This window comes from Gottfriedia endophytica (assembly GCF_017814275.1).
Lineage (GTDB): Bacteria > Bacillota > Bacilli > Bacillales > Bacillaceae_G > Gottfriedia > Gottfriedia endophytica.
Genome location: NZ_JAGIYQ010000001.1, coordinates 326,200 through 441,542, shown reverse-complemented (window position 1 = coordinate 441,542; position 115,343 = coordinate 326,200). Strand labels below are relative to the sequence as shown.

Annotated in this window: 93 protein-coding genes, 2 tRNA genes, 3 pseudogenes, 1 riboswitch and 2 other annotated features (2 of these 101 only partly in view); of the genes and pseudogenes, 80 read left to right on the top strand and 18 right to left on the bottom strand. The window is 33.7% G+C overall.

Translation table 11 applies throughout. From position 1 onward, the window contains the following. The 3 genes from J5Y03_RS02065 to J5Y03_RS02055 all read left to right on the top strand — a co-directional run. Positions 1–1,217, top strand: partial view of an MDR family MFS transporter gene (locus tag J5Y03_RS02065; protein WP_209401923.1) — the 3' portion only. It extends 412 nt beyond the left edge of the window; the window shows 1,217 of its 1,629 coding nt (coding positions 413–1,629); its start codon lies off the left edge, out of view; its stop codon occupies positions 1,215–1,217. A gap of 319 nt (positions 1,218–1,536) precedes the next feature. Further along, on the top strand, positions 1,537–3,312 hold the full coding sequence (gene uvrC, locus J5Y03_RS02060) for an excinuclease ABC subunit UvrC (RefSeq protein ID WP_209401921.1): 1,776 nt from the start codon (positions 1,537–1,539) through the stop codon (positions 3,310–3,312). A gap of 95 nt (positions 3,313–3,407) precedes the next feature. Further along, a riboswitch (Lysine riboswitch) is annotated at positions 3,408–3,579 on the top strand. A gap of 118 nt (positions 3,580–3,697) precedes the next feature. Then, on the top strand, positions 3,698–4,939 hold the full coding sequence (locus J5Y03_RS02055) for an aspartate kinase (protein WP_209401919.1): 1,242 nt from the start codon (positions 3,698–3,700) through the stop codon (positions 4,937–4,939). A 479-nt stretch (positions 4,940–5,418) separates the two neighbouring features. Here J5Y03_RS02055 and J5Y03_RS02050 read toward each other — a convergent pair whose 3' ends face one another. After that, on the bottom strand, positions 5,419–5,862 hold the full coding sequence (locus J5Y03_RS02050) for a YslB family protein (RefSeq protein WP_209401912.1): 444 nt from the start codon (positions 5,860–5,862) through the stop codon (positions 5,419–5,421). Between the two features lie 309 nt (positions 5,863–6,171). On the opposite strand from J5Y03_RS02050, the gene J5Y03_RS02045 reads away from it, so the two are divergent. The 8 genes from J5Y03_RS02045 to J5Y03_RS02010 all read left to right on the top strand — a co-directional run bounded on the left by J5Y03_RS02045 (position 6,172) and on the right by J5Y03_RS02010 (position 15,489). Continuing rightward, a complete protein-coding gene (locus tag J5Y03_RS02045) occupies positions 6,172–6,807 on the top strand; it encodes a succinate dehydrogenase cytochrome b558 subunit (protein WP_209401910.1) in 636 nt (211 codons plus the stop codon). A gap of 12 nt (positions 6,808–6,819) precedes the next feature. After that, the gene (sdhA, locus tag J5Y03_RS02040) at positions 6,820–8,577 is read left to right on the top strand and encodes a succinate dehydrogenase flavoprotein subunit (RefSeq protein WP_209401908.1); all 1,758 of its coding nucleotides are present in this window, start codon (positions 6,820–6,822) and stop codon (positions 8,575–8,577) included. Between the two features lie 17 nt (positions 8,578–8,594). After that, a complete protein-coding gene (sdhB, locus tag J5Y03_RS02035) occupies positions 8,595–9,356 on the top strand; it encodes a succinate dehydrogenase iron-sulfur subunit (RefSeq protein WP_209402210.1) in 762 nt (253 codons plus the stop codon). 109 nt (positions 9,357–9,465) lie between these two features. Further along, positions 9,466–9,918 (top strand): acyl-CoA thioesterase, encoded by a 453-nt coding sequence (locus J5Y03_RS02030; RefSeq protein ID WP_209401906.1) that lies wholly within the window; start codon positions 9,466–9,468, stop codon positions 9,916–9,918. Between the two features lie 446 nt (positions 9,919–10,364). After that, complete coding sequence (gene thrS, locus J5Y03_RS02025) at positions 10,365–12,281, top strand: threonine--tRNA ligase (RefSeq protein WP_209401905.1); 1,917 nt, start codon at positions 10,365–10,367, stop codon at positions 12,279–12,281. A gap of 549 nt (positions 12,282–12,830) precedes the next feature. Further along, complete coding sequence (locus J5Y03_RS02020; RefSeq protein ID WP_209401903.1) at positions 12,831–14,492, top strand: DUF2339 domain-containing protein; 1,662 nt, start codon at positions 12,831–12,833, stop codon at positions 14,490–14,492. 15 nt (positions 14,493–14,507) lie between these two features. Further along, positions 14,508–14,930: a GNAT family N-acetyltransferase gene (locus tag J5Y03_RS02015; protein WP_209401901.1), complete on the top strand. Its 423-nt coding sequence runs from the start codon at positions 14,508–14,510 to the stop codon at positions 14,928–14,930. A 13-nt stretch (positions 14,931–14,943) separates the two neighbouring features. Beyond that, positions 14,944–15,489: a GNAT family N-acetyltransferase gene (locus J5Y03_RS02010; protein ID WP_209401899.1), complete on the top strand. Its 546-nt coding sequence runs from the start codon at positions 14,944–14,946 to the stop codon at positions 15,487–15,489. 276 nt (positions 15,490–15,765) lie between these two features. On the opposite strand, the gene J5Y03_RS02005 is transcribed toward J5Y03_RS02010, so the two are convergent. From J5Y03_RS02005 to J5Y03_RS01975, 7 genes are all read right to left on the bottom strand, one after another. Beyond that, the gene (locus tag J5Y03_RS02005; protein ID WP_209402208.1) at positions 15,766–16,509 is read right to left on the bottom strand and encodes a class I SAM-dependent methyltransferase; all 744 of its coding nucleotides are present in this window, start codon (positions 16,507–16,509) and stop codon (positions 15,766–15,768) included. Positions 16,510–16,577: 68 nt separating this feature from the next. Further along, positions 16,578–17,930 carry an Nramp family divalent metal transporter gene (locus J5Y03_RS02000; protein WP_209401897.1) on the bottom strand — a complete coding sequence of 451 codons (1,353 nt, stop codon included), beginning with the start codon at positions 17,928–17,930 and terminating at the stop codon, positions 16,578–16,580. A 224-nt stretch (positions 17,931–18,154) separates the two neighbouring features. Continuing rightward, the gene (locus J5Y03_RS01995; protein ID WP_209401895.1) at positions 18,155–19,477 is read right to left on the bottom strand and encodes a sensor histidine kinase; all 1,323 of its coding nucleotides are present in this window, start codon (positions 19,475–19,477) and stop codon (positions 18,155–18,157) included. Continuing rightward, positions 19,467–20,141 carry a response regulator transcription factor gene (locus J5Y03_RS01990; RefSeq protein ID WP_209401893.1) on the bottom strand — a complete coding sequence of 225 codons (675 nt, stop codon included), beginning with the start codon at positions 20,139–20,141 and terminating at the stop codon, positions 19,467–19,469. Before J5Y03_RS01990 ends, J5Y03_RS01995 begins: the two co-directional genes overlap by 11 nt. 254 nt (positions 20,142–20,395) lie before the next feature. After that, complete coding sequence (gene racE, locus J5Y03_RS01985; RefSeq protein WP_209401891.1) at positions 20,396–21,187, bottom strand: glutamate racemase; 792 nt, start codon at positions 21,185–21,187, stop codon at positions 20,396–20,398. A gap of 200 nt (positions 21,188–21,387) precedes the next feature. Then, positions 21,388–21,486: a LuxR C-terminal-related transcriptional regulator gene (locus tag J5Y03_RS20170; RefSeq protein WP_407648391.1), complete on the bottom strand. Its 99-nt coding sequence runs from the start codon at positions 21,484–21,486 to the stop codon at positions 21,388–21,390. Between the two features lie 282 nt (positions 21,487–21,768). Beyond that, entirely contained in the window at positions 21,769–23,529 is a 1,761-nt protein-coding gene (locus J5Y03_RS01975; RefSeq protein WP_209401887.1) for a sigma 54-interacting transcriptional regulator, read from the bottom strand. A gap of 313 nt (positions 23,530–23,842) precedes the next feature. Here J5Y03_RS01975 and J5Y03_RS01970 point away from each other — a divergent pair, with 313 nt between their 5' ends. From J5Y03_RS01970 to J5Y03_RS01955, 4 genes are read left to right on the top strand one after another with little or no spacing between them, the layout of a single operon-like run. After that, complete coding sequence (locus tag J5Y03_RS01970) at positions 23,843–24,997, top strand: amidohydrolase family protein (RefSeq protein ID WP_209401885.1); 1,155 nt, start codon at positions 23,843–23,845, stop codon at positions 24,995–24,997. 34 nt (positions 24,998–25,031) lie between these two features. Next, positions 25,032–26,372: an APC family permease gene (locus J5Y03_RS01965; RefSeq protein ID WP_209401883.1), complete on the top strand. Its 1,341-nt coding sequence runs from the start codon at positions 25,032–25,034 to the stop codon at positions 26,370–26,372. Between the two features lie 17 nt (positions 26,373–26,389). Then, positions 26,390–27,571: a M20 metallopeptidase family protein gene (locus J5Y03_RS01960; protein ID WP_209401881.1), complete on the top strand. Its 1,182-nt coding sequence runs from the start codon at positions 26,390–26,392 to the stop codon at positions 27,569–27,571. Position 27,572: 1 nt separating this feature from the next. Beyond that, complete coding sequence (locus J5Y03_RS01955; RefSeq protein ID WP_209401879.1) at positions 27,573–28,919, top strand: glutamine synthetase family protein; 1,347 nt, start codon at positions 27,573–27,575, stop codon at positions 28,917–28,919. Between the two features lie 197 nt (positions 28,920–29,116). Here the strand turns inward: J5Y03_RS01955 and J5Y03_RS01950 are convergent. Continuing rightward, a pseudogene (locus tag J5Y03_RS01950) lies at positions 29,117–29,203 on the bottom strand (helix-turn-helix transcriptional regulator); the annotation flags it as partial. A 407-nt stretch (positions 29,204–29,610) separates the two neighbouring features. Between J5Y03_RS01950 and J5Y03_RS01945 the strand changes: the two are divergent. The 4 genes from J5Y03_RS01945 (at position 29,611) to J5Y03_RS01930 (ending at position 35,027) form a co-directional block, all read left to right on the top strand. Next, positions 29,611–29,796 carry a hypothetical protein gene (locus tag J5Y03_RS01945; protein WP_209401877.1) on the top strand — a complete coding sequence of 62 codons (186 nt, stop codon included), beginning with the start codon at positions 29,611–29,613 and terminating at the stop codon, positions 29,794–29,796. Continuing rightward, on the top strand, positions 29,756–31,258 hold the full coding sequence (locus J5Y03_RS01940) for a recombinase family protein (protein WP_209401875.1): 1,503 nt from the start codon (positions 29,756–29,758) through the stop codon (positions 31,256–31,258). The genes J5Y03_RS01945 and J5Y03_RS01940 overlap by 41 nt, the downstream gene beginning before the upstream one ends. A 12-nt stretch (positions 31,259–31,270) precedes the next feature. After that, positions 31,271–32,884 carry a recombinase family protein gene (locus J5Y03_RS01935; protein WP_209401873.1) on the top strand — a complete coding sequence of 538 codons (1,614 nt, stop codon included), beginning with the start codon at positions 31,271–31,273 and terminating at the stop codon, positions 32,882–32,884. A gap of 1,072 nt (positions 32,885–33,956) precedes the next feature. Beyond that, positions 33,957–35,027, top strand: coding sequence for a MerR family transcriptional regulator (locus J5Y03_RS01930; protein ID WP_209401871.1), 1,071 nt, complete (start codon positions 33,957–33,959; stop codon positions 35,025–35,027). A 100-nt stretch (positions 35,028–35,127) separates the two neighbouring features. On the opposite strand, the gene J5Y03_RS01925 is transcribed toward J5Y03_RS01930, so the two are convergent. Beyond that, complete coding sequence (locus J5Y03_RS01925) at positions 35,128–35,454, bottom strand: helix-turn-helix domain-containing protein (RefSeq protein ID WP_209401869.1); 327 nt, start codon at positions 35,452–35,454, stop codon at positions 35,128–35,130. Positions 35,455–35,840: 386 nt separating this feature from the next. On the opposite strand from J5Y03_RS01925, the pseudogene J5Y03_RS01920 reads away from it, so the two are divergent. The 5 genes and pseudogenes from J5Y03_RS01920 to J5Y03_RS01900 form a co-directional block, all read left to right on the top strand. Then, positions 35,841–36,005: pseudogene (locus tag J5Y03_RS01920) on the top strand (transposase); the annotation flags it as partial. A gap of 247 nt (positions 36,006–36,252) precedes the next feature. Further along, complete coding sequence (locus J5Y03_RS01915; protein WP_209401867.1) at positions 36,253–37,773, top strand: class I SAM-dependent DNA methyltransferase; 1,521 nt, start codon at positions 36,253–36,255, stop codon at positions 37,771–37,773. Further along, positions 37,763–38,986: a restriction endonuclease subunit S gene (locus J5Y03_RS01910; RefSeq protein WP_209401865.1), complete on the top strand. Its 1,224-nt coding sequence runs from the start codon at positions 37,763–37,765 to the stop codon at positions 38,984–38,986. Before J5Y03_RS01915 ends, J5Y03_RS01910 begins: the two co-directional genes overlap by 11 nt. Before the next feature lie 3 nt (positions 38,987–38,989). Further along, positions 38,990–42,100: a type I restriction endonuclease subunit R gene (locus J5Y03_RS01905; protein WP_209401863.1), complete on the top strand. Its 3,111-nt coding sequence runs from the start codon at positions 38,990–38,992 to the stop codon at positions 42,098–42,100. Positions 42,101–42,239: 139 nt separating this feature from the next. Further along, the gene (locus tag J5Y03_RS01900) at positions 42,240–43,760 is read left to right on the top strand and encodes a PIN domain-containing protein (protein WP_209401861.1); all 1,521 of its coding nucleotides are present in this window, start codon (positions 42,240–42,242) and stop codon (positions 43,758–43,760) included. Positions 43,761–43,989: 229 nt separating this feature from the next. On the opposite strand, the pseudogene J5Y03_RS20225 reads toward J5Y03_RS01900, so the two are convergent. Then, positions 43,990–44,133: pseudogene (locus J5Y03_RS20225) on the bottom strand (IS110 family transposase); the annotation flags it as partial. A 290-nt stretch (positions 44,134–44,423) separates the two neighbouring features. Here J5Y03_RS20225 and J5Y03_RS01895 point away from each other — a divergent pair. The 6 genes from J5Y03_RS01895 to J5Y03_RS01870 all read left to right on the top strand — a co-directional run bounded on the left by J5Y03_RS01895 (position 44,424) and on the right by J5Y03_RS01870 (position 51,074). Next, the gene (locus J5Y03_RS01895) at positions 44,424–45,083 is read left to right on the top strand and encodes a GNAT family N-acetyltransferase (RefSeq protein WP_209401859.1); all 660 of its coding nucleotides are present in this window, start codon (positions 44,424–44,426) and stop codon (positions 45,081–45,083) included. 1,164 nt (positions 45,084–46,247) lie between these two features. Beyond that, a complete protein-coding gene (locus J5Y03_RS01890) occupies positions 46,248–48,317 on the top strand; it encodes a DUF262 domain-containing protein (protein WP_209401857.1) in 2,070 nt (689 codons plus the stop codon). A gap of 282 nt (positions 48,318–48,599) precedes the next feature. Further along, a complete protein-coding gene (locus tag J5Y03_RS01885; RefSeq protein WP_209401854.1) occupies positions 48,600–49,127 on the top strand; it encodes an RES domain-containing protein in 528 nt (175 codons plus the stop codon). A 40-nt stretch (positions 49,128–49,167) separates the two neighbouring features. Then, positions 49,168–49,506: an RES family NAD+ phosphorylase gene (locus J5Y03_RS01880; RefSeq protein WP_209401852.1), complete on the top strand. Its 339-nt coding sequence runs from the start codon at positions 49,168–49,170 to the stop codon at positions 49,504–49,506. Between the two features lie 29 nt (positions 49,507–49,535). Next, positions 49,536–50,024: a hypothetical protein gene (locus J5Y03_RS01875; protein WP_209401849.1), complete on the top strand. Its 489-nt coding sequence runs from the start codon at positions 49,536–49,538 to the stop codon at positions 50,022–50,024. Positions 50,025–50,162: 138 nt separating this feature from the next. Continuing rightward, entirely contained in the window at positions 50,163–51,074 is a 912-nt protein-coding gene (locus J5Y03_RS01870; RefSeq protein ID WP_209401847.1) for a restriction endonuclease, read from the top strand. Between the two features lie 779 nt (positions 51,075–51,853). Here J5Y03_RS01870 and J5Y03_RS01865 read toward each other — a convergent pair. Beyond that, positions 51,854–52,189: a YolD-like family protein gene (locus tag J5Y03_RS01865; RefSeq protein ID WP_209401845.1), complete on the bottom strand. Its 336-nt coding sequence runs from the start codon at positions 52,187–52,189 to the stop codon at positions 51,854–51,856. Then, a complete protein-coding gene (locus tag J5Y03_RS01860; RefSeq protein WP_209401843.1) occupies positions 52,186–53,460 on the bottom strand; it encodes a Y-family DNA polymerase in 1,275 nt (424 codons plus the stop codon). The genes J5Y03_RS01865 and J5Y03_RS01860 overlap by 4 nt, the downstream gene beginning before the upstream one ends. Positions 53,461–54,252: 792 nt before the next feature. On the opposite strand from J5Y03_RS01860, the gene J5Y03_RS01855 reads away from it, so the two are divergent. Beyond that, complete coding sequence (locus J5Y03_RS01855; RefSeq protein WP_209401840.1) at positions 54,253–55,719, top strand: recombinase family protein; 1,467 nt, start codon at positions 54,253–54,255, stop codon at positions 55,717–55,719. On the opposite strand, the gene J5Y03_RS01850 is transcribed toward J5Y03_RS01855, so the two are convergent. Then, positions 55,713–55,907, bottom strand: a complete 195-nt coding sequence (locus J5Y03_RS01850) for a LuxR C-terminal-related transcriptional regulator (RefSeq protein ID WP_209401838.1) — start codon at positions 55,905–55,907, stop codon at positions 55,713–55,715. The genes J5Y03_RS01855 and J5Y03_RS01850 overlap by 7 nt on opposite strands. 210 nt (positions 55,908–56,117) lie before the next feature. Between J5Y03_RS01850 and J5Y03_RS01845 the strand changes: the two genes are divergently transcribed. From J5Y03_RS01845 to yihA, 17 genes are all read left to right on the top strand, one after another. Further along, complete coding sequence (locus J5Y03_RS01845) at positions 56,118–57,155, top strand: GerMN domain-containing protein (protein WP_209401836.1); 1,038 nt, start codon at positions 56,118–56,120, stop codon at positions 57,153–57,155. A gap of 131 nt (positions 57,156–57,286) precedes the next feature. Then, positions 57,287–58,027, top strand: a complete 741-nt coding sequence (rph, locus tag J5Y03_RS01840; protein ID WP_209401834.1) for a ribonuclease PH — start codon at positions 57,287–57,289, stop codon at positions 58,025–58,027. Between the two features lie 23 nt (positions 58,028–58,050). Continuing rightward, positions 58,051–58,665 (top strand): XTP/dITP diphosphatase, encoded by a 615-nt coding sequence (locus J5Y03_RS01835; RefSeq protein WP_209401832.1) that lies wholly within the window; start codon positions 58,051–58,053, stop codon positions 58,663–58,665. 4 nt (positions 58,666–58,669) lie between these two features. Continuing rightward, the gene (locus J5Y03_RS01830; protein WP_209401830.1) at positions 58,670–59,179 is read left to right on the top strand and encodes a metallophosphoesterase family protein; all 510 of its coding nucleotides are present in this window, start codon (positions 58,670–58,672) and stop codon (positions 59,177–59,179) included. A 230-nt stretch (positions 59,180–59,409) separates the two neighbouring features. Then, a tRNA-Gly gene (locus J5Y03_RS01825) sits at positions 59,410–59,483 on the top strand. A gap of 10 nt (positions 59,484–59,493) precedes the next feature. Continuing rightward, a tRNA-Arg gene (locus tag J5Y03_RS01820) sits at positions 59,494–59,567 on the top strand. 199 nt (positions 59,568–59,766) lie between these two features. Next, positions 59,767–60,162 carry a VOC family protein gene (locus J5Y03_RS01815; RefSeq protein WP_209401828.1) on the top strand — a complete coding sequence of 132 codons (396 nt, stop codon included), beginning with the start codon at positions 59,767–59,769 and terminating at the stop codon, positions 60,160–60,162. A gap of 358 nt (positions 60,163–60,520) precedes the next feature. After that, the gene (nrdJ, locus tag J5Y03_RS01810) at positions 60,521–62,854 is read left to right on the top strand and encodes a ribonucleoside-triphosphate reductase, adenosylcobalamin-dependent (protein ID WP_209401826.1); all 2,334 of its coding nucleotides are present in this window, start codon (positions 60,521–60,523) and stop codon (positions 62,852–62,854) included. A gap of 536 nt (positions 62,855–63,390) precedes the next feature. Beyond that, the gene (locus J5Y03_RS01805) at positions 63,391–64,410 is read left to right on the top strand and encodes a S66 family peptidase (RefSeq protein WP_209401824.1); all 1,020 of its coding nucleotides are present in this window, start codon (positions 63,391–63,393) and stop codon (positions 64,408–64,410) included. A gap of 156 nt (positions 64,411–64,566) precedes the next feature. Beyond that, positions 64,567–64,938, top strand: a complete 372-nt coding sequence (locus tag J5Y03_RS01800) for a DUF1801 domain-containing protein (protein WP_209401822.1) — start codon at positions 64,567–64,569, stop codon at positions 64,936–64,938. Between the two features lie 241 nt (positions 64,939–65,179). Beyond that, complete coding sequence (locus J5Y03_RS01795) at positions 65,180–65,734, top strand: DUF4240 domain-containing protein (RefSeq protein WP_209401820.1); 555 nt, start codon at positions 65,180–65,182, stop codon at positions 65,732–65,734. A 239-nt stretch (positions 65,735–65,973) separates the two neighbouring features. Beyond that, complete coding sequence (locus J5Y03_RS01790; protein WP_209401818.1) at positions 65,974–66,963, top strand: hypothetical protein; 990 nt, start codon at positions 65,974–65,976, stop codon at positions 66,961–66,963. A gap of 194 nt (positions 66,964–67,157) precedes the next feature. Beyond that, positions 67,158–68,441: a trigger factor gene (gene tig, locus J5Y03_RS01785; RefSeq protein ID WP_209401816.1), complete on the top strand. Its 1,284-nt coding sequence runs from the start codon at positions 67,158–67,160 to the stop codon at positions 68,439–68,441. A gap of 579 nt (positions 68,442–69,020) precedes the next feature. Then, positions 69,021–70,298, top strand: a complete 1,278-nt coding sequence (clpX, locus tag J5Y03_RS01780) for an ATP-dependent protease ATP-binding subunit ClpX (protein ID WP_209401814.1) — start codon at positions 69,021–69,023, stop codon at positions 70,296–70,298. A gap of 413 nt (positions 70,299–70,711) precedes the next feature. Next, a complete protein-coding gene (gene lonB / locus J5Y03_RS01775; RefSeq protein WP_209401811.1) occupies positions 70,712–72,400 on the top strand; it encodes an ATP-dependent protease LonB in 1,689 nt (562 codons plus the stop codon). Positions 72,401–72,867: 467 nt separating this feature from the next. Then, positions 72,868–75,192 (top strand): endopeptidase La, encoded by a 2,325-nt coding sequence (lon, locus tag J5Y03_RS01770; protein WP_209401809.1) that lies wholly within the window; start codon positions 72,868–72,870, stop codon positions 75,190–75,192. Continuing rightward, the gene (gene yihA / locus J5Y03_RS01765; protein WP_209401807.1) at positions 75,189–75,773 is read left to right on the top strand and encodes a ribosome biogenesis GTP-binding protein YihA/YsxC; all 585 of its coding nucleotides are present in this window, start codon (positions 75,189–75,191) and stop codon (positions 75,771–75,773) included. Before lon ends, yihA begins: the two co-directional genes overlap by 4 nt. 94 nt (positions 75,774–75,867) lie before the next feature. Here the strand turns inward: yihA and J5Y03_RS01760 are convergent, their stop codons facing one another. Continuing rightward, complete coding sequence (locus J5Y03_RS01760) at positions 75,868–76,350, bottom strand: hypothetical protein (RefSeq protein ID WP_209401805.1); 483 nt, start codon at positions 76,348–76,350, stop codon at positions 75,868–75,870. Between the two features lie 207 nt (positions 76,351–76,557). Here J5Y03_RS01760 and hemA point away from each other — a divergent pair, with 207 nt between their 5' ends. The 9 genes from hemA (at position 76,558) to ysxE (ending at position 87,164) form a co-directional block, all read left to right on the top strand. Further along, positions 76,558–77,901: a glutamyl-tRNA reductase gene (gene hemA, locus J5Y03_RS01755; RefSeq protein WP_209401803.1), complete on the top strand. Its 1,344-nt coding sequence runs from the start codon at positions 76,558–76,560 to the stop codon at positions 77,899–77,901. Positions 77,902–77,910: 9 nt separating this feature from the next. Continuing rightward, entirely contained in the window at positions 77,911–78,744 is an 834-nt protein-coding gene (gene ccsA, locus J5Y03_RS01750) for a cytochrome c biogenesis protein CcsA (RefSeq protein WP_209401801.1), read from the top strand. Between the two features lie 12 nt (positions 78,745–78,756). Further along, the gene (hemC, locus tag J5Y03_RS01745; protein ID WP_209401793.1) at positions 78,757–79,686 is read left to right on the top strand and encodes a hydroxymethylbilane synthase; all 930 of its coding nucleotides are present in this window, start codon (positions 78,757–78,759) and stop codon (positions 79,684–79,686) included. Further along, positions 79,686–80,450 carry a uroporphyrinogen-III synthase gene (locus J5Y03_RS01740; RefSeq protein ID WP_209401791.1) on the top strand — a complete coding sequence of 255 codons (765 nt, stop codon included), beginning with the start codon at positions 79,686–79,688 and terminating at the stop codon, positions 80,448–80,450. The genes hemC and J5Y03_RS01740 overlap by 1 nt, the downstream gene beginning before the upstream one ends. A 50-nt stretch (positions 80,451–80,500) precedes the next feature. Beyond that, a complete protein-coding gene (hemB, locus tag J5Y03_RS01735; protein ID WP_209401789.1) occupies positions 80,501–81,490 on the top strand; it encodes a porphobilinogen synthase in 990 nt (329 codons plus the stop codon). Positions 81,491–81,496: 6 nt separating this feature from the next. After that, complete coding sequence (hemL, locus tag J5Y03_RS01730) at positions 81,497–82,786, top strand: glutamate-1-semialdehyde 2,1-aminomutase (protein WP_209401787.1); 1,290 nt, start codon at positions 81,497–81,499, stop codon at positions 82,784–82,786. A 132-nt stretch (positions 82,787–82,918) separates the two neighbouring features. Beyond that, complete coding sequence (locus J5Y03_RS01725; protein ID WP_209401785.1) at positions 82,919–83,458, top strand: YfiT family bacillithiol transferase; 540 nt, start codon at positions 82,919–82,921, stop codon at positions 83,456–83,458. A 270-nt stretch (positions 83,459–83,728) separates the two neighbouring features. Further along, positions 83,729–86,047 carry a LysM peptidoglycan-binding domain-containing protein gene (locus J5Y03_RS20070; RefSeq protein ID WP_209401783.1) on the top strand — a complete coding sequence of 773 codons (2,319 nt, stop codon included), beginning with the start codon at positions 83,729–83,731 and terminating at the stop codon, positions 86,045–86,047. Between the two features lie 88 nt (positions 86,048–86,135). Then, a complete protein-coding gene (gene ysxE / locus J5Y03_RS01715) occupies positions 86,136–87,164 on the top strand; it encodes a spore coat protein YsxE (RefSeq protein WP_209401781.1) in 1,029 nt (342 codons plus the stop codon). A gap of 87 nt (positions 87,165–87,251) precedes the next feature. Here the strand turns inward: ysxE and J5Y03_RS01710 are convergent, their stop codons facing one another. Continuing rightward, positions 87,252–88,013 (bottom strand): sporulation protein, encoded by a 762-nt coding sequence (locus tag J5Y03_RS01710; protein WP_209401773.1) that lies wholly within the window; start codon positions 88,011–88,013, stop codon positions 87,252–87,254. Between the two features lie 362 nt (positions 88,014–88,375). Between J5Y03_RS01710 and J5Y03_RS01705 the strand changes: the two genes are divergently transcribed. From J5Y03_RS01705 to obgE, 20 genes are all read left to right on the top strand, one after another. Continuing rightward, on the top strand, positions 88,376–89,023 hold the full coding sequence (locus J5Y03_RS01705) for a cupin domain-containing protein (protein ID WP_209401770.1): 648 nt from the start codon (positions 88,376–88,378) through the stop codon (positions 89,021–89,023). A gap of 389 nt (positions 89,024–89,412) precedes the next feature. After that, positions 89,413–89,656 (top strand) — a binding site (T-box leader). A 49-nt stretch (positions 89,657–89,705) separates the two neighbouring features. Further along, entirely contained in the window at positions 89,706–92,345 is a 2,640-nt protein-coding gene (locus J5Y03_RS01700) for a valine--tRNA ligase (RefSeq protein WP_209401768.1), read from the top strand. Positions 92,346–92,427: 82 nt separating this feature from the next. Beyond that, on the top strand, positions 92,428–93,735 hold the full coding sequence (locus J5Y03_RS01695; protein WP_245208687.1) for a bifunctional folylpolyglutamate synthase/dihydrofolate synthase: 1,308 nt from the start codon (positions 92,428–92,430) through the stop codon (positions 93,733–93,735). Between the two features lie 36 nt (positions 93,736–93,771). After that, the gene (locus J5Y03_RS01690) at positions 93,772–95,487 is read left to right on the top strand and encodes a sensor domain-containing diguanylate cyclase (RefSeq protein WP_209401764.1); all 1,716 of its coding nucleotides are present in this window, start codon (positions 93,772–93,774) and stop codon (positions 95,485–95,487) included. Positions 95,488–96,458: 971 nt separating this feature from the next. Continuing rightward, on the top strand, positions 96,459–97,403 hold the full coding sequence (locus tag J5Y03_RS01685) for a hypothetical protein (RefSeq protein ID WP_209401762.1): 945 nt from the start codon (positions 96,459–96,461) through the stop codon (positions 97,401–97,403). Positions 97,404–97,902: 499 nt separating this feature from the next. Continuing rightward, positions 97,903–98,466, top strand: a complete 564-nt coding sequence (locus tag J5Y03_RS01680) for a Maf family protein (protein WP_209401759.1) — start codon at positions 97,903–97,905, stop codon at positions 98,464–98,466. 34 nt (positions 98,467–98,500) lie between these two features. Then, positions 98,501–99,175, top strand: coding sequence for a RadC family protein (gene radC / locus J5Y03_RS01675; RefSeq protein ID WP_209402204.1), 675 nt, complete (start codon positions 98,501–98,503; stop codon positions 99,173–99,175). Positions 99,176–99,327: 152 nt separating this feature from the next. After that, positions 99,328–100,365, top strand: coding sequence for a rod shape-determining protein (locus J5Y03_RS01670; protein ID WP_209401757.1), 1,038 nt, complete (start codon positions 99,328–99,330; stop codon positions 100,363–100,365). A 28-nt stretch (positions 100,366–100,393) separates the two neighbouring features. Further along, a complete protein-coding gene (gene mreC / locus J5Y03_RS01665; protein ID WP_209401755.1) occupies positions 100,394–101,254 on the top strand; it encodes a rod shape-determining protein MreC in 861 nt (286 codons plus the stop codon). Position 101,255: 1 nt separating this feature from the next. Continuing rightward, a complete protein-coding gene (mreD, locus tag J5Y03_RS01660; protein WP_209401752.1) occupies positions 101,256–101,774 on the top strand; it encodes a rod shape-determining protein MreD in 519 nt (172 codons plus the stop codon). 50 nt (positions 101,775–101,824) lie between these two features. Continuing rightward, the gene (minC, locus tag J5Y03_RS01655; RefSeq protein ID WP_245208686.1) at positions 101,825–102,520 is read left to right on the top strand and encodes a septum site-determining protein MinC; all 696 of its coding nucleotides are present in this window, start codon (positions 101,825–101,827) and stop codon (positions 102,518–102,520) included. Positions 102,521–102,522: 2 nt separating this feature from the next. After that, the gene (gene minD, locus J5Y03_RS01650) at positions 102,523–103,317 is read left to right on the top strand and encodes a septum site-determining protein MinD (protein ID WP_209401750.1); all 795 of its coding nucleotides are present in this window, start codon (positions 102,523–102,525) and stop codon (positions 103,315–103,317) included. 564 nt (positions 103,318–103,881) lie between these two features. Then, positions 103,882–104,649: a M23 family metallopeptidase gene (locus J5Y03_RS01645; protein ID WP_209401748.1), complete on the top strand. Its 768-nt coding sequence runs from the start codon at positions 103,882–103,884 to the stop codon at positions 104,647–104,649. Continuing rightward, complete coding sequence (locus tag J5Y03_RS01640) at positions 104,642–105,502, top strand: M50 family metallopeptidase (RefSeq protein WP_209401746.1); 861 nt, start codon at positions 104,642–104,644, stop codon at positions 105,500–105,502. The genes J5Y03_RS01645 and J5Y03_RS01640 overlap by 8 nt, the downstream gene beginning before the upstream one ends. Before the next feature lie 70 nt (positions 105,503–105,572). Further along, positions 105,573–107,006 carry an Rne/Rng family ribonuclease gene (locus J5Y03_RS01635; RefSeq protein ID WP_209401744.1) on the top strand — a complete coding sequence of 478 codons (1,434 nt, stop codon included), beginning with the start codon at positions 105,573–105,575 and terminating at the stop codon, positions 107,004–107,006. Between the two features lie 275 nt (positions 107,007–107,281). Further along, positions 107,282–107,354: a sequence feature (ribosomal protein L21 leader region), on the top strand. A gap of 14 nt (positions 107,355–107,368) precedes the next feature. Next, entirely contained in the window at positions 107,369–107,677 is a 309-nt protein-coding gene (rplU, locus tag J5Y03_RS01630; RefSeq protein WP_088004124.1) for a 50S ribosomal protein L21, read from the top strand. 9 nt (positions 107,678–107,686) lie between these two features. Then, on the top strand, positions 107,687–108,022 hold the full coding sequence (locus tag J5Y03_RS01625; protein ID WP_209401742.1) for a ribosomal-processing cysteine protease Prp: 336 nt from the start codon (positions 107,687–107,689) through the stop codon (positions 108,020–108,022). A 16-nt stretch (positions 108,023–108,038) separates the two neighbouring features. Further along, complete coding sequence (gene rpmA / locus J5Y03_RS01620; protein ID WP_209401740.1) at positions 108,039–108,329, top strand: 50S ribosomal protein L27; 291 nt, start codon at positions 108,039–108,041, stop codon at positions 108,327–108,329. A gap of 94 nt (positions 108,330–108,423) precedes the next feature. Continuing rightward, positions 108,424–108,963, top strand: coding sequence for a Spo0B C-terminal domain-containing protein (locus J5Y03_RS01615; protein WP_209401738.1), 540 nt, complete (start codon positions 108,424–108,426; stop codon positions 108,961–108,963). A 91-nt stretch (positions 108,964–109,054) separates the two neighbouring features. Then, positions 109,055–110,341 carry a GTPase ObgE gene (gene obgE / locus J5Y03_RS01610; protein ID WP_209402200.1) on the top strand — a complete coding sequence of 429 codons (1,287 nt, stop codon included), beginning with the start codon at positions 109,055–109,057 and terminating at the stop codon, positions 110,339–110,341. A 225-nt stretch (positions 110,342–110,566) separates the two neighbouring features. Here obgE and J5Y03_RS01605 read toward each other — a convergent pair whose 3' ends face one another. Together J5Y03_RS01605 and J5Y03_RS01600 are read right to left on the bottom strand one after the other, a co-directional pair. Further along, positions 110,567–111,100 (bottom strand): transcription repressor NadR, encoded by a 534-nt coding sequence (locus J5Y03_RS01605; protein WP_209401736.1) that lies wholly within the window; start codon positions 111,098–111,100, stop codon positions 110,567–110,569. 15 nt (positions 111,101–111,115) lie between these two features. Continuing rightward, positions 111,116–112,246: an IscS subfamily cysteine desulfurase gene (locus J5Y03_RS01600; protein ID WP_209401734.1), complete on the bottom strand. Its 1,131-nt coding sequence runs from the start codon at positions 112,244–112,246 to the stop codon at positions 111,116–111,118. Between the two features lie 231 nt (positions 112,247–112,477). Between J5Y03_RS01600 and nadB the strand changes: the two genes are divergently transcribed. The 3 genes in view from nadB to nadA are tightly spaced (at most 22 nt apart) and all read left to right on the top strand, a layout consistent with a single transcriptional unit that may run on beyond the window. Beyond that, complete coding sequence (gene nadB, locus J5Y03_RS01595) at positions 112,478–113,962, top strand: L-aspartate oxidase (RefSeq protein WP_209401732.1); 1,485 nt, start codon at positions 112,478–112,480, stop codon at positions 113,960–113,962. Between the two features lie 12 nt (positions 113,963–113,974). Next, the gene (gene nadC, locus J5Y03_RS01590; protein WP_209401730.1) at positions 113,975–114,802 is read left to right on the top strand and encodes a carboxylating nicotinate-nucleotide diphosphorylase; all 828 of its coding nucleotides are present in this window, start codon (positions 113,975–113,977) and stop codon (positions 114,800–114,802) included. Positions 114,803–114,824: 22 nt separating this feature from the next. Next, positions 114,825–115,343: the 5' portion of a quinolinate synthase NadA gene (gene nadA / locus J5Y03_RS01585; RefSeq protein WP_209401728.1), read on the top strand. 591 nt of this gene lie beyond the right edge of the window; 519 of the gene's 1,110 nt are visible here — the first part of the coding sequence; it begins with the start codon at positions 114,825–114,827; its stop codon lies beyond the right edge, outside the window.

Genomic DNA, 115,343 nt, shown 5'->3' with positions numbered 1-115,343 from the left:
GCGCTAAATTCCAAGGGGTTTTTGGCGGAATATATGGTCTTGCTTCTGTTATTGGTCCACAAGTTGGTGGTTGGATTGTAGATAATTTAAATTGGCATTGGGTATTCTACATTAACTTACCAGTCGGAATTATTGCTACAATCTTTATCGCATTAGGATTAAAAAGTAAAAAGCAAACTGGAGCAATTAATTTTGATATCGCAGGTATGTTTACCATGATTATTGGTGTTGTAAGTTTACTTCTTGCTCTAAGCTTAGGTGGAAAAGATTATGCATGGAACTCATGGCAAATTATTGGTCTATTTGCTTTAGCATTGGTTGGAATAGTTAGCTTCGTTATTGTTGAATCAAAAGCAAAAGAACCAATTCTTCCTATGCATTTATTTAAAAACAGAACGTTTGTAACGCTAAGTTTAGTTGGTTTCTTTATGACGATTGGAATGTTTGGAGCGATTACATTTGTTCCATTCTTTATGCAAGGAATTATCGGAGTAAGTGCGACACAATCAGGAACAATTATGACACCAATGATGGTTACCATGATCATTACAAGTATTATTGGTGGTCGAATCGTATTCAAAATAGGGATTAAACCACAAATTATGACAGGTATGTTTATTATGGCGTGTGGTATCTTCTTATTATCAACGTTAGATTTGCATTCAAGTAAGTTAGTGGCAACTTCTTATATGGCAGTTATTGGTGCTGGGCTAGGATTAGTAATGCCAACCATTACATTAGCCTTACAACAAAGTTTCTCTAAAGAAATGCTTGGTGTAGTTACATCTTCTAGCCAATTCTTCCGTTCAATCGGAGGTACATTTGGAGTAACAGTTTTAGGAGCAGTAATGAATAGCAAGTCAGGAACATTGTTAACAGATAAATTTGTTCCATTTTTAAATCACTTACCAGCACAAGTAGCTCCATTAACTTCTAAATTAAAAGACCTGGTTGATACGAATCCACAAGGCGTGTTTCAAATGTTATTTAATCCTGAATCATTGAAACAAATACCTGCTGCAATAGTGGATAAAATGGTGCCAATTATTAAAACATCGTTAATGGATTCATTACACAGTGTATTCTTTGTAGGATTTAGTTTAATTGTAGTAGGTGCAATTTGTACCCTATTCTTAAAACATGTTGATTTATCAGGTAAAAAAGCTGGGGGTAAAACTGAAGAAAATTCAGAAATGAGCTCAGCAGCTTCTAATTAATTCGTTTAAATTGAGTTATATTCAAACCCTTGATGGATGATTTCATCAAGGGTTTTTTAATGGACGAAAAAGAGTGCTCTTTTAGTTGATAATATGAAATTACTAAGAAATTATAAGTTGATTGGAGCGGAAGGTGCGAGTATCCTGGAGCGGAAATCAACTAAATGTACCAATATTAAGTCGAATATTATATTTGAAAATGGTTTGGAATTTCTCCAAGCTCTTTTCATATCATCACATATTTCCAAAACTAAATCATTTTCAGTTTTCACCTTTGCGTACTATAATAAAGAAAATATCTAAAGAAAGGGGGAGCATTATGCATAATCATCTGAAAGAAAAATTAGCACTATTACCAGATCAACCAGGTTGTTATTTGATGAAGGATTCACATGGGACGGTTATTTACGTAGGGAAAGCAAAAGTATTAAAAAACAGGGTCCGTTCATATTTTACTGGGTCTCATGATGGGAAGACGTATCGACTTGTTCAGGAGATTGTTGATTTTGAATACATTGTAACGTCTTCGAACATGGAAGCATTGATCTTGGAAATGAATTTGATTAAAAAATATGATCCGAAATATAACATCATGTTAAAAGATGATAAAACATACCCCTTTATAAAAATAACTGCTGAAAAACATCCGAGGTTACTAATTACACGTAATGTGAAAAAAGATAAAGGGAAATACTTTGGACCGTTTCCAAATGTAACAGCTGCAAATGAAACAAAGAAATTGCTTGACCGTCTGTATCCTTTACGAAAATGTTCGAAATTACCAGATAAAGTTTGCTTGTACTATCATATTGGTCAGTGTCTGGCTCCTTGTGAAAAAGAAGTAACAGATGAACAAAATCAGCAAATCGTTGATGAAATCGTTCGTTTTTTAAATGGTGGACATGATCAAATAAAAAAAGAATTAGAAGAGAAAATGATGGCGGCTGCAGAAACATTAGATTTTGAACGTGCAAAAGAGTATCGCGATCAAATTTCATCAATTGAAGCAACAATGGAAAAGCAAAAAATGATGAACAGTGATTTGGTTGACCGAGATATATTTGGATTTTCGGTTGATAAAGGGTGGATGTGTGTCCAAGTATTTTTTGTACGCCAAGGGAAATTAATCGAAAGAGATGTTTCCTTCTTCCCAATATATGATGAACCTGAAGAAGCATTTTTATCTTATGTAGGGCAATTTTACGAAAAGACACATCATTTTAAACCGAAAGAAGTTTTTGTACCAAATAAAGTGGATGCGGAATTGTTAAAAGAACTTTTAGTTGTCCCAGTCATTCAACCAAAACGCGGTCCTAAAAAAGAACTGGTTGACTTAGCCAAAAAGAATGCAAAAATCGGACTCCAAGAAAAATTCAAACTGATTGAGAGAGATGAAGAGCGGACAATTGGAGCGGTTGGAAAGCTTGGAGAAGCATTGGGCATTGAAATGCCATATCGCATTGAGGCATTTGATAACTCGAATATTCAGGGAACAAATCCAGTATCTGCAATGGTTGTATTTATTGATGGTAAGCCTTCTAAGAAGGATTATCGAAAATATAAAATAAAAACTGTTGTCGGACCTGATGATTATGATTCAATGAGAGAAGTAGTTAGACGTCGTTATAGCAGAGCACTAAAGGAAAAATTACCTTTACCAGATTTAATTATTGTAGATGGTGGAAAAGGGCATTTAGCAGCCGTTGAGGATGTATTACAAAATGAGTTAGGGTTATTTGTCCCAACAGCTGGACTCGTAAAGGATGAAAAACATAGAACGTCAGATTTGCTAATCGGACAACCACCAGAAGTGATTCCGCTAAATAGGCAAAGCCAAGAATTCTTCCTTTTACAGCGAATACAAGATGAAGTCCATCGTTTTGCAATTGAGTTTTATCGTCAGCTTCATAGTAAATCGATGGTTCAGTCTGCTTTAGATGGTATTCCTGGAGTAGGAGGTACTAGAAAAAAATCATTACTAAAACACTTTGGCTCACTTAAGAAAATAAAAGAAGCATCTGTTGAACAATTGATAGAAGCTAAAATACCAAAGAATGTTGCCGAAGTCATTTATCAACATTTTCGTAGTGAGTAAGAATGCTGGTATGTTTCATTTAAAAAGAATGTCATCTACTATTGACAGACTTTATGATTATAAATATAATTGTATAAAAATTAATAATTTTACTCTCGAAGAATAGAGGTTGCGAATTTAATTAGTATCTTAGTCTAGACGTGTGGCGTTGGAATGACTAAGCGAAAGGGAAATTCGCCGAAATGGAATGGATCCACAATTCATTCTGTTGGGACTACATTTAATAGGTGTAGGACTGTCGCGTAATTGCGGGGAGCTATTGAAGAGATGTTGATGCAAAGTCTATTTATTATTTGTAGATTAAGCGCGTGAACATTGATTCACGCGCTTTTTTGTATTTTTATCGAAAAATTGAGAAGAACTAAGAAAAAAGTGGGGGTTTATAATGAGGACTATTGTACAAAAATTTGGTGGTACTTCAGTTGGATCGATTGAACGGATACAACATGTTGCAAATACAGTTATTCGTGCTTATGAGGAAGGAATGAGTATTGTTACTGTTGTATCTGCAATGGGACATCATACAGATGAGTTGGTTGATTTAGCAAAACAAATTAATCCTGATGCAAACAAGCGTGAAATGGATATGTTACTCTCTACAGGTGAACAAGTTTCAATCTCGTTACTAGCAATGGCTATTCAAGCTAAAGGGTATAAAGCAATCTCTTTAACAGGATGGCAAGCAGGCGTACAGACTGAATCGATTCATAGTAATGCTCGAATTAATCATATTGATACGACAAGAATTCAGCAATTTCTAAATGAAGACTATATTGTCATTGTCGCTGGTTTTCAAGGAATATCGTCAGAGAATGAGATTACAACATTAGGTAGAGGTGGATCAGATACAACAGCGGTCGCACTAGCGGCAGCTCTAAAAGCAGAGCGATGTGACATCTATACAGATGTTACCGGTGTTTATACAACTGATCCTCGTATGGTAAAAGCTGCTTCAAAGTTAAGTTATGTTTCATATGATGAAATGCTTGAATTAGCAGCACTAGGGGCAGGGGTTTTACATCCCCGAGCAGTTGAGTTTGCAAAAAATTATCAAATTAAACTACAAGTTCGTTCAAGTCAAATTGATGAAATAGGTACATTTATTGGGGAGGATATAGAAATGGAACAACAAACAGTCGTAAGAGGGATCGCTTTTGAATCAGACATAACAAGAATGACACTTAATGGATTATTTAATCGTGTTGATCTACTGCCATCTATTTTTACATTACTTGCAAGAGAAGGGATTGATGTCGATATTATTATCCATAGTGTCACATCAGATAATTTAGTGAATTTATCTTTCTCAATTAATTCAGTTAGTATGATTCATGCAATTAAATTATTAGAAGATAATAAAGAACAATTAGGATATGTATCAATTGATGTTGAAGGGGAATTAGCAAAAGTATCAATAGTAGGTAGCGGAATGGTATCGAATCCTGGAGTAGCTGCAAAAATGTTCCAATATTTAGGTGAACAAGGTATTACGATTAAAATGGTTAGTACATCTGAAATTAAAGTTTCAACAGTTATTTCTAAAACAGACTTAGAGAAAGCTGTCCATGCATTACATTCAAGTTTTGAGTTGGATAGTATTTCTAAGTTGCAAGTTGTTGAAAAATAATTGGAAACTTTATGTGGAATTAAAATATATGGGCTCTTTTCAAAAGAACTGTTGTTTTTTAAAGGCTACCATGAAAATAACATTTTAAAAGACAATTATAATAGGATGAATCCCTTATTTTCGATGGCCATGGTGCGAATTTTATTAGCATGTATGTCTTTTTTCTAAAAGATTGTTGCTTTTATGTTTTGTAATTTAAAATACAGAAGTTGATTGGAACGGAAGGGTGCTCGATTCCTGTGGGAGATGCGGGAAGACTGAGACCCCACAGGAGCGGATGCGACGAGGAGGCTCAGCTCACGCCCCTAGGAAAGCGAGCATCCTGGAGTGGAAATCATACACATACTGAAATTGCAACAAAGTTTATCAAAACAGACAAATAAAAAAATGAGGTTGTCAAAGTGTAAGGACAAAAGACTTTCTATAAGGAATCAAACCTTTAGAAAAGCCAATTGTTCATACATTAGACGACCTCTTTTTTAATCACGTATTGGATCTTTTAAATCCCATTTTACAAGAAATTTAATTTTATCGTTACGTTTATTTTTTTCTTCATATGTTTCTGCAACCACATCAATTTGTTGTTGGATCTGCATGGCGATAAAGCCAGCTTCTAGTTGATAAGAAACTTCTTTTTTATGTATATGTCGATAGGATATTAGCTCTGAAGATAATGTTAGATGAAATTCTTGCTTCTTTTCTTCGTTAACTACTAATGTTCCCCATCCTGCATTTTCAAAGAAAGTGATAATTTCTTCAAATGTTGCAAGAGGATATTTTCGGGCTAACATCTTACCTCCCCAATACAAAATGTCTTCTTGTTCTCTTCCAAAAAGATCACCAAGTAAGTCATGTCGTATTAGTTCATAACCAAAGCCACTTACACTACCTGGAATGTTTAAATTTTCTTCGCCGTTCGTCATGTGTGGGTCTAAACTTCCTTTCTTAAAAACCTGTTTATATTATATACAAATCATACTCTGAAAAACAACAAAGAAACGCTTGCTAAAAGATTAGAAATTAAATTGTTTAAAAGTTTTTTCAATAAAGAAAAATGTACGCGTTTTCTTGACGGTGTCTATCTCAGGGAGTAAAATGAGTTTGATGATAGATGTCATAAAAAATTAATTTTTATGCTAATTTTTCTCTTGCTTTCTACAATTTTAATAGATTAATTGAAACGTAAGAGACAACATGGATCATGTTCACAGACTAAAGGGGGCTAAAGTTACATGAGTAACACGAATGGAAAGGAGTTTTTTAGACGAAAACTTCATTCTTTATTAGGCGTAATTCCAATTGGAATCTTTTTAACACAGCACTTAATTGTTAACCATTTTGCAGTAAATGGTGCATCGTCTTTTAACAAAGCTGCTGGTTTTATGGCGGATCTACCTTTTCGCTATGTTTTAGAAATTTTTATTATCTTTTTACCAATCTTGTACCATGCGATTTATGGTCTTTACATAGCTTTCACAGGTACAAGCAATGTGAAGAGATTTGGTTATTTCCGTAACTGGATGTACATTTTACAACGTATTTCAGGGGTTATTACATTAATTTTCATAGTATGGCATCTATGGGAGACACGTATTGCTGCGGCACTTGGAGCAGATGTTAACTATATGATGATGCATGACTTATTCACTTCAAAATTCATCTTAGGTTTTTATATAGTAGGTATTATTTCTACAACTTTCCATTTCGCAAATGGATTATGGTCGTTCTTAGTATCATGGGGAATTACAGTTACACCAAGAGCGCAACGTATTTCAACATATGTTACTTTAGCAATTTTTGTAGCGTTAACTTTCGTAGGATTAACTGCAATATTTGCATTTGTTAATCCACACCTAGCGAACATGTAAGGAGAGATCGTCATGAGTGGTAAATTAATTATAGTCGGCGGTGGTTTAGCTGGTCTTATGGCTACAATCAAAGCTGCAGAGTCTGGAACAAAGGTTGAATTATTTTCATTAGTTCCTGTTAAACGTTCGCACTCAGTATGTGCGCAAGGTGGAATTAATGGAGCGGTAAACACAAAAGGTGAAGGTGACTCTCCTTGGGAGCACTTTGATGATACAATTTATGGTGGAGATTTCTTAGCAAACCAACCACCAGTAAAAGCTATGGCTGAAGCTGCGCCTGGAATTATTCATTTAATGGACCGTATGGGTGTTATGTTTAACCGTACACCAGAAGGTTTATTAGATTTCCGTCGTTTTGGTGGAACGCAATATCACCGTACAGCATTTGCTGGAGCGACAACTGGTCAACAGCTATTATATGCATTAGACGAACAAGTTCGTCGTTACGAAACAGAAGGCCTAGTTCAAAAATATGAAGGCTGGGAGTTCTTAAGAGTAGTAGTAGATGATCAAGGCGTTTGTCGAGGCATTGTTGCACAAAACTTAACATCAATGGAAATCGTAAGTTTCTCTGCAGATGCTGTTATTATGGCAACTGGTGGGCCTGGTATCATCTTTGGTAAATCTACTAACTCAATTATTAATACTGGGTCAGCAGCAGCTGCTGTATACCGTCAAGGTGGAATTTATTCAAATGGTGAGTTTATCCAAATTCATCCAACTGCAATTCCTGGAGATGACAAACTTCGTTTAATGAGTGAAAGTGCTCGTGGTGAAGGTGGTCGTGTTTGGACATATAAAGATGGTAAGCCTTGGTATTTCTTAGAAGAAAAATATCCTGCATACGGAAATCTAGTTCCTAGGGATATTGCTACTCGTGAAATTTTCTCTGTTTGTGTAGACGAAAAACTTGGTATCAACGGAGAAAACATGGTGTATTTAGATCTTTCTCATAAAGATCCGCATGAATTAGATATAAAACTTGGTGGAATCATTGAAATCTATGAAAAATTCATGGGTGAAGATCCGAAAAAAGTTCCAATGAAAATTTTCCCAGCGGTTCATTATTCAATGGGTGGACTGTGGGTAGATTATGACCAAATGACAAATATTCCTGGATTATTTGCAGCTGGTGAATGTGATTATTCAATGCACGGTGGAAATCGCTTAGGAGCAAACTCATTACTGTCAGCAATTTACGGTGGTATGGTTGCAGGTCCTAATGCTGTTAAATACATCAAAGGTTTAGATAAATCAGCAGCAGATGTTTCATCTTCTGTATTTGATCGTCATGTTGGTGAAGAACAAGACAAATTAAACAAGATCCTTGCTATGGATGGAACAGAAAATGCTTATGTTCTTCATAAAGAGCTTGGAGAATGGATGACAGATAACGTAACAGTTGTTCGTTACAATGATAAGCTGTTAAAAACTGATGATAAAATTCAAGAGTTACTTGAACGTTATAAAAATATCAATATCAATGACACTGCTAAATGGAGTAACCAAGGTGCATCATTTACACGTCAATTAGAAAACATGTTGCACTTAGCACGTGTAATTACATTAGGTGCTTATCACAGAAATGAAAGCCGTGGTGCACACTACAAACCAGAATTCCCAGATCGTAATGATGAGGAATTCCTAAAAACAACTATGGCTAAATTTGATGAAGGATTGAAATCACCAGTTTTCCATTACGATGATGTTGACACTTCATTAATTAAACCAAGAAAACGTGATTATTCTAAATCGAAAGGGGATAAATAAGAATGTCTAATACAACAATGACTGCTGACAAGACGGTTACATTTATTGTTAAACGTCAAGATTCACCAACTTCAGCTCCTTATGAAGAAACGTTTAAGATCCCTTATCGCCCGAATATGAACGTAATCTCGGCTTTAATGGAAATCCGAAAAAATCCTGTTAATGCAAATGGTCAAGAAACAACTGCTATTACTTGGGACATGAACTGTCTTGAGGAAGTATGTGGTGCTTGTTCAATGGTCATTAATGGAAAACCACGCCAATCTTGTACTGCACTAATTGATAAATTAGAACAGCCTATTCGTTTAGAGCCAATGAGTACATTCCCTGTCGTTCGTGATTTACAAATCGATCGTAGCAGAATGTTTGATTCTCTAAAGAAAGTTAAAGCATGGATTCCAATTGATGGAACATACGATTTAGGCGCTGGTCCTCGTATGGCAGAGTCAAAACGTCAATGGGCTTATGAATTATCAAAATGTATGACTTGTGGTGTTTGTTTAGAGGCTTGTCCAAATGTTAATAGTAAATCAAACTTTATTGGACCCGCTCCACTTTCACAAGTACGTTTATTCAACTCTCATCCAACTGGTGAGATGAACAAAGCTGAACGTTTACATGCAATCATGGATGAAGGCGGATTAACAAATTGTGGTAACTCACAAAACTGTGTACAATCATGTCCAAAAGGTATTCCATTAACAACATCAATTGCAGCGTTAAACAGAGCAACTACAATTCAATCAATTAAAGACTTTTTCGGAAGCGACGAAGTATAAAAAAGTCAAATTGCCTCCTTGCAAAGGGAGGCAATTTATTTACCTTAAAATGAGTGAATATTCATTCTTTTTTTAGGGGTGTTAAATCGATATTCTAGGAGGGAACAAAATGGCAAGAATGGATTATATAACAACTCCACTTAATGAATGGCAAAAAACTTTTGAATTTTATATAACAATTAAAGTTCGTTTTAGTGAGACGGATATGTTCGGACACATGAACAATACTGTGCCATTTACTTATTTTGAAGAAGCAAGAATCGAATTTTTTAAATCTCTAGGTTTTATGCAAGAATGGACAAATACAGAAAATGAAACAATTCCTGTTGTTGCAGATTTACAATGTGATTACCTGAAACAAGTATACTTCGATGAAACCATTCGAATTTACGTAAGGGCAGCGAGTATCGGACGTTCATCAGTTGACTTGCATTACATGGGAATGAATGCAAACGATGAGATCTGTTTTACGGGACGAAATTCTTTAGTGAATATGTCAAAGAAAACAGGAAAAAGTGTGGAATGGAATACTGAATGGAAAAATAAACTGCAAAACATGTAATAAATACTGAACATGTATAAAAAGGGTAAAAAGTCACATAATAGTAAAATATGCATAACATAAAGTACTAATTTCTTTAAAATTTTTTTGAGGACTTGAACAAGTGTAGTTCATTCTATATAATAAATCTATATTGAATAATGAATAAGCTAAGATCAAGGATATGAGCGTTCAAAACGGTAGTTCAGAGAGAAATTCATTTGGTGCAAGAATTTCCTATACGCTGTTCGACTTACCACCTTGTAGCTATAGCGGGGAACGTCTATTGATTAGTAACCGTTATCGGTATTGACCGTTAAAACGTTGAGTATTACATAGGTTTTTTCTATGTAATGAATTAGGGTGGAACCACGAGCACATTCGTCCCTACGAGTGTGCTCTTTTTTTATTGTCAAAATTTAAATGTCTAGCCAAGCTAGGGATAAAATCAAAAAGGAGTGAACAGAATGATTTCAGTTAAATTACCAGATGGATCAATTCGCGAGGTGGAAATGAACACAACAGTTGAAGATTTCGCTGGTTCAATCTCCATTAGCTTAAAGAAAAAAGCTTTAGGTGGAAAAATTAACGGGAAGCTGGTTGATTTAAACACACCAATTACAGAAGAATGTGAAGTTCAAATCATTACTCAAGATAATCCAGAAGGTTTAGAAATGATGCGTCATAGCTCTGCTCATATTCTTGCACAGGCTGTAAAACGTATTTATAAAGACGAAAAAATATCTTTTGGTGTTGGACCAGTAACAGCTGATGGGTTCTATTATGATATTGACCTACCTGTTTCAATTAAAGTAGAAGATCTACCGAAAATTGAAAAAGAAATGGAAAAAATTATTAAAGAAAACCTTCCAATTACTCGTTCAGAAGTAAGCCGTGAAGAGGCTTTAAAATTCTTCACTGAGCTTGGGGATGAGTTCAAATTAGAATTAATCCGTGATTTACCTGAAGATGTAGTAATTTCAATGTATACTCAAGGCGAATTTGTTGACCTTTGCCGTGGACCACATGTACCAACTACTGGTCGTGTAAAAGCGATTAAATTAATGTCAGTTGCAGGTGCATACTGGAGAGGCGATGCAAACAATAAAATGCTTCAACGTGTTTACGGTACTGCATTCCCAAGTAAAAAGGAATTAGAAGAATACCTACACTTATTAGAAGAAGCTAAAAAACGTGATCACCGCAAATTAGGTAAAGAGCTTGAGTTATTCATGTTCTCTGAAGAAGCACCAGGTATGCCTTTCTTCTTACCTAAAGGTACAATTATCCGTAACGAATTAGAGCAATACGAACGTGGAATTCAATCTCGTAAAGATTACCAAGAGGTTCGTACACCATTCATCATGAACCAACGTTTATGGGAGCAATCAGGTCACTGGGATCATTACCATGAAAACATGTACTTCACTGAAGTAGATGAAACAAACTTTGCTTTAAAACCAATGAACTGCCCAGGTCATATGTTAGTCTACAAAAATAAACTACACTCATACCGTGATTTACCAATCCGTATGTGTGAAAATGGTCAAGTTCACCGTCACGAATTCTCTGGTGCACTAAATGGAATGATGCGTGTTCGTACATTTACTCAAGATGATGCTCACATTTTCTGTCGTCCAGACCAAATTGAAAATGAAATTATTGAAGTTATTAATATTATTAAAGAAATTTATGGCGTATTTGGTTTCACTTATAAGGTGGAATTATCAACTCGCCCTGAAGATTCAATGGGTTCTGAAGAATTATGGAACAATGCTGAAAAAGCATTAGAAAACGTATTAGAAGCACAAAATTTAGAATTTAAATTAAATCCTGGTGATGGTGCATTCTATGGTCCAAAAATCGACTTCCATATCCAAGATGCATTAAAACGTAGCTGGCAATGTGCAACAATTCAGCTTGACTTCCAAATGCCAGAGAAATTTGATTTAACATACGTAAATGAAGATAATCAAAAAGAACGTCCAGTAGTTGTACACCGTGCAATTTACGGTTCAATTGATCGCTTCTTAGGAATCTTAACTGAACACTTTGCAGGTGCGTTCCCACTTTGGTTAGCACCAGTACAAGTAGCTGTTCTTCCAATTTCTAACGTTCACAATGAATATGCTGAGAAATTAGCTGAACAATTAAAGGATGCAGGTATTCGTGTAGAAGCTGATTTACGTGGTGAAAAAATCGGATATAAAATCCGCGAAGCGCAATTACAAAAAGTACCGTACATGCTTGTAATTGGTGACCAAGAAGTTGAAAACAACACAGTTGCAATTCGTAAACGTGGTGAAGGAGACATTGGTACTCAAGCATTTGAATCATTCTTAGAAATGGTTCTTCAACAAAAACAAGATAAAGTAATGTTTTAATTAAGAAGAGCCTCTACCTATTTGGTAGAGGCTTTTTTTTATCTTCTTTTAAAGAGATAGAAAAAGTTTCCGGGGAAATATGACAAATTTCAATATGACATAGAATTGTTTTATTTAGGATCTTTTCTAAAAGAGTTTTTGAAATTATTAATTTTAAAGACAGAAGTTGATTATAACGGAAGGTACGAGACTCCTGTGGGAATAGCGGGAAGGCTGAGACCCCGCAGGAGCGATAGTGACGAGGAGGCTCAGCTCACGCCCCACGGAAAGGGAGCATCCTGGAGTTGTAATCAACTAACTCATTCTAAAATAGCAACAATGTATACGAAAACTGCCTTTTTTTAATACCTACCACAAAAATAAATGATTAAAAGAAAATCATTACACAAGGAAAGGGATTTGTATCATTATGTCGAAAATAATAAAGATTAGTTCTTGTTACTTGGAAATGACTTTTAAAAAGTTTAATTGATTTTCATAAAAAGAATATACATAGAGAAATAGAGTAAATTGAGTAGCGAAATAATCATAATCTTTGTGAGGTGGAAAATGGAAGAAAATCAAAAACTATTAGAACAAAGAGTGGAGTTATTGGAAAAAGAAGTTGACGAATTAAAAAGACAATTACATATGTCTGTAACACGTCCTAGAGAGAAAGAGCCGATTAAAAGTGAGCATAAAGAAATAAAATCGATTAAAGTTGAATCAATGCAGCAAACGTTAAAAAAGGAAGAAGTTGAAAAGGACGATCTTGATTTAGAAAAACTAATCTTCCAAAAATGGTTACCAAGAGTTTATATTCTAATTTTTTTAGCAGGGATAATGTGGGGATTTAAAGCAGCTTCAGATTTCGGAATATTAAATCATGCTGCTAAAGTTGGAATTGGCTTTTTGGTCGCCATTTTACTATTATGGATCGGAAATCGTCAAATTAAATCTGGGCGCAACATGCTTGGTCAAGTTTGTATAGGTGCTGTTTTGCCAGTACTAATGCTAACAACTTATGCTATGCATAATTTATATGATTACATCGGTCCTAGTTTTGCATTTTTCTTGCATGTATGTTGGATTACCCTTGGATTATTTTTAACAGATCGTTATCGTTCTGAACCAGTAGGGATATTAAGTTGTATTGGTGGCGTTCTAATTCCATTTTTAATTGAAAGTTCTCATCCAAATACGTTGTTTTTTATAGGTTATGAGACTTTATTATATTTAGTATTCTTAGCTTATTCAACATGGAGAACACATAAGATTCTTTATCTTACTTCATCAATATTATTAAATTTAGTATTAGTCATTCCTTTTATCCAAAAGGGTTATCATTATGAGTTTTTTAAATATGCTTCTTTTGCAGTAATTCTTCAACATTTAGGGCTATTAGTCATCTTTTTAAGAAGTAAGATTTCGCTAAAGTGGCAAATGGGGGTACTAAACACAAGTTTATTAATTGTTATTTGCTGGTGCATGAGGACATTTAAAGAAAACACAATTACAATATTTTTTCTATTAATCAGTGCACTTTATGTTTATTTAGTGGTTCGTTATAAAACGAATAAGGAACGCTTTTTTCTATCAACAACAAATTTAATTTTAGGCATAACCTTTTTAGCAATTAATGTTCTCTCTTATGATTTGTTACGACTCTTTTTATTAGTCCAAAGCTTTATAGCTTATTTATTTTATATAAAGTATAAGGATTATATTAAACTAGTTTTTTGCTTTTTAACTGCAGTACCTGTTGCATTATTAATTATAACTAGTCCGATTGAAGCAATCATTTCTTATAAAACAATAACCTTTATAGCTTTGATTTTCTATGTGTGTGCGTTTACTTATGTAACAATAAAAAATTCAAAAGAAGATGAAGAGTCATTAGTACTTAACCTAGGTTCTTTAATAACAATGGTTTTAGTGTTAGTTTTCGTAACAGAAATCTCGTCTGTTATTTCAAAGGGTTGGTCAGATACAGCTTCACGAATCGTAATGAATATAAGCTGGTTAATTGTTGCAATTGGAACAATTCTGTTAGGCGTGTTGAAGAAAATAAAGCTTTGGTACTATCTAGGAACAGGAGTTATTGTCTTAGTGTTTATCAAGTTTGTTTTAATTGATATTCCAAATGTTTCATTAATTGTTCGTGCTGGACTCTTTATTTTAGTTGGACTGATTGGATTACTTATTTCTAGATTTGTCTTTAAAGAAAAATAGATTAGGAGATAAAAAATGAAGATTATAAAACAGTGGGATGAAAATGATACAAAATATATTAGAAGTAAACTAATTGAATATAATCAAAAAAATATCCCAGAAGATATGAGAAAAGAATTTGAAGAAGTTAGTTTTGTTTTACGGAACGATGACAATGATATAGTAGGAGGAATTGTCGGAACGTATTACTGGAAATGTCTACATATCAATTTCTTTTGGATTGATGATACAGTTCGAGGAAGTGGATTTGGAACGAAATTACTGAAGGAAATGGAAAATTTTGCGGTTGAGAAAAAATGCCGATTAATCAAATTAGATACATTTAGTTTTCAAGCACCTGAATTCTACCGTAAACAAGGGTACGAAGTTTTCGCTACACTTAATGGATATCCATCTGAAAAGGATAGCCGATTCTATTATGTAAAGTGGCTAATGTAAAGGAGACTGTCAATTGCCAACTATCGAAACGAAAAATTTACTTTTAGTTACATTTACAGCTAGTGCAATGGAGAAGGTGTTAAACGGGGTACAAGAAATTGAAATAAATGGAATAAAGTATACCTTTTCAAAAGGATGGCCAATTGACGTATATAAAAATTTATTTGAGTATAAGATTCACCGGTTTAGAGAGCACCCTAATGAGGAAGAGTTTGAAGGGGTTCTTATTCATAAACAGCAGAACCTAATTATAGGGGATATGGGATTCAAGGGTGGACCGACTGAGCAGGGAAGTTTGGAAATTGGATATAGCATTGCTCCTTCTTTTCAAGGAAGGGGCTTTGCCACCGAGATGGGAAAGGCAGCTATTAAGTGGGGATTCAAGCAAAATGGTGTAAAAAAAATTGAGGCAACCTGTTCTATTTATAATAAAGCTTCAATAAGAGTGTTAGAGAAGATTGGAATGAAAAAATGGAAAACGGATATGGAAAAACATTATTGGGAATTGGCTAATCATTCTACACGCAAAAATCATTTTGTGAACAAACAGGAGGGCTGAATCTGACTTCAAGAAAATCATCGGTAGTCTTTGTTGTAATGGATCGAACAGATATTAGAAATTTTTTGGTTTATGACATCATTTTTAGTGGGGTTGTTTACTATTTGATAAAAAAACTGCAAGCAAATAATCTAGTTGCAATTGTTGGAAGTGGTATTGCCACTAATGTCCTGAAACGTACAATGAAAAGGATATCATACTCTTAGGTTTTATTTATAAAGTTGTGGTGAAAGAAAACAAGAGCATTCCCTAGTAAATGGAGTGCTCCCTTTTTTTTTATAGAGGCTTAGTGCACGCAAATAGTAAAAATAATGGGATTCGCAAACGTCTATTATATTCTTCTTCGTCAGTGAAATGTTGTTTTTGAGGCATTGGTTCTCGAATCTTATTAATAACAAATCCTGCTTCTTGTAGTGTTGAAAAATATTCGTCAATTGTTCGGTGATACTTTACTACTTGTTCGCCAATCCAAGGTTCTACACGCTTACCAGTTTTAAAATAATCATCTACAATCCAGTTATTGCGTTTTCCATTCTTTGTCATACTTTCAAAAGAAGAAGTAAGTAATGGGTGTTGCACGCTAAAGATAAACCTTCCACCAAATTTAAGCGTTTTGTATACGTTTTGTGATAGTTTGCTGAAATCTTCAATATAATGGATAGCTAATTGTGACACAACAAGATCGAAAGTGGATTCTGGAAAAGCATATTCTTCCATAGTAGAATGCTCGATCTTTCCAGATGAGTTTTCTAAATTTAGAATAGCATTCTGTACCATCTTTTTAGAGCCTTCAATTCCTAAATAGGATTTAGCACCATTTTTTAGTAAGTCGATACCAAGTGAAGCATCGCCACAACCTAAATCTAAAATGTCATAATCATATACATCCTCAAGTAATTCAAATAGTACAGGCTTTTCAATGAGGATATTAGGACTATCGTTTCTGTATCTTCTGTCGATGTACTTTTTGAAAAATTCTTCATTATCATAAACCGTTGATCCTCTGTATTCCGTCCTAATCCTCCTCCTAATAAAAGCATCTTTGAAATTTTATACTAAAGATTAAGAAAATTCAACAAAAGTATTTACTAAAAAAATGTTCCCCAAAGTAAATAAACATTTAATATCGCAATAAATGAAGCAATTATCCAAGCAGTATATTTAAGGAGAGGTTTGTTTGCAAATTTCCCCATTTTCTTTTTGTCACTTGTAAACATGACCAGAGGGAAAACTGCAAATGATAGTTGAAATGACAATATTACTTGGCTAAGAATTAGTAATTTAGTAGTACCACTAGCTCCATATAAATACGTAACAATTAAGGATGGAATAATTGCGACAGATCGAGTTATAAGACGGCGTAGCCAAGACGGTAATCGTATATCTAAAAAACCTTCCATAACAATTTGACCAGCTAAAGTTCCAGTAAGTGTAGAGTTTTGACCAGATGCAAGTAATGCAACTGCAAATAACGTACTTGCTAATGTTGTTCCTAATAGAGGAGTAAGAAATTGAAATGCTTGCTCAATAGATGCAATTTCTGTATTTCCACTTTTGTAAAAGGTAGCTGCCGCCAAAATTAATATAGCTGCATTTACAAAAAGAGCTAGCATTAAAGCGACTGTAGAATCGATTGTAGCGAACTTAATAGCTTCTTTTTTTCCTTCATCTGACGTATCGTATTTACGTGTTTGGACGATTGAAGAATGTAAATATAGATTATGAGGCATAACGGTAGCACCTAAAATACCAAGAGAAATAAACAACATACTTGGATTTGTAATGATTTGAGAACTTGGAATAAAACCGAGAGCAATAGATTTTAAGCTCGGATTTGCCATTGCTAATTCAACAATAAAACACCCTGCAATGATGAGAATTAAAGCGATGACAAATGCTTCTATATATCGAAATCCTTTATTCTGTAATAATAAAACAATTAAAATATCAAGAGCTGTTAGACAAATTCCCCAAAAAAGTGGGATACCAAATAATAAGTTTAGAGCAATAGCGGAACCAATTAGTTCTGCTAAATCACATGCTGCAATTGCAATTTCACATAATACCCATAATCCAAAGGATACAGGCTTACTAAAATAATCTCGGCATGCCTGAGCTAAATCCCTCCCAGTGACAATACCAAGTTTAGCTGCAAGAGCTTGAAGAATAATTGCCATGATATTTGATATTAAAATAACAGACAGTAATGTATAGTTAAAGGTTGATCCTCCAGCAATTGAGGTAGCCCAGTTACCTGGATCCATATACCCAACGGCCACTAAATAACCAGGACCGATAAAAGCAAACAACTTTCTGAAAAAGTTTCCTTTTTTCGGAACTTTCATTGTACGATATACTTCTTCAAGACTTGGGTGCCCTTTTTTACTTTGCCAATTTGGGTCTGTTAATACGAGTTCTGAAGCATTTGCCTTCTTTGCCAATCTATTCAACTCCCTTATTTAAATGTAAATCTTGACCACTACCAAATAATTTAGTTTAATCCTATAATGTTTCCTTAAGTAAACTTTTGATATTTGGAGTATATGCACAATTCGCCTAATATGTTCATTATTATAGATTAATAAATTAGGACGATAAAAAACGCCCGATTATTTTCGAGCGTTTTGAATGTCATTTATAATTAATTTTTCTAGGGGTTTACCAATTATTTAATTGGTATTTTTATAGTAAATTTACTTCCTTTGTTTAATTGACTTTTCACAGTGAGTGAACCGCCGAGAACTGAAACAAGTGATTTAGCGATTGAAAGTCCTAGTCCTGTACTGCCTTCTGTTCTAGAGCGGTGTTTTTCAGTTCGATAAAATCGATCAAAAATATGTTCTAAATCAGATGAAGAGATTCCAATACCTGAATCTAAAATCTCGATATTCAATTTAGGTTTCTTTTGCATATCATTAAGATTATATTGAATCGTTATAACACCTTTTTCCGGAGTGTATTTAATGGCATTATCAAGAAAAATGTAGATTAATTGTTTAAGTTTTTCTTGATCCTGTTTTATTAAGATCGGTTTATTTGTCTGTAGTGTAAGTGTTTGGTGTTTTTTTGAAGCAATTAATTGAAATGGACGAATAATATTTAACAGAAAATCGTTAAGTTCAAATTCAGTATTGTTTATTTCTACTTGTGATGCATCTGATCGTGTTAAAAAAAGTAAATCATTGACTAATTGTGTTGTACTTCTTATTTCGTTCTTAATGTCACTTAGAGTTTCGGTTGAGAAAGAAGAGAGTGAGTTTTTCTCAAGATCGATAATATCGAGCCCAGCTTGAATAACGCTTAATGGAGTTCTTAATTCATGAGAAGCATTTGCAATGAATTCTTGTTGTAAATCAAATGAATGAATAATTGGTCGCATTGCTTGGTTTGTCATTTTTTTACCAATATACAGTGCTAAGAACAAAAAGATTAAAGATAAGCTAAATGAAATAATAAAAAATTGAATGATTAATGAAATGAAGAAAGTTAAGTCCTTTCCAATATAGATCGTACCTTCATAATGATTTGAAGAATCATATAAATTTCGAGCGGCGATCATCAAGTATAACTCTTCTTTTAAAGGTGGATGTATTTTCTTAAGTACAACATGAGTTGTATTTGGTTCCCAACCTTGGAGTGTTTTTGCAATACTGTTTTGATAGTTTGACGAAACTTCATCTCTTACATGTAAAACATTTTTTGAATCAATAAAATAGTTCAAAAACATTCCTCTTTTTCGTCTAGTCACTGGAGGTTTATAATCGTTTTTAATTAAAGAACTAATCGTTTCACCATTATTTGCTTGTAATTCTTTTGATTCTTGATTCGCTAACGCAATTATTTCTGTTTTTTGGTCAAGATAAACATAAAAAATGAGTATACTATTCACTGCTAAATTAAATAATAACAAGAAAATGATCAGCATTTTTTGGTTATAGGCGGTTAGTTGCTTACTTGTATTTAAGAAGATGTGATGATTAGGCTTCAATTTTATAACCAACTCCTCTAACACTCGTAATATAGGATTTTTGGTCTGGTAAATCAATCTTTTTTCGTAACATTTTGATGTAGGCATCTACATTATTACTAGAAGTATCAGAATCAATTCCCCAAATTCGATCGAAAATAACTTCTCTAGGTAAAGTAATTCCAATATTACGAACTAATAAATCAAACAATTGAAATTCTCGTTGAGTAAGTTGGATTGTCTCATCACCTCGAGACATAGTGCAGCTTATCCGATTAAACGTTATATCTTTTATCTGTACAATATCTTCTTGTAATGGAGCGAAATTTCTTCTTCCTAACACTCGAATTCTTGCAATCAGTTCACTAAACTCAAATGGCTTAGTTAAATAATCATCGGCTCCTGATTCAAGACCTTTGACCCGATCATCTACGGAGTCTTTTGCAGTAAGCATTAAGATAGCTCCGTTATATCCATCCTTGCGTAATCTTTGACATACTGAAACACCATTTAAGTCAGGCAACATCCAATCTAGTATTAAAACGTCATAACTTGTTGAAATTGCTTGGTTATAAGCATCTTCGCCAGAGGTTAACCATTCCACTTGAAATTGTCCTTGATTTTTTAACATATGTTCAGTGAATTTACCTAATTTTAAATCATCCTCTACTAAAAGAACTCTCATGGAATATCACCTCTTTTTGTAGTCTATTACTAGTTTAGAAACTACGTAAATAGATAGACAGTTAGAAATTTTTAATGAGAATTGGAAAAGAAGGCAAATGAAATTAATAGTACCTTTAGAATAGAGATACTCAATTGACTCCTTGATTTTAGTATACCACGATAGTTTTTCAATTCCTAAAGGTCCCATTGGACGGGGATTTTAGTAGCATATAACTGTCGATAAAAAAATAAAGACTGCAAACTAGCAGTCTTTCAAAGTTTGATTTGCATAACATTTTCAATTGGAGATTGGAAAAGTTTAGAAGCAATCTTAGAAAATGTAACTGTGTCACCAGTTGTTAAAAATGTGTGATTAACTTTTAGTGCATCACTTTGCATGTCATTTTGATCTAAAATGGCACTTACTTCTCTTGCCGTTTCGTCTCCAGAACTAATTAGTTGAACAGCAGGACCCATTACTTGTTGAATGATTGGACTTAACAATGGATAGTGAGTGCAACCTAATATTAATGTGTCAATTGATGAAGCTTTAAGAGGAGCTAATGTAGAAGATACAATCTCGATTGTTTCCTTTTTTTCAAAGTCTCCGCTTTCTACAATTGAAGCGAACTCGGGACAAGCTAAAGGTTCAACTTGTACATTGTTATTAATTCTTTTTAGTGCATTTGTATAGGCTTGACTATTAATTGTTGCATTAGTTCCGATTACACCAATGTGATCATTTTGCGAAATTTTAATGGCTGCACGTGCACCTGGATGAACTACACCAATCACAGGAATTGATAGTTTTTTTCTCATCTCTTCTAAAACGACAGAAGTTGCTGTATTACACGCAATCACAAGCATTTTTATATTTTTTTCTAATAAGTAATTTGTCATTTCCCATGTGAAGTCACGAATCTCGTTATACGGTCTTGGACCATAAGGACAACGTGCAGTATCACCTAAGTATAAAATTTGTTCTTTTGGTAATTGTCTTATCATTTGTTTAGCAACTGTTAGGCCACCAACACCTGAATCAATTACTCCGATTGGTTGATTCAAATCATCGCCTCATTTAAGTTTGATTTCAATTTTTGCGTCATTACTTTGATTTGTATAGGAGCATGAACATATTGTTACGTTTTTGTGTGTAAATTGCAAGTATAAACAATAAAATTAATCTAATACTTTAGTAGACTTAGAGCATAAAAGAAATCCAGCCATTCGAATAGAATGACTGGTGATTTTGTATATACTCAAAGTCATATGAAAAGGCCCTTAACTTTGAGTTTTTGCATTGCATTTGATTTATGGTTCTTTGAGGTCTTTTCACTAATAAAAGGAGGTACTTCGGCAATCATTATATAAAAATGTATTGATTTTTGGCTCAAAGATTGTTGCTTTTGAGATTAGCAACTTTAAAGACAGAAGTTGATTACAATGGAAGGTGCGAGACTCCTGTGGGAATAGCGGGAAGGCTGAGACCCCGCAGGAGCGTTAGCGACGAGGAGGCTCAGCTCACGCCCAAAGGAAAAGGAGCATCATGGAGTTGTAATCAACTAACGCATTCTAAAATAGCTACAATGTATACGAAAACAGCCTAATTTTTATTTTTAATATGTAGCTCATCATAACTCCTCTTTTTAAGCATAAATCGAATACTTCTTCAGTTTGTAATTAAGATTTTGTCTTGAGATCCCAAGCTGTTCTCCTGCTTTTGTGATGTTTCCGTTTGTATTTTTCATTGCCTGTTCAATCATGGTTCGTTCAAGCTTTTCAGTTTGTTCAGTTAAGCTACCTGAATAGTTAAAAGATGCTTCATCTGTTTGTAGAGTTGTTTCTTGATGTCGTATTTTTGTTTTCAGTACCGGTGGGAGATGATCATAGCCTATCGTTCTTTCATCATATATGAGGTTTAAACTGCCTTCGATGACATGCTCAAGCTGACGAACGTTTCCAGGCCAATGATAGTTCATAAAAAATTGATAAATATCAGGTTCTAGACCATCAACATATACATCTAAGAGTTTAGCATGCTTCTTAATAAAATAATCAGTTAATATTCGTATATCTTCCTTTCGATTTCGTAGCGGAGGAATGACAAGATTGACCACACCTAAGCGATAATACAAATCTTCTCGAAGTCGACCGTTGGAAATTGCTTCTAGCGGTTCCTCATTCATTGTAGCAATAACCCTTACATCAATATTTAATATTTTGGTTGATCCTAATCGTTGTACCTTTCGCTCTTGTAAAACCCTTAGAAGCTTTGCTTGTAAACTTGTTCCCATTGAATTAATTTCATCAAGCAACAGAGTTCCGCCGTTTGCTTGTTCGAATAAACCTGAACGATCAACTGCACCAGTAAAACTACCTACTGTGGTCCCAAAAAGCAAGCTTTCAAGTAAGGATTCTGGGAGAGCAGCGCAATTTTGGGCGATAAATGGTTTGTTTTCTCTAGGACTCTCATTATGGATACTTTGAGCAAAAAGTTCCTTCCCGGTCCCGGTTTCCCCAACAATTAGAATATTGGATTTAGATCTTGCAGATCGGCGTGCTTGTTCAACCGTGTGTGCCATTTCTCTACTAGAAAAGATAATATGATCAAAGTGAAATCTTGTATTGTTTTTTTGAATTGGAAGGGAGGAGAGCGGTTCTCCTTTATTTTGTTTTTGGAGCTGCATAATTGTTTTTGTGAGCTGTTTTTGTTCACTAATATCTTTAGAAATTTCCATGGCACCTACAGTGCGCTGGTCAAGAAATAAAGGAACCGTTCTAATTAGTGAGGTAACAGCTTTTCCATTTGTAGTAAACTGAGTTTCTCTGTGGTTAAGGGTACGTCCAGTCCTTAGAGATGTTAGAAGAGTGCTTGTATTATTATCTACGTTCCATATGTCTTGCACGCGATTTCCTCTAACAGACTCTGGCTCTAACGTATCTAGTTCACCGGCTGATCGATTATAAAAGAGGATGGTTCCATGATTGTCGATCACACAAATTCCTTCCTCGAGCATATCAAGGATTGAATCAAATAACTGTTTCGTTTTATTTAACTCCTGAATTTGAGCATTTAATTGTTGGACATGTGAAATATCTTTAAAAAATAAAACATGTTTTGCAGCAGAATCAGGTGGTTCCAAAAAGAGGACATTCCCAACAAGTTGCTTTGTTCCGATTGAAATCGAAATCCCAGTTATTCCTTTTTTTTGGAGGTTTTTTTTAAAATCCTCAGTTGGGATTACTTCATAAATAGAAGAACCAACTAGTGTAGAAGGGCTACCTAAAAATAATCGGGCAGCTGTCCGGTTCAATGAGATGATTGTTCCTTCTTCATTAACAACGATCACACAGTCAAAAGAATGATTCCAGACATCTGCTAGTAATGGTTGAGAAGATTCGGTCATACGTTCACCTGCCTTAAGCAAAATAAAATAGTGTATTTTTGTCACTAGAAAGAAAATTTTCTGTCTTTTCAAAACATTAACACAATTATGCAGATTTGAAAACGGTTACTGATAAATTTTATAAATAGGTGAAAAAGATTTTTAGGAAAAAATTTTTTCATTCGCAAAATATTTTTCTCTAAATTTACTCTTAAAAGAGTAGTGCTGAAATGCTAGTTTAGTGAAATGGCTATTTTTATAATTTTCTGTAAATTTTAAAAAGTTGGCACGGAATTTGCAATATTTCATTACAAAGAGTTAAGGAGGAATGAAAATGAAGATTACTTTAAAAGATTGTCAGTCGATTGATGTTCATGCTCACCCTTATTCAGCAAATAATCAACCGTACACGCCAGATGAATATGTAAAGAAATTATCATTAGCAGTTATACCAAATCAAATTCCACAAAATTATTTATGGACAAAAAATCAGCCGTATCCAGGAAGTAATATGTGGGTTCAAATTTTGCTTAAGCGGTTAGCGAACTATTTTTCTTGTAAGCCAACTTTAGAAGAAGTTGTAGAACATCGAAATGCAAAAGCAAGTGATTTTAAAGGGTTTACTCGTGAACTTTTTCAAGAGGCAAACATTACTGGGATTGTGGCTGATTTTGGTTACCCACAGCCTCCGCTTCTGAAAGAAGATTATGCAGACTTATCTGGAGTCAGACTTTGGGAAGTCTTTCGAATTGAACCAGTAATGGTTCGTTTAAGTGAGGAAAATTTAAGTTTTGGAGAATTTAAGGAAAAATATCGTGCAGAACTATCTGATGCATTGAAGAAAGATTGTATTGTTGGATTAAAATCGATCATTGCATATCGAAGTGGTTTAGAGATTAGTCCGATGAATGAAAGTCAAGCATCGCAAGAATATGAAGAGTTCAAAAAAAATACTAGAGCCGGGGTTAAAAGTTTACGAGATTATTGTCTTCATATTGCTATGGAAGAGTGCACATATGTAGAAAAGGTAATGCACATACATACTGGAATCGGTGATGGAGAAGTTATTCTTCCGAAAGCAAGCCCGAGTTTTCTACTTGATCTGTTAAGAGATAAAAAATATCAAGATACGAAGGTTCACCTAGTGCATGGTGGATACCCATGGGTTGAAGAGGCAGCATTTATAGTTAGTATACTTCCTAACGTCTATATGGATATTTCTTTGCAAAATCCATTTGTTGGACATGGAGTGGAGCGAACATTGTCACAAGTATTTGAGCTTGCGCCTTTCGATAAGGTTATGTATGGTTCAGATGCTTTTACAGTTCCAGAAATGAATTGGATAGGAGTTCATTTATTTAAAGAGTGCTTTGAAAAAGTTTTGAATGGTTGGGTTAAGGCAAATTATATGAATGCTGAAACCGCACAAGCCATTGGAGAAATGGTTCTTTATCGAAATTTTGAAAATGTGTACAGAAAACACCTTTAAATAAATTTGGAAAATCATTAAAGGAGGTCATTTGATGTCGGTTGAAAAATTTGGATATAAGCAGGAATTAAAGAGAACGCTTTCGTTTTGGGATTTATTGATTTATGGATTGATTTTCTTAGTTCCTATCGCTCCATTTGGTGTATATGGCTATATCTCCGATGCTTCGAAAGGGATGGTTCCTTTAGCTTACATTATTGGTATGGTCGGTATGATTTTTACTGCATTTAGTTATGCACAAATGTCCAAAGCTTTTCCGGTTGCGGGCTCCGTTTATGCGTATGCTCAACATGGGCTCAATCGACATATTGGATTTATTGCAGGATGGTCAATTCTTCTAGATTATATTCTCATTCCGGCTTTAACTTATGCGGTAAGTGCCGTTTCCTTGACTGCTTTTATTCCTGCCTTACCAGTATGGTTTTGGTTAGTTTTCTTTATCATTTTCAATACCATGATTAATATTCGAGGGATTGAGTTTACCGCAAGAGCTAATAAAATTATTCTTGTTTTGGAATTTGCCGTTTTAATTACCTTTATAGTTGCCGGGCTCATTGCGCTAAATAAAGGCGTAAATCATTCTAGTTTAACAATCAAGCCACTTTATGATTCTAGTAAGTTCAATTTGCAGCTAGTAATGGGAGCGGTTTCAATTGCAGTTCTATCATTCTTAGGTTTTGATGCCATCTCAACTTTATCTGAAGAGGTAAAGGGAGGAAGGAAACTAGTTGGAAAGGCCACTGTGTGTGCTCTTCTTGTAGTAGGGACCTTGTTTATTGTTCAAACTTGGATTGCTAGCGATCTTGGAAGAGGATTAAAGCTAGATAACTTAGATACTGCTTTTTATCAAATAGCTGAGCTTGCTGGAGGAAGTTGGTTAAAGAACTTAACAATTCTTGCTACAGCATTTTCTTGGGGTATAGCTAGTGCGTTAGCCTCTCAGGCAGCAATTTCTCGTCTTCTCTTTTCGATGGGACGAGACCGAAATCTACCACATATTTTGGCAAAAGTTCATCCTAAATTTAAGACTCCTTATATAAGTACCATTTTTGTGGCCATCATTTCATTTATTGTCGGTTTAGCTTTCATAACTCATATTGATCTATTAACGAACATTATAAACTTTGGGGCTTTGTCTGGATTTCTCTTACTTCATGTATCTGTCATTAATCACTATATGATTCGTCAAAAATCGAAGCAGTTCATAAAACATTTAGTCTTTCCAATAATCGGTTTTATTGTCATTGGGTATGTATTAATGGGTATGAATCATTTGGCATTAGTAGTAGGGATTACTTGGATTGTTGTTGGTATTATTTACAACTTTATCTTAGTAAGAGTTTTTAAAGTGAAGGAAACATCACTGAATTTGTAATGATGGAGGAGACAAATATGGAAAATGTAAAAGTAAGTAGTGAACTTTTCGAAGAGCTAATCAATATTCGTAGACATCTTCATCAGTATCCAGAGCTTTCATTTGCAGAATATGAAACTTCTAATTATATACGCTCTATTCTTGAAGCATGGGACATTTCCTATCAACAAGTAGGTGAGACAGGATTAATTGTTGATATTGTTGGTGAAAAAGGAAATGGAGCGCATATTGGAATTCGAGCTGACATTGATGCGCTACCAATTCATGAGAATACTGGATTACCTTTTTGTTCTAAAAACGAAGGGGTAATGCATGCTTGTGGGCACGACGGCCATACTACGATTCTATTAGGAACTGTTTATATGTTAAATAGATTCAAAGAGCAATTTGCTGGTAGGGTAAGATGTATTTTTCAGCCAGGTGAAGAGGCAGATGGTGCAGCCGAGCAAATGATAAAACAAGGAGTTCTTGACAACCCGAAAGTGAATGAAATGTTAGCGCTTCATCTTTGGCCTCACATTCCATTTGGTACGATTGGTGTTAAGGATGGAGCGATTACGGCTTCTTGTGATCAGTTCAAAATTAAGATAAAAGGGAAGAGCGGGCACAGTGCAAGGCCTCATCAAGCGATTGATGCGATTGCGATTAGCACACATGTCATTCAAGCATTGTCACATCTAGTTGTGAAAGAAAATAACCCTATTGATCCAATTATTATTCATATTGGCAAAATAAGCGGCGGGGTAGCTAGTAATGTCGTAGCGGATGAAGTGGTTATGGAAGGGACGTTGCGTTCCCTAGTGAAAGATAATCGAATTAGGGTCAAAGAAAGAATGATTCAACTCGTTCAGAACTTGGTTGAATCTTATGGTGGGAAGGCGGATGTGATGTACGCTGATGGACATCCTGCTGTCATTAATGATGAAAAAGTAACAAAAGTGGTGGAGGAAACTGTAAAGGAATTATACGGAGATGAAGCTTTAGTAAGGTTAAAAGAGCCTTCCATGGGAGGAGATGACTTTGGAGCATTTGCTGAGCGTGTTCCAAGTACTTATTTCCGCTTAGGGATCAAAAAAGAAAATGAATTATGTTACGATCTGCATCATCCACAATTTCAATTTGACGAACGAATCATCGCAATCGGTATTGAAGTGTTCACTTTGTCGGTACTTAAGAGATTAGAAGAAGAGGGGAAATAAGATGATGACAATTGAAAAAGTACTAGAGATTGTAGAAAATGAAAAGATTGAATTCATTCGAATTGAGTTTTTGGATTATGCAGGAATAACAAGAGGTCGAACAATTAGACCTGCACAATTAAAAAGTGCAATGGAACAAGGAGTAAATTTTAGTGTAGCGATTATGAGCTTCGATGTTTTTGATGAATATATCTCTAACCCTACTTATGGACCGAATGATGGGGACTTTTTCGCAGTTCCTGATCCAAGTACCTTTTCAATTCTCCCTTATCGAAAAAATACTGCAAGAATGCTATGTGATCTGGTAGACATTAATGGTGACCCATGGCATGGCTGTCCGAGAAACGCTTTAAAGAGACTTCTGAATGAAGTGGAGTCTCTAATTGGTGGGAAAATGTTTATGGCTTTTGAACAAGAAGCATATTTATTAAAGGAACAAGATGGTCAACTTGTTACAGCAGATAAAAGCCATTGTTTTTCGATTGAAGGAGCAGATATACAGGAGGATTTTATTCAAGACTTTGTCTACTCCCTTGAGTCAATGGGGGTAGAAACAGAGCAAATATCAAGTGAATACGGTCCCGGTCAGCTAGAAATTAACTTAAAATATACAAATGCTTTAAAAGCAGCTGATGATCAGGTTACATTCATGCATTTATTCAAACAAATTGCTAGAGATAAAGGGATGATTGGAACCTTAATGCCTAAGCCGTTTCATCATTTAGCAGGGAGCGGGCTACATGTCCACATTAGCTTATATGATGAGTATGGTGAAAACTTGTTTGAAGATACGTCAGACCAATATGGTTTGGATATGTCCGAGAAGGCATATCATTTTATCGGAGGGCTTTTAAAGCATGGGTCCTCCTTAATAGCAATTGGTGCTCCTAGCATCAATTCATACAAAAGAATGCAGCCTGGATCGTGGGCACCAGCACATATTTGCTATGGCTCAGGTAATCGTTCCGTGTTAGTAAGGATACCTGAGAAAAGAAGAACAAGACGGTTCGAATTTAGAGGGGCAGATGGAACATGCAATCCTTACCTTTTAGCCGCTTGCTTAGTAGCAGCTGGTCTTCGCGGCATACAAAATCAAATTGATCCAGGAGAGCCTATTGATTTTGATGTCAGTACAGCAAGCGAGTTCCAGTTGAAGGAAAGGGGCATAAATTGGGTACCAAGAAGTTTAAACGAAGCAATTGATTGTTTGGCAGAGGATTCCGTTTTGGCACAAACAATCGGCCGTTCAATCTGGGAAGAATTTATAAAAATAAAAAGAACAGAATGGGATAAGTATTCTAGGTATGTAAGTGATTGGGAGTTAAATACTTTTGCATCAAGATTTTAAAACCATTTTTTAAGAGCAATTGCTATGGAATGTGGCAGTTGCTTTTTCTGTTTTTATTTGTTGATGTTAACAATGAGATTTGTAGATATTTTCTACTATCTTTGTAACATCATAAATAGAAGAAAACCAGCCATTCGAAAGGAATGACTGGTGATTTTGTAAATATTCATTGTCTTATGAAAAGATGTAAACTACAGTTAAAGCTCAAGCTCCCCCATGCGAAGTAGCTCGATGACTGCTTGTGATCGCCCCTTAACCCCAAGCTTTTGCATTGCATTTGTCATGCATAGTCATTGCAAACAGGGACAAATTCAGTAATACCAAGAGAATTTGAAGGGTAGTCCAATGCTAACACTCGCATATAGTGTCAAAAGAGGTGATGCAAATGGATAAACCTTCGTCTCCATTAAAGCTCGGTAAAGAAACGTATGGTTCGTTGAAATTAGAAGAAGTATTAAAGAAAGCATTAGAAGTGTATTTCGGTAAAGAAAAATAAATGACTTTAGGCAATTGCTAATTTATTAGGCAGTTGTTTTTTTTGTTTTTAAAGTGTTGTCCACCTCTGGTTTTTACATATATTGTACAAGTTGAACTATCAAATTATTCTTGAATAAAAACATTTTATTTTTATATGAGAATAATACGTTTTTAGCTGGTCATACTATTTGTATCAGTTGAAAGGGTGATAGTTATGAAAATGAAGGATTTAAAAGAACTTCAAATTGAAACTGTTCAGTATGTTTATGATTCAGTGTTTGAGAAAGATTGGAAATCATATTATTTAAGTTTAGTTAAGCAGGAGTTAAATTATTTGTTAATGGGGGATTTGGTACAGCATGAAGAAAACAGTGATTTACGTCCGGAGGTCATTGAATGAAGACAAACAAAAAACCTCGATAGACTATCAGGTTACTGCATGTACAAAATATGCTCGTAATCAGGGCTGGTTTGTTCATCAAATATTTAATGAAAATACAAAGTCCGCTAGAAATACAGAAATTGAGGAGCGTAGTAAGCTTTACCAATTAATGACAGAAATAAAGAGTGGATTAATTGAAAGAATCATTGTTTTTAAACGTGATCGAATTTCAAGAAGATCTGAACAATATATAGAATTTGTAGAGGTACTTCGTAAACATGATGTGAAAATGTTTTTTGCAGGAGATAATGAGCCACAAATGTTTGAAGGTGTTATTGGAGATTTTATTGAGTTACTTCTTGGTGCAATCTCTGAGCATGAGGGAAATAATATTATTAAACGATTAATTGACTCTAGAATCGCAAAAATTAGAGCAGGTGAATGGGGAGGAGGGAAACCACCAAAACCATATTATATGCAGAAGGTGGCCGAAAGAAAAAGTAGTGCATCAAACTCTGGGTCTGAGGATTTAATGATTGATGAGACTCGATTAATTGAAGAGGATACCAAAGAACAAAAAGAAATCATGATTTCAAAAATTAATAAAGAAAAAATAGAATTAATTTATCAAGAATTTGTAAAAAAAAAATTTGATAAGATTGTAGATGCGGATAAGCATTTTAAGAAGAAGTATCCCGGATTAATAGGCTCAGATATTTCGGAATTTATATCAAGAGAGTTACATAAAGGAATTGTAACAGGGATATTTGATGGTAAAATAATTCGAGCTGAAAAGGTAAATAAGCGATTAGTAGCAGTTGAAGAGGATCTATGGGAAAGTGCGAATGAAAAGTTAACTATTTTAAAAGGTCATGACTTGAAAAAGGTAACCGAAATTATTCATCCTATGTTAACAGACATTCTTATATGTGCAAAATGTAAGAAAAAGTTAATTGTCAAAGATTCGATCTATCTGTGTAAAACCAAAGGAGATTTTGTTAAGTTTCAAATTAATAAAACTGATCAACTCATATTAGAGAATCTAACTAAGTGGTTTTACGACCATGTCTCAAAAAATAAAAAGAAAATTATTGAATATGCTGTTGGTATGTTGCTAAAACCAAGCATTATTATAATAGAAAAATTAGAGAAAGATATAAAAGATATAAAAGAAAAAATTCAATGTAATACAGTTGAGTTCATTCAAGAATCAACCATTACAAAAGTTGAAAGAACGAGTGAAATCGAGTCCTATGTTGCCGAATATAAAAAGATGTACAAAGAGCTGAAGAAAGAGAAAGAAAAATATGTGCAAAATCTAGATAAAATTATGATTTCACTGGTCAATAACTTGCCGATACCCAAAATTAAATCGTTAAATCACATACAACAAAAAAGGTTAATTCATTTTTTTATTGCAAAAATAGAAGTAAATGAAGATAGAAAAGCTACTATTTTTTACAAACAAGATATGAAGTAGGAGGTTTGTTTAGTGCGAATTTACGATAAGAACGTGTCAGAAATCTTAAAAGATGCAAAAAAAATAGCTACCTACACACGTGTGTCATCAAATGAACAGAAATTCGAAAGACAAATTGAGATTATTTCGCATCTTGTGGATGATAAGAAAATTCATGATCCTATACTATTTGATGAAAAGGAGTCAGCAACAAAGAAGGAATTTACAAAGCGAGAAAAGTTGAGTGAATTACTACAGTCGATTACAGAAGGTAATATTGATGCTCTGGTTGTATCGGATGTTGACCGATTGGCTCGAAATCCCAAAGAGCATGCTGAACTACGAAAATTTTTTAATAGTCACAATGTTCCAGTTATCCTTGCATCTCGAAATCAACTATATACAAGTGATGATATAGTACGAAATGCACTTGAAGATGGCTTGAGTAAACTGGAAGTAGACAATCTTTCAACAAGACTTAGAGCTTCATTGAATGAATTAATGCGAAATGGTAGCTTCAGGGGAGGGAAAACACCATATGGATTTAGATTAGTTAAAGATGGAGAAAAACGTACGTTAGTACAGGAACCTGATGAAATTGAGATTGTCAAAGAAATATTTTCATGGTACCAAACAAGTGAAAACTTTAATAGTATTGCTCGAAAGTTAAATGAACTAAATATCGGCTATATTTCAAAAGAGAAGAGATGTTCTGAGAAGAAAATAAAATGGACTCCAAACAAGGTGAAGTATATCATTACAAATCCTATTTATACAGGAAAATACGTTTATCATCGATTTGTCAACGAACATGGATATGAGTTAAAGCCGAGAGAAGAATGGAAAGAAGCAAATGATTCGTGGCTAGTAAGTAATCCACCAATTTCTTCAGAAGTATGGGAAATTTGTTGGCGAAAATATGAAAAACTAAGTCAAAACTCTCCTAAATATTCAACAACGCCCTTTTATTTTAAAGGTATTTTAAAGTGTAAATGCGAAAAATGTAATGGTGCTGATTTTAATACGAAAGATCGAAGAAAAAATGGTAAAGGATATCGGTTGTATATTAGTCAATGTAATAAGAAGTTAAAAGCAAACATCATACATGACTTTTTTCATCGTTATTGGGAGAAATTATGTAATAAGAGTTTTGTAAATTTTCAAGAAGATGTAAAAAACATTCTTGAGTTAGAATTGGTAAAAGTTAAAAACGAATTATCTAGTATTACTCTTATGTATACAGAACAAAAAAAATTGTTAGATACAATAATGCAACAGCTTTATGAAAAGGTTAAAAATGATCAGTTTTCAGAAGGAGAATTTATCGATTCATATGATTCATTAACAATAGGACTTATGATTACTGAAGAAGCAGTCAATAAGAAGATTGAATTATTAGAGCAAAATCTTAAAAAGTATTCGTACGAAAAGGGTATTTTAGAAAAAATAATTGCGAAACCTTTATTAGAAACGGATATATTTACAAACCTATTTCCAAAAAATGGCTTTGAAACATTAAGTGATGCGAAAAAGAGAGCGTTGGCACTTATGACCGTAAAAGAATGCTACGTAACAATTAACGAACATTTGGAAGAACAATTTTGTTTTGTTCTCAACTCCCCATTTAAGCAGTACTTCGATATTTAAATCTAAAGCAACATTGAGTGAAAACTCAGTGTTGCTTATTTTCATCTAGGTTATTTTTTCCAGTCCACCCTTCAATCGATCCAGATAGAATAGGAATTATTGGAGGCTCATTTGGGGATATTATGCACTTGCAGTAATCATCAGAATACAAAATTTAAGGCTGCTGTTGTTTAACTGGAGTTGGAAATCTGACCAGTAAATAAACTAAGTTTGAATACCCAGATTTTAATTTCGGTTGGGGTAGAGACGTCAACCAAATTGAAAGATACTCTGTGGGAAAATCAAAAGTATAAAATGGGAGATTACTTGTACTTTGAGTGATCCCTCATTTTTTTGTTTACATAATCTGATTAAATTACTACTGAATTTAGATAACTACTTTATCTACTGCATTTCTCACAAGAAAACAGTGGAACAGTTAAGTCATTATTTTCGGATATAAAGTTTTTTCAAAAAACCTAAAAAATTCGATTCGACAAGTGTAAAATAATTAGATTAATTTTTATAAAAAAATCAAAATCACAAAATTTCGCAATGTCTTATGGGCGGTTATTTGTACAAGTTTATATACCAAGGCGGTTATTTGATACAGTAGCTATAGCTACTGTATCAAATAACCGCCTTGGTATGATTGAATCCTGACGTCATACATGGTTTGAGGATTTGATACAAAATTATGTAAATTTAGCTAGTATATGATTTTTTACAACAGCGGTTATTTGTACAAGTCTTTGCAAAAATGCGGTTTTTTGTATTTAAAATAATGTTGATAAAACAACATTATTAAATTAATTTTGCTAAATGAATATTGAACAACTAACATTGATGAAAGAATGTTGTTCCAACAATATTGCATGAATAAAGTTCGAAATTAAGGCAGTACTCCTATTTTTTAAAATCAATAAAACAGCCTTTTTTGAAAAATGTTGTTCCAACAGGGTTAGTCCTAACTTTAATATAGCTTGGCATCCACAATGTAGCTTGTACATTATCACAAAAATCATATAAATGACTCATAAAAAAATTATTTTTTCGTATCTTGAAATGAACAAGCTTTTTTAGGAGGAGGCATATGGAGCGGGAATATAATTTAGAGGAAGCGTTAAAAATTTTGATGGATTGTTATATAACTGATTCGATTCAAACTCTTCGAAAATGGATCCGTGATGGGAAAATAAATGCAATCTCAACAAGTTATCGTCAAGGTGGATATAAAATAATGGAGTCAGATTTGGTCAAGTTTATCCAACAAGAAAGATTAGGTTTATTAGATATGGTTCGTGTGTATAAAACATATGTAGAAAAGATTCCATTAAGTGTAGCAACACTATTCAAGGACAATGCTGAAAAATTTGAAAATTCAACGAAAGAAAATAAAGAAGAAATAACAGAAGCGATGAAAAATGAAACGATTAATTCCAAAAGTGTAAAAGAAATAAAGGGTGAAACTAAATTTCCGATGGAATTACAAGAGCAGGAAGTTTCTAATGCAGCAATACTTAAGACTCTTATTCAATTTCAACAACATGTTGATGAAAAGTTTGAGAGGTTAGATAAATTAGAAAAAGGTCATGAAACACTAATATACAAATTTGAGGATTATTCAAATAAATACGATTTTAAATACAATGAATTGAAAAATGATATAGAGAAGTTAAAGGAAGAATTGAAAACAGGTAAAAAGCAAAAAGATATAAAGGAAAAGGATTCAGAGGATAAAAAAGAGGATAGACAACATCTTATTAAAGATAGCTATAGTTTTAAATCTTACATTAAATATTACTTGAAGAAAAATGGAATGACACTAGATGAAAATCAGAGAGAAAAATTCGAAAATGAAGCTTTAAAGGCTTATAAACTATTTTATGATGATCATGAAAACTTTTTAGAAAATAAATATTATCAAAGTGACCAAAGTGATTATGTAATGAAATTTGATGATAAAGATGCAGTTTTAACTGGAGCAAATAGAGGAGAATTAATGGTAAATTACTTCAACAAAGTTTTTTTTCCTGAACTTAAACAATTATTTGTTGAAGAAGAATTAGAGTCTGAAGATCAAGTTATAGAATCTGTAGATCAGACCACACAACCAAATTTGTCCAAAGGTAAATATCAACAAACTACTTTATTTTCAGAATAGCTAGATAAATATTCGGATGAAAAATAGCATGTATTTTTTGCATGCTATTTTTCTCATACAAACTAATAATATATCAATTTATCAAAGCTTAGATTACTTTTTATCTAACTTTCTTTTCAATTAACCATTTAATATTTGACTCTAAACTAAAGAGTACAAATTCGTAAGATTCTTCATCAAATTTTTTTAATAATTCCATTTGTTGGAATACACGACTAAACCTAGAGTCTTCACTTAGATTCAATGGAAGTAATGCGAGTTCTTCTTGTAACCTCTGTAGTAGGGGAAAGGAAATATTCTCGGTTTTTTTTGTTTCTAATTGACTTAAGTAACTAGGTGAAATATTTAATATCTTTGCAAATTCATTTAACCCATACCCTTTTTTAAGCCGTAACTCACGAATTTTTTCACCTAAATCTAGTAACATATTCTCCCTCCGAATATAGATTTGATAAACAATAATTCGATAAACCGATATTAATATCCTTTATAAATATTTATCTAGAATAAGATAGAAATAGTATATAGATGGTTTTAACATGACAAAAGTCTTCACTTCACCCGGCCATAGTAGCAGTATAACGGTTTTTATTGTTTTTCATAATCTGTGGTGCAGCGCTTGAGATGTTTGGATGGCTAAAGGGCAGTTGAAAAATAAGAAACTTTATGTATCTCCTAAAAATAAAATTGAATTTGCTAAAAAATGCAGATAAATGCATCAAGGAAAATTTCACCCGGAATAATTGCCGAAAACTCTGAAGAATTAAAAGTACTAACTACTTTATTACTATTTTGTTTAAACGAGAGATTAACGAAACGATTGAACGTGTCTTTGCTTATGCGAAAGAAAAGCATGGAATGCGTTGGAGAACTTTAAGAGGCCTTAAAAAATTGTCCATGCAGTCGATGCTTACTTTTGCTGCGATGAATTTGAAGAAATTAGCTAACTGGACATGCCAAGGTCCAGTTAAAGCTTAGAAAAAGTTACTCGTGAGAGTAAAATTCTAAAAGACTGTACAATATTTTCTAAAATTCTATCAAAAATTGAAAAGGCAATTGGAATGAGGGCATTCCAATTGCCTTTTGTCTTCAATCTGAAATGATATGAATATCATAGGTTGTAAGTTTTGTATAAAATGTAATATATTGTTATTTTTTAATTCCTATTCAATTTAACTGGTATAATAGACATAGATAAAAGATATAGCTTACGGGAGGCAACAATATGGCAACAGCAAACTTAGGTTTTGAAGAAAAACTTTGGCAAATGGCCGATAAACTACGAGGATCGATGGATTCTGGTGAATATAAGAATGTCGTATTAGGATTACTATTTTTAAAATATGTATCAGATGCATTCGAAGAAAAGTATTTTGAATTAAAAGAAGACAAATGGGCGGATGAAGAAGATCGTGATGAATATGTTGCTGATAATATCTTTTTCGTACCACAAGAGGCACGTTGGTCTTTCATTAAAGACAATGCAAAAAAACCTGAAATTGGACAATTAATTGATGCCGCAATGGTTGCGATTGAAAAAGAAAATCCATCGTTAGTTGGTGTATTACCTAAATCATTCGCACGTCCAGAATTAGATAAAACACGTCTAGGTGAAACAATTGATTTATTCTCATTCAAAGTTGGTGATGAGGAAAGTCGTGAAAAAGATATCATTGGACGTGTTTATGAATATTTCTTAAGTAACTTTGCAAGTGCAGAAGGTAAAAATGGTGGGGAATTCTACACACCTTCTTCAGTTGTACGCTTACTTGTTGAAATGTTAGAGCCTTATAAAGGACGCGTTTATGACCCAGCATGTGGATCGGGTGGTATGTTCGTTCAATCATCTAAGTTCGTGAAAGAACATCAAGGGCGCATTGATAATTTATCTGTATACGGACAAGAATTTAATCCGACAACATGGAAGCTATGTAAAATGAACTTAGCGATTCGTGGAATTGATGGCAATATTGGATCACACAATGCAGATACCTTCCATAATGATTTACATAAAGGGCTAAAAGCAGATTATATTTTAGCAAACCCACCATTCAATATTAAAGATTGGGGTGGCGATAAGTTAAAAGATGATGTGCGCTGGCAATATGGTATTCCACCAGAAGGTAATGCCAACTATGCATGGGTGCAACATATGATTTCTAAATTAGCACCAGCGGGGACAGCAGGATTCGTTTTAGCGAATGGTTCTATGTCTTCTAATACAGGTGGCGAAGGTGAAATTCGTAAAAACTTAATTGAAAATGATTTAGTTGAATGTATCGTTACACTTCCGGGTCAGCTATTTTATTCAACACAAATCCCTGTATGTTTATGGTTTGTATCGAAAAATAAATCGAAAACAGGTAAACGCGAACGTAATAATAATATCTTATTTATTGATGCACGTAATTTAGGCTTTATGGCAGACCGTACACATAAAGAATTTAGTGAAGAAGATATTCAAAAAATCGCAGGTACATTCCATGCATGGCGAGGTACGAATGACCAAAAATATGCAGATGAGCTTGGTTTTTGTAAAGAAGCCACTATCGAAGAAGTACGCGGAAATGATTGTATTTTAACACCTGGTCGCTATGTAGGCTTAGTAAAACAAGAAGATGATGGCGAACCATTTGAAGAGAAGGTGGCACGTTTAACGAGTGAATTATCAGAGCAATTTACGAAATCACAAGAGATGGAAGAACAGATTCGTAAAGCGTTAGGTGGTATAGGGTATGAGATTTAAAGAGCTAGCTCTAGAGAATATTCTTGAAATCAATCCAAGAATGGTATTAAAAAAAGGCACTGTGGCTAAAAAAATTGCGATGGAACATATAAATGAGTATGTAAAAAAGGTACAAGGTCATGAACTAACAGAATTTAAAAGTGGTTCGAAATTTAAGAATGGAGATACTTTGGTAGCACGCATTACACCATGCTTAGAAAATGGAAAAACAGCTTATGTGAATATTTTGGAAGATAATGAAATCGCATTTGGTTCAACAGAATTTTTTGTTGTTAGAGCAATAGAAGGCAAGGGAGATCCTCAATTCATTTACTATTTAATGCGTCATCCAAAGATAAGGGAAGTAACTATTAAATCAATGACAGGGACTTCTGGTAGACAAAGAGCGCAAAAAGAAGCTATTTTAGAATATTCGATGGCTTTACCAAATATAAAAGATCAAAAGAAAATAGGATACTTCTTATCACTATATGATTCTAAAATCGAAGTAAATAAGGAAATTATTAACATTTTAAAACAACTTTCTCAAACCCTTTTTAAACATTGGTTTATCGACTTTGAATTTCCAAATGAAAAAGGTCAACCATATAAATCTAGTGGTGGGGAAATGGTGCAAAGTGAGTTAGGGGAGATACCTAAAGCGTGGTCTGTTGATAGCCTTTCAAGCATAGCTGATATAGTGATGGGACAATCTCCGAAAAGTGACACATATAACAATGAGAATATTGGACTGCCATTATTAAATGGTGCAGCTGATTTTAAAAATTGTAATCTTTCTCCCAATAAGTACACATCAGATGCAAAAAAAATTGGAAACAAAGGTGATTTTGTTTTTGGTGTGCGAGCAACTATAGGTTTGGTTACAGAATTAGATGATACTTATGCTATTGGACGTGGAGCAGGAATAGCAAGATCATTAACAAGAGAAGCAAAAGAATATTTATATGAAGTACTAAATAAAGCTTTTAATGAGTTTCAATATACAGCAAGTGGAAGTGTATATCTAAATATATCTAAAAATGATTTAAAAGATTATAAAATTTGTAAACCATCGAATAATATCGTTAAAAGATATCATTCAGCAGTAAGGGCAATTATGATTCAAAAAGAAAATTTGATTCAAGAGAATAAAAACCTAACTCAACTCCGCGATACACTTCTCCCAAAGCTTCTATCAGGTGAAATCGAAATTCCTGATGAATTGGAGGTGTAATGGGTGTTTAAATATAATGAGTCAGAATTAGAAGTTGCAGCATTAGAATGGTTAGAAGAGCTTGGCTATGACATTGTAGAAGGCCCAACGATTGCACATGATGGGGAAAGTCCAGAACGTGATAGCTATCAAGATGTTGTGTTAGTAGATCGTTTGCGTGATTCTTTACGAAAGATTAATCCAATACTTGAAACGAAAGTCATTGAAGCAGCCGTTCAAAAGATCATTGCGAACGCTTCACCAAATTTAATTTTAAATAATAAGCAATTCCATAAGCTTGCGACAGATGGTATCGAGATTCAAATTCAAGGGGAAGATGGCTATAATCCAACGGTGTCAGTCTATGTCTTTGATTTTGAAAACCCGCAAAATAATGATTTTATGGCAGTGAATCAATTTACGATTATTGAAGGACAAGCCAATAAACGCCCAGATGTCATCGTCTTTGTAAATGGATTGCCTGTCGTTGTCATGGAATTGAAAAATGCGACGAATGAAGATGTCGATATTTCAGATGCGTACAACCAAATTCAAACCTATAAACAAGCGATTCCAACTTTATTCCGTTACAATGCTTTTTTAATTACGAGTGATGGCATTAATGCTCGTGTTGGTTCACTCACTGCGAATGAAGAGCGTTTTATGAAGTGGCGTACAGTCGATGGGAAATCGCTGGCTAGTCCAGCTGAACCACAATTAGAAGTAATGATTCATGGCATGTTAGAGCCAAGTCGCTTATTAGATATTATTCAAAACTTTATTTTATTCCAAACAGACGGTGAAAATACGTTTAAGATTTTAGCTGCCTATCACCAATATCACGCTGTAAATAAAGCTGTTGAAAAAGCACAAGTGGCAACAGCAGAAGATGGCGACCACAAAATTGGTGTCGTTTGGCATACGCAAGGCTCTGGTAAAAGTTTATCAATGGTCTTTTATGCTGGGAAGCTCATTAAAGCGATGAATAACCCGACATTAGTTGTCTTAACAGACCGTAATGATTTAGATGATCAATTGTATAAAACTTTCTCGATGTCGAAGGAGATTTTACGTCAATCGCCAAGTCAAGCACAATCGAGTGATTCGTTACGTGAATTATTAAACGTAGAATCTGGAGGTATCATCTTTACGACATTGCAAAAATTCGCACCCGATGAAGAAACGGGCAAAATGCCTTGTTTAACAGACCGTACGAATGTTATTGTCATGGCAGATGAAGCACACCGTTCACAATATGGTTTCGGTGCTGCATTGTCACAACAAAAGGACCATGAAGGTGAAGTGAAATATGGTTATGCAAAATACGTTCGTGATGCATTGCCAAATGCTTCTTTTATCGGTTTTACAGGAACACCTATAGAGTCAACAGACCGTAATACACCAGCTGTATTTGGTGAATATATTGATGTGTATGATATGTCACAGGCTGTAGAAGATGGTGCAACGGTTAAAATTTTCTATGAATCTCGTGTCATTCCTTTAGAGTTACCAGAAGGGTTAGCCATTGATGATGATTATGAAGATATTACAGAGGATCAAGAATTATCAACAAAAGAAAAGTTGAAATCCAAATGGTCTCGTTTAGAAGCTATTGCTGGAGCAGGTTCTCGTATTGAAAAGATGGCCCAAGATCTAGTTCATCATTATGAAGAACGTGAAAAAGCGATGTTCGGGAAATCGATGATTGTTGTGATGTCACGCCGTATTGCCATTGATTTATATCAAGAAATCATTAAGCTTAGACCTTATTGGCATTCGGATGATGATGATAAAGGGGCAATTAAAATTGTCATGACGGGTTCTTCAAGCGACCCTGTAGAATGGCAGCCCTTCATTGGTACGAAAAAACGTCGTGAATTTTTAGCACGACGTATGAAAGACAATGATGACCCATTAAAAATTGTTATTGTCCGCGATATGTGGCTAACGGGTTTCGATGTGCCTGCGATGAATACGATGTATATTGATAAACCGATGAAAGGGCATAACTTAATGCAGGCGATTGCTCGAGTAAACCGAGTATTTAAAGATAAACCAGGTGGTTTAGTTGTCGATTACATTGGTATTGCAGATAACTTAAAACAAGCGTTGAAACAATATACAGATAGCGATCGTGAAACAGCAGGTGTAGATACAGCGTTTGCAGTGGATATCATGTTAGAGAAGCATCAGTTAATTAAAGAATTGCTTTATGGTCATGATTATTCAGGGTTCAAATCTGAAAAGTCGTCGCAACGAATTAAAGCAATTGTAAAAACGATGGATTATGTCATTGGACTGGGTGATGAAGAAAAGAAACGTTTCTTAGATACAGTAACTGAATTATCGAAGGCGTACGCTTTATGTGCGACTTCACAAGAAGCAGAAGAATTAAATGATGAGATAGGGTTCTTTAAAGCTGTTAAAGCAAGCATTGTGAAAACAATCGGTGATGGCAGCAAAAAGAAAACAGCTACGCAAATGGATGCACAAATTAATCAATTGATTTCAAAATCGGTTATTTCAGAAGACGTCATTGATATTTATAAAGAATTAGGTCTTGAAAATCCAGATATATCGATTTTATCAGATCAATTTTTAGAAGACGTTCGTGCTTTGCCACAAAAGAATTTAGCAGTGGAATTACTGAATCGGTTATTAAACGGTAAAGTAAAAAGTGTACAACGAAGTAACTTGATTCAAGCGCGTAAATTCTCTGAGATGCTTGCAAACTCATTAAATAAATACAACAAACGTACGATTGAAACATCAAAAGTTATTGAAGAGTTAATTGAGTTGGCGAAAGAAATGGACTCCGTATACAAACGTGGAGAACAAAACGGCATGGTAAAGGAAGAAATTGCCTTTTATGATGCATTAGCTTCACATGATACAGCGGAACAAGTGTTAGGGGATGATACATTAAAAATCATTGCCCATGAACTGACACAATCCATTAAAGAAAATATGGGTATTGATTGGAATCTACGTGACTCTGCCCGCGCAAAAATGCGCGTCATCGTCAAACGATTATTAAAAAAATATGGTTACCCACCAGAAATCAGTAAACAAGCAGTCGATACCGTAATTGAACAAGCAGAATTAATGTCGGAACAATTGGCATTAGAGTTGTAAGCTAGGAACTAGATACGAAATTAATTTCGTATCTAGTTTTTAGTTGTGAATATACGAAGTGAAAAGTGAATTTTGATTCTATATATTTTTTAGAAAATACTAAAGTTATGATAATTTATTTATCAATGAGGTAGGAAATATGAAAACATATATAATTTTCGATACAAATATACTTTATAAAAGAGATTATAAAGATTTTTCGATTTTTGAGTTTAATTCAGTATATGATGAAGTACAAGGGAAAATTGAAAGAAATGATGTTATAGATAGGTTTGAATTAAGAGTTCCAGACATAACGGTAAAAGAACTTTTTAAACAACAATTGCAATCTTATAATTCGCACGTTGAAATGATAAGAAACTCTTATTTAAAATTTAATCAAATTTATGAAGTAGATTTACAAATAGATGAAAAATTTGATTATGAACCCTTTTTAGAAAAGAAAAAAGAACAATATATTGCAAGACAAGGTATTAATATCCTTTCAATATGTAAAGAAGAGAAGTTTGTAAGAATTGTAGAAAGAGCATTAAATAAAGAAGCACCTTTTGAAGGAAAAGATAAAAAATCAGATAAAGGTTTTAAAGATGCTTTAATTTGGGAATCTATCTTAGAATTTGCCGAAGAGAATGATGGAGAATATATTTTTTTTACGGCTGACAAAGGGTTTAAAAAAGAACTACAGATGGAGTTTAAAGAAATAACAGGTAAAAATATAGAGATTTATGATAAAGATGATAAACAGCAATTAGATTTAGTTATTGAAAAGTACTCAGTCGAAAAAAGAACACGAATTAGATCAGAAATGCTATATAAAAATTTAGAAAATCTTCTTGAAATATTAATAAATGAATTAGAGTATAAAGCTTTTCAAGAAGTTGAATTAAACGGTATATTATGTACCGTTAACGATTTTGAAATTATTCCCAAAATAATTGATTTAAACGAAGTAGGAGAATCATTGTTTAAATTTAAATTAAAAGGAAAAATGAAAGCTGGAAAAACTGGTATATCCTATGAATTAAAAACTTCTTTATATTTTGTGGTGGAAATTGAAAGTTTAGTGAGCTCACAAGTTCAATTAATTAAGCTTGATAACATAGATGCTACTTCTATGGAAGATGATTTAATTAATATTGCTGATATATCGTTTAGTTTTTCTCCAGAAAATGAAGAGGAAGAAATAGAAGAAGTAGAAGAAGCGGAAGAGGAAGTAGAAGAAGCAGAAGAGGAAGTAGAAGAAGTAGAAGAAGTAGAAGAAGCAGAAGAGGTAGAAGAAGCAGAAGAGGTAGAGGAAGCGGAAGAGGTAGAAGAAGCAGAAGAGGTAGAAGAAGCGGAAGAGGAAGAAGAAGCGGAAGAGGTAGAAGTAGAAGAAGAGGTAGAAGCAGAAGGAATATCTACTGTAAAAGCAAGCATAGAAAGCGTTCTATTAGAAAAAGAGTTTAATGATATTATAAATTACCAAGAAGAATTGATTGATATTATTAAGAAAAATTATACTGTTGATTGGATTATGTTTGAAAGTAAAAGAGCTCAAATGAGATTAGTAATAAAAATTTTTTTAAGGACGAAACATGTAAGTAATGAACAAATAGAGATTCTTACAGATTTAATCTTAGAAAAGTTGATTGAAAACTTTCCTAAAGAGGCAATGGTTTAATAAGTTATGATATTACATAAAATTTGTTAGGTTTTAATCAATCTTTTTTATAAAAACTTCTATAACCTATATATCAAACCCACACCTTTTGATCAAACTTTGTTCAAAAATGTGTGGGTTTCTTCTATTATAAAATCAACCTTTGTAGCATACTTTTGATCAAACTTTATTTCAAACCAACACCATTACCTTACTGGAAGGTTTTGTTATTACTTCGTAATTGTGGTATTTAGCTTAAATCAAGGAAATTTTCTTTCCTTTTCATTAGGGTATATATCCAATGAAGTAATTTGTTAACACAAGCGATTATTGAGACTTTTGAAGGTTTTCCTTCTTCACGTTTTCTACCGTGAAATTCCTTTAATCGTTTATTTCAGGATCATCTTCACCAATTGCTATTGCACGAAGCATATCCTTTGATGAAACGCCCATAATATTAGATACAACTGAGCCAAGTTTGATTAAAGAACTTGAAGTAATATTAAACTATTTTCCAGTCATAAGAAATCCATAATCTTTTATAACTAACAAAAGCGATTCTTCAATAGAAGTTCGCTTTTTCTTATTCAACATAATGGCAGTTTAGTTCAATTAAAGTTACAGAATAATTCATCATTCTTTGATATAGTTAATTTGAACCAAATCAGATTTAGGGGGAAAAGTATGTACCAAATTAGAGAGTTGACAGGTAATATTTCGAATAAGCAAAGGGAGGAAATTATTGAACTTGTTGGCAATAATGCTGAAGATATTAGTGCATTTGTCGTTCAAAGGGATTCACCTTTTTATGAATATGTAAGGGTCCGAGAAATAACTAGAGCGAGAATGTTCCTAGACTTCTTGAAAAAAGATGAACCTGAGAAAACTTACTTAATAGTTGCTGAGGATTCTGGGAAGATTATTGGTTACTTATTATACAATAGAGATGTTACTTGTAGAGACGATGTATCTATATGTAGTACAGTTGTATCTGACAATTATCGTAGTCAAGGGATTTTCACTAATATGATCAATTTACTTAAGACAAAAACTAAAAGTATTTCACTAAGTTGTTTTATGAATAAGGTTAGTTTCTACCAAAAGTTTGGTTTTAAAATTGATGAATCATTTGAAACTCAAGTTGGAATGTTTTATGGCACTTATAGTGGAGATGGTATGTTTCTAACTATTAATGATGATGAGTTAGGTTCACAGTCTCTTGTACTTGCAGAAATGAGCAAGGTTATGAAACGTTTTGGAAAATCATTCCAGAAAGAGTTAAATAGTTTTCTGATGGAAAGTGAAAGAGAAAAAGAAAAAGTGAAAAAATTTATTGAATATTAGAAGGAAAGTTAACTAGCTCAGTCATTTACTTATTTTCTACGCAAGAAGTTAACGCATAAATAAAACCAGTTTAACTCAAATGTAACACAAATAATTTGTGAATTATTGTACTGAAACTAATAGGGTGCGATTGTTGAACAACAAATAGAGGATGATCATTATTCGAACATCCTATTAATATGTTCATACGCATATGAACCAGAGTGGAATGATATATTTGTTGTTATGGAAGACGAAGATAAATATTTTGGGATATATTATTCTACGGAAGCATAATCGACAAAAATGATTAGGATAACCAAACTTACGCATTTCTCAACATATCTACAGTAACGTAATTCGAATTATGACACGCACCAAATAAAAGTTGTTTCACATGTTCTTTGTGAGAAACTTTTTTACTTTGTTCAAGGACCATATGATCATGAAGATTGGAGCCATCCAGCCACTAGTACATATTTAAATAGAAAAGGCAAAAGCTATTCCCACTACAATTATTATAAAAAACAAAGAGTTATAATCTGATTCTTATGCAACTAACGCATGCGAGTGCGGCCGAGACTAGGCCGTATCATATAGCGGGTGGGATTCCCGTCGAGTAAGAACTAGCCATTCACTCGTAGCGAGTCTTGGAGGATTAAAGGTAACTTTAATCTTTAAGCGTAGACAGTTAGGTTGCGGGCCGAAAGCCAAATGGTTGAAGGGATTGAGCTTCGAAATGTTAGTAAATCGAGAGGGCTGATGCTTTTCGCATAGCAGAAAGCAACATTTTACTTTTCGTTAAGGCAAGAAGGGTAAAGCCTCTCCGGAGTCAGAGACCTTGGCACGTAACACATTGATATGATACGGGGCCAAGGCCGCCAAAAAATAATGCGGGTGGCTGGTATTTTCGCCTAGGAGATTTATTAAATGGGGAAGAAATGTCTATACAACTAAATCCAAATAAATTTTATTAAAGTCAAATATAGAATTACTTTTAGAAAGTTATTGGCGGAGAAGATAAATATTTTGTTACCGTTATTGTAAAACAGGCGATTACCATGGGTGATTCAATAAAATAATAACTAGTCCGATATAATTAGTGTTAAATAAAATGAGTAGGAAGTAATAACTAATTCGAATAATATTGGTCAAACATAGAGCATTTGCGGGAGTGGAATAAATATGCAAACACTTGAATCATTGAAAAGTATTTTTAAGGATAGGGTTTTCAAGATTCCAGATTACCAACGCGGTTATTCATGGCAAAAAAGACAATTAAAAGACTTTTGGGAGGACATAGTGAACCTTCCGAATGATCGTTTTCACTATACTGGATTACTTTCTTTAAAACAAGTATCAAGAAAAGATTATCAGAGCGATAATTGGATAGCTGAAAGATGGCTTATTAACGATAGGGGATTTAAGCCGTTTCATATTGTTGATGGACAACAAAGGCTAACAACTTTTGTCATATTCATTAATGAAATTTTAAATTTATTCAAGTCACTGCCAGAATATCATGGCAAAACTGATTCTGAAATATATATCGGGACATATAGTATTCATCAGATAAAAGAGGAGTATCTTGTTGTTCAAATGCCGCCGCAATTTGTGGTGAATACTTATAAATTTGGTTATGAGAAAGACAACCCGAGTTTTGATTATTTAAGACACAAAGTTTTAGGTGAACCTAATAGTGGTAGTATCACTGAAACTTTTTATACGTTAAATTTAGAAAATGCTAAACAGTTCTTCAAGGATAATTTAGAAAATTACTATGAAAGATATGGTAAATCAGAAGTTGAAGTATTGTTTAAAAAAGTAACACAAAATTTAATGTTCAACTTGCACGAAATAGAGGATGATTTTGATGTATTCGTTGCTTTTGAAACAATGAATAATCGAGGTAAAAAGCTTTCTAATTTAGAGCTTCTTAAAAATCGATTGATCTATTTAACAACACTATATGAACCATATGAATTATCTGAAGATGAGCGAACGATTCTTCGTGGGGATATTAATAATGCGTGGAAAGAAGTCTATTATCAGCTTGGGCGAAATAAGAAAAACCCACTTTCAGATGACGATTTCCTTACGGCACACTGGATTATGTATTTCCAATATACACGACAAAAAGGTGACGATTATATCAAGTTTCTTTTAGATGAAAAGTTCACTCCACAAAATGTATTTAACAAAATTGATGTCAAACTAGACTCAATAGCGGATATTAATGAGATTAGAGATACAGATGAAGTTGAAGAAGTTGAGGATGTAAGTGTTGAAGAATTAATTAAAAGTTATGCAAAGTTGGCACCAAAAGAGATATCAGACTATGTAAAAAGCCTGCAATCCGCAGCGGTCCATTGGTATAACACATTTAATCCTTTAAACAATTCAGATTTATGGCCAGAAGAACATTTATGGCTCGATCGATTAAATAGAATAGGTATAGCTTATTTTAGACCATTAGTTGTAGCGTCTTATATTCGAACTGACATTGATACCATGAGTAGAGTGAATCTTTTCAAAGAAATTGAGCGCTTTATTTTTATTGCATTTCGATTAGGAAGAGCATTGTCCACTTATCGAAATAGTGAGTATTATAAATTAACGAAACAATTAACAAACGGTAAGATTACTGTTGATGAAATATGCACAAAACTTAAAGAACGTATTGAAGGATGGTTAAGCCCAGCAACATCTTTTGATATACAACCGTTTAAAACATATATTGCAAGACATTATAAAAACGGTGGTGGGTTCTATTGGTGGAACGGGTTACAATATTTCTTGTTTGAGTACGAGAATGACAAAGTAATACAAAACGGAAACCCAAAGATTGATTGGAATTTATTTGTGAAGAGTGAAAAAGACAAGGTCTCAATAGAGCATATTTATCCGCAGACACCTTCGAATTCTTATTGGATAAACTCATTCTCTTGTTTTACCGATGAACAGAAATCGTTGTTGACGGGATCTTTAGGTAATCTATTACCACTCTCACAGAGTAAGAATGCCAGTATGCAAAATGATAGCTTCCCAGAAAAAGTTTCTCCAACAATTAAATCACATAAAGGCTATAGAGATGGTTCTCATAGCGAAATAGAAGTGGCAGCATATCCGGATTGGAATGCAAAGGCTATACTGCAACGAGGTAATAAGCTAATAGAATTTATGGAAAAAAGATGGGGCATAAAATTTGAAGACGATGAAAGTAAAAAAGAATTTTTATTTTTAAATTTCATGTAATAAGTATCAACTCTTTTGTAAATAAAAATCTCTATATAAATGGCCAATACTGACGATGGTGTAGTATAGTGTTTTTTTAATGCATTCAGATGTTCCTGAAGGCGAACAAGTTGTTAATGTTGAAGTTAAGACCGTTTTATAATTAATCGTATCATAGTGTTTAAAGAATACTTAAGAATAAATTTAAATAATGCTGCCGTAATTGATAGTACGGTTATTTGCATAATTAAATAATTTTTATAATCAAAAAGAATAATAAAATAATTTAAAATAGGAGTAAAAATGTCTAATAACGATGAATTAAAACAAGCATTTGACCTTTGGAATGGCTTCAAGGAAGAGGTGCTTTATAAAAATAGATTTATTATTAAACATGAAGTCCTTAAATATATTGAAGAATTTGCTGAGAAATGTAGAATAACTATTCAAGAAGGAACTATTTTATTTAGAGCAAGAATATATGCGGAGGATGATCCATTTTTATTTTATGTAAATAATAGTATTAATAATCTTTATGAAGAAGAACTAGATAATACAAGTAAATTAATAAGAAGTTACTATAATAGTCAAATTAAAAATAAAAGTGAAACTGGATTTTGGGGATATAATGCTCAGAATTCCTTTGTTCCCCCAGATAACGATAACATAAATGATGGTAGAGTAAACCCTTCTTTTATTAAGTACTTGTATACTGCTGAGGAGCCCTACACTGCATTAGTTGAAGTAAGACCTTATTTAAAAAGCAGAGTGAATATAGCTGAAATTATAGTTAATAAGCCTTTAGAAGTTGTTGACTTTTGGGAAATATGAGAAATTTGATGGCTTCAAAAGGAATTTGCTAAATATTATTATGTATGATTTTTCAATACCTTCTAATTCAAACAAAAAAGATTATCTTCCAACCCAGTATATTGCCGAATATATTAAATTGTTAGGTTTTGAGGGAATCAGATTTAATAGTTCTTTGTATAATATCGGTAATAATTTAACGATATTTAATTACCAGAGTTGTGAGCCGATAAGTTCAAAAATATATGAGGTGGGTGATATTTGTTTTGACGCAAGACCTCTTGCGCCAAAGACAGAGAAATCAATTACTCATGAAAAACTTCAAGCATATAAAATGAAACAGTTTAATTTAGCGTTGGATAAGTTAAAAGGAATGAATCAAAGTAAAAATAATAAATAACCAAAAAAATCGCAGGTTAAACCGTTGCGGTGAATGGTAAGCGATCCAACAATGATGAACCAATAAAGCGAGAGTTTGCAATACTTATTAAAGAGCTCGAACAGATTAAACATAAAAAAGAAAAAGCTATGGAAATGTTTGAGGATGATATCATCACAAAGGCAGAACTATTGCAAAGACTACTTAAAATAAATCAGTTAATAGAACAAACTGAATTTAGATTACAACCGATTAAATTAAGTATGCAGTCTTTAAAATTACATAATATTAATGAAGCTTTAATTAAAGAAGTTATGAGCAATTTCCATAAAGCATTTAAAAAGTCTATTACGCAAGAACAACAGAAGCATCTAATCACCCTTCTAATTAAGGAAATTACGATTAATAAGGATCGTGAAATTGATAGTATTCAAATACAATTCAATAACGCAGTATTAAATTATTTTACTGGACAAGGTGTAGATAAGTCGTCAGTTGATGACTTGTCTGCACCTTTTTTAATTACATTTAATATTTAGTTCGCCTCATAAATATGACAACAATCGCTAAAGATGATTTTCTTCTCTTATTCGTTTGAGTAGCTATAAAAATACTATTTTTTGTTATACTGATTATAAAAATAAAAATAAAAATAGAAATAGAATGGGGGAATAAGTTTGGCTGTTCCGGGTTATCAAGATTTCATGTATCCATTTCTTAAACAATTAGAAGATGGTAAAGAGTATAGATTACAGGACTTATATGTGATACTTGCAAAACATTTTAATTTAACAGATAAAGATATAACGGAGAAACTCCCAAGTGGAAAACAAACTTTAATAGTTAATCGAATTGGATGGGCAAGAACTTATTTAAATAAAGCAGGGTTAATTAAAGTAGTAAGAAGAGCGGTATTTAAAATTACTGACGAAGGATTAGATGTACTTAAAGAACCGGGGTTAATAAGAATTGATAGAAAATTTTTGACTAGGTATGGGTGCTTTAATGAGTTCATAAACAATACATCAAATGAAAAGAAAACACCTGAGATATCAATTAATGACGAACGAACCCCTCTTGAATTAATCGATTACAACTTTAATGTTTTAAAAAATGAACTTCAAGAATTACTACTAGAAAAAATTCTTGAATGTTCTCCATCCTTTTTTGAGAGCATGATAGTCGATCTGATTGTAACAATGGGTTATGGTGGATCTGTAAATGATGCTGGGAGAGCGATTGGTAAAACAGGCGATGAAGGAATTGATGGCATCATAAAAGAAGACGTATTAGGTTTAGATATGATTTATTTACAAGCAAAACGATGGAAAGTTGATTCAACTGTTTCTAGGCCCGATATTCAAGGATTTGTAGGTAGTCTAGTTGGCAAGAAAGCCTCAAAAGGGATCTTCATTACAACAGCGAAATTTTCTAAAGAAGCTAGAGCCTATACAGAATCAATTGAAAAAAGAGTAATATTAATAGATGGACAAGATTTAACTAATTTGATGTTCAAATATAACGTAGGTGTGTCTGATGAAGAAGTTTATACTATTAAGAAGATTGATTTAGACTTCTTTGAAGAGTAAAACCTCATTTTGATACATCATGGAGAACCGTATCATAATTAAAAGAAAAAAGCATGTAGAAAAATTCTCTACATGCTTTTTTCTTTTAAAGGAACTCAACGAAACTCAAATGGGGAATTCATTATGAAATCTGGAGGTCCGATACAATACAATTATCTAAATAACAACATAAAAGGGAGAGGAAGATTAACATCTACTTCAGCATTTATAAACAAGAGCATGTTAGATTCAGACATTAACTCCCATTAAAAAATATTTTTTGGAGATATAGTGGTAAAATAGATTGGTTTATAATTGAAAAACCGAAAGAAATGCACGAAACCCTTATTAAATTTTGGGAAGAAAAAAGAATCAGTTGAAATGAAATTTCTTATAGAACTACCATGGAAGAACGATATATACTTCCATTCACTGTTGTGAATCAGAGGATTCATGGATGGCTAACGCATGCGTTAGTTCTATAAGAAAGTATATAGCCTATTTCAAATATTATTTGGTAATCTATGATACAGGATATATATTTGTAATTAATTGTACTTATATATCTTTAAAGTAGGACTAGTCTTTTTAAACGTCAAATCCGAACTGGTTCGAATTTGAACAGTTGATAATCCTTCAGCTGCACGTTTCAATCTCTTTCTTTGTTCTTCAGTGATTGCTGAGGGATTAATTGATACACTGCCAAGGCATACTAATTTTTGTTTCATTAATATTTACTCAATTCGTTTAATACTTTCACTTATTTTTCCGATTAAGTAAAAGGTTATTCCTTTTTGAAGCTAAAATAAATCAACTAATGAAATCATAGAAAGTGTATGAGAAGAGCCATATGTATCAATAAAGATAACAGTAGCGTTTATCTGATCAACTTTTTTTATTTTCCCAATTACTGTTTCGATACGCCCTTTAACCCAATAAACTAATGATACATCATTTTTTCTTTCCACAGCTTCAACAAGATAATAATTAATACGTTCCTTCTCATCATCATTTAATATTGGTCGGGGTATCTTCCTTTGATTATCGATAATATCAGCTATACCTTTAAATTGCTGAGGTATCGATGCAAAAGGTTGCCATTTTATTATCCCTCGACCCATAGGATCTTGCGTCATGCATAATGACCTCCAATTTTCTTATTATTACCTCTTACAGTGCTGAAATCTGTAAAACTGCACGCTCTCAACAAACTATTTTTTCCATATTTACGTCTTATTGAATCCATCGCAGCTGATAAATTTTGATCCTTTTGCTTTTTTATTGGATTAGTAAAAAATGAAATTTGTTCTGTGTCTGATTGAACAAAGTTCTTTAAAGCGATTGATATAGTCCTTACAGGTTCTTGATTGTAATTTTCTTCTAGAATTCTAAGACAAACTTTATAAAAGTCTTTTGTTAAATTTGTTGGTTCTTCAATGGTGACACTTTTAGAAAATCCTCCAATGCCAGAACTATAACCAATAACAAAATGAATAGTTCTTGATTGATTGTTTTGGCTTCTTAATCGAAAACAAACTTCCTCAAGTTGTTCTAGTATTAACGTTTTTATTTCATGTGAATGATAGTCTCTTAATAGAACTTGGCTTTTGCCAATTGACTTATCTTTCGGTTTGTAGTCTTTCATTTCACCAATTCGAGAGTAATCAATTCCGTTAGAATGGAGATGTAATTCTGTACCTATCACATTCCCGAATTGTTTGATTAAAACTTCTTTAGGGTATCGTGCCAACTCACCAATAGTAGTTATGCCTAATCTGTTTAACTTCTGTTCAGTTTTCTTAGCAATGCCCCAGAATTTACTTAAGGGAGTAATATTCCACATTTTGGTAGGTACATCAACATAAGTCCACTGTGATATACCACTCGGATGTTTTTTACTTTCTATATCCATACAGATTTTTGCAAGTAATAAGTTACTCCCAATTCCAATAGAACTCGAAATGCCAAAATGATCGAAAATATCCTGTTGGATTTTGAGAGCTAGATCAAGTGGGGATAGTTTATGAAGTTTTTCATAACCTTTCATTGAAAAAGCAAATTCATCAATTGAATATTGCATGAAGTCGATAGGAGCAACGTATTTAGTAAGCATAAGTTCAGTAATTTTATTTGAAATATTTACATACAAACTCATAGATGGATTGACGATATGAATATCTTTTTGTTTAGGTATTTCGAAAAGTCGATTTCCTGTTTTAATTCCTAATTTCTTCATTTCAGGTGTAGCTGCTAAGACTACTGATCCATCTCTATTTGTATCACCAACGACAGCCAATTTAACTTTAAGTGGATCCAATCCCATTAAGATACAACTAACTGAAGCAAAGAATGACTTCATATCAACAAAATAAACCAAGTTATCTGGAAAAGTTGAATAATCGTACATAATAAACATCTCCTGAACAGAATATACGTTCTTATTTATTTTATTCCTTTACTTATTATACACGAACGTTCATTCTTTTATACAATTATTTTATGTTTTTATAGGAACTTTTGTTCTTAAAAAATAATGAGAAATAGAGTTGGTTTGATGAAAGCATTAATTATTGGGTTGTTAAAGAATAATGTAGATTTTTAAAAGACTTGTACTTCACTTTCTCTTTTTGAAACATCCAGACCAATTACCGGATTCATGAAATTCACTACTTGATACATATATTTATCAATAACCTCTATAGTTCAGTTCCATAGCTTAGCTTGTTACTCGAGATCCAAGTCCCAACATACTTCAAACATGTTTCTATAAGTAGAGGGTGAACAGTATACTTTACGGAATCAATGTCCTGCTGGCAGTTCATTAAATATGGGGTATATATACATGGTATTTAGTGTCGGAATGTGGTAGTCTGCTATTTTTTCGAATTATTTATTCCTAAATGGAATAAGTGTTGAGTAAGGGTGGATGTAGACTGTGTTGTGCACTTAAATAGAGGATCATTGCTAATTCTGTCTCAGCTTCAAACGGTTTCGTTTTATTCCAGAGCATTACATTACTTACAAATAATAGTTTATATGTATAAATTACATGTTGAATTTATAGTTATTCTCAATTGAAAATAAAACGTTTTTAAATAAGAATAATTAGGTGACTTTCGATTAAAAATATTGATAAGAAAGTTTATTATTTATTGATAAAGAAATATCAACTAATGAGATACTTGAAGAAGGTGATGAGTTGCAATCATATGCCGTCTATGTACGTGTTTCAACAGATCGTGATGAACAAATTTCATCTGTCGAAAACCAAGTAGATATTTGCAGGAACTGGTTAGAAAGAAATGAATTTGTTTGGGATGAAACAAGCGTATATAAAGATGAAGGTATCAGTGGTACATTGTTTGTGGATCGTCCTGCGATTCAACAAATTCTGGAAAAAGCGAAACAAAAACTTATTAATGTGGTTATTTTCAAGTCAATTTCTCGTTTAGCACGTGATTTAAAAGATTCATTAGAAATTAGAGAGGTTTTTTTGGCTCATGGAGTCAGAATTATTTCTGTTGAAGAGGGTTATGATTCAACTAAAGCAGGGAAAAATGATATGGCTTTTGAATTATGGTCACTCTTTTCTGCGCAATACAGTCGAACCCTTTCTTCAAGTATCAGTGCTGCTTTGGCAGCGAAAGTTAGAAGAGGGGAGCATATCGGAAAAGTTCCATATGGATATAATCGCGTAAATCAATTGCTTGAGATAAATGAAGATGAAGCTGAAGTTGTCCGGTTGATATACAATCTTTATAACAATGGATATGGGTATAAGAATATCACGAATGAATTAAATCGATTGGGATTTAAGCCTAAAAACAACCAGGTTTGGCAAGTGACATCAGTCCAACGATTAATTCAAAATGCAATATACAAAGGTACGTTTATCTTAAATCAATTTACAAACGTTAAGATAGGGGGAAGAAAGAAGCAAATTCGAAATTCTTCTGAAAAATGGATACTATTTCCGAATCATCATCCGTCGATTATTGATGATGAGACGTGGAATCAAGCGAATCAAAAAAAAATTAAATCGAGAAAAATACGAATAACTCCATGGAATGAATTTAGAGATTTAGCTAAGTGTTCTGAATGTCATTCAAATATGATAATCGTCCAGTCGTTTCGGACGAAAAAAAATGGTGAACGGACAGAATGGAAATATTTGAAATGCTCTCAATATCGTCGAGCGGGGAAACATGGATGTGTAAATCATGTGCCAATTTCGTACGAAGACTTTAGGGGGTTTATGACTAAATTATTAATGGAAAAAGGCAAGGATGTTTTATTAAATATCCAAAAAAGTGCTGAAACAAATCAATTAAAAAAGTGTAAAAAATTGGAACAGACATTGAAACAAAATGAACAAAGGAAGAAAAAATTGCTTGATTTATATTTAGATCAATTAATAGAGAAAGAAGAATTTGAAAAAAAACGAAAAGAAGTAGAAGAAACAATCTCACAAACAAAGAAAGAATTGTTTGTATTAAATCAAACTGAAACTGTGCAAACCAATATTCAAAACATAAAAGATGCTTTTAAAGAAATTGAAAAAAGTAATCAAGATTTGCACCACGTGTTTAAAACGTTAATTAAAGAAATTGTCATCCATCCAGAGGGGACAATTGATGTAACGTATACTTTTGAAGAACCTCAGTAATAGACTCTCTCTGTCTCCTGTTTGCAAATACTACGCATTGCATTTGATATATGGTTCCTTACGGTCTTTTCACTAATGAAAAGTACTTCGGCAATTTCCCTTGTTGTTTTATCTTGAACAAGTAGCTCGAATACTTCTTTTTCACGTTTTGTTAGTGTGTGTTTTGTTTGGTATTCTCTATCCTTCAACTGTGCTAACCCTCCTTGCTAGACCGAGCTGTACTTCGGATGGGTATTCATTTAGTCTTTTTATTGTATGTAGAGACTTCACTACTGGTGAGTCATTTCTTCTTTAAAATGTCATGTTCCATTACTTGAGGATAACTTTTTTTCGGGTAGCTTGTTCTAAAAAAAGTACATGCTCGTATACATATAGAAAAAGTAATGGGAGGTCTTGAGATGAAAAAGCAATTACTAGTTGGAAGTGTATTTGTTTGCGCTATTTCATTAGCAGGCTGTAATGTGGTTCCATCAACTTCTATGAAAGAAATTGATCCGCCAAAAACCGTTTCGTACGTTAGTGATCAACCTTCTAAAGAAACGGATGCTAAACAGAATCAAACAATTGATCGTGAACTTTATCTAATAGACAGTAACGGGTATGTTGTACCACGCACATTGCATTTATCAAAGGAAGAAGGTATGGCAAAGCAAGCTTTAGCATATTTAATTAAGGATGGACCTGTGACGGATCAACTTCCGAATGGATTCCAAGCAGTATTACCAGCGAATACCGAAGTATTAGGGCTGAATACACAAAAAGATGGTACATGTGTTGTTAATTTTTCTTCAGAATTTAAGCAATACCGACCGCAAGATGAATTGAAGATTTTTCAATCACTTACTTGGACGTTAACACAATTTGAAAATATTAAACGTGTAAAGATTCAAGTTGAAGGTAAAGCGGTAAATCAAATGCCGGTTAATAAAACAGAAATTGACCAAGGGTTATCTAGGGAAGATGGAATTAATTTTGATCGAGGATCAGTTGTTGATATTATGAATTCTAAAACTGTAACAGTTTATTTCTTATCACAAAATAATGCAGGAGATACATACTATGTTCCTGTTACAAGAAGAATTTCAAATGATGAAGTTGATTCATATACTGCAATTATTAAAGAATTAGTAAAAGGACCATCTGATTATTCCAATTTAGTATCAGATTTTGATCCAGATACGAAATTAGTATCGAAGCCAGAGTATCAACATGGCAAACTGATCTTAAACTTTAATGAAGGGATTTTTGGAAATATCGCTAAAAATATGATTAATGATAATGTGCTTAATCCTCTTGTTCTATCATTAACGGAACAACCTGGGGTGAATAGTCTAGAAATTCAAGTTAATGGAAAAAAAGAAGCGCTGAATCAACAAAGAAAATTGATTAGTTCACCTGTTACAAGACCAAAGGACGTTAATACAAAAGATATGTGAAATAATTAGGATACAAAGCGAAACGGCTTAGTATCCTTTTTTAGTTTCCAAATTTGTTTAAAAAAGTAGAAATGAAATCCATTTTTTGTCTATACTTATTATTGGACTAGAAATATTTGGGAGGTACTTATATGACAAGAAGTGATGGACGTGCAACTAATGAATTAAGACCAATCGAGATGATTACAAATTACACAAAACATGCAGAAGGATCAGTATTAATTTGTGTAGGTGATACGAAAGTTATTTGTAATGCAACGGTGGAGGATCGAGTACCACCTTTTTTACGAAACAGCGGTAAAGGATGGATATCAGCAGAGTATTCAATGTTACCTAGAGCAACACAAGAAAGAACGATGCGAGAATCAACAAAAGGTAAGGTTACTGGTCGTACAATGGAAATTCAGCGCTTAATTGGGCGTGCATTACGTGCAGTTGTAGACTTAGAGGCGTTAGGTGAAAAAACAATTTGGATTGATTGTGATGTTATCCAAGCTGATGGTGGGACTAGAACAGCTTCTATTACAGGAGCTTTTGTGTCGATGATGCTTGCATTTGATAAACTCGTGAAATCAAATAAATTAAAAACATACCCAGTAACTGATTATTTAGCTGCAACTTCAGTAGGGATATTGCCTGAAATTGGGCCAGTACTAGATTTGTATTATGTTGAAGATTCTACAGCTAGTGTGGACATGAATATTATCATGACTGGAGAAGGGCGCTTTGTTGAACTACAAGGAACAGGTGAGGAAGCCACTTTTTCAAGAGAAGAATTAAATGAACTACTTGCTCTTGGCGAACAAGGTGTGAAAGAGTTAATTAACATTCAGAAGGAAGTTTTACTAAAAGAAGGTATTCAATTTAAATAATTAGGATGTAAGGGAGAGTAAAAATGGCAAAAGTGATCATTGCTACAAATAACAAAGGAAAAGTAAAAGATTTTCAATCACTATTTACACCAATGGGAGTAGAAGTTACATCATTACACGACTTTCCTGAAATTGAAGAAATTGAAGAAACGGGCACAACTTTTGAGGAAAATGCAATCTTAAAAGCTGAGCACCTTGCAAAAGAATTAAATATTCCAGTCATTGCTGATGATTCTGGTTTAATGGTTGATGCATTAGAAGGTCGCCCAGGTGTTTATTCTGCTCGTTATGCTGGATTACATAAAAATGATGAAGATAACTTACAAAAAGTTTTAAAGGAACTAGAAAGTGTTCCAACTGAGAAACGGTCCGCGCGTTTTTATTGTGCACTTGCATTAGCTATTCCAGGAAAGGAAACGATAACGGTTCATGGCACTATTGAGGGACTTATTGCAACAGATAAACAAGGAACGAATGGCTTTGGCTATGATCCAATATTCTTCCTTCCTGAATTAAATCGAACAATGGCACAATTAACTGCAGAAGAAAAAGGTTCTTTAAGTCATAGAGGAAACGCGATAAAAGAATTAATGAAAGTGATTAAGGCTGAAGGGAAAGATTTTTTCGTTAGGGGGTAAATCATTGAAAGCATTAATCATCAGTGATAGTCATGGTCTTAGAGATGAACTGCTCGTGATTTCGGAAAGACATATGAATAATGTAGATGTTATGATTCACTGCGGAGATTCTGAATTAGAGCTTAATGGGAAAGAACTTCAGGATTATAAAGTAGTTCGAGGAAATTGTGATTTTATTGGAGCATTTCCGGAAGAACTTGTTCATAATCTAGGTGAATACAAACTTTTTGCAACACATGGACATTTATATGGAATAAAACAATCACTCCAATCCTTATACTACAGAAGCCAAGAAGTTGGTGCGAAAATCGTATGCTTTGGACATTCTCACATAATGGGTGCAGAATTAATCAACGGAGTTCTATTTATAAACCCAGGCAGCATATTATTACCAAGGCTGCGAAAAGAAAAAACATATGCTATTTTAGAAATCATTGAGAATCAAGCGTCAGTTACCTTTTATACAATTAATGGGGAAATCTTCTTAACAACTAGATACGAAATCGGTGCATAGTCACCGATTTTGTTTTCAATTCCTCTTGCTTTTGTGTACCAGAAAGGTTATTCTTTAGAAACAAAGGCACTAAAAAGATCACTGGCTAAACAGTGAAGAGATAAATAAGTCATTAACTATTTATTTCATCTTTTTGGAAAAAATTAAAACAAATTGTTGACTTTAATATAGAATGCATCTATAATAAATCTTGTCGATGAGGCAACAACACATCACAACACAAAATAAATGCGGGTGTAGTTTAATGGTAAAATAAGAGCCTTCCAAGCTCTGGTCGTGGGTTCGATTCCCATCACCCGCTCCATTTAAAATATGTCCTGGTAGCTCAGCAGGATAGAGCAACGGCCTTCTAAGCCGTCGGTCGGGGGTTCGAATCCCTCCCAGGACGTTAAGAACAGGGAAAAGGTTTAAGGAATAAGGAAAAACCGAAAGATTTGGTTTTGTCCCGTTTCTTGAACCTTTTTTTGTGCGTTTTTTATAAAATCGAAGTAAGAGGATCGTTTTGAAAGAAGTAGATTGTAAATAATGGTAAAATTATGTTGTATTTGAAACTAAAAATTTTTATTTAGAAGGGAAAGTTGATAATAATGTCAAAAGTTACTCCATTCTTAATGTTTCAAGGCAATGCAGAAGAAGCTATGAATTTTTACACATCTTTGATTGAGGATTCTGAAATAACCAGTATTACTCGATATGGTGCAAATGGATTAGGTGAAGAGGGAAGTGTTATGCGAGCAACCTTTTCATTGAAGGGGCAAGAGTTTATCTGCATCGATAGTAATGTTAAACATGAATTTACATTTACACCTTCCTTTTCATTGTTTATGACATGTGATACAGAAGAAGAAATAGACCGACTTTATGAGAATTTAAGTTCGGACGGTGGGGTTTTAATGCCGTTAAATCAGTATCCTTTTAGTAAGAAGTTTGGTTGGGTGAATGATAAGTTTGGTGTTTCATGGCAGCTTACTCTTCCAAAATAAATTAGTTTTAAAATAAATTGAATCAAAAAGGTTGATATATATAGGTTCTCAAGATTAGAGATAATCGAGAGTAGCCAATTTATATCAGCCTTTTTATGTTTATAATTTGGGCGTATTTATGACAATTTTGTGAAGAGCAAAATTCTAAAAAAGTGATTGTTGAGGAATGATATGCTATAGAAGAATTGTTTGAAATTTTTGTATCTCGAAATGCGATTGCTTTTATTTTTTGTTACGTTACAATCGAGGGGTCGACCTTTTGATTGATTGTTTCTTAAGGTCAAATTTTATATAAATTATTTTAATGTATTAGTTAATATCAATACTTAAGAGACGAATAAAAGTGAGGAGAGATGAAATGTCTAGTAAGAATCGCAGATTATTATCAAATGAATTTATCGACCAATTTCCTGACTTTCCGGCACATATGAATGCGCTTGGTAAATTCGTTTATTATAGGACTTATTCTCGTTTTTTACAAAGTGTTGGGCGACGAGAAACTTGGAAAGAAACCGTGAGACGTGCAACTGAATATAATGTAGGTTTATCAATAAAACATTTAGAACGAATTGGATACGAAGTTGACTATGAGAAACATCGTAAGGAATCAGAAGAGTTCTTTGAAAATATGTTTAATTTAAGACAATTTGTTTCGGGACGTACGCTATGGATTGGTGGAGCGGATGGCGATGTTGCCAATAAGTATCCATTAGCGAATTTTAACTGTAGCTTCGTGAATATAAAAAGTTGGGGAGATTTAGCTGACTTGTTTTACTTATTGCTAGTTGGCACAGGAGTTGGTTTTAAGTGTACAAAAGCCTTCGCCAAAGGATTAGCACCAATCCGAACAAATGTTAATGTGGTTCATGAACCTTTTACACAAAGATATCCGTTAACAAAAATAGCTGATACAAGTGTTCATGTAATTGAAGAAGGAAAAAAAGCTGTTATCCATGTAGGAGATTCAAAAGAAGGATGGGTCGAGGCGTTACGATCATTCTTTGAAATATTAACGAAGCTTGAGTATGAAAATATAAAAACGATTAGTATTTTCTACGACTATATTCGTCCAAAAGGTGCTCGTCTAAATACATTTGGCGGAACTGCTTCAGGATACGAATCATTAAAAGATATGTTCGAAGGGATTGTAAAAGTATTAAATAATGAAATTGATCCAAGTTTGGATAGGGTGGAATTTTCGCATATAGGAGGAAATGTTGCCTCGACTAATGAGGAAGAAGCTTTTGAGAATCATCACCATGTTTATCGAAAAGTTCGACCTATTCATATTCTTGATATCGGTAATTTAATTGGAAATAACGTTGTCGTAGGTGGTGTGCGTCGTACAGCGGAAATCTTTTTAATGGACGCTGATGACTATGAATCAATCTTTGCGAAATATGGTATTAACGGTATTTGGAACGAAGAGAAGCATCGAAAGATTATTGAAAAAGTAAAGGGGTTAGGACTAACAGAAACTTCGAAAATGCTCGAGAATTTAACATTATTTGACCCTAATGCAAGACCACTACATCACAGAAGAATGTCGAACAATTCGATTGCGTTTGAAGAAAAACCATCAAGAGAATTATTAAATTTAGTTTTTGAAATGATGCAATCAGAGGGAGAGCCAGGGTTTGTTAACTTAGAAGAGGCACGCCGTAGACGACCGAATGCAGAGGGCTTGAATCCTTGTGTTGAAATTATCCTAGATAGTTATGGAGTCTGTAATTTAACGACTGTTAATTTAGTTGAGTTTGTAAAAAAAGTACCCAAATACAATCAAAATAATAAGATTGGCTACACGTATGAATTTGACTACTCGAAGCTAATAGTAGCTCAAAGGCATTCAGCTCGTGCAGGTTTACGAATGACGCTTGCTCAATTAGAGATTCCTCATTGGGATGCAGTTCAGCAGCGGGATCGTTTACTTGGTACGTCATTGACAGGTGTAAAAGATGCATTCGCTATGGTGAATTATTCTGAAGAACAAGAAGCTCAATTACTTCAAATGCTTGGACAAGTTTCACGAGAAGAGGCAGATCGATATGCGAAAGAATTACGTGTAAGTTCACCATTACTTGTTACGACTGTTAAGCCTGAAGGGACAATTTCGCAAGTAGCAGGTGGGGTATCAAGTGGGCTGCACTGGTCACATTCTCCTTACTATATTCGCCGGATCCGTATTAGCTCATCAGATCCATTAGCAAAAGCAGTCTTAGACCTTGGATGGTCAGTTAATCTAGAAGTTGGTACACCAGGGAATACTCATGAGGAACGTATGGCTAATGCACGCACATATGTAATTGACTTTCCGATCGCAAGTGGTGCAACGAAAACAAAGGATGATGTTTTTGCTGCTGAACAATTTGAAACTTACTTTAGATTCCAACGAAATTATACAGAGCATAATTCATCTAATACGATTCATGTAAGACAGAATGAGTGGGACGAAGTTGAGTCGATTGTCAGCGATAACTGGGACAATTTTGTAGGAGTGTCATTCCTTGCTTACGATGGAGGAACTTATCAATTAGCACCGTACGAATCGATTGCTAAAGAGCAATATGAGGAACTATCATCTAAAATGACCCCGTTTGATCCATCAATTTTGCAACGATACGAAACGGGTGAAGACAGTGATCTAGAAGGTATGGACGGCTGCGAGGGCGGAGTTTGTCCAATAAGATAGGGAACAGGAGATAGGAAACAAGGAACAGGGAATAGGAGATAGGAAACCTCAAGAGTAAATTATGTAAAAGAAAATGGTTGAAGGTAAACGGTTGAAATGAAGTAATCTTCTATTTAAATCGGACGCCCTTCAACCTTTTTGTTTAACTATATATTTTATTGTGATTTTCCTTCCAGTTCAGTTCGACCAATTTTCAACGTGGTTAAAAAAGGATTTTGATAGTAGTTCAACGAACACAATTAACTAGATAACTAGATGATTTACTTTGTTATTACGAAATGTTTTTTCTAAAAGATTGTTATTTTTAAAAGGCTTTGTGAAGAAACCTTCTAATAAAGAGATTAGTTGGAGTGGAAGGTGCGAGACTCCTGTGGGAGCAGCCGGGAAGGTGAGACCCCGCAGGAGCGATAGCGACGAAGAGGCTCACCGCCCGCCCCACGGAAAGCGAGTATCCTGGAGCGGAAACCCACGAACCTCTTGTTTAATAGAAAATATGTTTTCGAAAACACCTTTAAAAAAGAATGGGGGAAATAGACATGATCAAATATCCGTTTTTAGAAAAGGGAGCAACAATTGGTGTTACTGCACCATCCTCAGGCGTAGATGAAGAATTACATAATATGTTTAAACAATCCTGTGAAAGAATGGAAAAAGAAGGGTATAAAGTTGTTTGTGGAGAGACGGTTTGGACACAGGAGAAGGCTAAGTCTTCTAGTGCCCAAAAAAGAGCAAATGAATTTAATAACATGATGCAAGATGAAAACATTGATTTGATCATTCCGCCTTGGGGTGGTGAACTCTTAATAGAAATACTAGAAGAACTTGATTTTGAAAAGCTCAATAAGAAATGGATATTAGGCTATTCTGATACAAGTCTATTATTATTATTAGCAATTACTTTAAAAACAGGTATAGCTACTGCTCATGGAACAAATATAATAGATTTAAGAGGAGAATTTTCGGATGAAACAACAGCAATGTGGCAAAAAGTTTTATCAACCGAGATAGGGAATTCAATTACACAATATTCTTCAGATAAATACCAAAAGGAATGGCAGCATAGTAATCCATCTCCGTGTGTCTTTCATCTAACAGAAGAGACACAGTGGAAAACAATATCAACAGATAAAGTGAAAATCAGAGGTCGATTACTAGGAGGGTGTATCGATATTATTAGACATCTAATAGGTACGCCATTTGGTAATGTACATGAATTTAGGAAGAATCATATTGAAAACGAGCCAGTCATTTGGTATTTTGAAAACTGTGATTTAACCACTACAGATTTACGACGTTCATTAGTTCAAATGAAACTAGCAGGATGGTTTGAAAATTGTTCAGGTATTCTTTTTGGACGTAGTGATGCTAATCACCCAGTCGAAGATTATTTTATTGAAGATGTGTATACAGAACTTTCTAATGAATTACAAATTCCAATTATTTATGATATAGACTGTGGGCACCTTCCTCCTCAAATCACGCTTATAAATGGAGCGTTGGCAGAAGTTAAAGCTGAAAATGGCAAAGGGACAATTTTACAGCATTTTAAAGAGTAATGATATGAAGTCTTGAAGGAGTACAACTAAACTCACCACTTTTTATGGTGAGTTTAGTTTCATTGACAAATATACCTTTCTCAAAAATTTTGAAAGACTGTTTACTTACTATATGATAGATCGTACATAAAATGTTTTATTTAGGAGGAATAAGGTTTGAGTTCAACTTTACATTTTCAAGAAATATTTGATCGCTTAAGAATGATTCTACATAAATATGAAGAAAAGCTTGTAGTAGTAACAGATACACCATCATACTATTATTTAGATTCACCAAAAATAAATCCTTTAAATAAGAAGCCCAATTTTTTTGGCGCAGTTAAACTAAATAAAAATTACGTAAGTTTTTACTTAATGCCCGTATATGCATGCCCTTCGTTAGTAGAGAGTTTTTCGGAGGATCTAAAGAAGCACAAAAAAGGTAAGTCGTGTTTTAATATTAAAAAATTCGATAATTCCTTATTTGATGAGCTTGAAAAACTGACTGAAAATGGATTTGAGTTTTTTAAGTTAAAAGAACTAGTTTAGAATATAGATTTCAATGATGAATTAATCTACTTTCTTCATAAGTTTATATCCATAGTTATTAGGAATAGGGGGATGGAATCCAATTTTTACTTGAGGGTGCCATCTTTTTTAATATTTAAAGCTTTTCATTAACAGAATGAAAAATGCAAGTCTATAATGTTCCATAGGATTAAAATTGCTTTTCTAAAATTACATATGGTATGGTTTTTTAAGTTTGGATGAGTACATAGGAGGTAATAGTATGAAAGAAAAACAATTTTGGGAAATCATTTCTCAAATGCACCATATTGAAGAACCTTATGATTGGGTAATTAACGAACTATCTCAAAAAACGGAAACAGAAATAGCACAATTTGAAATTCAGTTTGAAAAAGCTTATATGAAGGCGTATAACTCAAACTTGTGGGGTGCGGCTTATGTTATTATGGGCGGATGTTCAGATGATTCATTTGACTATTTTAGAGGTTGGCTAATTGGACAAGGGGAAGAGGTTTATTATAAAACGATTAAGAATCCTGACTATTTAGCTGAATACATTTTACCAATCTATGAACAAGAAGATTTAGTTCCAGAGCTTGAAGAAATGTTGGACCTAGCTTTACAAGCGTATACTGTGAAAAAAACTGGTGACATTGAGTGGAACGATAAAATTTGGAATGATTTTAATAACATAGTTGAAGGCCTTGGTTATCATTATCCAAAAGTGGACATTGAGTTTGATTGGAAAGATGTGAATGACCTAAAGGAACGTTTTCCAAAGTTGTGGAAACGATTTGGAGAAAATCCATTAGGTTAGAGACTAAAAGTTGTTGTTATAAGGTTTTGTAATTTTAAAGACAGAAGATGATTGGAACGGAAGGGTGCTCGACTCCTTTGGGAGGCTCAGCTCACGCCCCAAGGAAAGCGAGCACCCTGGAGTGGAAATAAATCTACACATACTGAATAGCAACAATGTAAACAAATACAGCCCTGTTTTATGATATACTTTTTACTAATTATTAGTTCGAATGCTTTAATGAAGAGAGCGGTGAAAAAATGGATGATAATTTAGTGTTTTTCCCTAATTTAAAAGATCGGATCATTATGCTTGGAAAAAAAGCATTAGAAGAAAAAAATTTTAAGCAGGCGTTACTGTATTGTGATCAGTTAAAGGAATTGAATCAACATACTTCACAAACTGAGCTAGCTGCAGTTGCTTGTCTTATGGAGCAAGCTCGGCTAAAAGAGGCGAAACAAAGATGTGAAGAGCTAGTGTTTGGAGCTTTTGAAAGTGATGAAGCCATTGATATCTACATTAGTTTGTTAGTTCAATTGTATGATTTTAATGCAGTGCAATCTACCATAAAAGACTTAATGAAGGAAAATAGAATTAGTAAATCTCAAATGGAACAATATGAATCCATGCTTTCTCTTTCATCAAAAGTAGCAAAAAATGAGCAAGACCAAAGTGATGAAAAGGTTATTATGAGTTTATTTGATTCATCATCTTCTTATAGCGATCAGTTAATGGCTTTAAGTGAGCTTCGTAAAATTGAAAGTGCGAACTATATTCCTATATTAAAGAAGTTTTATTTAGATGAAAAAGCAAATCCGATTATAAAGAGTTTAGTTTGTTTTGTTCTTCAAGAACAGCAACTGAATACACAATTTATTGTGAAAAAGCTTGGCATGGAAATAACCTGGAACCCTATAGAAGAATTAAAAGAGCATGATGAATTTGTCAATAGTGTTGTCAAAAAGCTAACTAGTGTTTTGGAAAATGAGGATCCCTCATTACTTGAAATTGTATTAATGTTTTGGCAACATTTTATAACGATCTATTTTCCACTTCTTCCTAGTCCGCATAAAGTAAATGAATGGGCAGCAACAATGTATGTAATCGTTCATGAAAATTTTGATAGATTTATAGATGTGAATGAAGTAGAGAATCAATTTTCAGTTAATTTCAATGAGATTGAACCACTTGTTTCACAAGTAAGAGACTTTGAAAAACAAGGATTATTTGATGCATATACACTTACTTGACAATTTTCAACTAATTATACATTGGGAAATATTGAAACAGAATAGGATTGTGTTATAATAGAGAGGTTGTAATATCAATTTACTTACTTTATACAATACAGCAAATAAACAATCTCAATGTATAGATTGTCCATTGTATAAAAAATGATGAAGCACATAAGTGATTTAGACATATTATTTGGAGGGAAATAAAAATGACAGCTAAATGGGAAAAAGTTGAAGCTAACGTTGGAGTATTAACTGTTGAAGTTGAAGCTTCAGAAGTAACTAAAGGCTTAGACGAAGCATTTCAAAAAGTTGTAAAAACAATTAACGTACCAGGATTCCGTAAAGGTAAATTACCACGTCCAATTTTCGAACAAAAATTTGGTATTGAATCTCTTTACAATGATGCTTTAGATATCATCTTACCTGTAGCATACGGTAAAGCAGTTGAAGAAGCTGGTATTGAACCAGTAGATCGTCCAGAAGTTTCTGTTGAACAAATGGAAAAAGGTAAAACATTAATTTTCACTGCTAAAGTTACTGTAAAACCTGAAGTAAAATTAGGTGAGTACAAAGGCTTAGAAGTTGAAGAAATGGATGCAGCTGTAACTGAAGAAGATGTACAAGCTGAATTAACAAGACTTCAAGAACAACAAGCTGAACTAGTTGTTAAAGAAGATGGCGTAGTTGAAAAAGGCGATACAGTTGTTATTGACTTCGAAGGATTTGTTGATGGTGTAGCTTTTGAAGGTGGAAAAGGTGACAACTATCCATTAGAAATCGGTTCTGGTTCATTCATCCCAGGTTTTGAAGATGAATTAGTTGGTGCGAAAACTGGTGTTGAAACAGACGTTAATGTTACATTCCCAGAAGAATATCACAGTGCTGATTTAGCTGGTAAAGCAGCTACATTCAAAGTAACTGTACATGAAATTAAAGGAAAAGTACTTCCTACATTAGACGATGAGTTTGCTAAAGACGTTAACGATGAAGTTGAAACTCTTGCTGACTTAAAAGCTAAATTAAAAACTGATTTAGAAACTTCTAAAAAAGCACAAGCTGAAAACGGCCTACGTGATGCATTAGTTGAAAAAGCTACTGAAAATGCAGAAGTTGAAATTCCTGAAGTAATGTTTGATAATCAAGTTGATAACATGATCAAAGATTTCGAACAACGTATTGCTCAGCAAGGATTAAACTTAGATCTTTACTACCAATTCACTGGTACAAAAGAAGAAGATCTTCGTACTCAAATGCGTAAAGATGCTGAAATCCGTGTGAAAACTGATTTAGTAATCGATGCAATCATCGCTGCAGAAAAAATTGAAGCAACTGAAGAAGAAATGACAGAAGAACTAAATCGTTTATCAGAAATGTACAATATCCCAGCTGACCAATTAAAATTAATGCTTGGCGGTATGGATGCTGTTTCTGCTGATATCAAAATTCGCAAAGCTGTAGAATTATTAGTTGCAAGCAGAAAAGCTGCTTAATTAATAAATTTCAATGATAAAAGGGCAAGGCACGAATATTTCGTGCCTTGTTTTACGATTAAAGACAGTTTGAAATAAATAGTACAAAGGTCACGATATAGTTCAATGGGTTTATTTAACAAAGTGAAAATTAGATTTCCAGTACATACTATTTCTAGTAGTTTTTATCGAATTACTTTCAAATCATGTTGTTAACAAATACCAGTATCATTCTATTTTGTACTTAAGAATACATATGATAATATTCTATATATGGTTTTTTTATAAAATTAAAATCATATAATAAAAAATAATCTTTTAAATAAAGGATTATCTAAATAAAGTTAGAATATATATATTCTAAAAATTTAAACAATTTAACGAGTCTTTATCGTTGATTTGTTTAAGATGTATGCTATTATATAGCTACAAGTTACATAATTAAGTTAGTTTCATTACCATTTGACACTTTTCCAAGTGTCCATGGAATGTGTAAATATCAAGTTTCCAAAAGGAAAACTTGTGTTGCACGAATCGTCATACATACATATTGCTTACCGTTTATTTGAAACTGTGTAATTTTAAAAAGGGAGTGAACATATGTTCAAATTTAATGAAGAAAAAGGGCAGCTAAAATGTTCGTTCTGTGGCAAGTCACAGTCTCAAGTTCGCAAACTTGTTGCTGGACCTGGGGTATACATTTGTGACGAATGTATTGAGCTATGTACTGAAATAGTTCAAGAAGAACTTGCAAAAGAAGAGGAAGTTGAGTTTAAAGACGTTCCTAAGCCAAAAGAAATTTGTGAAATTCTTGATGAGTATGTAATTGGTCAAAATAATGCGAAGAAAAATTTATCAGTAGCAGTTTACAACCATTACAAACGCGTAAATTCAAATAGTAAAATTGATGATGTTGAACTTTCGAAAAGTAATATCGCGATGATTGGGCCAACTGGTAGCGGAAAAACGTTACTTGCTCAAACATTAGCACGTATACTGAATGTTCCTTTTGCAATTGCCGATGCTACTTCATTAACAGAAGCTGGATATGTTGGAGAAGACGTAGAAAATATTCTTTTAAAATTAATTCAAGCTGCTGATTATGATGTAGAACGTGCTGAAAAAGGTATTATCTATATTGATGAAATCGATAAAGTTGCACGTAAATCTGAAAATCCTTCAATTACACGTGATGTTTCAGGTGAAGGTGTTCAACAAGCCCTTCTAAAAATTCTTGAAGGAACAGTTGCAAGCGTTCCTCCACAAGGTGGAAGAAAGCATCCACATCAAGAATTTATTCAAATTGATACTACTAATATCCTATTTATTTGTGGTGGTGCGTTTGATGGTATTGAACAAATCATTAAACGTCGCCTAGGTAAAAAAGTAATCGGATTTGGTGGAGAGTCAGAGAAAAGTGATTTAACTTCGAAGGAAATTTTAAATCATGTTTTACCTGAAGATCTATTGAAATTTGGGTTAATCCCTGAGTTCATTGGACGTTTACCAGTGTTAGCAAACTTAGAACAACTAGATGAAGAATCATTAGTTGAAATTTTAACGAAGCCAAAAAATGCTCTAATTAAACAATATCAAAAGATGTTAGAGCTTGATGACGTTGAGTTAGAATTTGAAGAGGGCGCATTAACTGAAATTGCTAAAAAAGCAATTGAGCGTAAAACAGGTGCACGTGGTCTTCGTTCAATTATTGAAGGAATCATGCTAGATGTTATGTTCGAACTACCTTCACGTGAAGACATTAAAAAATGTATCATTTTAGCTGAAACTGTAAAAAATGGTGCAGCACCTAAATTAGTATTAAATGATGGTTCTTTTCTTGAACTAAAAAAACCAGAAAAGAAAAATAAATTAGCATAACATATAAGAAACCAAATGCCTCGTTGCATTTGGTTTTTTTGTCTTTTCTAAAGGGGTTTTATTTTAAAAATGCTCTTTTTAAGATTGTTGCCTTTAGGGTTTGTAATTTAAAAAAGGGAAGTGATTGGAACGGAAGGGTGCTCGACTCCTATGGGAGATGCGGGAAGGCTGAGACCCCACAGGAGCGTATGCGACGAGGAGGCTCAGCTCACGCCCCAAGGAAAGCGAGCATCCTGGAGGGGAAATCTTCGCATTCTTAAATTGCAACAAAGTTTAAGAATGCAGCCTTAAGTTATTACTTCATAACATCTAAAAAATAAAGTTGAAAGAAAAAGTTAATTACCAAATATTGTTTATTCCTCTTTTGCAAAGGAGATACTGAGAGTAATTTCTTCAATATTGGAGTGGTAATGATGAATTGGATGACAGTTATTTTATTAGCACAGTTAGCTTTAGGTACAGTTGTCGCTGTGTACTTTATTCATTTATTAAAAGGGCAACGGACAACAAAAATATCCATAGATAGAGAGTCAAAAAAGGAAATGGACCAATTACGTAAAATGAGGAATATTTCTTTAACAGTTCCGTTATCAGAAAGAGTAAGACCAACTAAATTTGATGATATTATCGGACAAGAAGAGGGAATCAAAGCACTAAAAGCTGCTCTTTGTAGTGGTAATCCACAACATGTTATTATTTATGGCCCTCCTGGTATAGGAAAAACGGCAGCAGCAAGACTTGTCCTTGAGGAAGCTAAAAAAAATCCTCAATCACCATTTAAAAAAGAGGCAGTCTTTATCGAATTGGATGCAACTACAGCTCGGTTTGATGAGAGAGGTATTGCTGATCCTTTAATTGGTTCAGTACATGATCCGATATACCAAGGAGCAGGAGCAATGGGACAAGCGGGAGTTCCGCAGCCTAAAAAAGGTGCTGTAACGGATGCTCATGGTGGGATACTTTTTATTGATGAAATCGGTGAGTTACATCCAGTTCAAATGAACAAAATGTTAAAGGTACTTGAAGATCGGAAAGTGAAATTTGAGAGTGCATATTATCAAGAAGAAAATCCAATGATTCCAGCACATATACATGAAATTTTCAAGCATGGACTGCCAGCTGATTTCCGTTTAGTTGGAGCAACTACTCGTTCACCAGAAGAAATGCCACCTGCAATCCGTTCGAGATGTTTAGAAATATTCTTTCGTGAATTAGATCAAGATGAAATTGAAAAAGTTGCAAATCGTTCAGCGGATAAAATTCAACTTACCCTTTCAAAAAATGCATTGGAAATTGTAGGTCAGTATGCAAAAAATGGAAGAGAATCAATTAATTTAGTCCAACTTGCTGGTGGGATGGTTTTAACAGAGGGAAGAAATGAAATAGAAGAACAAGATATGCAATGGGTTGTATCTGTAAGTCGACTTGCTCCTAGAATGGCAAACAAAATACCTGCTGCACCGAAAGTGGGCCTTGTAAATGGACTTGCTGTTTATGGAGCAAATATAGGTGCCTTACTACCTATCGAAGTAAGTGCGATGGAAGCGAAAGAAAAGGGGAAAGGATCTATTACGATTACGGGAATTGTTGAAGAAGAAAGTTTAGGAAATCGGGGCAAATCGATTCGAAGAAAGAGTATGGCAAAAGGTTCACTTGAAAATGTTACAACTGTTTTACGAAAACTTGGAGTGCTGATTGATGATTATACAATACATGTTAATTTTCCAAGTGGTGCATTGATTGATGGACCATCTGCAGGAATCGCGATGGTTGTAGGAATATTCTCTGCTATTAATAACATCCCAATCTTACATACAATTGCTTTAACAGGTGAAATCAGCATTCAAGGTGATGTGAAACCGGTTGGAGGTGTACCTGAAAAGGTAAAAGCTGCTATTAAAGCAGGGGCGACGAAAATTATTATTCCGAAAGATAATGATCAACCGATATTGCATGTAGAAGGTGTGGAAATTCTTCCTATGGATCGAATTGAGACTGTTTTACATGAGGTATTTAAAGATAATTGGAAAATAGAAAGGGAAGAAACTCCAGATGTAGAGCAACTCTCATTATTTTCAGAAGATCAAAGTCAATCGATGTAAAGTGATTAATTGAAAAATGTCTGAACTTACTCTAATAACTAACGATTAATTTCGTTATTCTCTGTTTATATTAGGGAGGTCAGGCATTTTTTTTATTTATGTGTTTTAATTATTTTGGCTCTTTTCTAAAGCTTCTTTTTTAAGGGTTGTTGCTATAAGGTTTTGTAACTTTAAATACAGAAGTTGTTTGGAACGGAAGGGTGAAGGGCTTCTGTGGGAGATGCGGGAAGGCTGAGACCCCACAGGAGCGTATGCGACGAGGAGGCTCAGCTCACGCCCCTAGGAAAGCGAGCATCCCTACGTTCCAATCAACTATCACATTCTAAAATAGCAACATTGTATACAAAAAAAGCCATTATTTCACATGGAAAGCAATTATTTTTTGAAAAATGCTTTTTTCTATGATTGTATTAGTTATATATGGTAATGTAAAATAACTAGATAGAACTATTGGAGGTGTAACAATTATGAAAGTTACAAGTGAAAAAGTAGTGCCCCTCCTACCGTTAAGAGGAATTAGTGTTTTTCCGTCAACCGTTGGACACCTTGATGTAGGAAGACCGAAATCAATTCAAGCGATTAAAGAGGCAGCTCAAAATAATCAATACATATTTTTGATTTCTCAATTGGATTCTGATACAGAAAATCCTGCAAAAGATGAACTGTATGAATTTGGTACAGTTGCGAAAATCACACAAAAAATGTCTTTATCAAATGGTACATACCGAATAACTGTAGAAGGTTTACATAGAGGTAAATTAGTAGATGTATTTGATCAAGATAGTTATGCAGAAGCACTTATAAAAGAGTATAAGGAAGACTGGGAAATAACGTTAGAACATAGAGCTCTTATGCGCACTCTTCTTCAGCACTTTAAACAGTATAGTAAGCTGTCAAAACGTATTCTTCCTGATACAATTGCTGGTATTGTTAAACAGGATCATCCTGGTAAATTAGCAGATGCAATAACAGATGCTATTCCATTAGATGAGCAGGAGAAACAAAAAATACTATCAACTTTAGATATAACTGAAAGAATACAAATGATTTTGAATTTACTTCAAGATGAGAAGGAACTCTTAAAACTTGAAGAAAAAATTGCTCAACAAGTAAAGAAAAATATTGATAAAACTCAAAAAGAATATTTCTTACGTGAGCAATTAAAGGTTATTCAACGCGAGTTAGGTGACCGTGATGGGAAAACTGAGGAAGTAGATAAACTATTAACTAGAATTGAAGAAGCTGGTATGTCAGAAACTACAAAAGAAGTGGTATTAAAGGAACTAGCTCGTTATGAAAAACTTCCACCATCTGCAGCAGAAGCAGGTGTCATTCGCAATTATTTAGAATGGATGGTTTCTTTACCTTGGTCTAAATCAACTGAAGACACTCTAAATTTACAACGTTCTGAAAAAATTCTGAACAGTGAGCATGAAGGTCTTCATGAAGTAAAAGAGCGGATATTGGAATATTTAGCAGTTCAACAGTTAACAAACTCTCTTCGTGGTCCAATATTATGTTTAGCTGGACCTCCAGGGGTTGGGAAAACGTCTTTAGCTAAGTCAATTGCGAACTCATTATCAAGAAAATTTGTTCGAATTTCATTAGGTGGAGTGCGTGACGAATCAGAGATTCGCGGACATCGTAGAACATATATTGGTGCAATGCCAGGAAGAATCATTCAAGGCTTAAAGAAAGCGGAAACGAATAATCCGGTCTTTTTATTAGATGAAATTGATAAAATGTCTAATGATTTTAGAGGTGACCCTGCTTCTGCAATGTTAGAAGTTTTAGACCCGGAACAAAATCATACATTTAGTGACCATTATATTGAAGAGACATTTGATTTATCAAACGTGTTATTTATTGCTACTGCAAATGATTTATCAACGATTCCAGGTCCTTTGCGTGACAGAATGGAAATTATCTCTCTTTCTGGCTATACAGAACTAGAAAAAGTTAGTATAGGGAAAAAACACTTATTTCCAAAGCAATTATCAAAGCATGGATTAAATAAATCGTCTGTTCAAATAAGAGATAATGCATTAGTTTCAATTGTTCGTCACTATACTCGTGAAGCAGGGGTACGTAATTTAGATAGAGTTCTGGCTAAATTATGTAGAAAAGCTGCAAAGATTATTGTGTCTGGGGAAAAACAGAAATTGATCTTTACTGATAAAAACATTGAAGAATTCCTTGGCAAGAAAACTTTCTCTTACGGGCAGATGGAAACAGAGGATCAAGTAGGTGTTGCGACAGGTTTAGCCTATACTGCATTCGGTGGAGACACGCTTTCAATCGAAGTATCGCTTTATCCAGGAAAGGGTAAACTATCGTTAACTGGTAAGCTTGGTGATGTAATGAAGGAATCGGCTCAAGCAGCATTTAGTTATATCCGTTCAAAAGTAAATGAATTAGGAATCGAGCCAGACTTCCATGAAAAATATGATATACATATTCATGTACCAGAAGGGGCAGTTCCAAAAGATGGCCCTTCTGCAGGGATCACAATGGCAACAGCATTAATTTCGGCATTAACAAATAAACCAATCCGTAAAGAAGTTGGAATGACTGGTGAGATTACACTTAGGGGTCGCGTTTTACCGATTGGTGGATTAAAAGAAAAATTACTTAGTGCACATCGAGCAGGACTAACAACAATCATTATTCCAAAAGAAAATGAAAAAGATTTAGAAAATGTTCCTGATACAGTAAAATCAGCATTAACGATTATACCTGTATCTCATTTAGATGATGTATTACGGTATGCAATAGTAGGAGTGAAGCAATGAAAGTAACAAGTGCAGATATCGTGATCAGTGCTGTAAGGCCTGCGCAATATCCAGAAACAAATATACCTGAAATAGCTTTAGCTGGACGATCAAATGTTGGAAAATCATCATTTATTAATAAAATGTTAAATCGTAAAGCGTTAGCAAGGACCTCTTCAAAGCCTGGAAAAACGCAAACATTAAACTTTTTCTTAATTAACGAGCAATTATTTTATGTTGACGTTCCAGGATATGGCTATGCTAAAGTGTCAAAAAAAGAAAGAGAAGCATGGGGGAAAATGATCGAAACATATATAACAACAAGAGAACAATTACGTTCTGTTGTGTTATTAGTTGATCTACGCCATGCTCCTTCAAAAGACGATGTCATGATGTACGATTTCTTAAAACATTATGAACTCCCAGTCATTATCGTTGCTACGAAAGCTGACAAAATTCCTAAAGGGAAATGGGATAAACATGCAAAGGTTGTAAGAGAAACCCTTCAAATTGAAGAAGGCGATGAACTAATCTTATTCTCTTCTGAGACAGGCATGGGAAAAGAAAAAGCATGGTCAGCGATTGAAAAAGCATGTAAGTAACAAAAGTGGAGCATGATTGCTTAGCTTCGAAAGGCATGCATAAAACAAAAGTTAATATCAAAAAATAAAGTCGCAATCCAGGTTGGATTGCGACTTATTTTTTTGAAAAAAGAAAATAACATCCGATTACTGCGATGATAATTGGCCAATACTGCTGAAAAGATGAAATTTGTGTTTGTAATGAACCAAGCATTGTGGATAGTTTTTCGTTAAATAATAAAAATAGTCCGATAATGAAAAGAATAACGCCAGGTAACAAATCGGCTCTTGTTTTACGACTTTGAAGAATCATACCAATCGAAATAAATAAAATTAAAACTGACCAATGATGTGGCCAAAAAGAAAAATGTTTTAATGCATAAAAATGAAATCCAAATCCGAATACAACGATACCAGGGAAAATATAATAATACTCTTTACCTTTAAATGCTTGAACTAAAAGAGCTATTGATGTAATAAACAGAGGTGTTGTCCAATCGTTAAAAGATTGTAGCGAAGCAATATGCCACTTTGAAATAAAATAAAAAAGACCAAATCCAATTAATAAAATTCCTAGAAATAAACGATTTTTCCTCATTTAAACTCTCCATTACGATTTATTATAAATAATAACTTTCCTTCAAAAAGTATTGTATAATAGAAAAGGATAAAAAAAGGTGTTACAAATTACAACAAATTACTACATTTATGATAGCATATGAAGATAAAGTATAAATAGTTAATTAGATAGATAATTGGCAATTTTATTTCGAGTGATAACACATTTAAGGGGGGCCTTAAAAGAATGCATATTATTACAATCGGTATTAATTATAAAACTGCCCCAGTAGAAGTTCGTGAGAGGGTAGCATTTGGAGAATCTGAGTTAGCAAATGCAATGCAACAATTAAAAGAAGAAAAAAGTATTTTAGAGAACATTATTGTCTCAACTTGTAATCGAACTGAAGTGTACGCAGTTGTAGATCAATTGCATACAGGGCAATATTATATAAAACGTTTCTTACTAAATTATTTTGGTTTACAAGAAGACGAGCTTTCTCCATTTTTATCAATAAAAACAGAACGAGAAGCAATTCAGCATTTATTTTATGTAGTAAGTAGTTTAGATTCAATGGTTGTTGGTGAAACTCAAATTTTAGGTCAAATAAAGGATAGTTTCCAATTATCTCAAGAGCATAATTGTACTGGTACAATTTTTAATCAATTATTTAAACAAGCGATTACATTTGCTAAAAAAGTTCATTCTGAAACAGCAATCGGTGAAAATGCTGTTTCTGTTAGCTATGCAGCTGTAGAATTGGCGAAAAAAATCTTTAACGATCTTAATGATTGTCATGTACTAATTGTGGGTGCTGGTAAGATGGGAAATCTTGCCCTTCAAAACCTTTATTCAAACGGTATTAAAAAGATTACTGTTATCAATCGAACTGTAGAAAATGCAGTAAATCTAGCTACTCAATTTAACGGTGTAGGTAAAGGCTTTAATGATCTTGAAGAATCTCTAAAAGCAGCTGATATCGTGATTTCTTCAACTGGTGCAAAAGAGTATGTCATTACGTCTTCTATGATTAATCGAATTGAAAAGGGTCGAAAAGGTAAGCCGTTATTCTTAGTGGATATCGCAGTACCACGTGATATTGAGCCTTCAATTCATAAAATAGGAAATGTATTTTTGTATGACATCGACGATTTACAAGGAATTGTTGCGGATAACTTAGCAGAACGTGAAAAAGAAGCAGTGAAAATTAAACAAATGATTGGTACTGAGATCGAAAACTTCAATCAATGGGTGAATATGTTAGGTGTTGTTCCTGTTATTACAGCATTACGTGAAAAAGCATTATCAGTTCAGGCTGAGACAATGGAAAGTATTCAAAGAAAACTACCGCATCTTTCTGAACGAGATTTAAAAGTACTTCAAAAGCATACAAAAAGTATTGTTAACCAGTTATTACGTGATCCAATCATGAAGGTAAAAGAAATGGGGATTTCAAATAATTCTGGAGCTGAACTAACTCTTTTTAAAGAGATCTTTAACTTAGTTGATGAGCCTGAAGAGAAAGAATATGCTCAAAAACAAACACAATCAGAATGGAATCCTACCAAAGCTTATTTAGGGAATATTTAAGGTTTAATGATGCATCTATTTCAAAGTAGTTTCATTTATCACTTCATCATTCTCTTGTTTGTTTGGAGTATTGTTTTTTCTTTTATCGATTTTATTGATTCGAATAAAATTGCTAATCAACTAGCATTTTATTTACTAGGCATTGTGTGGTTATTCTCAACAATTTTTATTTGTTATACATTGTTTAAGACAGACTTTTATACTTTAATAACCTCTAGAGAAAGTCTGTATGTTTATGTTTGGTCAGTCATTACGATTTCTTTAATTATTAATCGAGTTGTGAAATTAGATTATCTTGTATTTTTTACAAATGTTGTAGCATTTTTAGTGTTTGCATTATCGATTTTAGTACCTAGAGTAGGGAAGACCGCAATATTATTAAATCAGCTAAAATCTGATTTGTTATATATTCATATTGGATTAGCGTTTATAGCGTATGGTTCATTTACATTATCCTTTATATTTTCAGTAATGTATTTGTTTCAATACCAGCTTCTGAAAAAGAAAAAATGGTCGGTTCATTTACGAAAGCTCGGAAATTTAGCTAAGCTTGAAAAAATGGTTTATTTATGCAATTTAATAGGCATCCCTTTTCTTATTACTGCCTTAATACTAGGCTCGATCTGGGCAAGTATACGAATTCATTCGTTTGTTTGGTATGATCCAAAAGTGATTGGTTCGTTTTTTGTGTTACTAATGTACGGTGCATTTATGTTCTTAAAGGTTCGAAATTATTTATACGGTAGAACATTAACGATATATAATATTTGTTGTTTTTTATTACTATTAGGAAATTATATTCTTCTAAATTTTTATTCTTCGTTTCATATATGGAATATATAAGGAGTTATCAAAATGCGTAAAATAATTGTTGGTACTAGAAGAAGCAAACTAGCTCTTACTCAAACAAAGTGGTTTGTTGAGAGATTGAAAGAAGTTTCGCCAAACTATGAATTTGAACTAAAGGAAATTGTAACAAAGGGTGATGTGATTTTAGATGTAACCCTTTCAAAAGTTGGTGGAAAAGGACTTTTTGTCAAAGAAATTGAGCATGCAATGATGACGAAAGAAATTGATTTAGCAGTTCATAGTATGAAAGATATGCCAGCTGTTTTACCTGAAGGTTTAATTATTGGTTGTACTCCAAAACGTGTAGACCCTAGAGACGCATTAATTTCAAACAGTGGTAAGGGATTAATGGAGCTTGAAGAAGGTGCTGTTGTTGGGACAAGCAGTTTACGTCGAAGCGCTCAGATTCAGGCAGTAAGGCCGGATCTAAAAATTAAATGGATTAGAGGCAATATTGATACTCGTTTAGCTAAACTTAGAGACGGAGAATATGATGCGATTATTTTAGCAGCTGCTGGCTTAACTCGAATGGGATGGGCAGAGGAAAGTATTACGGAATACATTAGCGAAGAATTATGTGTTCCAGCCGTTGGACAAGGTTCTTTAGCGATTGAATGCCGAGAAGAGGATATGGAAATCCGAGAATTACTTAGTCGTTTAAATGACGATGTAACGTATAAAACAGTTGAAGCAGAACGTGTTTTTCTTGATCGTATGGAAGGCGGATGCCAAGTACCGATTGCTGGTTATGCTACACTAGCTGGTGATGAAATCTCTCTTACTGCATTAGTTGCCTCACCAGATGGAAAAACAATTTTAAAGGAAACAGTTAAAGGAACTGATCCAAAAGAAATTGGCGAAATTGCAGCTTCTCGATTAGAAAAATTAGGTGCAAAAGAAATAATTCAATCTGTAAAAGAAGCGGCAAATGAGTAATGAATTCCTTAAATGGAAAAAGAGTATTAATCACTAGAGCTTTACATCAATCTTTTGAGATGGCTGAAAAGATAAAAAAGCTAGATGGAGTTCCGGTCATAATACCAGTCCAAAAAATTCAAAAAGCAAGCGCATTCTCGGATGAATCTACAGTAAATAGATTAGTTTCTGAAGCAGAATGGGTTATTTTTACAAGTGCAAATGCAGTAGATTATTTTATTCAAAATATAACAAGAGAATGTAAAAATGATTTATATAAAAAACGAATAGCCGTTGTCGGTGAGAAAACAAAGAAAAAAGTCCAAGAATATGGAATTTCAGTGACATTTATGCCAGAGAAATATACTGGACAAGCGTTGGCAAGTGAACTTGGAAAGTTACTTGAAAATAAATCAAATCTATTATTTGTAAAAGGTTCTCTTGCCAGTGACCGAGTTTCTACTATTCTTAGCCAACTAGGACATAGTGTTAAAGAATTAACAGTATATGAAACTGTTCCAAATCGTGAATCTCAACATCGACTTATGGAGATTTTAAGAACGGATGGAATAGATATTCTGACTTTTTTAAATCCTTACAGCGTAGATCAATTTTATCAACTGATCGAAAATAAGATTGATTTAAAAAAAGTGAATGAATACAAAATTGCTTGTATTGGTGAAGTAACAGTAGAAAAAGCAAAACAGTTAGGATTTCAGCATATTATTTCTCCAACAGTATATACAGTTGAAGCTTTATTACTTGAAATAATGAATCAAGCGTAACAATAATAGTATTGATAAAATAAATTGATGAAGTTAAAGGGGAAATTAAAATGTATCCAACAATACCTTTCGATCGTCACCGCCGTTTAAGACGTACACCTGCATTACGTTCAATGGTTAGAGAAACTCATTTACATGTAGAAGATTTCATTTATCCAGTATTTGTTGTAGAAGGAGAAGGAGTTAAAAATCCAATTGCTTCTATGCCAGGTATTTTCCAATTTTCACTTGATGAATTAAAAAAAGAAATTGATGAAGTTGTTTCTTTAGGAATTAAATCAGTTATTTTCTTCGGTATTCCAGACGTAAAAGACGCAGTAGGTTCACAAGCCTATTGTTCAACAGGTATTGTTCAACGTGCAATTTCACAATCGAAAGAACAGTATCCGGATTTAGTAGCAGTGGCAGATACTTGTTTATGTGAGTACACTGATCATGGACACTGTGGTGTTCTTGAAGATGGTTATGTAAATAATGATGAGTCATTAGTTTTACTTGCAAAAACAGCTGTAAGCCAAGCGAAAGCTGGGGCTGATATTATTGCACCATCTAATATGATGGATGGTTTTGTAGCAACTATAAGACAAGCTCTAGATGAAGCAGGATTTGAGAATATTCCAGTTATGTCTTATGCAGTAAAATATGCATCTGCTTTCTATGGTCCCTTCCGTGAAGCAGCTCAAAGTGCACCGGGTCAAGGTGACCGTAAGGCATATCAAATGGACCCTGCGAACCGTCTAGAAGCATTCCGTGAAGCAGAATCAGATACAATGGAAGGCGCAGATTTCTTAATTATTAAACCAGCACTTTCATACTTAGATATAATTCGTGATATCCGTAATAACTATCATCAACCAATCGTTGCTTACAATGTAAGTGGTGAATATGCAATGGTTAAAGCAGCAGCCATTAACGGTTGGGTAGACGAAAAGAAAATAGTGATGGAAAAATTAATTAGCATGAAGCGTGCAGGGGCTGACATGATTATGACATATCATGCGAAAGATGCAGCTAAATGGTTACTTGAAGAAGGGAAGTAAGTTTGTATGAGATCATATGAAAAATCAATTCAAGCTTTTTCAGAGGCAAAAGAAGTAATGCCAGGTGGCGTAAATAGTCCTGTTCGTGCTTTCAAAAGTGTTAACATGTCTCCAATTTTTATGAGCCATGGAAAAGGGTCTAAGATTTATGATATCGATGGGAACGAATACATTGATTATGTACTTTCTTGGGGACCATTAATTCTTGGACACTCGAATGAACGTGTAGTAGAGGCATTAAAACAAACTGCTGAAACTGGTACAAGCTTTGGAGCACCAACTTTAAAAGAAACAGAAGTTGCGAAATTAGTAATTGAACGTGTACCTTCAATCGAAGTAGTACGAATGGTTAACTCTGGTACAGAGGCAACAATGAGTGCTTTACGTCTAGCACGTGGATATACAGGACGTAACAAAATTTTGAAATTTGAAGGTTGTTACCATGGACATGGGGATTCTTTATTAATTAAAGCTGGATCTGGTGTAGCAACACTAGGTTTACCTGATAGTCCTGGTGTTCCTGAGGGAGTAGCGGTAAATACAATTACAGTGCCATATAATGATTTAGAAAGTGTTCGCTATGCTTTTGAACAATTTGGCGATGATTTAGCAGCTGTTATTGTAGAGCCAGTAGCTGGAAATATGGGAGTAGTACCGCCAGTTGAAGGATTTCTTGAAGGATTAAGAGAAATTACAACACAAAATGGTACAATTCTAATTTTTGATGAGGTAATGACTGGATTCCGTGTAGGATACAATTGTGCTCAAGGGCATTTTGGAGTTACTCCAGACTTAACTTGCTTAGGTAAAGTTATCGGCGGGGGACTGCCTGTTGGTGCGTACGGTGGTAAAGCAGAAATTATGAACCAAATTGCACCAAGTGGCCCAATTTATCAAGCAGGAACACTTTCAGGAAATCCATTAGCAATGACAGCAGGATATGAAACGTTAAGTCAATTATCTCCAGCTGATTATGAGGAGTTTGTTCGCAAAGCTGATCAATTAGAAGCTGGTTTTAAACAAGCTGCTGAAAAATATAACATTCCTCTTTGTGTAAACCGAGCAGGTTCAATGATCGGTGTATTCTTCACAAACGAAAAAGTTATCAATTATGAAGTAGCAAAAACATCGAACCTAGAGATGTTTGCAAAATACTATCAATTAATGGCTGAGCAAGGAATATTCCTACCTCCATCACAATTTGAAGGATTATTCCTTTCAACAACATTAACGGATGAAGACATTCAAAAAACAATTGCAGCAGTAGAAAATGCTTTTTCACAATTAAATAATTAAACAACATGAAACCTTATCTTATAGAGTATATTTTTATGGGATAAGGTTTTTTTATAAGCATTTTTCTTAAGAATTGCTGTTTTTAAAGAGTTTTAGTTAAAACAAATAGAGCCAAAAATGGAGGAGAAATAAATGAGTGAACAACTGAAATATCCAATAGGAAAATTTGAAAAACCAATAAATATGACTGAAGAACAGAAAGAAATTTGGATTAGTAAAATTAGTCAATTTCCAAATGAATTGAAAAGGGTAGTGATTCAACTAAATGACGAACAACTTAATTGTCCGTATCGAGAAGGTGGATGGACAGTTAGGCAAGTAGTTCATCATTTAGCTGACAGCCATTTAAATGCAATTACTCGCTTTAAATTAGCACTTACTGAAAATGAGCCAACGATTAAACCATATGATGAAGTAGCTTGGGCAAATTTACCTGATGTGAATAGCGACTTATCAAGCTCATTCGCTATTTTGGAAGGATTACATAGTAGATGGACACATTTATTGCGTTCTTTAACTAATGAAGACTTTAACAGAACGTTTTTTCATCCTGAATCAAATGAACATGTACAATTAGAGTATGCACTAGGGTTGTATGCATGGCATGGGGAGCATCATTTGAATCATATTACTTCTTTATGTGAAAGAAATGGATGGGTAATTGAAAAGTAATTTTTGGATAGTGTGATTTTCTACTTTTTATTTGTAAATATTGTTGCTATTTGAGTATGTGTAAGTTGATTTCCACTCCAGAATGCTCGAGTGGAAATCAACTTATCTCACTGTAAAATAACATCAATGAAGTTTAACAAAGCCAATGTTTTGTTTAAGTTTTTTAATATACACTAACCCATACTAATATCTTTTTTTCATATTTTCCTTTTTTACCTCATAAACTTTATTGTCGTAGGAAAAACAGGAGTATGAGAGGAGGACGTTAGTGTGTCTTCGGAAAATCAAACGAATATACGATTTACCTTAAAAGAAACGGTCTGGTTCCAAAGAGGACAGGAAGTCAAAGAGTTAAAATCGCTCTCATTAAATCCAGACATAAACATACAACAATTTGATGATTTTGTTCAAGTGAAGGGTGTATTAACGTTAATAGGTGAATATTTGCCAGAAAGTGCAACAAAAGAAGAGTATTATTCTTTGCGTGAACTTTCTCCAACACGATTAATTGAAGACGTTAGATTACTTGATAATGGTAATTATGAATTGCAGCATAATTTTCCTGTAGATATTTCAATACCACTTACTAGAATTAGCGATTTACAAAATTTAGCTGTAACTGTTGAGACCTTCGACTATCAGATTGCAGAAAACAGTTGTATTCAAATAACGGCTGATTTGTGTATTTCTGGGCTACACAACGACCGGACTGTTGAACAACAAATGGAAGAAAACTCAAATCATCAGCAGTATGAAGAACAACATGATCCATACCAAGTTGGTGATCAAGAGCAATTTCAATTTTTTTCAAATGAAAATAAGTTGCGTGATGACCAGGAAGAAAATTTATATGGAAGTGATTGGCTACAGCCTATTGATGAGGAGATTCCTCAATCTTATTCCCCACCGCCTTCTCCTTCAGAAGGATTTCAGCCTCTGAATTTTGAGGAAAATAGAGATGAACTGAAGGAAGAAAGCACTCAATTTCTAAATCATTATGAAGAGCAAAATAATAATTCTAATCAAAATGATCAACAACAGTATTTTACAAATAATGAACAGCAAAATTACTATTTTAATAATGTTCCACAAAATGATTATATCGAAAATAATCCTATAAACTATACGAATAATAATGAACATCAAATTTTCTATCCAAGAAGTGAAGAACAAATTTATTATGCAGGTAATGAACAACAAAATTATTATGAGAATCATGCCGAACTACAGAACTACTATGCAAATAATGAACAGCAAACACATTATCCAAGTGGAGAACAACAAAATTATTATGAGAATCAGGGCGGACCACAGAACTTCTATGCAAATAATGAAGAACAAGCGTATTACACAAGAAATGAACAACAAAATTATTATGAGAATCAGGGCGAACCACAGAACTACTATGCAAATAATGAAGAGCAAACGTATTATGCAAGAAATGAACAACAAAATTATTATGAGAATCAGGGCGAACCACAGAACTACTACGCAAATAATGAAGAGCAAACGTATTATGCAAGAAATGAACAACAAAATTATTATGAGAATCAGGGCGAACCACAGAAATACTATGCAAATAATGAAGATCAAGCGTATTACGCAAGAAATGAAGAACAGAATGATTATGAGAATCAGGGCGAACCAGAGAATCTCTATGCAAATAATGAAGAGCATTATGTAAGAAATGAAGAACAAGATTTTGATGCGAATCATACTGAACCACAGAATTACTATGCGAATAATGAAGAACAAGAGTATTTTGCAAGAAACGAAGAGCAAAATGAAGATGAGAATACTGAATTGCAAAATTCATATTTACATCATGAAGAGCAAATCCAATTTGAAAGAAATGAAGAAGATGTTTACAGAAAAGAATTTGAAGATCAAGTATATAATCTAAGTCACTTAGAGGAAGATGAGGATCAACAAGTTCCAGATGGAATCATTTGTTCAGTTGAATCAAATGATGGTGCTGAGTTAAGAGAAGAAGAGCAAAATGAATCGAGTGTAGTAATAGATGAAGAAGATAATCAATATAATTCGTATGCAGAGCAATATCGGTTTGTTGAACCAAGCCCACTACCGGATCTAAATGAAACATTTTTACCAGAAATGAATGCGTTTGAGCAATCGACAAATGCTAGACCAACATTTGATAAACAGCCATATGAGGATCAGCCGATCTATCAAACGTATCAGCAAAAAGAAAAATTCCTAGAAGAACATAACTTTGTAGAAAAATATATGAATGAAACTTCAAATGGAAGACAAACTGCTTCTTCATATTATCAGTCAAATATAGAAAATAATTATCAAAATAGTAATGATGAACAAGATGAAGAAAATAATTATTCTCGGAATGATAATTTATTAGCTAGCCTCTTTACAAGAGAAGGAAGAGAAGAAAAAACAGCTAAGCTGAAATTATATTTTGCGCAGAGTGGTGATACTGTCGATTCAGTTGCCCAAAAATATAATATTTCAACGCAACAACTTTTCCGTGCGAATAATTTAGAGGATCAATATTTAACTGAAGGCCAATTATTAAATATCCCTATAAGTGCCGTGAAAGAGCAACTAAATTAAGCTGAGAAAAGCTTTGTATTAGATTAGATGTTGATCTACTGATACAAGGCTTTTATTATTCTTAATTAGTGAAAGAGAGTGAAACAACATGAATACAACACCAAAAGATGAGATTACATTAATACTCGAACAATACCAGATTGTTCCCAATTATGTTGAAAAGGTTGGGAAAGTGATTAAAATTTATACAAATCAAGGGGTATTTGCATTAAAGGAGGCAAACCCGAAAAAAATTTATCGTTATAATATAATTGAAAATGTTCGTTCCCTTCAAGATAAAGGTGTTCGAAGTGTTGTGCCAATTTATCATACGTACTCTGGAGACTACGTTGTAGAACATAATGAAAAGCATTATTATTTAATGCCATGGATTGACGGACAGGACGCGAACTCGGATGAAAACTTGCATTTCCAAAGAATGTTTACTTCATTAGGGAAAATGCATCAAAAAACACAAAAAGAGAAAAAGGTTGATATTGACCAATTGCAAGGCCATTATGATAAGTTGACGAAAAGGTGGAGCAATGAACGTGAAATTTTAGAAAATTTTATCGATGTTGCTGAAAGTAATTGGTATATGTCTCCTTATGAATTAAGCTATTGTACTTTTTTTCATAAAATCATGAGTGCTCATAAGTTCGCTAATGATCAATTAGAAAAGTGGATTACGAAAATGAAGGAAACAGAAAATACAAGAATCGTTATGAATCATGGAAGTTTATCCATTTCACATTTTTTAGTGAATGAAAGAGGAGAAGGGGTTTTTATCAATTTAGAAAATGCGCAAGAAACGACACCAATTCAAGATTTAACAAATTACTACAAACAATCATTTGAGACCTATCCAATTCAGCAACTAGAACGGAATAATTGGTTAAGGACATATGAAAAGAATTTTCCTTTACGCGAAGAGGAGAAATTATTGTTTATGAGTTATATGGCTTATCCTACAGCAATAGCAAAACAGATAGGACCATATATGAAAAGAGATGAAGAAATAAGCGAAAAAGAAAAAGTAAAGGAGTTATTAAAATCGTTTTGGCATATAAATAATATTGAATTTTTTATATCTAAAATACAAGAGGATCTTGAGAAAGCTCAATCAATTGAAGTGTAGATTAGAGTTAATTGAAAAAAGACTGCCTTATAGTTTCGACTATAATTAGTCAGTACTATTTGAAGGCAGTCCAATTTTATAAAATAATTATAGAAGTTTTCGATTAATTGCTTGAGTTAGAATAGATCGAATATAATCTTTATCATTTATTTGATTTATTGAGAAAGAGATTCTTGTTGTAAATTCGTCATCTAATTTTTTAAGTCGTTTATTAAACATTTGTGGACTAGATGGATTCACTTGTAAAGTAAGGTCCGCAGTCGTTTTAAAATTGAGGTAAGTAATTTTAATATCATTTACACTGCTTTGATATTGACCTTTTAAAGGGAAGAATTCAAGTTCTTGTGTTATTTTGCCGTAATTTTTTTTGTTTTCACAGTTTCTTAGAATAAATCCTTCTTCCTGGATTGCCTGAATAATTGTTTTTAATCCAGCAGAAGGAACAATTTGCACAGCATCTGCATCGTATTGATTATCCGTTTTATCATTAGCTAATCTTGCGGATATCCAAACGTGAGATTGGTGAAGTGAAATTGGAGTATTCTCAGATAAAGTGAAAAAGAATGGAGTCATTAGCTCTTCATCTGGTTGAATGAATGAATCAACCGAAACAATCATAGACTGCAAAGCTCCACTTTCTTTTTTAATCATGTCATCAAACTCAATACTATAATCAGTCATAACTTGAATGTAAACTGAATCAATAGCTTGTTTTACTTTTCCGCCTTTTATGTACAAATGACCACGTACTAACTCACCAGCAACATATTCGGATTTTTCTAAAACAGCATCTATTTTTAATCCACTCTTACCGCGAACGTCAGAAATGGTCCTTTTGAAAATATTCATGGTGTACCTCCAAACTTAAAACTATTTTATTATTATATATTATCTCACATGTTTATTTGAATGCATAACAAGAATATTAAGAAGAGATTACAGATTTAAGATAAGATTAATTTATGAGAAATGCTATTACCATATTATGTAAGGTTACTTAGTTAATATCATTGAAATCCATTTTGAAGGCCTACCCCAATAGGATTCTTCTATTAATTTTAAGGAGTTTTGAAACCTAAATTAGTAAGAGTATTAAAAAGACGTGAAAACGTCTTTTTGTTTTATACTTTTACACAAGACTTGTTGTAAATACATAACATGCCTATAAGGTTTTGAGTTTTAAAACTTATAGAAGGAGGTGAAGCAAATTTATGACTTTAAATATAGATTACACCTCTCCATCAACTGAATACACATTTGACTTAAATAAAAACCCTCTGTTTATAAAAGATCATCACAACTATATAAACATCTTAGGTGTGAAACAGTTGAATACATTGGATAATGTGTCATTACTAGATATTTTTCTAAGTGCTAATAATGTTGTAGAACCGCATTATCATCAAAACGCAGCCGAGCTAGTCTACTGTATTTCTGGAGCTGCAATTGTTTCAATGATGAACCCATATACAAAACAAATACTTAATTACTCAATTACACCTGGTCAAGTGGCAAACGTACCTCAAGGTTGGTGGCATTATGAAGTAGCAACAGTTGATCAAACTCATCTTTTAGCAATATTTAATGCGCCAACGCCAGATGTGATTTTAGGCTCTGACATCCTAAAATTTACTCCGTCAAATATTATGTCACACACATATTGCATTGATGAAAACCAATGGAAACAAGCAGTTGCACCTGTTAAACCTACAACCTATATTGGTCCATACACTGACTGCAATAGAGTAATGAGACATAGTCCAATTGAGTATTCAAATCAACAGTATCATCAGCAGCAGTATATTCCACAATCCCAGCAAATCTCATACATTCCTCAATATCAAAAATATTGGAGATAACAACTACTATCTTAAGGAAGAGTCTATTCTAAAGGCTCATTTCTAAAAGATTGTTGCCCTTGAGATTATTGATTTTTAAGACAGAAGTTGATTTACAACGGAAGGTGCGAGACTCCTGTGGGAATAGCGGGAAGGCTGAGACCCCGCAGGCTTGCCGAGGAGGCTCAGCTCACGCCCCACGGAAAGCGAGCAACCTGGAGTTGTAATCAACTAACGCATCTAAAAAAGCAACAAATTTTTTTGGAAATAGCCTTAAGGAAGAAGAAAAATTAGGTATAGTACAGTTTTTATTGAACATATTAATTCAAAATTGAATACATTAGTAAAAATTTAGAAATACTGTTGACGAACAATACAACTATTTTGTAGACTATTAAATATATTTATAAATAAATGCTTTGAATGGGAAGAGTACAACAAACTAGTTCTTCAGAGAGGAAAATCATTGGTGTGAGATTTTCTAGAAAAAAGTGTTGGAATGTCGCCCATGAGCAAAGGCTTTGAAAGCGAATGCGATTAGAAGCTTTCGGATAATCCGTTATCTTTTTAAGTGTGTCAGAATGAACTTGTATTTGCTATACCCTTCTGGCAAAAAAAGGTGGTACCGCGAATTTAACTCCATTCGTCCTTTTATAGGATGAATGGAGTTTTTTATTTTTTTTAAAATAGGAGATGAGTGAAAATGGAAGGAAACCGTACATTACCAACAAAGTATGATCCTACTCAAGTTGAGGAAGGTCGCTACAAATTCTGGTTAGAAGGAAAATATTTTGAAGCTCAAGTAGAATCTGACAAACCGAAATATACAATTGTAATTCCACCACCAAACGTTACTGGAAAACTACATTTAGGTCATGCTTGGGATACAACTTTACAAGATATTTTAACTCGTGCAAAACGCATGCAAGGTTATGATGTATTGTATTTACCGGGTATGGACCATGCAGGTATTGCAACACAAGCAAAGGTTGAAGGAAAATTACGTGAAGAAGGTATTACACGCTATGATCTTGGCCGTGAGAAATTTTTAGAAAAAGCGTGGGAATGGAAAGAAGAATACGCTTCACATATCCGTGCACAATGGGAAAAAATCGGTTTAGGTTTAGATTATTCTCGTGAACGCTTTACTTTAGACGAAGGTCTTTCAGATGCAGTAAAAGAAGTATTTGTTAAACTTTATAATAAAGGGTTAATTTATCGCGGAGAATACATTATTAACTGGGATCCTGCGACAAAGACAGCTCTTTCTGATATCGAAGTAATTTACCAAGATGTTCAAGGTGCATTCTACCACATGCAATATCCTTTAACTGATGGTTCAGGTAAAATCCAAATTGCTACAACTCGTCCAGAAACAATGCTTGGCGATACTGCAATTGCAGTACATCCTGAGGATGAGCGTTACAAGCATATGATTGGAAAAACAGTTATGTTACCAATCGTTAATCGCGAAATTCCAATCATTGCTGATGATTACGTTGATATGGAATTTGGTACAGGGGTAGTTAAAATTACACCTGCGCATGATCCAAATGACTTTGAAGTTGGAAATCGTCATAATTTACCTCGTATCCTTGTTATGAACGAAGATGGTTCGATGAATGATAAAGCAGGAAAATACGAAGGTATGGATCGCTTTGAATGCCGTAAACAAATCGTAAAAGACCTTCAAGAAATGGGTGTACTTGTTGAAATTGAAGAACATATGCATTCAGTTGGTCATAGTGAACGTAGTGGGGCAGTTGTAGAGCCATATTTATCAACACAATGGTTCGTAAAAATGCAACCACTAGCTGATGAGGCAATTAAACTTCAAAACTCTGAGGACAGTGTAAAATTTGTTCCTGACCGTTTTGAGAACACATATTTACGTTGGATGGAAAATATTCGTGACTGGTGTATTTCTCGTCAGTTATGGTGGGGACATCGCATTCCTGCTTGGTACCATAAAGAAACTGGTGAAGTATACGTAAATCAAGAACCACCAGCTGATATTGAAAACTGGGAACAAGATAATGATGTTCTTGATACTTGGTTTAGCTCAGCTTTATGGCCATTCTCTACATTAGGCTGGCCGAATAAAGAAAGCGCTGATTTCAAAGCTTATTATCCAACAAATGTTTTAGTAACTGGGTATGATATTATTTTCTTCTGGGTTTCTCGTATGATTTTCCAAGGTATCGAGTTTACAGAAGAGCGTCCATTCAATGATGTTTTAATTCACGGTTTAGTTCGTGATGCTGAAGGTCGCAAAATGAGTAAATCACTTGGTAACGGTGTAGATCCAATGGAAGTTATTGAGAAATACGGTTCAGATTCATTACGTTATTTCTTAACAACAGGAAGCTCACCAGGTCAAGATTTACGTTTTAGTATTGAAAAAGTTGAAGCAACTTGGAACTTTGTAAATAAAATTTGGAATGCTTCTCGATTTGCATTAATGAATATGGAAGGCTTCACATATGACCAAATTAATTTAACAGGTGAAAAATCAGTTGCTGATGAGTGGATTTTAACTCGTTTAAATGAAACGATTGAACATGTTACAACATTAATGGATAAATATGAGTTTGGTGAAGTAGGTCGTGTTCTTTATAACTTCATTTGGGATGATGTATGTGATTGGTACATTGAAATGGCAAAAATCCCATTATATGGTGAAGATGAAGCAGCTAAAAATATGACACGTTCAGTTTTAGCTTATGTATTAGAAAGTACAATGAAGTTATTACACCCATTCATGCCATTCGTAACAGAAGAAATTTGGCAATCTCTACCTCATCAAGGTGAGTCAATAACAGTATCTGCTTGGCCAACTGTAAAAGAGGAATTAACGAATAATAAAGCTTCTGAAACGATGAAAATGTTAGTAGAATTAATTCGCTCAGTACGTAATATTCGTGCAGAAGTAAACACTCCAATGAGCAAAAAAGTTAACATGTTAATTGCTGCGAAAGATGAAACGATTGCAACAGCATTAGAAGAAAATCGTTCTTATATTGAGCGCTTCTGTAACCCAGAAGAATTAACAATTTCAACAAGTGTAACAGCTCCTGAAAAATGTATGACAGCTGTAATTAGTGGAGCAGAGCTATATCTTCCATTAGAAGGTTTAATTAACCTAGATGAAGAAAAGAAACGTCTTGAAAAAGAATTAGCGAAATGGACAAGTGAAGTTGAACGTGTTCAGAAAAAGCTAAGTAATCAAGGTTTCGTTGCAAAAGCACCTGAAGCAGTAATTGATGAAGAACGTCGTAAAGAAAAAGACTATCTTGAAAAACAAGAAGCTGTAAAGGTTCGTTTAGCAGAACTTAGTAAATAAAAATTAGATTTAGACAATAGAAGTAATTTAGCGGCGAATATTGGAAGAAACCAATACTCGTCGCTTTTTTTAAGGAGTGGGAATGTTGTTTACGTCTTATGAAGAATCAATTGAATGGATTACAGGAAGATTGCAGTTAGGCATTACCCCAGGTTTAGAGAGAATGTATGAAATGCTAGAAAGACTAGGAAATCCTCATTTGAAAATAAACGCTATTCATGTTGGCGGGACGAATGGAAAAGGGTCAACCATCAGCTTTTTACAAAATATATTGTCTGCAGGTGGTTATTCAGTTGGCACATTCACATCACCATACATCGTTAACTATAATGAACAATTTAGCGTAAATGGAAATCCTATTTTAAATGAAGATTTTGTCCAAGTAGTAAGTAAAGTTAAAGAAGTGGTTTTAGAAGTCGAAAAGTTATCTTGTGGTGCGCCAACAGAATTTGAAATTTTAACAGCCATCGCATTTTACTATTTTGGAATCTATAAACCACAAGACTTTGTACTAATCGAGGTTGGGCTAGGTGGGGAACTTGATAGTACAAATGTGATTACTCCATTAATCAGTATCATAACAAGTATAGGTTATGATCATATGGGGATTTTAGGCCATACATTAAGGGATATTACTAAAAATAAGGCAGGTATCATAAAAGAGGGAGTACCAATCATTTCAGCCGTAACACAAAATGAAGCAATTGAGGAACTTGTTAAAGTAGCTAAGTTAAAAAAATCACCAACCTATTTGTTGGAAAAAGAGTTTTTTGTGGAAGATTTTAAAACCAAAGAAGGGGAACTATTTATATTTTGTTCACCTTCTCAAAAAATAATGCATCTTCAAACAAGTATGATTGGATGTCATCAAGTTTTTAATGCAAGCTGTGCCCTCATGGCAATCGAACTGCTACAAGAAAAGAAAATTATCTCAGTTTCAGAAAAAGTCATTCGAAAAGGGTTGTTGAATGCCAAGTGGGTTGGTCGATTAGAAAAATTAAATGACAATCCAATCGTTTTGATTGATGGTGCTCATAATGATCAAGGAATCCAAAGCCTAGTAAAAACAATTCAACAACACTATGGTGATCGGAAAATCAATGTTTTATTTAGTGCTTTAAAAGATAAAGAGGTTTCAAAGATGATAGGACAGCTTGAACAAATTGCATCTACTTTAACAATGACAACATTTGATTTTCCAAGAGCGCATACAAAAGAAGAATTATTCGAGCTATCTAGGGAATATGAAGGTAATACGAAAATACAGTTTGAATCAAGTTTTCAAAAAGCGATTTCCGACATTTGTAAGAAAATAGAAAAAAATGATGTTATATTAATAACTGGTTCTTTATATTTTATCTCAAATGTGAGAAAATATTTTGTAAGGTAAAAATTCAGATTTTTTTAGTTGGTTGGGGTGAGAAAGTTGAAAAAACAAAATCTAAAATATATATGGTTTTCGTGGGCAATAACTTTTCCATTGTTATTTATTGCTGCGTTTCAGCTTATGCCTTTCAATCAAGAAATTGAAATTGAAACAGCATGTATATTACTTGCATTTATTTTTATTGTCGCAATCATGCCTCTTACGATTGAAAATAATACGATCACATTTACAATGGGGTTATCCTTGTTTATGTTTTTAGCATATGGACTTTTTGCGGAAATTATTGCAACTCAAATTGGTCTTTGTTTTACATATCTACGGCTTAATATAACGAAAAAAACACTATATCGAATTCCGTTAAATTCATTGGTTTTTATCATTGTTTCTACTTTAAGTGCAGTATCTTTTCATTTAGCCGGTGGAGAGATTGGACCGACAACTCAGCATCAAATGATAGGTAATCTTGTACCAATTGGCGTTTACGTTATTGTCAATTTTATTGCAAATCAAGCAATTATTTATTTCATAGGATTATTTTTACTGAAAAACAAACCAAAACTCTTTTCAAGAGACTTTTTTTGGGATTTGAATGTTAGTTTAATCATTTTTCCTGTAGGATTAAGTCTTTATTATATGATACAAAAAAATGGGGATTATCCTATAGTCTATACTGGGATTTCTTATATTATCTTAATGATTATATTAAATCTATTATCCGAATCCAAAATGTTAAATAACTATTTACAAAGAACAATGCATATTGGACAAGCAATGTCTTGGAAAATGGAAGAAGATAAGGTAATTGATGAATTTTTTGAGCAATTAACGAGGATTACTTCAGTTTCAAATGGCTTTTTATTTTTTGAAAAAGATGGAGAACTAAAATTAAAAAGATTTTTTGTAAATAGTGAAGAGGGATTCAGACATAGTACACCGAAATTTACATTATTTAACGATACGGTGTCTGAGAAAGTTTTTAAAAACAAAAAAGAAATTATTTATCATAAAAGATCAAATTGGTTTACAACATCTCATTCAAATTACGTAGATGCAGAAAGTGTATTATCTGTACCAATTATAAAAAACCAAGAAGTTGTTGGTGTCTTAACCATTTGTTCAGAACGAAAGAAGGCTTATAAACGGTATCAAATGGTTTTAGTTGAATTATTAGCAACGTATTTAGTAACAGCAGTTGAGAATGCAAGATATTATAATGAAACTAAAAAACGAAGTGAAATCGATTCTTTAACAGGTTTATATAATTATCAATACTTAGAAAATGATATTAAAACTGAATTTCTTCGTCTGTCAAACAATGAAATTGAGTCCCTTTCTTTTATTTTGTTAGATCTTGACCATTTTAAAAAAGTAAATGATAACTATGGACATCAAGCGGGAAATGAAGTATTAATTGAGGTTGGTAAAAGATTGAAAAATGTTGTTAAGGATAAGGGTATGGTGGCCCGCTTCGGTGGGGAAGAGTTTTCTATCCTTCTCTTAAATAAAAATGAAAATGAAACGTTTGCTATAGCAGAAGCTATTCGTTCAAGTCTTGAAAGACTACCATTCAGTGTTCGAAATTATATGTCGAATGAACAATATATGATGAATTTAAGGATTACAGCAAGTATCGGTGCAGCTGTTGCCCCACTACATGCAGATGATCCGAATGATTTAATACGTTGCGCTGACCGAGCAATGTATTCAGATGCTAAAAATGCAGGAAGAAATCGAGTAGCGATTTATAAAGGGTAGTTGTTGAAAAACAGCTACTTTTTTTTATTTTCAAGGCTTTTTGCTCTAATGTCTGTCGAAGGTAAGAAAGCCGCTTCCACTTTTCGGTTTGTCTAGCTCCATGAACTAGCTCTTCGGTCGTTTCACAAATAACAAGTAAAGGGAAAAAGCACCCTTTCCTTGTTATTTGCTCCAACGCCTTTCAGAGCTAAGCGAGTTCATTCCGCTTTTCGTTTTGTCTAGCTCCAACTCCCAGCCCTTCTGTCACTTCACCTCTGACAGTTGAAGCGAAATGCGCGCTTCCACTGTCAGAGGCTCCAGTGCCTATCAGGGCTAAGCAGGGAGTTTCCGCTTTTCGTATTGTCTAGCTCCATGAACTAGCTCTTCGGTCGTTTCACAAATAACAAGTAAAGGGAAAAGCACCCTTTCCATGTTATTTGCTCCAACGCCTTTCAGAGCTAAGCGAGTTCATTCCGCTTTTCGTTTTGTCTAGCTTCGGCACCCATCTCCTCGGTCATTTCACAAATTCCAAGTGAAGTGAAAAAGAACACTTCCCTTGGTATTTGCTCCAATGCCTTTCGGAGATAAACGGGGTGCCTCCGCATTTCGAGTTGTCTAGTTCCATGAATTAGCTCTTCGGTCGTTTCACAAATAACAAGTAAAGGGAAAAAGCACCCTTTTCATGTTATTTGCTCCAACGCCTTTCAGAGCAAAGCGAGTTCATTCCGCTTTTCGTATTGTCTAGCTCCTGTACCCATCTCCTCGGTCATTTCACAAATACAAAGTGAAGTGAAAAACACACTTCGCTTTGTATTTGCTCCAATGCCTGTCGGAGATAACCGGGGTGCTTCCACTTTTCGTATTTTGTCAGTATACCATTGAATTTGACGTAAATTTGAGTGCTATTCTCGACAGGAGTCTCATATATTTTTATATATAATTTGATAGAGTTAGTTTACTAATTATTATTTATAAATTAAGGAGGATTCAGAGTGGACAAGTCCTCGAAAATATCAATAAAAATTAATGGTGAAGAAAAACAGTTTCAGGTGGAATCTGAAAACATAATTAAACCAAAGGAGGATGTAAAGGAATTTAATTGGATTTTACCCTCGTTAGATGAACGACCGAATAATGTTATTTCATTTGAAAAAATTGCAAGTAAGAAGGAACAAAGTAATAAAATAGTAAATAATGAGACGAAGCAAGTATCTTCTAGGTTTTTAAAGAGTGTTATTATTTCGATTGTAAGTGCATGTGTTGTTGGACTAATTTTAGGATTTAGTATTCTTAAAATTTTTAGTTCTTCTGATCATCCTAAAAATACTTTACCTAGCTATCAATCATCCAACAATATTGGACATACAAATTTAGTTGAGATCCCATCTGTCAATTTAAAAGTTGCTCAAGCAGGTATTTTCAAACAGAAAGATTCAGCAGAAAAAAGAGTGAATGAACTAAGTAAAAATGGATTAAGTAGTATTGTTTATAAAGAAAGTAAATTATATTATGTCATTACTGGATTAGAATCTGTTAAGTCCACTTTTTTTAAAGATTTTATGGGTGGAAATGGGTCTGGGATTTATGTAAAAAGAACGATGTTAACAGGTGGTCAATTTAACGGAAAAGAAGCTAATGGAATTGCATTAAAAAATCAGTATGAAGTTTTTGATGATTTAATTAAGTGTTTAAATAAGGAAAACTTAAAAGAAAAAAGTCTAGCAGATAAATTACAAGCAGATAAACTAATTCTTTCTCAACAAAAGAAAAAATTATCGGGACAAATTAAAGAAAGTAACACGAAGTTATTAAATGCGATTGATCAATTCCAACTTGAAGAGGGGCATTCTTTCAAGGATACCTATTTCGCAACTTATCCCTTATTACTGGAAGCATTTAAATTATTGAAGGAACAGTCTAGTACACTTGTAAAATAGGACAAGTGTACTTTTTTTTAATTGATACTTTTGTAATTGTATTTTCATCAAAAATAAAAGATTGTTGTTTTTAAAAAGATTTTGTTAAAGGGAAACTGATGATAATGAAGTTGATTGGAGCGGAAGGTGCGAGACTCCTGTGGGAGCAGCGGGACAGGTGAGACCCCGCAGGAGCGATAGCGACGAGGAGGCTCACCGCCCGCCCCACGGAAAGCGAGCATTTCTTTCGCTCCAATCAACTTAACGCATTGTTAAATAGCAACAAAGTTTGCAAACCAAAATATAACAAAAAAGGTATTTTAAGATAATATTTACTTTACAAAGATTAAATTTTGTAAAACATGCGGAATCTAAAATTAAAAAAATCTTTCAGTTTGATTACAATTTTATAAATATTTGTTGTTCAAAATCGAAATTTAGTAAATTGTGTTATGATTAGTTCTTAGGTAGGATACAAAAGTATTCTTCCTTTTTAATAACAAATGATATAGGTGATTTTATGACAAAAATTATTCTAGCCTCTGCCTCTCCTCGTCGAAAAGAATTACTAAGTTTATTGAAAATTTCCTTTGAAGTTTGTAAAAGTGATGTTGAAGAAATTATGGATCAAACAATGCATCCAGCCGAGTTAGTTATGAAACTTGCAGAACAAAAAGCAACTGATGTATACAGTAAATACACGAATAGTGTTGTAATTGGTGCGGATACGATTGTTACACTCGGCGGACAAAAATTAGGTAAACCAACATCAGAAGATGATGCGTTTAAAATGCTGTCACTTTTATCTGGAAATACACATGAAGTTTATACAGGTGTATCTATTCAGAGCAGAGGAACAATTACTAATTTTAATGTCTGTACAAAAGTGACATTTTATCAATTAACCGACGAAGAAATTCATGCTTATATCCAAACCGGAGAACCTATGGATAAAGCTGGTTCTTATGGTATACAAGGTTTTGGAGCAATCTTTGTCAAAGAAATTGAAGGAGACTATTATTCGGTTGTTGGTTTACCAATCAGTCAGCTAGCCCGCCAATTAAGAAAATTAAACATTATTTAATTCTAAAATTGAGGTGGTGCTCTTGCCGAACTCTATGTTAATTAGAGATTATGAAAAGAACGACCGTCCAAGGGAGCGTTTAGTAAATGATGGTCCAGAAAGTTTATCCACACAAGAACTTCTTGCCATTATTTTACGTACAGGGACAAAGAATGAATCAGTACTTCAATTATCTAATCAAATTTTAAAGCACTTTGATGGATTAAGGATGCTTATGAACGCCTCTATTGAAGAGATGATTAGTATTAAAGGGATTGGTGTGACTAAAGCCATTCAATTAATAGCTTCTTTTGAATTAGGCAAAAGAATAAATCGCCTTCAATTTGAAGATCGTTATAGCATTAAGAGTCCAGACGATTGTGCAAAATACATGATGGATGAAATGCGTTTTTTACAACAGGAGCATTTTGTCTGTTTATATTTAAATACCAAAAATCAAATTATTGCACGGGAAACAATTTTTATTGGTAGTTTAAATGCCTCAATAGTTCACCCTAGAGAAGTATTTAAAGAGGCGTTCAGGCGATCAGCAGCTTCAATCATTTGTTTGCATAATCACCCCTCAGGAGACCCCTCACCAAGTCGAGAAGATATTGATGTAACAAAGAGACTTGTTGAATGTGGGAAAATTATTGGAATCGAATTGTTGGACCATATTATTATTGGTGAACACAAATATGTTAGTTTAAAAGAAAAAGGATACTTATAAAGACTATTCATATCTAAATAATTGTTTTATAATATAGTTTATGGATAAAAAATGATTCATTACAAAAGCTAAAAAATGAATACGTTCATAAATCATATAAATAATGACATTTTAGTAAGAATGAGTTTTTTGTTTTAGAAAGGAAGATACAAATGTTAGGATTAGGCGGTTTTACAAAAGATTTAGGAATTGATTTAGGTACGGCAAATACACTTGTTTATCTGAAAGGAAAAGGTGTAGTTGTTAGAGAACCTTCTGTAGTTGCTTTACAAACTGATTCAAAACAAATTGTTGCAGTAGGTAGTTCAGCTAAAAATATGATTGGACGTACTCCAGGGAATGTTGTAGCTCTTCGTCCGATGAAAGACGGAGTAATTGCAGATTTTGAAACGACTGCTATTATGATGAAGCATTATATTCAATTAGCTCAAAAGAGCAATGGATTTTTCTCTAAAAAGCCTTATGTTATGGTTTGTGTACCATCAGGAATTACTGCAGTTGAGAGAAGAGCAGTAATCGATGCAACTAGACAAGCAGGGGCACGTGATGCGTTTTTAATTGAAGAGCCATTTGCAGCAGCAATTGGAGCAAATTTACCAGTAATGGAACCAACTGGTAGTATGGTTGTCGATATTGGTGGAGGAACAACTGAAGTAGCGATTATCTCATTAGGTGGAATTGTTACAAGTCAATCAATTCGAGTAGCTGGAGATGAAATGGACGACTCAATCATCCAGTACATTAAAAAACATTACAATTTAGCAATTGGTGAACGCACTGCAGAACAATTGAAATTAGAAATTGGATCTGCTGGACAAACTGAAGGTATCCCAAGTATGGATATCAGAGGTCGTGATCTTGTTTCAGGATTACCAAAAACAATTACAATTCATGCTGAAGAAATTGCTCAAGCTTTAAGTGATACAGTTGCTGCAATTGTTGAATCAGTAAAAACTACTCTTGAAAAAACACCACCAGAGTTATCAGCAGATATTATGGATCGTGGTATTGTTTTAACTGGTGGCGGAGCTTTACTTCGCAACTTAGATAAAGTGATTAGCCAGGAAACAAATATGCCAGTAATAGTTGCGGAAGATCCTCTTGATTGTGTTGCGATTGGTACTGGAAAAGCATTAGATAATATTGATATGCTTAAGAAAAACTATAAATCTAATTCCAATCGTTACTGATGTTGGATTGTTATAAGAGGGTGTAAGTATGCCACAATTTTTTTACAACAAACGATTAATGATAATATTAGCGACAATTATCCTTTTCGTTGTGTTGCTTGGTTATTCACTAAATAGTAATCGAAAACTTTCTTTTCCTGAGAAATTTGTAAAAGACACAGTTAGTTTGACAGAAAAAATCTTCAATAAGCCCGCACAATATATTGCGGGTTTATTTGACAATATGTCTGATTTGCAAAATACATATAAAGAAAATAAGCAACTAAAAGCTAAACTTGATCGTTATGTAGAACTATCTGTAAAAGAAAAAGCGTATGAAAAAGAAAATAAAGATTTAAGAGATTTATTGAACATTAAAAATAGTATTCAAGCTTATAATCCAATCGAAGCAACTGTTATTGTTCGTGACCCTGATAATTGGCAACAGATTGTGACAATTGATAAAGGGGAATCGTCAGGAATTCAAGCGGATATGGCTGTTATTACTTCAAAAGGTTTGATTGGTAAAGTTAAGCATGTTTCAAAATTCACTTCTACAGTTCAACTATTAAGTGCATCTGATCGAACAAATCGAATTTCAGCTAAAATTCAGCAATCAAAAGATATTTATGGCCTGATTGAAGGATACGATGTTGAAAATCAAACACTTTTACTTAAGAGAATTCCTTCTAATGCTAAAGTAACAAAAGGTCAAGTTGTTGTAACTTCAGGTTTAGGTGGAGTTTTCCCAGACGGTTTACCTATAGGTACTGTCACAAAAGTTGAACGCGATGAATATGGATTGACTCAGACTGCTTACGTTAAACCTCTAGCTGATTTTGACGATATAAATCATGTAATTGTTGCAAAAAGTACGATTCATGACTTGAAGACTGGAGAGGGGAAGTAAAATGAATAAGTATATACTTCCTCTTCTTTTGTCTCTTTTATTAATTTCGGAAAATATGTTTGAAACAATTATTTCACCTATGTTATATGGGACTCAAACGATTATTGTACCTCATTTTCTTTTTATTGGCCTAATATTTATTGCTCTATATTATGATGCAAAATTAGGGCTTATTTATGGTGCAATTTTCGGATTACTATTTGATATCGTCAACACTGAAATAATTGGAATCTATTTAGGGTGTTTCCCGCTTTTTATTTTCCTAAATAGTCAGGTAATGAAAATGTTATATGCAAATCTTTTTGTTAAAAGTTTATTAGCGTTAATATGGACGGCAGCTCTTGAGTATTCAGTTTATGGTTTAAATTATCTTTTCGGATATACGACTATGAATAACTCCTTTTTTATGATACAACGTTTAATACCTACATTAATTTTAAATGGGGTTGTATTATTATTTGCTGCATATCCTCTTTCTTCATTTTTAAAAGGTTTAAAAGAAAAAAAAGAAGAAAATTAGAGGAATTTATGTATGTATGTCGAATAATACATTCGGGGTGAACACAAATCATGGAACAGAAGCAGCAGTATGTTACAATAAAGGGAACAAAAGATGGTTTAACATTGCATCTCGATGATACTTGTTCTTTTCAAGTGTTAATTGCAGAAATCGAAGAACGTTTATCCACTGATTTATTTGAGAATAACGATTCACCGCTTATAGCGGTCCACTTACAAATTGGTAATCGTTATTTAACTAATGAACAAGAGGAAGAAATTCGAGATTTAGTAAGAAAAAAGAATAATTTAGTTGTTGATACGATTAATAGTAATGTTGTATCAAGAAAACAAGCATTAGAATGGCTTAAAAAAGAAGAAATAGTACCTGTCTGCAGAATGATTCGTTCTGGACAAGTCCTTCAAGTTAAAGGAGACTTGTTATTGATTGGTGATGTCAATCCTGGTGGAACAGTCATCGCAGATGGTAATATTTTTATAATGGGTGCACTTCGGGGAACTGCTCATGCAGGATTCTTTGGAAATAAAGAAGCAATTATTGCTGCATCAATAATGAAACCAATGCAACTAAGAATTAGTGACACGATGAATCGTGCACCAGACAACTATAAAGAATATTATAGTGAAGAGGGCAATGAAATGGAATGTGCATATGTAAATAAGCAGGACCAAATCATTGTTGAGCGAATTCAACTTCTTACTCATCTTAGACCTAGTTTGACAAGGTTAGAAAGGGGCATGATGTAACTGTGGGAGAGGCAATTGTCATTACATCAGGTAAGGGTGGAGTTGGTAAAACAACAACATCAGCAAATTTAGGAACAGCTTTAGCAATGTTTGGTAAAAAAGTATGTTTAATTGATACAGATATTGGATTACGTAACCTCGATGTTGTTATGGGGCTTGAAAATCGAATTGTATATGATTTAGTAGATGTTGTAGAGGGACGTTGTAAAACACATCAAGCCTTAATTAAAGATAAAAGATTTGAATGTTTATACTTACTTCCAGCTGCACAGACAAGTGATAAAACTGCCGTTTCGCCAGAACAAATGAAGACACTAATCGATGAGCTTAAAAAAGAATATGATTATATTTTAATAGATTGTCCAGCAGGTATTGAACAAGGCTATAAAAATGCTGTAGCTGGGGCAGATAAAGCAATCGTCGTTACGACTCCAGAAGTTTCTTCTGTTCGTGATGCTGATCGAATTATTGGGTTGCTAGAAAAAGAAGATATTGAAGCTCCTAAACTAGTAATTAATCGAATTCGTAGTCATATGATGGAAGCCGGAGATAGTTTAGATGTAGATGATATCACTTCTACACTTGCTATTGATTTGTTAGGAATCGTTCAAGATGATGAGTCTGTAATAAAGGCGACAAATACTGGTGAGCCAGTTGCAATGAATCCAAATTCCAAAGCTTCTTTAGCTTATCGTAATATTGCTAGAAGAGTTTTAGGTGAATCTGTACCTTTGCAATCTTTAGAAACTGAAAAAAGCATTTTCTTTAAAGTAAAAAAATTATTTGGAATTAAATAATAAAATATATTTTGTAAAAAAGTGTATGTCTTTTAAAGATAACTTCGAAATTCTGTAAGATTAGTTCTTACTATTTTTCGTAGAAGTCAAAGAGGACATGCACTTTTTTATTAGATTTATTTAAAGAATAAATGTAATGTATCAGACCATACTAAATAGCACTTTTCTAAAAGACTGTTGTTTCTGTTAAATTATCTCATTGTCTAAAATAACAACAAAGTTTACGAAAATAGACAAGAAAATAGGCTCTTTTCTAAAGATTGTTGTTTTTGAGATTATTAATTTTAAAGTCAAAAGTTGATTGCAATGGAAGGTGCGAGACTCCTGTGGGAATAGCGGGAAGGCTGAGACCCCGCAGGAGCGATAGCGACGAGGAGGCTCAGCTCACGCCCCAAGGAAAGGGAGCATCCTGGAATTGTAATCAACTAACGCATTCTAAATAGCAACAATGTATATGAAAACAACAAAAAAATAATAATCTATGTGTTTTACCCTAAGTCATAAGTTGTCCATATATTGCATACAATAAATGTAACAATAAGTTGGACGAGGAGAATGATTAAGATGAGTAAACGTATAGAGGACGTGAGAAAACGAATCTTAAAGCGAAGAGAAATGGAATCCAAGTGGCAGAAAAATGAACAAAGAAATAGCAAAACAGTTATTCCAGAATTAAATGAAAGTGATGGATTTACCTATTCATATGATGATTTGGTTGAAAAGCAAGGAAACAATCAAAATGAGAAATCGACTTTTTTCATTCGACTTTTACTTTCTGCAATTATTGTTCTATGTTTAGCGATTGTGTTAAAGAGTAATTCTCCAATGTCAGGGAAAGTACATACAGTTATCCAGAAGCTATTTAGCCAGGAATTTCAGTTTGCTTCTGCAACAAAATGGTATGAAAATCATTTCGGATCTCCGTTAGCAATATTCCAAAAAAATAAAACAAATATAGCACATAATTCGAAAGATAATTTAGCTGTTCCTGCATCTGGAAAGGTACTTCAAAATTTTAAAATAGATGGAAAAGGCGTTATTATCCAAACGAATCAAAATCAAAAAGTAGAAGCGATGAAAGAGGGTGTCGTACTTTTTGTTGGTAATAAAGACTCTTTAGGGAAAACCGTTATTATTCAACATGCTGACGGTTCGGAATCTTGGTATGGGAAATTAAAAGAAGCGAAAGTCAATGTATCAGATAGAGTAGAAAGTAAACAAGTGATTGGTAAAGTTTCTACTACGGATGATGGCAAATATGGGAGTTACTATTTTGCCATTAAGATGGGAGAACATTTTATCGATCCAAAAAAGGTGATGTCATTTGAATAAATGGAGCGCTCTATTTACGAAAATTAAAATTCACCCCTTATATTGGTTAATTGCAGGGATTGGATTAATTACTGCAAGCTTTTGGTCCGTTATTTTCTTAACGATTATTATATTTGTACATGAATTAGGGCATGCTTTAGTTGCAACATTTTTTAACTGGCGAATAAATAAAGTTGTTTTATTACCTTTTGGTGGTGTTGTTGACTTAGATGAGCATGGGAATAGGCCATTACTTGAGGAATTTTTAGTAACGATTGCAGGACCATTTCAACATTTTCTTCTCTATTTAGCTGCATTTTTTCTTTATAAAATTAGTATTTTACCACAAAATTTATATGAGCTATTTTTATTTCATAATCTTTGTATACTTTGTTTTAATCTTTTTCCCATCTGGCCACTTGATGGTGGGAAGATTCTTTATCAATTATTTCTACTTATTTTTCCTTTTGCAAAAGCACATGAGGTCAATTTATATTGCTCATTCATTTTTCTGTTTTTAGGTGTTTTTTTTACACTTTTACTCCAGCCTGTAAATTTAACAGCTTGGGTATGTATTAGTTTCTTGTTCGTTTCTTTGCTAATGGAATGGAAACATCGTCATTTCATTATGATCCGTTTTTTAATGGAGCGTTTTTATGGTAAGAAAGCTTATATTCAAAAAATTAAATCAATCAATGTAAGTAAGGACATGAAGCTTTACGAAGTATTTTCAAGGTTTCAAAAAGGATACAAGCATAATGTGGTGTTTAGTACAAACCCAAAAAATCAAATGACATTAGATGAAAACGAACTTCTTCATGCTTATTTTACTGAAAAAAGAGTAACTTCAACTATGGAAGAACTAGTCAGTTAAACAATCTGACTAGCTTTTTTTTGTTTTTGTCAATAAAATATGATAAGAGAAAAAAGTAAGGAAGATGAAGTTGAAGAAGATAATAATTAATTGTAAACAGACTGAAAAGAGAATTGCAGTATTAGAAAATGAAGAACTTGTTCAATGGTATTCATCCGAGGGACGCTCATCAGTAGTTGGTAACATGTATATCGGTAGAATTGAAGATATTCTTCCAAAAATGAATGCTATATTTGTAAATATTGGGTTAGAGAAAAATGGCTTTCTTCGTTTTGAAGATACGATTGAAGGGAAACATCCGGCAAAAGTAAATCAAATGAGATCCCAATTTCAAAAAGGCCAATATATTCTAGTACAGGTAATGAAAGATCCTTTTGATGAAAAAGGGGCTAAATTAACGACTAACATCGAATTAACTGGCGACTTTATCGTATATTTGCCGAACGGTTCAATGGTTGCTGTTTCAAAAAAAATTCAATCTGAACAGAAACGAAATAAATTATATCAACTTGGAAGAAATGAATTAAGTAAGGAACAAGGTATTATTTTCAGATCTTCATGTAATGATGCAAAAGAAAGCGAGATAATAAAAGAACTAGAGTGTTTGAAAGAAGAATTTTCCAGCTTTTCAACAATTAAACAAGCCAAAGTTCAACTAGTTTGGGAAACGAACTCGATATGGAACAAAGTTAGTAAGGAACATCCTTTCCATACAATCGATGAAATCATAACTGACTCAATAGAACAATTAGATCAACGCTTTAAAAATAGTGTTTCATGTAAAAGCTATACAGGTAAAGAAAATATTTTTGATGCAATGAAAGTTCAGGAGCAAATCAATCGTTCTCAACATAAACATGTTTGGTTAAAAAACGGAGCCTTTTTAGTAATTGAATCTACTGAAGCTATGACAGTTATTGATGTGAATACGGGTAAATTTATTGGTAAACACAATCAACAAATTAGTGCTTTCGAGACGAATATGCTTGCAGCTGCTGAAATTGCAAGACAATTGATGGTTCGTGATATTGGTGGAATGATCGTAATTGATTTTATTAATATGTCCTCTAAAAAAGATCAAGATGCTGTTCGAAATGAATTAATCAATTCTTTAAAAAATGATCGCGTATTGACAAAAGTCTTTCATTTTACTCAGCTTGGATTACTTGAAATGACTAGAAAGAGAACTTCACAGTCAATTTTACAAGCAACTTATCAACCTTGTGAAACATGTAGTGGACTTGGGTTGGTGAAGACCGCTGATCAAATTGCATTTGAGCTAGAGAGAAAATTATGGGAAATGTCCACAAGTGATTATGAGGCAGTGTTGGTAGAATGTTCAAAAGAAGTTGCTGAATTAGTAATGGGTGTAAAAAATGAGCATATCAACCGATTAGAAAAAGCGTTGCTTACAAAAATTTTATTAAAAGTTACTCCAGGTCCAAAACCTTATTTTGATATACTTCGTTTTGGTAATGAGAATGAATTGAAGACTTTGATTTAGGTTCTTTTTTTAAGAATGTGGCTTTTGAGATTTTAAGACAAAAGTTGATTCGGGCGGAAGGTGCGAGACTCCTGTGGGAATAGCGGGAAGGGTGAGACCCCGCGGGAGCGATAGCGACGAGGAGGCTAGCTCACGCCACGCGGAAAGGGAGTATCCTAGAGTTGAAATCAACTAACGCATTCTAAATAGCAACAATGTATATGAAAACAGCCTTGATTTACGAAGTATTGATTGACAATTATATTCTCACATGATAACATCTTAATGTTAGTAGCACCGTGCTACAACCGCACATAACAGGTATTAAATGCAATTGCATGCCTGTCATTGGCGAGTCTTAGACTATATGAGGAGGTGCAATTATGTACGCAATTATTGAAACTGGTGGTAAACAAATTAAAGTTGAAGAAGGTCAAGCAATCTACATCGAAAAGCTTGATACAAACGCAGGTGACACTGTTACATTTGACAAAGTTTTATTCGTAGGTGGCGAAAGCATCAAAGTTGGTTCTCCAACTGTTGAAGGAGCTACTGTAACTGCTAAAGTTGAAAAGAACGGTAAAGCGAAAAAGATTCTTGTATTCAAATACAAATCTAAAAAGAACTACCGTCGTAAACAAGGTCATCGTCAACCTTACACTAAAGTTGTTATTGAAAAAATCAACGCTTAATTTTGAGCAATGACAATTATAACAATTGAACGAAAACATGACGGTTTAATCCGTTCCTTTAAAATAAGTGGACATGCATTTTTTGATGACGCTGGACATGATATTGTCTGTGCAGGTATATCATCTGTATCAATTGGTACAATTAATGCATTACACGCGATTTGCGACATTGATGCTGAGGAACATACGATAATTGATGAAGAAAGTGCATACTTACATTATCGATTACCGGAAAAACTTTCAGAAAATCAAATGCAAAAAGCACAAGTCATACTTGAAGCAATGGTTGTCTCGTTAAAAACTATTGAAGAAAGTTATGGCGAAAATGTTACAGTTTATGAATAAAACAGGAGGTGTAACTATGTTAAAGTTAAATCTGCAGCTATTTGCTTCTAAAAAAGGGGTAGGTAGTACAAAAAACGGTCGTGATTCAATCTCAAAACGTTTAGGTGCTAAACGTGCTGATGGACAATTCGTAACTGGTGGTTCAATTCTTTACCGTCAACGCGGAACTAAAATTTACCCAGGTGTAAATGTTGGTCGTGGTGGAGATGACACTTTATTTGCGAAAGTTGATGGCGTTGTTAAATTCGAACGTCTTGGCCGTGATCGTAAACAAGTAAGTGTATACCCAGTAGCTCAAGAAGCTTAATTAACTAACTTAGAAACTCTAACCTTTTAGGTTAGAGTTTTTCTGTATCTATATCTTCTTTCAAAAATTAATTGTTAGTGCATAGGAGAATATAATGAAGGAAAATTGGGATGTTCTAGAAGTGCTGAGACATTCGAGGCATGACTGGCTTAATCGTATTCAACTCATCAAAGGGTACTTACAAACAGGACAACAATCACAATTAGAAGATGTAATGAATAAAGTAACGGCGGAAGCAATGAATGAAGCTAAAATTAGCTCCTTACATACTCCTTCTTTTGCTGAATTTGTTATTACATATAATTGGAAACCAAGAGGAATTGTATTGGATTACGAAATTTTAGGTGATCCATGTTCATTAAAGCAATTTGATGAGTTATTAGTAAATTGGTTACAAGAATTTCTTGATAAATTAGAGTCTTGGGTACATTTATACGAGGAAAATTTTTTAACATTAACGATAGAAATAAACAATGATGCTGTTCGTTTCTTTTTCGACTTCAGAGGTAAACTAACAAAGAAAGAAGATTTATTGAAATGGATCGTAACTTCAACAAATGAACACAAGATTAAATTAAGCTCTTATTTTTGTGAAATTGAGGAATGTAGTATTGAGTTCCGATTAGAAAAATAAGAACAACATAAAATAAAATTAAAGCACTTGTGCACTCTTTTAAATAGATAGAGTTCAGCAAGTGATTATTTGGAAAAAGTGTGGTGTAGTTATGTTTGTAGATCAAGTCAAAATCTATGTAAAAGGTGGCGACGGAGGAAACGGTATGGTTGCCTTTCGTCGTGAAAAGTATGTACCAAACGGTGGACCAGCTGGTGGTGACGGTGGTAGAGGTGCAGATGTAATTTTTATTGTTGATGAAGGATTAAGAACTTTAATGGATTTTCGTTATCAACGTCATTTTAAAGCTCCACGTGGACAACACGGAATGTCGAAAAGTATGCATGGAAAAAATGCTGAGGACATGATTGTAAAAGTACCACCTGGAACAGTCGTTACAGATGCAGATACTGGGGTACTTATAGCAGACTTAGTTCATCATGGCCAGACGGCTGTTGTAGCGAAAGGTGGACGTGGTGGACGAGGTAACTGTCGTTTTGCTTCTCCGGCAAATCCAGCGCCTGAAATCGCAGAGAACGGTGAACCAGGGCAAGAACGTAATATTCAAATGGAACTGAAAGTATTAGCTGATGTAGGTTTAGTAGGATTTCCTAGTGTAGGTAAATCAACACTATTATCTGTTGTTAGCTCTGCTCGACCAAAAATCGCAGCTTATCATTTTACAACAATAGTACCAAATTTAGGTGTTGTTGAAACTGACGATCATCGTAGCTTTGTAATGGCAGATTTACCTGGTTTAATTGAAGGAGCTCATCAAGGTGTTGGACTAGGTCATCAGTTCTTACGTCATATCGAGAGAACAAGAGTTATTGTTCATGTAATCGATATGTCAGGTCTTGAAGGACGTGACCCATATGAAGATTATGTAACAATTAATGAAGAGTTAAAGGAATATAATCTACGATTAACTGAGCGTCCTCAAATAGTAGTAGTTAATAAAATGGATATTCCTGATGCAGAAGAAAATTTAAAACAGTTCAGAGAAAAAGTAGGCGAAGAAGTACAAATTTTCCCAATTTCTGCGATTACTCGTCAAGGTCTTCGTGACTTACTATTTGCAATTGCTGATTTAGTTGAAACAACTCCTGAGTTCCCGCTTCATGATGAAGAAGAAGACAAACCTTTACGTGTTGTATATAAATATCAAAAAGAAGAACCAACATTTGACGTTACTCGTGATAGTGATGGCACGTTTGTCATTTCTGGTTTTGAACTAGAACGCTTATTTAAGATGACAAACTTTGATCGCGAAGATTCTATTCGAAGATTTGCTCGTCAAATGAGAGGTATGGGTATTGATGATGCTCTACGTGAACGTGGTGCACAAAATGGTGATATCGTTAAAATTCTTGATTATGAATTTGAGTTTATAGATTAATGAATATCAAAAAAGTAGTCCTTTAACGATCTGTTGGACTACTTTTTTCTTTATATATTTACGTAAAACTTGGTTTTAATTTAAGAATTTATTAAGTTGAATTCCGCTCCAGGCATCTCGCACCTTTCGCTCCAATCAACTTCATTATCAACATTTTCATATAACAAAATCTTTTTCAGATGAACAATTAGAGCCTGCGTTATGGAAAGTATAAATTGAGTTGTTTTATTCCTCGACTAATATACCTTCTTTTCGTAATTCGATTAACGCTTTCGTCATTTGTTCTTCAGTATCTGCTACGATTGTATGTAAATGAATACCATTTGTTAAATTAGATAACGGAAGTGATTGCGTTTGGTCCATTTTTTCTAAAAAATGATTTAGGTCACTTCGGTTTCCGATATGCAATTGGGCAGAAATATAGCCATATACAGGGTGTTCAACTAATACATCTTTCACAAAAATTCCATGGTCTACTAATATCTCTATTTCTTTTTTTGTTTCAGATGGTAAGTGCTGACAAGTAATAATTTTTTCTACTTTTGCAAGCTCCTCATTTTTATGAAGATAGAGATAACCTTGTGAGGTTGCTAAAATAGGTTCTTTTTTTGCTTTTAAAAGAGTCATATCCCCAACGATTACCTGTCTACTAACGTTTGTTCTTTTAGCTAATTGATTTCCAGATAAAGGTGCTTTTTCTTCCTTGAGCCATTGTAAAATCATATTCCTTCTTTCTTCACCAAGTAATTTTTTATTCATAATACATCCCTCAAATTATTCATTATTTTCAGCTATACTGATTAATACTTTTCCTAATTTTTTAATATCTTCTACTGTTGTCATGATCCCAAATGACAATCTAAAAAATTGCTTCGCTTCGCTTTCATTTTTTCCAATCGCAAGTAAGGTGGTAGATGGCTTTTGCATGCCAATAGAGCAGGCACTTCCAGTCGAAATGGCTAACTGGTGACGATTACATTCTAATAATACATATTGCCCTTCAAGGCCGAGAATTCTCATACCAATTATATGAGGAACAGAAAATTCAGAGTCACCTTCAATGATAAATTTATTTGGAAAAGGTTTAAGTACATTATTTAATTCTTCATGTAACATTCTATAATGCTCGTAATTCTTTCGCAAATTCTGAGAAAGTGTAGAAGCAGAAGTTACAAAAGATGCGATTGCAGGGACATTTACAGTACCGGGTCTAAAACCATTTTCATGCGAAGTTCCTGGAATGAGTGGTTCCCAAGCAATACTTGGATTAATGTAAACTGCTCCAACACCTTTTGGGCCATATAATTTATGACTTGAAATACTTAGACTAGTGACTCCGAGTTTATTAGGATTTACTTCGATTTTTCCGAATGATTGGACACAATCACAATGAAATAAAATATCATATTTAGATAATATTTTAGAGATTTCTTCAATTGGTTGGATCGTTCCGATTTCAGAGTTAACATGCTGGAAGATCGCTAACACAGTATTTTCGGAAATATTTTTCTGTAATTCATCTAAATTGATTACACCATTTTCGTTAACTGGAATATAAGTAATTTCGAAACCTTTAGTTGACAATCGTTCTAATAAATTCAAGATCGAAGAATGTTCACATTTTGTTGTAATAATTTGCTTGCCTGTTTTTTTAGAGCTTTCTAATAATGTTTGAATAGCTAAACTATTCGACTCAGTACCTCCACTTGTGAAATAAATAGAGGACTCGTCGGAATCTAATAATGTAGCAAGTTGTTTTCGAGCCGTTTTTAATAATAATGCAGAGTTTGAGCCTAAGTCATGAAGACTTCTCTCATTTGCAAAATATTGTTTTGAAGCAGAAAGAAAAGTTTGTAAGGCTTCATCACTCATTGGTGTTGATGCTGCATAATCTAAATAAATCAATAGAAGACCTCCCGATTCAATTTAAACAATTTATGTTACCTACAGAATTAGTAGAAATTTGTATAAAAAGGTTTTTTAGAATAGCCGTTATTTTAAAAATAATAATGTTTATAAAAAAACTCTTGTCATTAGTTTAAATATATGTAAATATAGGTGTCAAGACATATGTAAAATTAACTGTATTTTAACTATATGCTCATTATTACACAAAGCTTTCAGGGGGAAAATACAATGCATAAAGCAGAAGTCGTCATTATTGGCAGTGGAATTGCTGCATTAATGGCAGCTGATGAAATTTGTGATAAGAAGAATGTGATAGTGTTCACAAAAGGAACGATAAATGAATGCAATTCTATGATTGCACAGGGTGGTGTTGCAGCTGCTGTATCACCGGGGGATACTTGGCAACAACATTATGAGGATACAATTGTAGCAGGATGCTATGTAAATAATAAAAATGCTGTATTAGAGCTTGTCAAAAATGGACCGAAAGCAATTGAATTAATGATTGAAAAAGGTATGAAGTTTGATTGTGATGAAAATGGAATGCCGCAATTAGGTAAAGAAGGGGCACATGGACGACGCCGAATTTTACATGCTGGTGGAGATGCAACGGGTAAGTATTTAGTAGAAACGTTGTTAAACAGATTAAAAGGGAGAGCCAAAATTGTAGAAAATGAGACGGCAGTTGATTTTCTGATAAAAGATGAACGTTGCGTTGGAGTTGCGGTTCTTGATGAAAGAAATAACCTAAAAAAATATTATGCACATAACACAATAGTAGCAACAGGTGGAATCGGTTCTCTCTATCAATTTAGCTCGAATGTTCACACAGCTACAGGTGATGGTATAGCGATGGCATATCGTGCAGGGTGTGAACTAGCAGATTTAGAGTTTGTTCAATTTCATCCTACATTACTCTATTTGAATGGTTCTTGTCATGGTCTTATTTCAGAAGCTGTTAGAGGAGAAGGGGCTTTTTTAGTTACGGGTAGTGGAAAACGTGTCATGAAAGATTTGCATTCAATGGAGGATTTAGCTCCTAGAGATATCGTTAGTCGTGCAATCTTTAATGAAATGAAAAATGGGGAAGATGTGTATTTAGATATATCACCGGTAAATAACTTTTCTAAGCGTTTTCCAACAATCTATGAAAATTTAGTAAGTAATGGCTTGAATTTGGATCATCCATTAATTCCAGTTGTTCCAGGAGCCCATTTTCATATGGGGGGAGTAAAAACAAATGAAAATGGTGAAACATCAATTAAACATTTGTTTGCGATTGGTGAGGTTGCATGTACAGGTGTTCATGGTGCGAATCGATTAGCTAGTAATTCTCTGCTTGAAGGAATGGTTTTTGGAGAAAAAGTAGCTCATTATCTATTGAATCGTGATGACAATGATGAAGAGATAGAGGTTATTTATGAACTTCCTATTGGCAGAAATATGCCTACTAAGGAAGAAATTCAAGAGATTATGATGCAAAAGGTAGGAATTATCCGTACCGAAAAGGAATTACAAGATGCAATAAATTGGTTTCATTATCATCTTTCAAATGATGAAAAATCTGTGAATTTAACAGTAGATGTGTTAGTCCGCTTAAATATGATTACAGTTGGTAATTTAATTGCACAATCTGCTTTAAACCGAAAAGAGAGTGTAGGATCTCATTTCTTAGATATAAGAGAAACATCAACAAATCAAGTCATTGCGTAGGGGAGAAATAACATGAATGAACTAAAGGCTAAAAAACAAATCGAGCAATTTCTTTTAGAAGATATTGGAGATGGTGACTTATCAGCTACTCTAATTTTTCCAATTTCTGAGCGGAGTACAGGTAGAATCATTGCCAAAGAATCAGGGATTATTGCCGGTACAAAAATCATTGCTGTAACGTATGGAATTCTACATCAAGATGTTCATGTTACGCTTCACGTTCAGGATGGTGATTTAGTTGAAAAAGGGCAATTAATTGCTGAAGTTGAAGGGCCAGTTCAAATTCTATTATCTGGTGAACGTGTCATGTTGAATTTATTACAGCGAATGAGTGGCATTGCAACTTTAACAGCTGAAGCAGTAAGAACGTTAAATAATAAAGAGATTAAGATTGTTGATACTCGTAAAACAATACCTGGTTTAAGAATGTTTGATAAATATGCGGTTACTTGTGGTGGAGGTTTTAATCACCGTTTTGGTCTTTATGATGGAGTTATGTTAAAAGACAACCATATTGCATATGCTGGGTCAATTAAGAATGCGGTTGAAAGTATTCGGAAGCAGTTAGGTCATATGATCAAAATTGAAGTTGAAACAGAATCTGAAGAGCAGGTAATAGAATCAGTTGAAGCTGGTGCAGATGTCATTATGTATGATAACCGTTCACCAGAGGAGATTATACGTTTCGGAAAACATGTCCCATCAACAATTGTGACAGAGGCATCTGGAGGGATTACTTTAGAAAACTTAGCGAGCTATCGTGACTGTGGTGTCAATGTTATTTCTTTAGGATTTTTAACTCACTCAGTTAAAGCTTTAGATCTTAGTTTTTATTTGTAAAAAAGGGATGGGAGAGTAAATCATGAATATTTTAGAATTAATACAAAAAAATGAAGGATATCAAATTCCGGATGAATATTATACTTTATCAACAGAAGAGATGGAAAATAGAGTACGTGCAATTAAAGAACGTCTAGGTGATCAACTTTTTATACCGGGCCATCATTATCAAAAAGAGGAAGTAGTCCAATTTTCAGACTCTACGGGTGATTCACTTCAGTTAGCACAAGTTGCAGCTCAAAATAAGAAAGCAAAATACATTGTTTTCTGTGGTGTGCATTTTATGGCAGAAACAGCGGATATATTAACAGACGAAGAACAAATTGTCATTTTACCAGATATGCGTGCAGGATGTTCTATGGCTGATATGGCAGATCATCATCAAACGGATCGAGCTTGGAAAATTTTGCAAGAGAAATTTGGAGATACAATTCTTCCATTAACGTATGTGAATTCAACAGCTGCTATTAAAGCATTTGTAGGACGTAATAATGGCTCAACTGTTACTTCATCGAATGCTAAAAAGGTTGTAGAATGGGCA

Bases quoted from the DNA above. Each gene is read 5' to 3' on its own strand.
- J5Y03_RS01695 (WP_245208687.1), top strand. From the start codon at position 92,428: ATGTTGTTTACGTCTTATGAAGAATCAATTGAATGGATTACAGGAAGA.
- J5Y03_RS02050 (WP_209401912.1), bottom strand. From the start codon at position 5,862: ATGACGAACGGCGAAGAAAATTTAAACATTCCAGGTAGTGTAAGTGGC.
- J5Y03_RS02020 (WP_209401903.1), top strand. From the start codon at position 12,831: ATGGAAGAAAATCAAAAACTATTAGAACAAAGAGTGGAGTTATTGGAA.
- J5Y03_RS01725 (WP_209401785.1), top strand. From the start codon at position 82,919: ATGAGTGAACAACTGAAATATCCAATAGGAAAATTTGAAAAACCAATA.
- lon (WP_209401809.1), top strand. From the start codon at position 72,868: ATGAAAGTTACAAGTGAAAAAGTAGTGCCCCTCCTACCGTTAAGAGGA.
- thrS (WP_209401905.1), top strand. From the start codon at position 10,365: ATGATTTCAGTTAAATTACCAGATGGATCAATTCGCGAGGTGGAAATG.
- J5Y03_RS01970 (WP_209401885.1), top strand. From the start codon at position 23,843: ATGAAGATTACTTTAAAAGATTGTCAGTCGATTGATGTTCATGCTCAC.
- rpmA (WP_209401740.1), top strand. From the start codon at position 108,039: ATGTTAAAGTTAAATCTGCAGCTATTTGCTTCTAAAAAAGGGGTAGGT.
- J5Y03_RS01865 (WP_209401845.1), bottom strand. From the start codon at position 52,189: ATGACGCAAGATCCTATGGGTCGAGGGATAATAAAATGGCAACCTTTT.
- J5Y03_RS02045 (WP_209401910.1), top strand. From the start codon at position 6,172: ATGAGTAACACGAATGGAAAGGAGTTTTTTAGACGAAAACTTCATTCT.
- J5Y03_RS01645 (WP_209401748.1), top strand. From the start codon at position 103,882: ATGAGTAAACGTATAGAGGACGTGAGAAAACGAATCTTAAAGCGAAGA.
- J5Y03_RS01710 (WP_209401773.1), bottom strand. From the start codon at position 88,013: ATGAATATTTTCAAAAGGACCATTTCTGACGTTCGCGGTAAGAGTGGA.
- rplU (WP_088004124.1), top strand. From the start codon at position 107,369: ATGTACGCAATTATTGAAACTGGTGGTAAACAAATTAAAGTTGAAGAA.
- tig (WP_209401816.1), top strand. From the start codon at position 67,158: ATGACAGCTAAATGGGAAAAAGTTGAAGCTAACGTTGGAGTATTAACT.
- hemA (WP_209401803.1), top strand. From the start codon at position 76,558: ATGCATATTATTACAATCGGTATTAATTATAAAACTGCCCCAGTAGAA.
- J5Y03_RS01945 (WP_209401877.1), top strand. From the start codon at position 29,611: ATGAAAATGAAGGATTTAAAAGAACTTCAAATTGAAACTGTTCAGTAT.
- J5Y03_RS01860 (WP_209401843.1), bottom strand. From the start codon at position 53,460: ATGTACGATTATTCAACTTTTCCAGATAACTTGGTTTATTTTGTTGAT.
- sdhA (WP_209401908.1), top strand. From the start codon at position 6,820: ATGAGTGGTAAATTAATTATAGTCGGCGGTGGTTTAGCTGGTCTTATG.
- J5Y03_RS02030 (WP_209401906.1), top strand. From the start codon at position 9,466: ATGGCAAGAATGGATTATATAACAACTCCACTTAATGAATGGCAAAAA.
- J5Y03_RS01930 (WP_209401871.1), top strand. From the start codon at position 33,957: ATGGAGCGGGAATATAATTTAGAGGAAGCGTTAAAAATTTTGATGGAT.
- J5Y03_RS01910 (WP_209401865.1), top strand. From the start codon at position 37,763: ATGAGATTTAAAGAGCTAGCTCTAGAGAATATTCTTGAAATCAATCCA.
- J5Y03_RS01740 (WP_209401791.1), top strand. From the start codon at position 79,686: ATGAATTCCTTAAATGGAAAAAGAGTATTAATCACTAGAGCTTTACAT.
- radC (WP_209402204.1), top strand. From the start codon at position 98,501: ATGTTAATTAGAGATTATGAAAAGAACGACCGTCCAAGGGAGCGTTTA.
- J5Y03_RS01890 (WP_209401857.1), top strand. From the start codon at position 46,248: ATGCAAACACTTGAATCATTGAAAAGTATTTTTAAGGATAGGGTTTTC.
- J5Y03_RS01615 (WP_209401738.1), top strand. From the start codon at position 108,424: ATGAAGGAAAATTGGGATGTTCTAGAAGTGCTGAGACATTCGAGGCAT.
- hemL (WP_209401787.1), top strand. From the start codon at position 81,497: ATGAGATCATATGAAAAATCAATTCAAGCTTTTTCAGAGGCAAAAGAA.
- J5Y03_RS01940 (WP_209401875.1), top strand. From the start codon at position 29,756: ATGAAGAAAACAGTGATTTACGTCCGGAGGTCATTGAATGAAGACAAA.
- J5Y03_RS01895 (WP_209401859.1), top strand. From the start codon at position 44,424: ATGTACCAAATTAGAGAGTTGACAGGTAATATTTCGAATAAGCAAAGG.
- J5Y03_RS01605 (WP_209401736.1), bottom strand. From the start codon at position 111,100: ATGAATAAAAAATTACTTGGTGAAGAAAGAAGGAATATGATTTTACAA.
- J5Y03_RS01885 (WP_209401854.1), top strand. From the start codon at position 48,600: ATGTCTAATAACGATGAATTAAAACAAGCATTTGACCTTTGGAATGGC.
- clpX (WP_209401814.1), top strand. From the start codon at position 69,021: ATGTTCAAATTTAATGAAGAAAAAGGGCAGCTAAAATGTTCGTTCTGT.
- minC (WP_245208686.1), top strand. From the start codon at position 101,825: ATGGAACAGAAGCAGCAGTATGTTACAATAAAGGGAACAAAAGATGGT.
- J5Y03_RS01700 (WP_209401768.1), top strand. From the start codon at position 89,706: ATGGAAGGAAACCGTACATTACCAACAAAGTATGATCCTACTCAAGTT.
- rph (WP_209401834.1), top strand. From the start codon at position 57,287: ATGACAAGAAGTGATGGACGTGCAACTAATGAATTAAGACCAATCGAG.
- obgE (WP_209402200.1), top strand. From the start codon at position 109,055: ATGTTTGTAGATCAAGTCAAAATCTATGTAAAAGGTGGCGACGGAGGA.
- J5Y03_RS01805 (WP_209401824.1), top strand. From the start codon at position 63,391: ATGATCAAATATCCGTTTTTAGAAAAGGGAGCAACAATTGGTGTTACT.
- hemC (WP_209401793.1), top strand. From the start codon at position 78,757: ATGCGTAAAATAATTGTTGGTACTAGAAGAAGCAAACTAGCTCTTACT.
- ccsA (WP_209401801.1), top strand. From the start codon at position 77,911: ATGCATCTATTTCAAAGTAGTTTCATTTATCACTTCATCATTCTCTTG.
- J5Y03_RS01900 (WP_209401861.1), top strand. From the start codon at position 42,240: ATGAAAACATATATAATTTTCGATACAAATATACTTTATAAAAGAGAT.
- J5Y03_RS01625 (WP_209401742.1), top strand. From the start codon at position 107,687: ATGACAATTATAACAATTGAACGAAAACATGACGGTTTAATCCGTTCC.
- ysxE (WP_209401781.1), top strand. From the start codon at position 86,136: ATGAATACAACACCAAAAGATGAGATTACATTAATACTCGAACAATAC.
- J5Y03_RS01845 (WP_209401836.1), top strand. From the start codon at position 56,118: ATGAAAAAGCAATTACTAGTTGGAAGTGTATTTGTTTGCGCTATTTCA.
- J5Y03_RS01705 (WP_209401770.1), top strand. From the start codon at position 88,376: ATGACTTTAAATATAGATTACACCTCTCCATCAACTGAATACACATTT.
- mreD (WP_209401752.1), top strand. From the start codon at position 101,256: ATGAATAAGTATATACTTCCTCTTCTTTTGTCTCTTTTATTAATTTCG.
- J5Y03_RS01795 (WP_209401820.1), top strand. From the start codon at position 65,180: ATGAAAGAAAAACAATTTTGGGAAATCATTTCTCAAATGCACCATATT.
- J5Y03_RS01815 (WP_209401828.1), top strand. From the start codon at position 59,767: ATGTCAAAAGTTACTCCATTCTTAATGTTTCAAGGCAATGCAGAAGAA.
- J5Y03_RS02015 (WP_209401901.1), top strand. From the start codon at position 14,508: ATGAAGATTATAAAACAGTGGGATGAAAATGATACAAAATATATTAGA.
- J5Y03_RS01835 (WP_209401832.1), top strand. From the start codon at position 58,051: ATGGCAAAAGTGATCATTGCTACAAATAACAAAGGAAAAGTAAAAGAT.
- lonB (WP_209401811.1), top strand. From the start codon at position 70,712: ATGAATTGGATGACAGTTATTTTATTAGCACAGTTAGCTTTAGGTACA.
- J5Y03_RS01990 (WP_209401893.1), bottom strand. From the start codon at position 20,141: ATGAGAGTTCTTTTAGTAGAGGATGATTTAAAATTAGGTAAATTCACT.
- yihA (WP_209401807.1), top strand. From the start codon at position 75,189: ATGAAAGTAACAAGTGCAGATATCGTGATCAGTGCTGTAAGGCCTGCG.
- J5Y03_RS01760 (WP_209401805.1), bottom strand. From the start codon at position 76,350: ATGAGGAAAAATCGTTTATTTCTAGGAATTTTATTAATTGGATTTGGT.
- J5Y03_RS01915 (WP_209401867.1), top strand. From the start codon at position 36,253: ATGGCAACAGCAAACTTAGGTTTTGAAGAAAAACTTTGGCAAATGGCC.
- J5Y03_RS01965 (WP_209401883.1), top strand. From the start codon at position 25,032: ATGTCGGTTGAAAAATTTGGATATAAGCAGGAATTAAAGAGAACGCTT.
- J5Y03_RS01925 (WP_209401869.1), bottom strand. From the start codon at position 35,454: ATGTTACTAGATTTAGGTGAAAAAATTCGTGAGTTACGGCTTAAAAAA.
- nadC (WP_209401730.1), top strand. From the start codon at position 113,975: ATGAATGAACTAAAGGCTAAAAAACAAATCGAGCAATTTCTTTTAGAA.
- uvrC (WP_209401921.1), top strand. From the start codon at position 1,537: ATGCATAATCATCTGAAAGAAAAATTAGCACTATTACCAGATCAACCA.
- J5Y03_RS01790 (WP_209401818.1), top strand. From the start codon at position 65,974: ATGGATGATAATTTAGTGTTTTTCCCTAATTTAAAAGATCGGATCATT.
- J5Y03_RS01880 (WP_209401852.1), top strand. From the start codon at position 49,168: ATGTATGATTTTTCAATACCTTCTAATTCAAACAAAAAAGATTATCTT.
- J5Y03_RS01975 (WP_209401887.1), bottom strand. From the start codon at position 23,529: ATGACCGAATCTTCTCAACCATTACTAGCAGATGTCTGGAATCATTCT.
- nadB (WP_209401732.1), top strand. From the start codon at position 112,478: ATGCATAAAGCAGAAGTCGTCATTATTGGCAGTGGAATTGCTGCATTA.
- nrdJ (WP_209401826.1), top strand. From the start codon at position 60,521: ATGTCTAGTAAGAATCGCAGATTATTATCAAATGAATTTATCGACCAA.
- hemB (WP_209401789.1), top strand. From the start codon at position 80,501: ATGTATCCAACAATACCTTTCGATCGTCACCGCCGTTTAAGACGTACA.
- mreC (WP_209401755.1), top strand. From the start codon at position 100,394: ATGCCACAATTTTTTTACAACAAACGATTAATGATAATATTAGCGACA.
- J5Y03_RS01670 (WP_209401757.1), top strand. From the start codon at position 99,328: ATGTTAGGATTAGGCGGTTTTACAAAAGATTTAGGAATTGATTTAGGT.
- J5Y03_RS01960 (WP_209401881.1), top strand. From the start codon at position 26,390: ATGGAAAATGTAAAAGTAAGTAGTGAACTTTTCGAAGAGCTAATCAAT.
- J5Y03_RS01680 (WP_209401759.1), top strand. From the start codon at position 97,903: ATGACAAAAATTATTCTAGCCTCTGCCTCTCCTCGTCGAAAAGAATTA.
- sdhB (WP_209402210.1), top strand. From the start codon at position 8,595: ATGACTGCTGACAAGACGGTTACATTTATTGTTAAACGTCAAGATTCA.
- J5Y03_RS02055 (WP_209401919.1), top strand. From the start codon at position 3,698: ATGAGGACTATTGTACAAAAATTTGGTGGTACTTCAGTTGGATCGATT.
- J5Y03_RS01955 (WP_209401879.1), top strand. From the start codon at position 27,573: ATGATGACAATTGAAAAAGTACTAGAGATTGTAGAAAATGAAAAGATT.
- J5Y03_RS20170 (WP_407648391.1), bottom strand. From the start codon at position 21,486: ATGATTGCCGAAGTACCTCCTTTTATTAGTGAAAAGACCTCAAAGAAC.